At 65.0% G+C, this 110,445-nt stretch carries 110 protein-coding genes and 1 pseudogene (1 of these 111 cut by a window edge); 46 read left to right on the top strand and 65 right to left on the bottom strand.

Features of this window, described 5'->3' with window-relative positions; all coding sequences use genetic code 11:
• From AAFG50_RS18105 to AAFG50_RS18080, 6 genes are all read right to left on the bottom strand, one after another.
• Positions 1-458 carry the 5' portion of an ABC transporter substrate-binding protein gene (locus AAFG50_RS18105; protein ID WP_028170901.1) on the bottom strand. Its footprint begins 412 nt before the window's first position, so 458 of the gene's 870 nt are visible here — the first part of the coding sequence; its start codon is at positions 456-458; its stop codon lies beyond the left edge, outside the window.
• 27 nt (positions 459-485) lie between these two features.
• Positions 486-1,169 carry a 4-carboxy-4-hydroxy-2-oxoadipate aldolase/oxaloacetate decarboxylase gene (locus AAFG50_RS18100; RefSeq protein ID WP_028170900.1) on the bottom strand — a complete coding sequence of 228 codons (684 nt, stop codon included), beginning with the start codon at positions 1,167-1,169 and terminating at the stop codon, positions 486-488.
• Positions 1,166-1,879 carry a PIG-L deacetylase family protein gene (locus AAFG50_RS18095; RefSeq protein WP_011086622.1) on the bottom strand — a complete coding sequence of 238 codons (714 nt, stop codon included), beginning with the start codon at positions 1,877-1,879 and terminating at the stop codon, positions 1,166-1,168. The genes AAFG50_RS18100 and AAFG50_RS18095 overlap by 4 nt, the downstream gene beginning before the upstream one ends.
• A gap of 67 nt (positions 1,880-1,946) precedes the next feature.
• Entirely contained in the window at positions 1,947-3,248 is a 1,302-nt protein-coding gene (gene dctA, locus AAFG50_RS18090; RefSeq protein ID WP_028170899.1) for a C4-dicarboxylate transporter DctA, read from the bottom strand.
• A complete protein-coding gene (locus tag AAFG50_RS18085) occupies positions 3,245-4,129 on the bottom strand; it encodes an amidohydrolase family protein (RefSeq protein WP_028170898.1) in 885 nt (294 codons plus the stop codon). The genes dctA and AAFG50_RS18085 overlap by 4 nt, the downstream gene beginning before the upstream one ends.
• Before the next feature lie 29 nt (positions 4,130-4,158).
• Complete coding sequence (locus tag AAFG50_RS18080) at positions 4,159-4,863, bottom strand: TetR/AcrR family transcriptional regulator (RefSeq protein WP_028170897.1); 705 nt, start codon at positions 4,861-4,863, stop codon at positions 4,159-4,161.
• Positions 4,864-4,971: 108 nt separating this feature from the next.
• Between AAFG50_RS18080 and AAFG50_RS18075 the strand changes: the two genes are divergently transcribed.
• The 4 genes from AAFG50_RS18075 to AAFG50_RS18060 all read left to right on the top strand — a co-directional run bounded on the left by AAFG50_RS18075 (position 4,972) and on the right by AAFG50_RS18060 (position 9,276).
• On the top strand, positions 4,972-5,949 hold the full coding sequence (locus AAFG50_RS18075) for a tripartite tricarboxylate transporter substrate binding protein (RefSeq protein ID WP_028170896.1): 978 nt from the start codon (positions 4,972-4,974) through the stop codon (positions 5,947-5,949).
• 14 nt (positions 5,950-5,963) lie between these two features.
• The gene (locus tag AAFG50_RS18070) at positions 5,964-6,767 is read left to right on the top strand and encodes an ABC transporter substrate-binding protein (protein ID WP_028170895.1); all 804 of its coding nucleotides are present in this window, start codon (positions 5,964-5,966) and stop codon (positions 6,765-6,767) included.
• A 180-nt stretch (positions 6,768-6,947) separates the two neighbouring features.
• Entirely contained in the window at positions 6,948-7,871 is a 924-nt protein-coding gene (locus AAFG50_RS18065) for a PepSY domain-containing protein (protein WP_028170894.1), read from the top strand.
• 151 nt (positions 7,872-8,022) lie between these two features.
• Complete coding sequence (locus AAFG50_RS18060) at positions 8,023-9,276, top strand: DUF763 domain-containing protein (RefSeq protein ID WP_011086615.1); 1,254 nt, start codon at positions 8,023-8,025, stop codon at positions 9,274-9,276.
• A 22-nt stretch (positions 9,277-9,298) separates the two neighbouring features.
• Here AAFG50_RS18060 and AAFG50_RS18055 read toward each other — a convergent pair whose 3' ends face one another.
• The 4 genes from AAFG50_RS18055 to AAFG50_RS18040 form a co-directional block, all read right to left on the bottom strand.
• Entirely contained in the window at positions 9,299-9,532 is a 234-nt protein-coding gene (locus AAFG50_RS18055) for a hypothetical protein (protein WP_028170893.1), read from the bottom strand.
• 112 nt (positions 9,533-9,644) lie between these two features.
• Positions 9,645-10,901 (bottom strand): cytochrome P450, encoded by a 1,257-nt coding sequence (locus AAFG50_RS18050; RefSeq protein WP_028170892.1) that lies wholly within the window; start codon positions 10,899-10,901, stop codon positions 9,645-9,647.
• 109 nt (positions 10,902-11,010) lie between these two features.
• Positions 11,011-11,337 (bottom strand): hypothetical protein, encoded by a 327-nt coding sequence (locus AAFG50_RS18045; RefSeq protein WP_028170891.1) that lies wholly within the window; start codon positions 11,335-11,337, stop codon positions 11,011-11,013.
• A gap of 106 nt (positions 11,338-11,443) precedes the next feature.
• Complete coding sequence (locus AAFG50_RS18040; protein WP_011086612.1) at positions 11,444-12,217, bottom strand: ferredoxin--NADP reductase; 774 nt, start codon at positions 12,215-12,217, stop codon at positions 11,444-11,446.
• A gap of 156 nt (positions 12,218-12,373) precedes the next feature.
• On the opposite strand from AAFG50_RS18040, the gene AAFG50_RS18035 reads away from it, so the two are divergent.
• Positions 12,374-13,570 carry an amidohydrolase family protein gene (locus AAFG50_RS18035; RefSeq protein ID WP_011086611.1) on the top strand — a complete coding sequence of 399 codons (1,197 nt, stop codon included), beginning with the start codon at positions 12,374-12,376 and terminating at the stop codon, positions 13,568-13,570.
• A gap of 113 nt (positions 13,571-13,683) precedes the next feature.
• Here AAFG50_RS18035 and AAFG50_RS18030 read toward each other — a convergent pair whose 3' ends face one another.
• The 8 genes from AAFG50_RS18030 to AAFG50_RS17995 form a co-directional block, all read right to left on the bottom strand.
• On the bottom strand, positions 13,684-14,139 hold the full coding sequence (locus AAFG50_RS18030) for a MarR family transcriptional regulator (RefSeq protein ID WP_011086610.1): 456 nt from the start codon (positions 14,137-14,139) through the stop codon (positions 13,684-13,686).
• A gap of 25 nt (positions 14,140-14,164) precedes the next feature.
• Positions 14,165-14,869 carry an ABC transporter ATP-binding protein gene (locus AAFG50_RS18025; protein WP_011086609.1) on the bottom strand — a complete coding sequence of 235 codons (705 nt, stop codon included), beginning with the start codon at positions 14,867-14,869 and terminating at the stop codon, positions 14,165-14,167.
• Positions 14,866-15,657 carry an ABC transporter ATP-binding protein gene (locus AAFG50_RS18020; protein WP_028170890.1) on the bottom strand — a complete coding sequence of 264 codons (792 nt, stop codon included), beginning with the start codon at positions 15,655-15,657 and terminating at the stop codon, positions 14,866-14,868. The genes AAFG50_RS18025 and AAFG50_RS18020 overlap by 4 nt, the downstream gene beginning before the upstream one ends.
• Positions 15,654-17,543 (bottom strand): ABC transporter permease, encoded by a 1,890-nt coding sequence (locus tag AAFG50_RS18015; protein ID WP_161535326.1) that lies wholly within the window; start codon positions 17,541-17,543, stop codon positions 15,654-15,656. The genes AAFG50_RS18020 and AAFG50_RS18015 overlap by 4 nt, the downstream gene beginning before the upstream one ends.
• 174 nt (positions 17,544-17,717) lie before the next feature.
• On the bottom strand, positions 17,718-18,920 hold the full coding sequence (locus AAFG50_RS18010) for an ABC transporter substrate-binding protein (protein ID WP_028170888.1): 1,203 nt from the start codon (positions 18,918-18,920) through the stop codon (positions 17,718-17,720).
• A gap of 80 nt (positions 18,921-19,000) precedes the next feature.
• Entirely contained in the window at positions 19,001-19,585 is a 585-nt protein-coding gene (locus tag AAFG50_RS18005; protein ID WP_011086605.1) for an amino acid synthesis family protein, read from the bottom strand.
• Between the two features lie 27 nt (positions 19,586-19,612).
• A complete protein-coding gene (locus AAFG50_RS18000; protein WP_028170887.1) occupies positions 19,613-20,512 on the bottom strand; it encodes a UPF0280 family protein in 900 nt (299 codons plus the stop codon).
• Positions 20,509-21,966 carry a hypothetical protein gene (locus AAFG50_RS17995; protein ID WP_028170886.1) on the bottom strand — a complete coding sequence of 486 codons (1,458 nt, stop codon included), beginning with the start codon at positions 21,964-21,966 and terminating at the stop codon, positions 20,509-20,511. Before AAFG50_RS17995 ends, AAFG50_RS18000 begins: the two co-directional genes overlap by 4 nt.
• Positions 21,967-22,216: 250 nt before the next feature.
• Between AAFG50_RS17995 and AAFG50_RS17990 the strand changes: the two genes are divergently transcribed.
• Positions 22,217-22,699, top strand: coding sequence for a (2Fe-2S)-binding protein (locus AAFG50_RS17990; RefSeq protein WP_028170885.1), 483 nt, complete (start codon positions 22,217-22,219; stop codon positions 22,697-22,699).
• Positions 22,699-26,223: a molybdopterin cofactor-binding domain-containing protein gene (locus AAFG50_RS17985; RefSeq protein ID WP_028170884.1), complete on the top strand. Its 3,525-nt coding sequence runs from the start codon at positions 22,699-22,701 to the stop codon at positions 26,221-26,223. The genes AAFG50_RS17990 and AAFG50_RS17985 overlap by 1 nt, the downstream gene beginning before the upstream one ends.
• Before the next feature lie 3 nt (positions 26,224-26,226).
• Here AAFG50_RS17985 and AAFG50_RS17980 read toward each other — a convergent pair whose 3' ends face one another.
• Positions 26,227-27,195 carry a catechol 2,3-dioxygenase gene (locus AAFG50_RS17980; RefSeq protein ID WP_011086600.1) on the bottom strand — a complete coding sequence of 323 codons (969 nt, stop codon included), beginning with the start codon at positions 27,193-27,195 and terminating at the stop codon, positions 26,227-26,229.
• Positions 27,196-27,634: 439 nt separating this feature from the next.
• Here AAFG50_RS17980 and AAFG50_RS17975 point away from each other — a divergent pair, with 439 nt between their 5' ends.
• The 3 genes from AAFG50_RS17975 (at position 27,635) to AAFG50_RS17965 (ending at position 30,722) form a co-directional block, all read left to right on the top strand.
• Positions 27,635-29,374, top strand: coding sequence for a DUF87 domain-containing protein (locus AAFG50_RS17975; RefSeq protein WP_028170883.1), 1,740 nt, complete (start codon positions 27,635-27,637; stop codon positions 29,372-29,374).
• 243 nt (positions 29,375-29,617) lie between these two features.
• Entirely contained in the window at positions 29,618-30,199 is a 582-nt protein-coding gene (locus tag AAFG50_RS17970; RefSeq protein ID WP_011086598.1) for a peroxidase-related enzyme, read from the top strand.
• 22 nt (positions 30,200-30,221) lie between these two features.
• Positions 30,222-30,722: an MgtC/SapB family protein gene (locus AAFG50_RS17965; RefSeq protein WP_342714205.1), complete on the top strand. Its 501-nt coding sequence runs from the start codon at positions 30,222-30,224 to the stop codon at positions 30,720-30,722.
• Here the strand turns inward: AAFG50_RS17965 and AAFG50_RS17960 are convergent.
• The 3 genes from AAFG50_RS17960 to AAFG50_RS17950 form a co-directional block, all read right to left on the bottom strand.
• Positions 30,719-33,271, bottom strand: coding sequence for an HAD-IC family P-type ATPase (locus tag AAFG50_RS17960; protein ID WP_028170881.1), 2,553 nt, complete (start codon positions 33,269-33,271; stop codon positions 30,719-30,721). The genes AAFG50_RS17965 and AAFG50_RS17960 overlap by 4 nt on opposite strands.
• Positions 33,268-33,435, bottom strand: coding sequence for a hypothetical protein (locus AAFG50_RS17955; RefSeq protein ID WP_165405372.1), 168 nt, complete (start codon positions 33,433-33,435; stop codon positions 33,268-33,270). The genes AAFG50_RS17960 and AAFG50_RS17955 overlap by 4 nt, the downstream gene beginning before the upstream one ends.
• Before the next feature lie 276 nt (positions 33,436-33,711).
• Positions 33,712-34,443, bottom strand: a complete 732-nt coding sequence (locus tag AAFG50_RS17950; RefSeq protein WP_028170880.1) for a Crp/Fnr family transcriptional regulator — start codon at positions 34,441-34,443, stop codon at positions 33,712-33,714.
• A gap of 146 nt (positions 34,444-34,589) precedes the next feature.
• Here AAFG50_RS17950 and AAFG50_RS17945 point away from each other — a divergent pair, with 146 nt between their 5' ends.
• On the top strand, positions 34,590-34,793 hold the full coding sequence (locus AAFG50_RS17945; RefSeq protein ID WP_011086594.1) for a hypothetical protein: 204 nt from the start codon (positions 34,590-34,592) through the stop codon (positions 34,791-34,793).
• A gap of 19 nt (positions 34,794-34,812) precedes the next feature.
• On the opposite strand, the gene AAFG50_RS17940 is transcribed toward AAFG50_RS17945, so the two are convergent.
• On the bottom strand, positions 34,813-34,956 hold the full coding sequence (locus AAFG50_RS17940; RefSeq protein ID WP_165448150.1) for a hypothetical protein: 144 nt from the start codon (positions 34,954-34,956) through the stop codon (positions 34,813-34,815).
• Between the two features lie 272 nt (positions 34,957-35,228).
• Here AAFG50_RS17940 and AAFG50_RS17935 point away from each other — a divergent pair, with 272 nt between their 5' ends.
• A complete protein-coding gene (locus AAFG50_RS17935) occupies positions 35,229-35,384 on the top strand; it encodes a hypothetical protein (RefSeq protein WP_165448149.1) in 156 nt (51 codons plus the stop codon).
• 15 nt (positions 35,385-35,399) lie between these two features.
• Here AAFG50_RS17935 and AAFG50_RS17930 read toward each other — a convergent pair whose 3' ends face one another.
• The gene (locus tag AAFG50_RS17930) at positions 35,400-36,026 is read right to left on the bottom strand and encodes a ParB-like protein (RefSeq protein WP_028170879.1); all 627 of its coding nucleotides are present in this window, start codon (positions 36,024-36,026) and stop codon (positions 35,400-35,402) included.
• Positions 36,027-36,343: 317 nt separating this feature from the next.
• On the opposite strand from AAFG50_RS17930, the gene AAFG50_RS17925 reads away from it, so the two are divergent.
• The 6 genes from AAFG50_RS17925 (at position 36,344) to AAFG50_RS17900 (ending at position 41,126) form a co-directional block, all read left to right on the top strand.
• Positions 36,344-36,685 (top strand): hypothetical protein, encoded by a 342-nt coding sequence (locus AAFG50_RS17925; protein WP_028170878.1) that lies wholly within the window; start codon positions 36,344-36,346, stop codon positions 36,683-36,685.
• A 233-nt stretch (positions 36,686-36,918) separates the two neighbouring features.
• Positions 36,919-37,206, top strand: coding sequence for an acyl carrier protein (locus AAFG50_RS17920; RefSeq protein ID WP_007592476.1), 288 nt, complete (start codon positions 36,919-36,921; stop codon positions 37,204-37,206).
• A 10-nt stretch (positions 37,207-37,216) separates the two neighbouring features.
• Entirely contained in the window at positions 37,217-37,687 is a 471-nt protein-coding gene (locus AAFG50_RS17915) for a 3-hydroxyacyl-ACP dehydratase FabZ family protein (RefSeq protein ID WP_028170877.1), read from the top strand.
• Positions 37,684-38,889, top strand: a complete 1,206-nt coding sequence (locus AAFG50_RS17910; protein WP_028170876.1) for a beta-ketoacyl-ACP synthase — start codon at positions 37,684-37,686, stop codon at positions 38,887-38,889. The genes AAFG50_RS17915 and AAFG50_RS17910 overlap by 4 nt, the downstream gene beginning before the upstream one ends.
• A gap of 18 nt (positions 38,890-38,907) precedes the next feature.
• Positions 38,908-40,185, top strand: a complete 1,278-nt coding sequence (locus AAFG50_RS17905; protein WP_028170875.1) for a beta-ketoacyl-ACP synthase — start codon at positions 38,908-38,910, stop codon at positions 40,183-40,185.
• An 8-nt stretch (positions 40,186-40,193) separates the two neighbouring features.
• A complete protein-coding gene (locus tag AAFG50_RS17900) occupies positions 40,194-41,126 on the top strand; it encodes a lipid A biosynthesis lauroyl acyltransferase (protein WP_028170874.1) in 933 nt (310 codons plus the stop codon).
• 103 nt (positions 41,127-41,229) lie between these two features.
• Here the strand turns inward: AAFG50_RS17900 and AAFG50_RS17895 are convergent, their stop codons facing one another.
• The 8 genes from AAFG50_RS17895 to AAFG50_RS17860 all read right to left on the bottom strand — a co-directional run bounded on the left by AAFG50_RS17895 (position 41,230) and on the right by AAFG50_RS17860 (position 51,079).
• Positions 41,230-42,354: a polyamine ABC transporter substrate-binding protein gene (locus AAFG50_RS17895; protein ID WP_028170873.1), complete on the bottom strand. Its 1,125-nt coding sequence runs from the start codon at positions 42,352-42,354 to the stop codon at positions 41,230-41,232.
• Between the two features lie 6 nt (positions 42,355-42,360).
• Positions 42,361-43,539, bottom strand: a complete 1,179-nt coding sequence (locus tag AAFG50_RS17890) for an aminotransferase (RefSeq protein WP_011086586.1) — start codon at positions 43,537-43,539, stop codon at positions 42,361-42,363.
• A gap of 8 nt (positions 43,540-43,547) precedes the next feature.
• Positions 43,548-43,874, bottom strand: a complete 327-nt coding sequence (locus AAFG50_RS17885; RefSeq protein WP_028170872.1) for a rhodanese-like domain-containing protein — start codon at positions 43,872-43,874, stop codon at positions 43,548-43,550.
• 310 nt (positions 43,875-44,184) lie between these two features.
• Complete coding sequence (locus AAFG50_RS17880; protein ID WP_011086584.1) at positions 44,185-46,116, bottom strand: potassium transporter Kup; 1,932 nt, start codon at positions 46,114-46,116, stop codon at positions 44,185-44,187.
• 140 nt (positions 46,117-46,256) lie between these two features.
• A complete protein-coding gene (locus AAFG50_RS17875) occupies positions 46,257-48,155 on the bottom strand; it encodes a potassium transporter Kup (RefSeq protein ID WP_028170871.1) in 1,899 nt (632 codons plus the stop codon).
• Positions 48,156-48,411: 256 nt separating this feature from the next.
• Complete coding sequence (locus AAFG50_RS17870) at positions 48,412-49,242, bottom strand: flagellar motor protein MotB (RefSeq protein WP_011086582.1); 831 nt, start codon at positions 49,240-49,242, stop codon at positions 48,412-48,414.
• A 24-nt stretch (positions 49,243-49,266) separates the two neighbouring features.
• Entirely contained in the window at positions 49,267-50,040 is a 774-nt protein-coding gene (locus AAFG50_RS17865; RefSeq protein ID WP_011086581.1) for a MotA/TolQ/ExbB proton channel family protein, read from the bottom strand.
• 214 nt (positions 50,041-50,254) lie between these two features.
• Positions 50,255-51,079, bottom strand: coding sequence for an SDR family NAD(P)-dependent oxidoreductase (locus AAFG50_RS17860; protein WP_028170870.1), 825 nt, complete (start codon positions 51,077-51,079; stop codon positions 50,255-50,257).
• 101 nt (positions 51,080-51,180) lie between these two features.
• On the opposite strand from AAFG50_RS17860, the gene AAFG50_RS17855 reads away from it, so the two are divergent.
• Positions 51,181-51,474: a hypothetical protein gene (locus AAFG50_RS17855; RefSeq protein ID WP_028170869.1), complete on the top strand. Its 294-nt coding sequence runs from the start codon at positions 51,181-51,183 to the stop codon at positions 51,472-51,474.
• Positions 51,475-51,483: 9 nt separating this feature from the next.
• On the opposite strand, the gene AAFG50_RS17850 is transcribed toward AAFG50_RS17855, so the two are convergent.
• From AAFG50_RS17850 to AAFG50_RS17835, 4 genes are all read right to left on the bottom strand, one after another.
• Positions 51,484-52,203: an RraA family protein gene (locus tag AAFG50_RS17850; protein WP_028170868.1), complete on the bottom strand. Its 720-nt coding sequence runs from the start codon at positions 52,201-52,203 to the stop codon at positions 51,484-51,486.
• A 221-nt stretch (positions 52,204-52,424) separates the two neighbouring features.
• Positions 52,425-53,306 carry a phosphatidylcholine/phosphatidylserine synthase gene (locus tag AAFG50_RS17845; protein WP_028170867.1) on the bottom strand — a complete coding sequence of 294 codons (882 nt, stop codon included), beginning with the start codon at positions 53,304-53,306 and terminating at the stop codon, positions 52,425-52,427.
• An 87-nt stretch (positions 53,307-53,393) separates the two neighbouring features.
• Entirely contained in the window at positions 53,394-54,098 is a 705-nt protein-coding gene (locus AAFG50_RS17840; protein ID WP_257784524.1) for a phosphatidylserine decarboxylase, read from the bottom strand.
• A 77-nt stretch (positions 54,099-54,175) separates the two neighbouring features.
• Complete coding sequence (locus AAFG50_RS17835; RefSeq protein ID WP_028170866.1) at positions 54,176-56,131, bottom strand: ABC transporter ATP-binding protein/permease; 1,956 nt, start codon at positions 56,129-56,131, stop codon at positions 54,176-54,178.
• A 200-nt stretch (positions 56,132-56,331) separates the two neighbouring features.
• Between AAFG50_RS17835 and AAFG50_RS17830 the strand changes: the two genes are divergently transcribed.
• A complete protein-coding gene (locus AAFG50_RS17830; RefSeq protein ID WP_028170865.1) occupies positions 56,332-56,937 on the top strand; it encodes a TIGR00730 family Rossman fold protein in 606 nt (201 codons plus the stop codon).
• A 181-nt stretch (positions 56,938-57,118) separates the two neighbouring features.
• Here AAFG50_RS17830 and AAFG50_RS17825 read toward each other — a convergent pair whose 3' ends face one another.
• The 4 genes from AAFG50_RS17825 to cysS form a co-directional block, all read right to left on the bottom strand.
• Positions 57,119-57,496 (bottom strand): VOC family protein, encoded by a 378-nt coding sequence (locus AAFG50_RS17825; protein WP_028170864.1) that lies wholly within the window; start codon positions 57,494-57,496, stop codon positions 57,119-57,121.
• Between the two features lie 129 nt (positions 57,497-57,625).
• Entirely contained in the window at positions 57,626-59,239 is a 1,614-nt protein-coding gene (gene cimA / locus AAFG50_RS17820; RefSeq protein ID WP_028170863.1) for a citramalate synthase, read from the bottom strand.
• Positions 59,240-59,417: 178 nt separating this feature from the next.
• On the bottom strand, positions 59,418-59,909 hold the full coding sequence (locus AAFG50_RS17815; RefSeq protein ID WP_028170862.1) for a GNAT family N-acetyltransferase: 492 nt from the start codon (positions 59,907-59,909) through the stop codon (positions 59,418-59,420).
• A 115-nt stretch (positions 59,910-60,024) separates the two neighbouring features.
• Entirely contained in the window at positions 60,025-61,407 is a 1,383-nt protein-coding gene (gene cysS, locus AAFG50_RS17810; protein ID WP_028170861.1) for a cysteine--tRNA ligase, read from the bottom strand.
• Positions 61,408-61,697: 290 nt separating this feature from the next.
• Here cysS and AAFG50_RS17805 point away from each other — a divergent pair, with 290 nt between their 5' ends.
• Both AAFG50_RS17805 and AAFG50_RS17800 read left to right on the top strand, forming a co-directional pair.
• Positions 61,698-62,003: a hypothetical protein gene (locus AAFG50_RS17805; RefSeq protein WP_028170860.1), complete on the top strand. Its 306-nt coding sequence runs from the start codon at positions 61,698-61,700 to the stop codon at positions 62,001-62,003.
• Between the two features lie 143 nt (positions 62,004-62,146).
• Positions 62,147-63,346: a DUF2865 domain-containing protein gene (locus tag AAFG50_RS17800; RefSeq protein ID WP_028170859.1), complete on the top strand. Its 1,200-nt coding sequence runs from the start codon at positions 62,147-62,149 to the stop codon at positions 63,344-63,346.
• 42 nt (positions 63,347-63,388) lie between these two features.
• On the opposite strand, the gene AAFG50_RS17795 is transcribed toward AAFG50_RS17800, so the two are convergent.
• Entirely contained in the window at positions 63,389-64,297 is a 909-nt protein-coding gene (locus AAFG50_RS17795; RefSeq protein ID WP_028170858.1) for a DUF2189 domain-containing protein, read from the bottom strand.
• A 554-nt stretch (positions 64,298-64,851) separates the two neighbouring features.
• Here AAFG50_RS17795 and AAFG50_RS17790 point away from each other — a divergent pair.
• The 5 genes from AAFG50_RS17790 (at position 64,852) to AAFG50_RS17770 (ending at position 69,373) form a co-directional block, all read left to right on the top strand.
• On the top strand, positions 64,852-65,685 hold the full coding sequence (locus tag AAFG50_RS17790) for a cytochrome c oxidase subunit II (protein ID WP_011086566.1): 834 nt from the start codon (positions 64,852-64,854) through the stop codon (positions 65,683-65,685).
• 68 nt (positions 65,686-65,753) lie between these two features.
• Complete coding sequence (locus tag AAFG50_RS17785; protein ID WP_028170857.1) at positions 65,754-67,529, top strand: cbb3-type cytochrome c oxidase subunit I; 1,776 nt, start codon at positions 65,754-65,756, stop codon at positions 67,527-67,529.
• Positions 67,526-68,233, top strand: coding sequence for a cytochrome c oxidase subunit 3 (locus AAFG50_RS17780; RefSeq protein ID WP_011086564.1), 708 nt, complete (start codon positions 67,526-67,528; stop codon positions 68,231-68,233). The genes AAFG50_RS17785 and AAFG50_RS17780 overlap by 4 nt, the downstream gene beginning before the upstream one ends.
• Positions 68,234-68,248: 15 nt before the next feature.
• Positions 68,249-68,971, top strand: coding sequence for a heme-copper oxidase subunit III family protein (locus AAFG50_RS17775; protein WP_039184281.1), 723 nt, complete (start codon positions 68,249-68,251; stop codon positions 68,969-68,971).
• Between the two features lie 9 nt (positions 68,972-68,980).
• Positions 68,981-69,373, top strand: a complete 393-nt coding sequence (locus AAFG50_RS17770; protein WP_028170855.1) for a cytochrome C oxidase subunit IV family protein — start codon at positions 68,981-68,983, stop codon at positions 69,371-69,373.
• Between the two features lie 121 nt (positions 69,374-69,494).
• Here AAFG50_RS17770 and AAFG50_RS17765 read toward each other — a convergent pair whose 3' ends face one another.
• The 3 genes from AAFG50_RS17765 to AAFG50_RS17755 all read right to left on the bottom strand — a co-directional run bounded on the left by AAFG50_RS17765 (position 69,495) and on the right by AAFG50_RS17755 (position 73,104).
• Positions 69,495-71,252 (bottom strand): NAD+ synthase, encoded by a 1,758-nt coding sequence (locus AAFG50_RS17765; RefSeq protein WP_028170854.1) that lies wholly within the window; start codon positions 71,250-71,252, stop codon positions 69,495-69,497.
• 105 nt (positions 71,253-71,357) lie between these two features.
• A complete protein-coding gene (locus AAFG50_RS17760; protein WP_027544511.1) occupies positions 71,358-71,711 on the bottom strand; it encodes a diacylglycerol kinase in 354 nt (117 codons plus the stop codon).
• Between the two features lie 4 nt (positions 71,712-71,715).
• Positions 71,716-73,104: a 3-deoxy-7-phosphoheptulonate synthase class II gene (locus AAFG50_RS17755; protein WP_028170853.1), complete on the bottom strand. Its 1,389-nt coding sequence runs from the start codon at positions 73,102-73,104 to the stop codon at positions 71,716-71,718.
• Between the two features lie 181 nt (positions 73,105-73,285).
• Between AAFG50_RS17755 and AAFG50_RS17750 the strand changes: the two genes are divergently transcribed.
• Positions 73,286-74,182 carry an alpha/beta fold hydrolase gene (locus tag AAFG50_RS17750; protein ID WP_028170852.1) on the top strand — a complete coding sequence of 299 codons (897 nt, stop codon included), beginning with the start codon at positions 73,286-73,288 and terminating at the stop codon, positions 74,180-74,182.
• Between the two features lie 4 nt (positions 74,183-74,186).
• Here the strand turns inward: AAFG50_RS17750 and AAFG50_RS17745 are convergent, their stop codons facing one another.
• On the bottom strand, positions 74,187-74,450 hold the full coding sequence (locus AAFG50_RS17745) for a hypothetical protein (protein ID WP_028170851.1): 264 nt from the start codon (positions 74,448-74,450) through the stop codon (positions 74,187-74,189).
• A 201-nt stretch (positions 74,451-74,651) separates the two neighbouring features.
• On the bottom strand, positions 74,652-76,136 hold the full coding sequence (locus AAFG50_RS17740; protein WP_028170850.1) for an aldehyde dehydrogenase family protein: 1,485 nt from the start codon (positions 76,134-76,136) through the stop codon (positions 74,652-74,654).
• A gap of 114 nt (positions 76,137-76,250) precedes the next feature.
• On the opposite strand from AAFG50_RS17740, the gene AAFG50_RS17735 reads away from it, so the two are divergent.
• Complete coding sequence (locus AAFG50_RS17735) at positions 76,251-77,333, top strand: substrate-binding domain-containing protein (RefSeq protein ID WP_028170849.1); 1,083 nt, start codon at positions 76,251-76,253, stop codon at positions 77,331-77,333.
• A 51-nt stretch (positions 77,334-77,384) separates the two neighbouring features.
• On the opposite strand, the gene AAFG50_RS17730 is transcribed toward AAFG50_RS17735, so the two are convergent.
• Positions 77,385-77,963, bottom strand: a complete 579-nt coding sequence (locus tag AAFG50_RS17730; RefSeq protein ID WP_028170848.1) for a hypothetical protein — start codon at positions 77,961-77,963, stop codon at positions 77,385-77,387.
• Between the two features lie 162 nt (positions 77,964-78,125).
• Between AAFG50_RS17730 and AAFG50_RS17725 the strand changes: the two genes are divergently transcribed.
• Positions 78,126-79,064, top strand: a complete 939-nt coding sequence (locus AAFG50_RS17725) for a LysR substrate-binding domain-containing protein (protein WP_028170847.1) — start codon at positions 78,126-78,128, stop codon at positions 79,062-79,064.
• A gap of 162 nt (positions 79,065-79,226) precedes the next feature.
• Positions 79,227-80,195, top strand: a complete 969-nt coding sequence (locus AAFG50_RS17720) for a helix-turn-helix domain-containing protein (RefSeq protein WP_038966243.1) — start codon at positions 79,227-79,229, stop codon at positions 80,193-80,195.
• Between the two features lie 99 nt (positions 80,196-80,294).
• Here the strand turns inward: AAFG50_RS17720 and AAFG50_RS17715 are convergent, their stop codons facing one another.
• The 5 genes from AAFG50_RS17715 to AAFG50_RS17695 all read right to left on the bottom strand — a co-directional run bounded on the left by AAFG50_RS17715 (position 80,295) and on the right by AAFG50_RS17695 (position 83,131).
• Positions 80,295-80,876, bottom strand: a complete 582-nt coding sequence (locus AAFG50_RS17715) for a TIGR00645 family protein (protein WP_011086552.1) — start codon at positions 80,874-80,876, stop codon at positions 80,295-80,297.
• Between the two features lie 48 nt (positions 80,877-80,924).
• Entirely contained in the window at positions 80,925-81,563 is a 639-nt protein-coding gene (locus tag AAFG50_RS17710) for a TerC family protein (protein WP_011086551.1), read from the bottom strand.
• Positions 81,560-81,922, bottom strand: coding sequence for a hypothetical protein (locus AAFG50_RS17705; protein WP_028170846.1), 363 nt, complete (start codon positions 81,920-81,922; stop codon positions 81,560-81,562). Before AAFG50_RS17705 ends, AAFG50_RS17710 begins: the two co-directional genes overlap by 4 nt.
• Positions 81,923-81,924: 2 nt before the next feature.
• The gene (locus AAFG50_RS17700) at positions 81,925-82,386 is read right to left on the bottom strand and encodes a TerB family tellurite resistance protein (RefSeq protein ID WP_028170845.1); all 462 of its coding nucleotides are present in this window, start codon (positions 82,384-82,386) and stop codon (positions 81,925-81,927) included.
• Positions 82,387-82,750: 364 nt separating this feature from the next.
• Entirely contained in the window at positions 82,751-83,131 is a 381-nt protein-coding gene (locus tag AAFG50_RS17695; RefSeq protein ID WP_011086548.1) for a nuclear transport factor 2 family protein, read from the bottom strand.
• A 185-nt stretch (positions 83,132-83,316) separates the two neighbouring features.
• Here AAFG50_RS17695 and AAFG50_RS17690 point away from each other — a divergent pair.
• From AAFG50_RS17690 to AAFG50_RS17670, 5 genes and pseudogenes are all read left to right on the top strand, one after another.
• Positions 83,317-85,076, top strand: a pseudogene (locus AAFG50_RS17690) (MOSC and FAD-binding oxidoreductase domain-containing protein).
• 41 nt (positions 85,077-85,117) lie between these two features.
• The gene (locus AAFG50_RS17685) at positions 85,118-85,714 is read left to right on the top strand and encodes a redoxin domain-containing protein (RefSeq protein ID WP_028170844.1); all 597 of its coding nucleotides are present in this window, start codon (positions 85,118-85,120) and stop codon (positions 85,712-85,714) included.
• 102 nt (positions 85,715-85,816) lie between these two features.
• The gene (locus AAFG50_RS17680; RefSeq protein ID WP_028170843.1) at positions 85,817-86,644 is read left to right on the top strand and encodes a class II glutamine amidotransferase; all 828 of its coding nucleotides are present in this window, start codon (positions 85,817-85,819) and stop codon (positions 86,642-86,644) included.
• A 20-nt stretch (positions 86,645-86,664) separates the two neighbouring features.
• Positions 86,665-87,894 carry a carboxylate-amine ligase gene (locus AAFG50_RS17675; protein ID WP_028170842.1) on the top strand — a complete coding sequence of 410 codons (1,230 nt, stop codon included), beginning with the start codon at positions 86,665-86,667 and terminating at the stop codon, positions 87,892-87,894.
• A gap of 75 nt (positions 87,895-87,969) precedes the next feature.
• Positions 87,970-88,155: a hypothetical protein gene (locus AAFG50_RS17670; RefSeq protein WP_028170841.1), complete on the top strand. Its 186-nt coding sequence runs from the start codon at positions 87,970-87,972 to the stop codon at positions 88,153-88,155.
• On the opposite strand, the gene AAFG50_RS17665 is transcribed toward AAFG50_RS17670, so the two are convergent.
• On the bottom strand, positions 88,140-88,343 hold the full coding sequence (locus AAFG50_RS17665; RefSeq protein ID WP_028170840.1) for a hypothetical protein: 204 nt from the start codon (positions 88,341-88,343) through the stop codon (positions 88,140-88,142). The genes AAFG50_RS17670 and AAFG50_RS17665 overlap by 16 nt on opposite strands.
• Positions 88,344-88,745: 402 nt before the next feature.
• Here AAFG50_RS17665 and AAFG50_RS17660 point away from each other — a divergent pair, with 402 nt between their 5' ends.
• On the top strand, positions 88,746-89,885 hold the full coding sequence (locus AAFG50_RS17660) for a hypothetical protein (protein WP_028170839.1): 1,140 nt from the start codon (positions 88,746-88,748) through the stop codon (positions 89,883-89,885).
• A gap of 43 nt (positions 89,886-89,928) precedes the next feature.
• On the opposite strand, the gene AAFG50_RS17655 is transcribed toward AAFG50_RS17660, so the two are convergent.
• The 4 genes from AAFG50_RS17655 to AAFG50_RS17640 all read right to left on the bottom strand — a co-directional run bounded on the left by AAFG50_RS17655 (position 89,929) and on the right by AAFG50_RS17640 (position 91,754).
• The gene (locus AAFG50_RS17655) at positions 89,929-90,549 is read right to left on the bottom strand and encodes a general stress protein (protein WP_011086543.1); all 621 of its coding nucleotides are present in this window, start codon (positions 90,547-90,549) and stop codon (positions 89,929-89,931) included.
• A 20-nt stretch (positions 90,550-90,569) separates the two neighbouring features.
• Entirely contained in the window at positions 90,570-90,905 is a 336-nt protein-coding gene (locus AAFG50_RS17650) for a hypothetical protein (protein WP_011086542.1), read from the bottom strand.
• An 87-nt stretch (positions 90,906-90,992) separates the two neighbouring features.
• Positions 90,993-91,145: a hypothetical protein gene (locus AAFG50_RS17645; RefSeq protein WP_053815111.1), complete on the bottom strand. Its 153-nt coding sequence runs from the start codon at positions 91,143-91,145 to the stop codon at positions 90,993-90,995.
• A 159-nt stretch (positions 91,146-91,304) separates the two neighbouring features.
• Positions 91,305-91,754, bottom strand: coding sequence for a hypothetical protein (locus AAFG50_RS17640; RefSeq protein WP_049832367.1), 450 nt, complete (start codon positions 91,752-91,754; stop codon positions 91,305-91,307).
• 402 nt (positions 91,755-92,156) lie between these two features.
• On the opposite strand from AAFG50_RS17640, the gene AAFG50_RS17635 reads away from it, so the two are divergent.
• Together AAFG50_RS17635 and AAFG50_RS17630 are read left to right on the top strand one after the other, a co-directional pair.
• Positions 92,157-93,164, top strand: a complete 1,008-nt coding sequence (locus AAFG50_RS17635) for an alpha/beta hydrolase (RefSeq protein WP_011086540.1) — start codon at positions 92,157-92,159, stop codon at positions 93,162-93,164.
• 109 nt (positions 93,165-93,273) lie between these two features.
• Entirely contained in the window at positions 93,274-94,569 is a 1,296-nt protein-coding gene (locus AAFG50_RS17630) for a DUF892 family protein (protein WP_011086539.1), read from the top strand.
• 59 nt (positions 94,570-94,628) lie between these two features.
• On the opposite strand, the gene gor is transcribed toward AAFG50_RS17630, so the two are convergent.
• The 3 genes from gor to rpiA are packed head-to-tail and all read right to left on the bottom strand — an operon-like array spanning position 94,629 to position 97,343.
• Complete coding sequence (gene gor, locus AAFG50_RS17625) at positions 94,629-96,017, bottom strand: glutathione-disulfide reductase (protein ID WP_028170838.1); 1,389 nt, start codon at positions 96,015-96,017, stop codon at positions 94,629-94,631.
• Positions 96,018-96,063: 46 nt separating this feature from the next.
• Positions 96,064-96,615 (bottom strand): DUF2059 domain-containing protein, encoded by a 552-nt coding sequence (locus AAFG50_RS17620; RefSeq protein WP_028170837.1) that lies wholly within the window; start codon positions 96,613-96,615, stop codon positions 96,064-96,066.
• 2 nt (positions 96,616-96,617) lie between these two features.
• Complete coding sequence (gene rpiA, locus AAFG50_RS17615; protein ID WP_011086536.1) at positions 96,618-97,343, bottom strand: ribose-5-phosphate isomerase RpiA; 726 nt, start codon at positions 97,341-97,343, stop codon at positions 96,618-96,620.
• Between the two features lie 150 nt (positions 97,344-97,493).
• Between rpiA and AAFG50_RS17610 the strand changes: the two genes are divergently transcribed.
• The 6 genes from AAFG50_RS17610 (at position 97,494) to AAFG50_RS17585 (ending at position 103,803) form a co-directional block, all read left to right on the top strand.
• Positions 97,494-98,186, top strand: a complete 693-nt coding sequence (locus AAFG50_RS17610) for an HAD family hydrolase (protein ID WP_011086535.1) — start codon at positions 97,494-97,496, stop codon at positions 98,184-98,186.
• Between the two features lie 137 nt (positions 98,187-98,323).
• Positions 98,324-98,809, top strand: coding sequence for a hypothetical protein (locus AAFG50_RS17605; protein WP_028170836.1), 486 nt, complete (start codon positions 98,324-98,326; stop codon positions 98,807-98,809).
• 120 nt (positions 98,810-98,929) lie between these two features.
• Positions 98,930-99,964 (top strand): GTP 3',8-cyclase MoaA, encoded by a 1,035-nt coding sequence (moaA, locus tag AAFG50_RS17600; RefSeq protein ID WP_028170835.1) that lies wholly within the window; start codon positions 98,930-98,932, stop codon positions 99,962-99,964.
• Between the two features lie 293 nt (positions 99,965-100,257).
• Positions 100,258-100,797, top strand: a complete 540-nt coding sequence (locus AAFG50_RS17595; protein ID WP_011086532.1) for a TRAP transporter small permease subunit — start codon at positions 100,258-100,260, stop codon at positions 100,795-100,797.
• Positions 100,794-102,395, top strand: coding sequence for a TRAP transporter large permease subunit (locus AAFG50_RS17590; RefSeq protein ID WP_028170834.1), 1,602 nt, complete (start codon positions 100,794-100,796; stop codon positions 102,393-102,395). The genes AAFG50_RS17595 and AAFG50_RS17590 overlap by 4 nt, the downstream gene beginning before the upstream one ends.
• 121 nt (positions 102,396-102,516) lie before the next feature.
• Entirely contained in the window at positions 102,517-103,803 is a 1,287-nt protein-coding gene (locus AAFG50_RS17585; RefSeq protein WP_039184261.1) for a M20/M25/M40 family metallo-hydrolase, read from the top strand.
• Positions 103,804-103,842: 39 nt separating this feature from the next.
• Here the strand turns inward: AAFG50_RS17585 and AAFG50_RS17580 are convergent, their stop codons facing one another.
• On the bottom strand, positions 103,843-105,279 hold the full coding sequence (locus AAFG50_RS17580; RefSeq protein ID WP_039184259.1) for an ATP-binding protein: 1,437 nt from the start codon (positions 105,277-105,279) through the stop codon (positions 103,843-103,845).
• Between the two features lies 1 nt (position 105,280).
• Entirely contained in the window at positions 105,281-105,955 is a 675-nt protein-coding gene (locus AAFG50_RS17575; protein WP_011086528.1) for a response regulator transcription factor, read from the bottom strand.
• 381 nt (positions 105,956-106,336) lie between these two features.
• Between AAFG50_RS17575 and AAFG50_RS17570 the strand changes: the two genes are divergently transcribed.
• Positions 106,337-106,573 (top strand): hypothetical protein, encoded by a 237-nt coding sequence (locus tag AAFG50_RS17570; protein WP_028170832.1) that lies wholly within the window; start codon positions 106,337-106,339, stop codon positions 106,571-106,573.
• Between the two features lie 391 nt (positions 106,574-106,964).
• On the opposite strand, the gene dctP is transcribed toward AAFG50_RS17570, so the two are convergent.
• The 3 genes from dctP to AAFG50_RS17555 all read right to left on the bottom strand — a co-directional run bounded on the left by dctP (position 106,965) and on the right by AAFG50_RS17555 (position 110,333).
• Positions 106,965-108,053: a TRAP transporter substrate-binding protein DctP gene (gene dctP / locus AAFG50_RS17565; RefSeq protein WP_028170831.1), complete on the bottom strand. Its 1,089-nt coding sequence runs from the start codon at positions 108,051-108,053 to the stop codon at positions 106,965-106,967.
• Between the two features lie 207 nt (positions 108,054-108,260).
• Entirely contained in the window at positions 108,261-109,043 is a 783-nt protein-coding gene (locus tag AAFG50_RS17560) for a hypothetical protein (RefSeq protein ID WP_231166694.1), read from the bottom strand.
• Between the two features lie 198 nt (positions 109,044-109,241).
• Positions 109,242-110,333: a TRAP transporter substrate-binding protein gene (locus AAFG50_RS17555; protein ID WP_028170829.1), complete on the bottom strand. Its 1,092-nt coding sequence runs from the start codon at positions 110,331-110,333 to the stop codon at positions 109,242-109,244.
• Between the last annotated feature and the right edge of the window lie 112 nt (positions 110,334-110,445).

The following is a 110,445-nucleotide window of genomic DNA, read 5'->3' as shown; positions in this document are numbered from 1 at the left end:
TCGGTGGTGTCGACATATTCGGCGACATGCGGATCCTCGAACGTCACCCAGCGAATGTTGTCGAGATCGACGCCGTAGTCGTTGGCGAGGATGCCCCTGATCCAGGCGCCCGTCGTCGTCGTGAAGGAGCGGATGCCGACGCGCTTGCCTTCGAGATCGGAGGGCCCAAGCGTCCCATGCGAGGGATTATACAGCGCATAGGAATGCTGGAAACGCCCGAGCATGGTCGCCGGCAGCAGCACCAGCGGCTTGCCGTGGGCCTTCGCCATCAGATAGGTGACGATCGCCATCTCGCAGACATCGAACGCCTGCTCGCGCACCATCGGCTTGAACGCGGTGTTGGTCGGCGTGTACTCGATGAAGTCGAGGTCGAACAGGTCGGAGCGCAGCTCGCCGCTCTTCACCGCCTGCACATGGGGGTGACTGCCGAGCACGGCCTTCAGCTTGAGACGATCCATCCGCCCGCTCCGCTTCCCTTATTTCGCTCAGACGTCCTCGGGATTGTCGACATAAACGAGACCGGCCTTCGCCAGCGCCTCGCGCATGCTGTACATGTCGAGACCGAGTTCGCCCGAGGCCAGCCGCTTGCGCTTGCCGCCTTCGTCCGCGTTGCGCTTGTTCGCCTTTACGGCGACCTCGGCAGCATAGCGCTTCGGCACCACCACGACGCCGTCGTCATCGGCGACGATGATGTCGCCGGGATCGACGTTGACGCCGGCGCAGACCACGGGGACGTTGACCGAGCCGAGCGTAGCCTTGACCGTGCCCTTGGCCGAGACCGCGCGCGACCACACCGGAAACTTCATCTCGTGCAGCGCTTTGACGTCGCGGCAGCCGGCATCGATGATCAGCCCCTGCACGCCACGCGCCTGGAGCGAGGTCGCGAGCAGCTCGCCGAACATGCCATCGGTGTTGTCGGTGGTGCAGCCGACGACGAGGATGTCGCCTTTCCTGCACTGCTCGACCGCGACATGGATCATCCAGTTGTCGCCGGGCTGCGCCAGCACGGTGACGGCCGGGCCGGCAATCGACGCACCTGCCCAGACCGGCCGCAGATACGGCTTCATCAGGCCGATGCGGCCATAGGCCTCGTGCACGGTCGAGACGCCGTACTCTGCCATTCCGGCGGGATCGGCACGCTTGATGCTGCGAACGACGACGGACTTCATGCGAGCTCCTCCGCAACCGTCGGGAACAGACGCTGATAGGCCTCGCCATAGGTCATCGGCACGCCGGTGTTGCGGCTGCCCTGGATGCCGCGGTTGAGCGCAACGCGCTCGTAATAGCCCCAGAGATGCTTCTGTGCGGCCAGGATCTGGAACGCCTCGTACTTCTCCTTCCAGACCTCATCGATCTTGAGGAGCAGGTCCGGCTTGTAGTTGCACTGCTCCGGCTGGTGCGGCTCGAACAGGAACACCGGCGGAGCCGAATATTTGTACTGCGCGCCGGGCTTGTGGCCCATGGCCTGCGCGACCACGCGGGTCTCCTGCGCGAAATGCGCGGCGTTCGGATGGTCAAAATTATAGGGGTCTTCCAGCGCATGCGTCAGCACGAAGCTCGGATTGAGTTCGCGGTAGATGTCGACCATGCGGTCGAAATGCGCTTCCGTCAGCTTCAGCGGATAGTCGCCGCAGTCGAAGAACTCGATCTCGGCACCGAGCAGCTTGGCCGCCCGCTCCGCCTCGTCCTTGCGGCCGGCCTTGACCGATTCCAGCGTCGCGCCCTTTTCTTTCCACGCGAACTGGCTTTCGCCGCGCTCGCCGAAGGACATGCAGACGATCTTCATGCGATAGCCCTTTTTCGCATGCAGCGCGATGGCGCCGCCGGCGCGCCAGACGAAATCGCCCGGATGGGCGGTGACGACGAGACCTGTTTTCATGGGACAAACTCCCCTCTTTCGTTCGTAGGCATCATAGGCCGCCCGCCTCGTGCAGGCAGCCAATTCATCAGGCCGTGATGGCCGCTTGTTCCTCGCCGTCGAGCACGCGCCGCAGGCGCTCGCCGTCGAGCGCGCCTTCCCATTTGGCAATCGCGATGGTCGCAACCGCGTTCCCGATCAAATTGGTCGGCGTCAGCCCCTGCGACATCAGGCGGTGGATGCCGAGCACCAGCGCGACGCTCGTCACCGGAATGGTGCCGGTCGCCGACAGCGTCGCCGCCAGCACGACGAAGGCCGCGCCTGCAATGCCCGCCGCGCCCTTGGAGGTCACGAGCAGGATCAGCAGCAGCTCGACCTGCTCGGCGAGCCCGAACGGCGTGTTGGTCGCCTGCGCCAGGAACACCGAGGCCGCGGCGAGGTAAAGACAAGTGCCGTCGAGATTGAAGGAATAGCCGGTCGGGATCACGAGGCCAACCACGCTCTTCTCGCAGCCCGCCTTCTCCAGCTTGGTCAGCATCCGCGGCAGCACGGTCTCGGACGAGGTCGTGGCGATGCAGATCAGCAACTCTTCCCAGATGTAACGGGTCAGCTTGAGCAGCGAGAAGCCGCACAGCCGCGCCACGGGACCGAGCGCCACGATGATGAAGATGACGCAAGTGAGATAGAAGCCGCCCAGCAGCTTACCGAGCGAGGCCAGCGAGCCGACGCCGAACTTGCCGACCGTGAAGGCAATGGCGCCGAACGCCCCGATCGGCGCCGCCCACATCACGAAGCCGACGACGGCGAACACCATCTTGGCGGCGAGGTCGATCAGATGCACCAGCGGCGCGGCGCGCTCGCCGAGCTGCACCAATGCAAAGCCGCACAGAACGGAGATGAACAGCACCTGGAGGATGTTGCCCTCGGCAAACGCGCCAATGAACGTGGCGGGAACGATGTTCATCAGGAACGGCACGAAGCCGATGACGCTAGTTTGCTTGACGTATGGCTCGATCGCGCTGGCATTGATGCTGGCGGGATCGATGTTCATGCCGACGCCAGGCCTGAGCAGGTTCACCGCGACGAGCCCGATAATCAGCGCGATCGTGGTCATGATCTCGAAATAGACGATCGCCTTCACCGCGACGCGCCCGACGCGCGCCATGTCGGCCATATGGGCGATGCCGTGCACGACGGTGCAGAAGATGATCGGCGCGATCAGCATCCGGATCGCCTTGATGAAGGCATCCCCAAGCGGCTGCATCTTGGCGCCCGCGTCGGGGCTTACGATCCCAAGCGCGATGCCGGCCGCCATGGCGATGAGCACCTGGATCCAGAGCTCCTTCCACCAGGCGCGGCCGCGCGGCTTGTCGATCGCGAATGACGTCATTGGTCGAACTCGAACAGGCGCGCGGGGTTGTCGACGAGGATCTTCTGCTGGACCTCCGGCTCCGGCGCGAACAGCGGGATCAAATCGACGAGGTCGCCGTCATTCGGCATCACCTTGACGTTGGGATGCGGCCAGTCCGTGCCCCAGATGACACGGTCAACCGCAGTCTCGACGATCTTGCGCGCAAACGGCACGGCGTCAGTGAAGGGCGGGCCGGCCGAGGATACACGCTCGGAGCCGCAGATCTTGACCCAGCATTTCTCGTCGCGCTGCATCAGCTCGATCAGAATCCTGAACGGAAGCTGGTCGAGCCCGTCCGACGCCTTCACCCGCCCCATGTGGTCGATGGTGTAGCTCAGCGGCAGCTTCGTCAGCATGTCGGCATATTCGGGCAGGTCGATCGCGTCGAAATGCAGGTCGATGTGCCAGCCGAGCGGCGCGACCATCGCAACGATGCGGTCGAACACGCGCTTGTCGGGAACGCCGCCGAGATGGCGGACGAAATTGAAGCGGCAGCCGCGGAAGCCGCCGTCGTGCAGCACGCGAAGTCCACGTTCGGTGATGGTGTCGTCGATATTGGCGACCGCACGGTAGGCGCCATTGCTCTCTGCGATCGCATCGAGCGCGACCGTGTTGTCGGTCCCGTGCACGCTCGCATTGACGATGACCGCCCGCTCCACCCCGAGCTTGGCGTGCAGCGCGCGGAAATCCTCCAGCGGTGCGTCCGGCGGCGTGTAGGAACGATCGGGCGCATAGGGATATTTCGCGCCGGGCCCGAAGATGTGGCAATGCGCGTCGCAGGACAGTTTCGGCAGCTTGAACTTCGGCGTGCGCGTGTTCGGATCGGGCGGCGGAATGGTCGGCATGTACATCATCGTCATCAGTCGAACCGCCGAGCGTGACCGCTTCTTCAAGTCTTGCTGCTGGCCACAGCCCGCCGGCGCGCCGGCTGGTCGAGCGGCGGTGCCTGGAACGCGGCGACGGTGGCTTGCACCAGTTGCTCGATGGCGCTGGCCGCGTCGCTGCCGTCGGCCTCGCCACGCGACAGGCGCGAGACGCGGTCCGGCGTCACCAGCGAATAATAGAGTGCACCGAGCAGGAAATGGCTGCGCCATACGATGTCGGTGCGCGGAATGTGCGGCAGGCTCTCGTGGACCGCGTCGATGAAGGCGTGGCTGGTGTCGTCAAAGGTCTGTGCGATGATTTTTCGCGCAACCTCGTTGCCTTCCGCCGACATCACGGCACGCAGCCGCGTAAAGCGCGCCCCGCCACCGGCAAGATCGCTGCCCGAGGTGAAGGCCGGCACCACATAGGCCCGCACGATCGCCTCCAGCCGGTCCTGGAGATCGCGCACGCGCCTGGCGGCGGCGAGCAGCTCGGAGCGGCGGAGATTCATCGGCCCGCAATGGCGCCGGTAGATCTCCAGCAGCAGGCCGTCCTTGGTCTTGAAATGATAGGTCACGCTGCCGGGATTGGCGCCGGCGGCCTGTGCGATGTCGCGCACGGACACAGCATTGAAGCCGTTGGTGGCGAACAGCTCCTCGGCCGCGGCGAGGATCGCCTCGCGCATGTTCGGCTTGCGGGCCGTTTCCTTGCTGGTGGGCTTGCGTACCATGTTATTTGTACTATCGTACAAAAGATCAGGTCTCGTCAACAAAAACGATGCGAGACGTCCCCGGGCGGTTCGGAAGACCGCAGCAGGGGCGAATGGAGTGCTGGGAAAATGCTGGGTTTGAACACAACAATTGGTCGGCTCGTGGTCGGTGCGGGCTTGCTGCTGGCGGCGAACGCCGCGCAGGCTGAGAATTATCCGAGCAAGCCGGTCCACATCCTGGTGCCCTACGCGGCCGGGGGCGCGGTCGACGTGCTCGCGCGCACGCTCGGCCAGGCGCTGGCCAAGACCTGGGGCCAGCAGCCGGTGATCGACAACCGTCCCGGCGCCGGCGGCATCGTCGCCTCGCAGGCGCTGACGCAGGCCGCGCCGGACGGCTACACGCTGATCCTGGTCGCGAGCGGCCATCCGCTCAACCAGTTCATCTACCCGAGCGTGCCCTATGACACGTTCAAGGATTTCACTGCGATCACCGAAGTGGCCTCTTCTCCACTCTCAATCGTGGTGGCGAAGGACAGCCCCTACAAGACGCTCGGCGATCTGCTGGCCGCTGCCAAGAAGGAGCCGGACAAGCACTCCTACGGGATGTCGGGCAACGGCACGTCCGCGCATCTTGCCGGCGAGCTGCTCAAATACATGTCCGGCACGAAGATCGTCGCGATCCCCTACAAGGGCGGCGCGCCGGCACTGACCGCCGTCATCGCCGGCGAGATCCCGCTCAGCATCAATCCGCTTGCAGAGGCGATCGGCCAGCTCGAAGGCGGCCCGGTGCGCGCGCTCGCGGTGACATCAGCCGAACGCTCCAAGGCGCTGCCGGATGTTCCGACCATCGCCGAGGCTGGCGTGCCAGGCTACGACGTCTCGGTCTGGTGGGGCGTGCTGGGCCCGGCAAAAATGCCGCCGGAGATCGTGTCCAAGCTCGAGACCGACCTCAAGGCCGCGCTGCAAGACCCCAGCGTGCTGTCGACGCTCGGCAAGATCGGCGCAGCTCCGGTCGGTTCCTCCGCCAAGGACTTTGATGCCTACATGCACGCCGAGGCGACCAAATGGGAGCCGGTGCTGAAGGCCGCCAACATCCGCGCGCAGTAAGGCGGGATCGTCTGATGAGGATATCTTCCTGGAGGCACGGTGCGCTCGCCGCCCTGCTCGCGTTTGCAACCGTCGGCCTCTCCGGCTCGTTCGCGAAGGCCGACGGCGAAGCAAAGCTCCTGGCGCCGAGCGGCACCTTGCGGGTCGGTATCTATCCGGGCAGCCCGACCTCGATGGTAACAGATGCGGCCGGCAAGCCGCACGGCCTCGCCTACGATCTCGGCGGCGAGCTTGCAAAACGGCTCGGCGTCGGTGTCGACTATGTCAGGTTCGAGCGCGTCGCCGACATCGTCACCGCGATTCACGACGGCCGGGTCGATTTCACCGTGACCAATGCCACGCCGGCCCGTGCCAGCGAGGTCCGCTTCAGCCAGCCCGTGCTGGCGATCGAGCTCGGCTATCTCGCTCCGGCGAATTCGCCGGTCGGCAAGGTCGAGGATATCGACAAGCCGGGCGTGAAGATCGGCGTCACCAAGGGCTCGACCTCCGAGCGAACGCTGCCGGCGAAGTTCAAGAACGCGACCATCGTTCCCGCCGAAAGCGTCAAGGCCGCCATCGGCATGTTCGGGCGCGGCGAGATCGACCTTTACGCCACCAACAAGCCGACGCTGTTCGAGATGTCCGACCAGATGCCGGGCGCGAAAATCCTCGACGGCAATTGGGGGCTGGAGCACATGGCCATCGCGATCCCCCGGGGACGCGAGGACGCGCTTCCCATGCTCAATCGCTTCGTGACGGAAGAGCAGTCCTCCGGCGCGCTGGACACGATCCAGCAGCAGGCCGGCCTGCGCGGCGCGACCAAGGCGACGCGCAAGTAGACTCAATTCTCCGCCCGCTCCGCGGACCGCGAGACGATCTCCGCCCAGGTGCAAGCGATTGGCATTCGCCAACATCGCTTACTCCGTTTGCTGCAAATCAACGCAGCAACATGGACAAAGCGTCATTGGTCTTCGGGGCTGCGCTGGGCGACGAAAGCGTGAGATCGCCGGAGACCGAGAATGAACAAACCTCTATTGTTGACACTGCATCGATGGATCACGCTGGTCTTCGCGCTGCCCCTGCTCGCGATCATCGCCACCGGACTGATTCTGTCCTTCGAGCCGCTGGTGCAAGTCAGTGGCATCAGTGGTCCGGCGATCGACGCCGGGCGCATCGTCGAGCTGATGAAACGGTATGATCCGGATAGCAAGGCGCGCGGGCTTTCGGTCAATGCCGCGAGCCAGCGCATGACGCTGCAAGGCGCCGGCACCTCGGCGATCGATCTCGCAACGGGCGAGCCCGCTGCCGCGGGCTCCAGCCTCCCCGATCTCTTCCTGTGGGCCCGCGTCACGCATGAACGGCTGCTCGGCCAGGCGTGGCTGGTGACAAGCTCGACCATCGCCATGGTGTCCCTGATGGTGCTCGGCCTCCTCATGGGACTGCCGCGCCTGCGCAATTCGCTGTCCGGATGGCACAAGGGCACCGCATGGTTTGCGTTGCCGCTGATCCTGCTGAGCCCGCTGACCGGCCTGTGCATGGCGTTCGGCCTGACGTTCCAGAGCGGCGCCGCTCCAGCCGGCGGCGGACGTCCCGTTGCCTTGCCCGACGCTGTTCGCATGGTCGCAGATTCGCACGAGCCGTCGCATGTGATCTCGATCGGCGCGCGCGGCGGTCGCATGATGGCGCGGATCTATGAGGGCGGGGAGCTGCGCGCCTATGCCGTCAATTCATCCGGCGTCACACCGCTGCCGCGCAACTGGCCGCGCCTGATCCATGAGGGAAACTGGTCGGCCCTAATCGCTTCGCCTCTCAATGTCATCACCTCGATCGCGCTTCTGACGCTGTTGTCGACCGGCCTGCTGATCTGGGCGCGGCGGAAGCTGCGCAAGCCGCGAGCGCGATCGAACAAGCAACCTGGCACAACCGTTGCCAAGGCCGCCTGATCGGAGAAAGCGTTCAACTGCGCAAGCCGGCCCGGCTGAGCTTCTCGCATCTCGTCGAGAAGGATGGTCACCGGCCCTTCCCTCGTCGCGCAGCACAATGCAGCATTCCCCTCGTGCAACGGTCGCCGGATCGCGCTAGTCTGCCGCACCCATGACCAGACGTACCGGCAGCGCCGATCTTCCTCTCCACACCGGACGGGTTCCGCCGTGGCTCGCGAGCCGCATGGCCTCGCTTGGCGCGATCGTCACGCAGGCGATCGTGCATCATTACGGCCGCGATGCATTTCTCCAGCGGCTGTCGCATCCGTTCTGGTTCCAGTCGTTCGGTGCCGTAATGGGGATGGACTGGCACTCCTCGGGGATCACCACCTCCGTGATCGGCGCGCTGAAGCGCGGGCTCGGCCCGCTGCAGGACGAACTCGGGATCTATGTTTGCGGTGGCCGGGGCCAGCATTCGCGCAAGACGCCGGACGAGCTGTTGCAGCTCGGCGAGCGCGTCGGCTTCGACGGCGTAAAGCTCACCCGCGCCAGCCGGCTGGTCGCGAAGGTGGACAGCGCGGCCGTGCAGGACGGCTTCGACCTCTATCTCCACGGCTTCTTCGTCACGGCCGACGCCAAGTGGACGGTGGTGCAGCAGGGCATGAACGGCGACAAGCGGCAGGCCCGCCGCTATCACTGGCATTCCGAGGCCTTGAAGAGTTTCGTTGACGCGCCGCACAGCGCGATCGACGGGCCGCAGCAAGGCGAGATCGTCAATCTCACCGACCACCGCGCCGATATCTCGCGCAGCGCGCAGCTCGAACTCCTCGGCGATCTCGGTCCCGATCGCATCGTCGCCGAATTCGAGCGGCTCACCGGAGCCGCACCCGAACCGGCGCAGGCGATGCTGCCGCACCTGATCATGCCCGCGCATCACGATGTCAGGCCCAAGGACGTGTTCGCGCGGCGGCTGCACGGCACGCTGGCTGCGGCCGCCGAGCGTGGCCCCGTCGACTTCCCGGAGCTGTTGCTGACGCCCGGCGTCGGCGCCCGCACGGTGCGTTCGCTGGCGATGGTGGCCGAGGTCGTGCACGGCGCCCCCTATCGCTTCAACGATCCCGCCCGTTTCTCGCTCGCTCATGGCGGCAAGGACCGGCACCCCTACCCCGTCCCGATCAAGGTCTATGACGAGACCATCCGCGTGCTGAAAGGCGCGATCCAGAACGCAAAACTCGGACGCGAGGAAGAGATGCAGGCGCTCAGGCGTCTCGACGACCAGGCGCGACGGCTGGAGCGGACCGCGCGTGGACCGTCGGTCGAGGCTTACATCGCCGGCGAGCGCGCGGCCTCTCCCGAGCTCGACGGCCGCTCCGTCTTCGGCTGGGAGCGCGATCTCGTCGCTTCGAAGAAATCGGCCGGCTCCTGAAGCTGCCGCTCGGGGCTCTCGCCTAGTCTTCAGCCTCCTCGTCGTCGAGCAGCCGGTTGGCCGAATGATCCTGGTACTGCTCCGTCTGGATGAACTTTCCGTCCATGCCGCGAATGTCGGAATGTTGCGCCTTGTCGCGGTTCGACAGGATCATGTTGTCGCCGACCTTGTCCTTTGCGATGTCCGTGAGTGCGCCAGTCCCCGCGCCCTTGCCGCGCGCGCCTGATCCGATATGCGTCTTGCCGCCGTTGGGCATGGACTGCTCCCTTGCTGCTGCGTGCATTGGTGCAACGCCTGCGCGACGGAGATTGTTTCGCACTCCACGCAAGATGATGCGCGCCATTGTTCCCGGCACGGCGTGCGCTGCGTCAGTCCGCGAGCAACGGCTCGGCGGCGGCACCACGGCTCGGCCTGCGGTTCCCGCCGGCAACGACAGGCAATCGCGCGATCGCACGCATACCCGGCCGCTTGCGCCAGTGGATTTGCGCGGGGTCCACGGCGAGCTCGAGTTTCGGCCATCGCGCAAGCAGCGCCTGCAATGCGCAAGTCGCTTCGATCCGCGCAAGCTGGTGGCCGAGACAGAAATGAATTCCCGTTCCGAACGACATGTGGCGGTTCGGCTTGCGCGTGAGGTCGAGCCGCTCAGGGCGGTCGTGCACGGCCGGGTCCATGTTGGCGGCGGCAAGCATGACCATGACTCGGTCGCCCTTCTTCAGCCGTACGCCCGCAAGCTCGACATCCCGCCGCAGATAGCGCGGTTTGGAAAACTGCACGGGCGAGACGAAGCGCAGGAATTCCTCGACGGCGAGCGAGATGCGGCTCCAATCCTCCTCCAGCCAGTCGCGCAAGGCCGGATTCCTGAGCAGCTCGTAGACCGAACCGCTGATCAGATGCGTGGTGGTCTCCGAGCCTGCCGCGAGCAGCAGGAACACCATCGACACCATTTCGTCCGGCGTGATCTGGCCGCCCTCGCGCTCGACCTGGACCAGCTCGGCGATCAGGCCCTCGCCGCCCTGCACGCGCGCGATCTGCAACTGCCGTTCGAGGTAGGCGCGCATCTTGCGGAACGCGAACAGCAGGCGGAAGAAGCTGACGACATTCGTCAGCGACGACATCTTGTTGGCCCAGGCGATGAATCTCGGGCGATCGGCCGCGGGCAGGCCCAGCAGCTCGCAGATCACCGACACCGGCAGGATGCGGGCGTAGCACTGGACGAGGTCGGCCGGGCTGCCATCGGCAAACAGGTCGTTCGCCAAGCCGTCGGCGATGGCGCGAATGCGTGGCTCCATCGCCACGATCGCGCGGCGGCGAAATGCCTCGTCCACGATGCTGCGCAGCCGCGTGTGATCGGGCTCGTCCATGGTCAGCATGTTGTTGGCGATGGTGGTGACGAGCTTCGGCATCCACCAGCGCAGGCCGGCGACTTTGCCGTCCTCCTTGCGCAGCGTGAAGGTGGTGCCGTCCTTCAGGACCTCAGCGGTGGCGTCATGGGTCGTGGTGATCCAGACATCGCCGACGAGAGGAAATCGCGTCGCAACCACGGGGCCCGAGGCGCGCAGCGCCGCGATCGCCGCGGGCGGATCGCGAAAGAAGGCCTCGCTGGTGAAATCGAGGCGCGGTGCCATGGGATCACCGGATTGGTTGGTGGCGTCTCAACCAGATGGTGCGCGAGGGCCCACGTGCAAGGGCCGGAACCGGTGCTGGCTGCGCCAGCGCGATGCTCGCGACCAGAGCCTATCCGCGGCCCGGCGAGCGCGGCCCGGTCTTGCGTTGCTGCTGATTGGTGTAGGCGTCCCAATGGCTCCAGCTGCCGCTGCTGAGACTTTGCAGATCGGTGGTAAGCGGACGGCGCGTGCGCTTGTCGTAATCGGCGATCGCGCGTTCCGACTGCGCGATCTTGCGCTTCAGTTCCGCGACCGCCTTCTGGGTCTGGCCGTTCCGCTTCGACGAGGCGATCTCGCCCATCGTGAAGCGCGCCGTCTCGAGCGCCTTCAACTCGGCGCGGTTCTTCTTCAACTGAACCCGGTGCCAGGCGATGTTGCTGTCGCTGTCCGCAACCATGTGGGAACTCCGCTGATTCGTTCCCACAGTGTATCGCGCGCCGAATCGGCGCCGCAACGGGCGCCACGCGGCGAAAATACGGTCTTATTGCGCAAGAATTCCGCGTTTAGCGCTCGGCAAACGCCTTTTCGACCACGAACTGGGCCGGCTCGCCGTGATTGCCCTCGATGAAGCCGCGCTCGCCCAGGAGCACGCGGGTGTCAGCGACCAGCGCCGGGCTGCCGCAGATCATGACGCGGTCGTGCGCGGCCTCCAGCGCCGGCAGGCCGATATCGCTGAACAGCTTGCCCGAGGTGATGAGGTCGGTGATGCGGCCGCGGTTGCGGAAGGGATCGCGGGTCACCGTCGGGTAGTAGATAAGCTGGCTCTGGATGTACTCGCCGAGCAGCTCATCCTTCGGCAGATGCTCGGTGATCATCTCGCCATAGGCGAGTTCCTTGACGTGGCGGCAACCGTGCAGCAGCACCACCTTCTCGAAGCGCTCGTAGGTCTCGGGGTCCTTGATCACGCTCAGGAACGGAGCGAGGCCCGTGCCGGTGCCGATCAAATAGAGGTTGCGGCCCTCTTCCAGATTGTCGATCACCAGCGTGCCGGTGGCCTTGCGGCTGACGATGATCTCGTCGCCTTCCTTCAGGTGCTGGAGCCGCGAGGTCAGCGGGCCGTCCGGCACCTTGATCGAGAAGAACTCCAGCGTGTCCTCGTAATTGGCGCTGGCGACGCTGTAGGCCCGCAGCAGCGGCTTCTCGCCGACCTTGAGCCCGATCATGGTGAATTCACCGTTGCGGAAGCGGAAGGTCGGGCTGCGGGTGGTCTTGAAGGAGAACAGCGTGTCGGTCCAATGGTGGACGCTCAAAACGCTTTCCTGGTTGAAATTGCTCATCTCACCCTTCCGTGTCGCTACGTTGCGGTTCCGAGGCGGTCAGCTATGCGTCGTTTGTACACGATCATTCGTGTACTAATGAATAATCCGGCTTGATCCCGTGGTCAAGGCTGCCCAAGATCGGCAGCGTTGCAGTTAAGGAAAAGGACCCCTTCCATGGCGCATGACGCACCCCAGGCCGCCGGACCCTCGAAGCTCGTGATCCGCAATATCGGCCTGATCCTGTCCGGCGCGCTGGAAAAGCCGATCCTGGACGGCGACACCATCGTCGCCGAGAACGGCAAGATCACCGCGATCGGCCGCCACAAGGATCTCGACACGGAAGGTGCGACCACCATCGTCGATGCCAACGGCACCACGGTGACCCCCGGCCTGATCGACAGCCATGTCCACCCCGTCGCCGGCGACTGGACGCCGCGCCAGAACCAGATCAACTGGATCGACAGCTCCCTCCATGGCGGCATCACCACCATGATCTCGGCAGGCGAAGTGCACATGCCGGGTCGCCCCCGCGACGTGGTGGGGCTGAAGGCGATGGCGATCTTCGCCCAGCGCGCGTTCTGGACGTTGCGTCCGGGCGGCGTGAAGGTTCATGCCGGTGCGCCGGTGATCGAATGCGAGATGGTCGAAGAAGACTTCAAGGAATTGGCCGCCGCCGGCGTCAAGCTGCTCGGCGAAGTCGGCCTCGGTGGCGTCAAGGATGGACCCACTGCGCGCAAGATGGTGGGTTGGGCGCGCAAATACGGCATCCAGAGCACGATCCACACCGGAGGCCCCTCGATCCCCGGCTCCGGCCTGATCGACAAGGACGTGGTGCTGGAGGCCGACACCGACGTGGTCGGCCACATCAATGGCGGCCACACCGCCCTTCCCGACGACCAGATCCGCTGCATCTGCGAGGGCTGCAAGCGCGGGCTCGAGATCGTTCATAACGGCAACGAGCGCTCGGCGCTCTACACGCTGCGCATCGCGCGCGAAATGGGCGACCTGCACCGCGTCATCCTCGGCACCGACGGGCCGGCCGGCTCCGGCGTGCAGCCGCTCGGCATCTTGCGCATGGTCTCGATGCTGTCCTCGATCGGCGAGCTGCCGGCCGAGATCGCGTTCTGCCTCGCCACCGGCAACACCGCGCGGATGCGGCAGCTCGATTGCGGCCTGATCGAGGTCGGCCGCGCCGCGGATTTCGTCATCATGGACAAGGCGCAGCACTCGCCGGGCAAGAACATCCTGGAGAGCGTCCAGCTCGGCGACCTCCCCGGCATCGGCATGACCATCATCGACGGCATCGTCCGCACCCAGCGCAGCCGCAACACACCGCCGGCCGGCCGGGTGCCGGAAGTGGTGGCGAAGTGACGGCACTTGCCGTCATTCCGGGGCGCGCGAGAGCGCGAACCCGGAGTCTCGAGCAACAATCTCCGGATTCCGGGTTCACGCGCGGCGCGCGTGCCCCGGAATGACAGTCAATTTCACCGCAACTTGCTCAACAGCGCCATCAGCATCTCGCGCTCCTTGGCGTCGAGCGGCGCCAGCGTCTCGCGGGTGATGGCGAGCGCATTCGGCGCCAGTTTCTCGGCTAGCTGCTGACCGGCACGCGTCAGGCTCACCAGCAGGCGTCGCCCGTCCTCGGGATCCTGGCTGGTTTCAGTCAGGCCGCGCGCCGTCAGGCGGTCGATCACGCCCTTGATGGTCGCGACATCCATCGCAGTCAGCCGTCCCAGCTGGTTCTGCGAGCACGGCCCGGTCTCGGCGAGCTTTGACAGCGCCGCCCATTGCGTCGGCGTCAGATTGGTGCCGATATCGCGGGAGAAGATCGAGCTGTGGCGCTGCCAGACCTGGCGCAGGATGAAGCCGACCTGCTCGTCGAGCACGTAAGGCGGTTTTGCCGGTTTGACGCTCTTCTTCGCCGCAACGCTTCTCGCCATCCGCTCCCCGACCTTCCCTTTGCCGTCACAACGACAGATGCGCGTCGCGGATGTCCGGACGCGCGTCGAGCTCGGCCATGGTGCCGCCGAAGCAGATGCGGCCGCGCTCGATGATATAGGCGCGATCGGAGATCAACCGCGCGAAGTGCAGATTCTGCTCGGAGACGACGATGCTGACGCCCTCCTTCTTCATGGTCAGGATGGCATCGACCATCTGTTCCACGATCTTCGGCGACAGGCCTTCCGACGGCTCGTCGAGCAGCACCAGCGACGGGTTGCCCATCAGCGTGCGCGCGATGGTGAGCATCTGCTGTTCGCCGCCGCTCATGCGGCCGCCCGGGCGGTTCTTCATCTCGCCGAGGTTCGGAAACAGCGTGAACAACTTGTCGCGCGTCCAGTAGGGCGCGTTCGGGCGCTTCGGCTGCCGGCCGACTTCGAGATTCTCCTCCACCGTCAGATCGGTGAAGATTCGCCGCTCCTCCGGCACGTAGCCGAGCCCCTCGCGCACGATCTCGTGCGTCGGCCGCACCGACACGTCCTTGCCCTCGAACATGATGCGGCCCGAGCGCTGCGCCACGAGGCCGACGATCGAGCGGAACGTCGTCGACTTGCCGGCGCCGTTGCGGCCCAGCAGCGCCACCACCTCGCCCTCGCCGACCTCGAAACCGATGTCGAACAGGATATGCGCCGGGCCGTAATGGCTGTTGAGGTCCTGCACCGTGAGTTTCATGCCGAGGCTCCGTCGCGATGGCGGGCATCGTAGACGAGCCCCTCGCCGAGATAGACCGCCTGCACCTGCGGGTTGCCACGCACCTCGGCGGGCGAGCCCTCGGCGATCAGCGTGCCGCGGTTGAGCACGATGATGCGGTCGGCGTGCTCGAACACCACGTCCATGTCGTGCTCGGTGAAGAGCACGCCGATCGACTTCTCCCGCGCGATTTGAGCCGTCAGTCGCATCAGATCGACTCGCTCGCGCGGCGCCATGCCGGCGGTCGGCTCGTCCATCAGCAAGAGTTTCGGCTGGTTGGCGAGCGCGACCGCAAGCTCGAGCCGCTTGAGGTCGCCATAGGCGAGCTCGCCGCAGGGACGATCCGCATAGCCGCTCATGCCGACGAGCTCGAGCAAGCGGCCGGCTTCGCCACGATCGAACTTCGGCGCCGAGCCCCAGAGATTGAACAGCTGCTTCCCGTGCGAGATCAGCGCAACCTGCACGTTCTCGCGCACCGTCATGGTCGCGAACGTCGCGGTGATCTGGAAGGTACGCCCCACCCCGAGCCGCCAGATCTCGCGCGGCTTCTTGCCGGTGGTTTCTTCGCCAAGCAGGCGGACCTGGCCGGAATCCGGCTTGTTCTGGCCGTTGAGCATGTCGAAGCAGGTGCTCTTGCCGGCGCCGTTCGGGCCGATCAGCGCCAGGATCTCGCCGGCGCGCAGCGAGAACGAGACGCCGCGCACGGCATGGATGCCGCCATAGGATTTGGTCAGGCCTTCGACCGCGAGAAGTGGGGGTGCGACGCTCATTCGGCGGACTCGATCGGCTTGGCAAGCAAGGGAGATCCCGGCGGCGATGTCTTCCTGCGACGCTGCGCCAGCATCTCCAGCATGCCGACGATGCCCTTGGGGAAGACGACGACGATCAGCACGATGAAGCCGCCGAGCACGAGCTTCGACAGGTCGGTCTGGCTGACCAGCCAGATGTTGAGCGCCTTGTAGACGATGGCGCCGATCACCGCGCCCGACACCGTCTCGACGCCGCCGAGCAGCACCATGACCAGCGCGTCGACCGAAAGCGAGATGCCGAGATTGTCCGGGAAGACGCTGCCCTTGAGATAGGCGAACAGCGCGCCGCCGATGCCGGCGGTCGTGCCCGCGATCACGAAGGCGGTCCACTGGATGCGCTTGGCGTTGATACCGATCGCTTCGCTGCGCAGGAGCGAGTCGCGCGTGGCCCGCAGCGCGTAGCCGAACGGCGAGAACACCATGGCCCGCAGCGCGAACGTGACGAGCGCCGCGACGCCGAGCGCCAGCCAATAGAAGTGCGACGGGCTCGCCGCCCATTTTTCCGGCCAGACGCCCAGAATGCCGTTGTCGCCGCCGGTGACGCTCACCCATTGGAACGCGATCGACCAGACGATCTGCGCAAAGGCGAGTGTCAGCATCGCAAAGTAGACGCCGGAGAGCTGCACGGCGAAGAAGCCGAACACCGCGGCGCCCATGCAGCCGAGCAGCGGCCCGAGCAACAGGCAGACGATCATCGGCAGTCCGGCCATCTTGGCGAGGAAGGCGATGCCGTAGGCGCCGAGGCCGAAATAGGCGGCGTGGCCGAAAGACGCGAGTCCCCCGACCGACATCAGGAAGTGCAGGCTGACGGCGAAGATCACGAAAATCGCGATCTCCGAGCCGACGGTCAGCGCGTAGTTGCCGGCGAACAGCGGCAGCGTTGCGGCAATGACGAGCGTTGCCAGCGCGGCCAGCCGCTCGTTCGACGACAGCGGGCGCCAGGGATTGACGGTAAGACCCGGCGTCTTGCGCGCGGCCGCCTCCGGCTTACCGAACAGGCCCCAGGGGCGGACGATCAGCACCACCGCCATCACCAGGAAGACCAGGATGATGGAGATCTTCGGGAAGATCAGGATGCCGAAGGCGTTGAGCTCGGAGACCAGCACCGCCGCGACGAAGGCGCCGACGATGCTGCCGAGACCGCCGATCACGACCACGACGAAGACCTCGACGATGATGCGCAGATCCATCGCGTGATGCACGGCATCGCGCGGGATCTGGAGCGCGCCGCCGAGCGCGGCGAGGAAGACGCCGACCGCGAACACCGACGTGAACAACCATTTCTGATTGACGCCGAGAGCCGCGACCATGTCGCGGTCCTGCGTTGCCGCGCGCACCAGCACGCCCCAGCGCGTGCGCTGGAACAGCAGCCAGAGAATGCCGAGCACGACCGGGCCGAGCCCGATCAGGAACAGGTCATAGCTCGGGATGTTCTGGCCGAAGAAATCGATCGCGCCCTTGAAGCCCGGCGCGCGGCGGCCGACGAGATCGTCGGGCCCCCAGATCAGCACGACGAGGTCCTCGACCATCAGGGTCAGACCGAAGGTCGCGAGCAGCTGGAATAATTCGGGCGCGTGATAGATGCGGCGGAGCAGCACCATCTCGACGATGACGCCGATCAGCGCCACGGCCAGCGCGGCCGCGACGATACTGCCCCAGAAACCGAACGCGCCCGAAAGCCGCTCGGTGAGCGTGAAGGCGATGTAGGCGCCGATCATGTAGAAGGCGCCATGCGCGAAATTCACGATCCGCGTCACGCCAAAGATGATCGACAGGCCCGAGGCCACCAGGAACAGCGACGCTGCGCTGGCGAGACCGGTCAGAAACTGTACGACATAAAAGGCCATCGGCGGTCCGGGTTCAGGTGTTGCTTCACCTCTCCCCGCTTGCGGGGAGAGGTCGAATTGCGGAGCAATTCGGGTGAGGGTGAGTCTCCGCAAGCTCGATGGTTACCTCCCTCGCGGAGGCTCCCCCTCACCCCGACCCTCTCCCCGCAAGCGGGGCGAGGGAGAAGAAAGAGATCAGTCCTTCGGACGCAGCTTCTCGACTTCGGCATCGCTGGGCAGATAGTCCGCGCCCTTCTTGTAAGAAGAGTCCACCATCACGCCCTTGCCCTCCTTCAGCGCGGTCTTGCCAACGTAAGCGCCGAGGGTCGACTGGTGGTCGATCTTGCGGAAGGTGATCTCGCCGAACGGCGACGGCATCGACAGGCCCTCGGCTGCGGCAATCAGCTTCTCCGGATCGGTCGAGCCGGCCTTTGCCAGGATCGCGGCGGCCGACTTGATGGTCTGGTAGCCGACGATCGAGCCGAGACGCGGATAGTCGTTGTACTTGGCCTGGTAGGCCTTCAGGAACGCATCATGCTCGGGCGTCTTGATCGAGTACCAGGGATAGCCGGTGACGATCCAGCCCTCCGGCGTCTCGTCCTTGAGCGGATCGAGATATTCGGGCTCGCCGGTCAGGAAGGACACGACCTCGCGCCCCTTGAACAGGCCGCGGGTGTTGCCTTCGCGCACGAGCTTCACGAGGTCGGCGCCGAAGGTGACGTTGAGGATCGCCTCGGGATTGGCCGCGGCAACCGCCTGAACCACCGGCCCCGCATCGATCTTGCCCTGCGGCGGCCACTGCTCGTCCACCCACTGGATGTCGGGACGCTTCTCCGACATCAGCTTCTTGAACACGGCAACCGCCGACTGGCCGTACTCATAGTTCGGCGCGATCGTCGCCCAGCGCTTTGCCGGCAGCTTGCTGGCTGCTTCCACCAGCATCGCGGCCTGCATGTAGTTCGAGGGCCGCAGGCGGAAGGTGTACTTGTTGCCCTTCGACCAGGTCACGGCGTCCGTCAGCGGCTCGGCCGCGAGGAAAAACACCTTCTTCTGGTTGGCGAAGTCGCTGACGGCCAGGCCGATGTTCGACAGGAAGGTGCCCGTGAGCATCGCGACGCCCTCGCTCGACACCAGCTCGTTGGCCGCAGTCTGCGCATCCGCCGGCTTGCCGCCGTCGTCCTTGGAGACGACGACGAGCTTCTTGCCGTTGATGCCGCCGGCCGCGTTGATCTCTTCCACGGCGAGCTGCCAGCCCTTGCGATAGGGCTCTGTGAAGGCCGGCAGCAGCGAGTAGCTGTTGATCTCGCCGATCTTGATGTCCTGTGCCACCGCCGAATGAGCCATGCCGCCGGCCAGAAGCGCGAAGGCCGCGCCCACAAAATAGTTTCTCGCTCGCATCCCAACCTCCAGTTTTGAACTCTCTACGTCTTCAGCGTGATCTTGTCGGGGAAGCAGTGCCCGCCTCCCCGGTTCAAACTCTATCTCAGACCGTCCTCGCCCTTGATCTCCGCAACCGTCAGCCCGCCGACACGCGGCAGCGGACGGCCGCTGTCGGTAACGGCGACCGCGACCATGATCTCGTTGGCGCGCGGCGCGTCGTTGATCTGTACTTCCATGCCGTCGAAGTGGCTGCGCACGAAGGCCGCATCCTTGTGACCCAGGGGGATATCGAGCGTCGTGCCGGGGCCGCTGCGCTTCTTCGACGAAGGGATCAGCGCTGCGCCCTTGCTCAGAACCTTCCGCACCGGCGCGCCCATCTTCGGGTGAAGGATCGCTGCCGCATGCTCCAGTTCGCCGTTCTCACCGACGGCCGCCGCCTTGCCGTAGCTCTGCACCTTCGCCCCGTCGATCCCGAGCGCCGCGACTGCGCGCTTCGACAGCAGTTCGCCGAGCTCCTCGCCGATCGCGATCAGCGGCGCGAGATCCTCGACATATTGTCCGGCAAAGGGATTTTCGATCACGGCGATGGCCGCGGCGCGCCGGGTCGGCGGCGAGACCTGGCGGCCCATCTCCATTTGCGTCTCTTCGACGACCGTGACGATCTTGCGGATGATCGCGCTCATGATTGTTTCCCTTGGGCTCTTCCCTGCTCAGGCATGAACCGCGTTCTCCAGCACAGACGGGCGCGATCGTTGCCGTTCAATATCTTTTGTTCCGATGACGAGCATATCACCACTGAGCTGCAACACGGCACCCTCGATCAATCCGCGATCGAACAATTGCCGTGCACATTCCGCGCCAGATTCCAGCGCGGCCGAAATCTCGGTCGGTGACAATTCGCCGACGTTGCGGGTGACAAGACGCGCGCCGAGATCGCTGTCGGGCTGAAGCTCGTTCGCGGGCTGCCGGACGATGGCGGGATGCCCGGGCAGATCGACGGCGTTGGCGATGATCGTGGCCGCCGCATCGGCCTGCGCGGCCGTTGCCGCCAGCACCGTCACGGCGTCGGCAATGCCGAGCGAAAAGCTGCGGCCGTGGCGCCCGCTGGTCGCGATCCCCCGCACGGGATCATCAGCATCGACCTTCATTCTCCGCATCACGCCGTCGCGATCGGGCCGGTCCATCAGGCCGACCGAAAAATGTTCGCCTCGCGCAAGATGCAGCGCGATGTCGCCGCCATTGTTGACATAGGCCTGGTCGAGCGACGCCGCGTTCAGCATTGCGCCCAGAATCTCCTCGGCCACGCTGCCCGCCACCGCGGCCATCGGCGTGATGAAGCAATCGGGGGCATAGGGCGCAACGGCGGCATACATGCGGCGCGCAACGGCGCCCTTCAGTGGGCACGCTCCGGGTTCCGCTGCCTTGCGCAGCTCCGTCAGCTCCACGCAGAGCTCATCGAGCAGTCCGGTGAAGCGGCGCGCTGCGGCGTCATAGGCCGCACGCACCTCGCCCGGCCCCCCCCTCGCTTCGACGATCAGATCAATCGGCCCATCCTGCAAATGCAGCCGCCGACCATCAGACAGCAATGCGATTTGCGGGAGCCGTGTCATGCCCGGGGCCCTGGAATCGGGTTCTGCCAGGGCAACTGGCGGACATCCTCGCCGTTCTGTACTTCCGAGAGCGGCTTGACGTAATCCATGTGTCCACCGAGCGCGGCGTAGTCGGACAGCTTCATCGTGAACTCGATCGGCGCGACCAGCGCCGGCGTCGGCACATAGCCGAACGCGCCTGAAGGCATCTGCGTCACGTCGACCATGTAAGTGATGCCGCCGCCGGGCCAGACATAGACTGGTGCGCCGCCGCTGGTGACACGTGTCAGCGCGTCCTTCACCGAGCGCGTCAGCCGCACCGGATTGTCGGTGACGCCCGCACGCAGCGAGCCGCCCGCACCGGCCATGAACAGCACGGTGCACAGCGCCGGCTCGCAATTCTCCTGGATGCGCTCGACCGAGAACTTCAAATCGGCCGGCATCTCGGTCTCGACCGGCTTCAAGGCCTCGTCGAGCACGTAATAGGACGAATGCTCGCCCGTCGTGGAAACCATCAGCATGGAGAGGCCAGGCTTGGCCTCCTTCGCATCGAACGGTCCGAGGATCGCGAGCGGATCGGAAATGTTGGTGCCGCCCCACCCCGTGCCGGGATCGGCGACCTGGAAATAGCGGCCGGGCGTCGAGCGCCGGCCCTTCATCTTGATGCCGGTGTCGGCGATGTCGAGCAGCTTGCCGGCCTGGTGCTCTGAGAGCACGCCGGTGATGTGGTCATCGACGACCACGACCTCGTCGACCTTGCCATGCCATTGCTTGGCGAACATGCCGATCGTCGCCGAGCCGCAGCCGACGCGCATGCGCTCTTCTTTCGCGCCGTTGACGATCGGCGGCTGGCCGGCCTGCACCACCACCGTGGCGCCGCCGTCGATGGTGAGCTCGACCGCCTTGCAATTGGCGAGGTCCATCAGCGTATCGCAGGTGACGCGGCCCTCCTTCTTGGAGCCGCCGGTGAGATGATGCACCCCGCCGAGCGACAGCATCTGCGAGCCGTATTCGCTGGTGGTGACGTGGCCGACCGCCTCGCCCTGCGCGCGCACGGTCGCGGTCTCCGGGCCCAGATAGCGGTCGGTGTCGACCTTCACCTTGATGCCGCAATAGGAGAAGATTCCCTCGGTGACGACGGTCACCATGTCGACGCCGTCGACTTCCGCAGAGACGATGAACGGTGCCGGCTTGTAGTCCGGATAGGTCGTGCCCGCACCGATCGCGGTGACGAAGGTCGAGGGTTCGTGGACGATCTTGCCGTCCCAGTCTTCCGTGCGGCTGAACGGCACGAGCTTGCCGCCATGCGAAACGGTGCGCTCCAGGATCACGTGCGGATCGACGCGAACGAGCTTGCCGTCGTGATTGGCATAGCGATCGCAGGCGCCCGCCGCGCCCGGCTTGATGTAGCACATCACCGGACAGGCATCGCAGCGGATCTTGTCGGTGGCGGCGCTCGTCGTTTCAGTCACCATGTGCAAGCCAGCGGACACTGCGGTTATCATTCGTATACGAACGATGTTGCGCGCGGTCCCGATAGCTGTCAAGCGGCGGCGCGCGCGAAAAGATGCGCTGCCGAATAAAACCTCATTTGCCTGCCGCCTTTGTCCACAAAGCGGGCAGTCGCGCTGCACTGCGGCATGGCCGCTTGCACGTTTGTGTACAAACGGTATCGTCGCGACGTACAATTTTTGCGACCCGATCGTCGCGGGGCTTGGGAACAGGATGACGCAGACACCGATCCGCCTCACCGTGAACGGCAGGATCCACGAGATCACTGCAGAGCGCGCAACGCCATTACTCTATGTGCTGCGCAACGACCTCGCGCTCAACGGTCCGAAATTTGGCTGCGGCCTCGGCGAATGCGGCACCTGTACTGTCCTGATCGACGGCGCCGCCGCGCGCTCCTGTGTCATCCCGGTCGGCGGCTGCGCGGGACGCGACATCGTGACGCTCGAAGGGCTCGGCACAAGCGACAAGCCTGATCCGGTGCAGCAGGCCTTCATCGACGAGCAGGCCGCGCAATGCGGCTACTGCCTCAACGGCATGATCATGACCACCAAGGCGCTGCTCGCGATCAACCCGCAGCCGACAGAACAGGAAGCGCTGGCGGCGCTGCGCTACAATCTCTGCCGCTGCGGCACGCATGTCGAAATCCTGCGCGCCGTGATGCGCGCATCGGGGCAGCTCACCGAGGCCGCGGACTGATGGCCTCCCCTGCCTCGAACGGAGCTGAGCGGCAATCAGGCTCGCTCGTCGTCGTCCGCACCGTGGACGAGATCACATCCGAGACCTTCGTCCGCATCACCGCAGACGGCTCGGTCACCGCTTACAATGGTCATGTCGATCTCGGCACCGGCATCCGCACCGCGCTCGGCCAGATCGTCGCCGAGGAGCTCGACGTGTCCTTTGCGCGCGTCGTCATCGTGCTCGGCGATACCGCTGTCGTGCCGAACCAGGGCGCCACGATCGCCAGTGAAACCATCCAGATCACTGCCGTGCCCCTGCGCAAGGCCGCGGCGCAGGCGCGCCACTTCCTGATCGCGCGCGCAGCCGAGCGGCTGGAGTTGCCGGAGGCCGACCTCAAGATCGAAGACGGCCTCGTGCGCGGGCACGACAACCGCAGCGTCAGCTATGGCGAATTGATCGGCGGCGAGACGATCCGGCTCGAGCTTGCCGACGACGTCGCCGTCAAGCCCGTCGGCGACTACGCCATCGTCGGCCAGTCGATGCCGCGGGTCGATCTGCCGGCGAAGGCCACGGGCGAGCTGACCTTCGTGCACGACGTCCGCCTGCCTGGCATGCTGCACGGCCGCGTCGTGCGTCCGCCCTATGCCGGCGTCGATGCCGGGCCGTTCGTCGGCACCAGCCTGCTCGCGGTCGACGAATCCTCGGTGCGCGACGTTCCCGGCATCATAGCCGTCGTGCACATCGGCGATTTCGTCGGAATCGTCGCCGAGCGCGAGGAGAATGCGATTCGCGCCGCGGAGCAGCTCAAGGTGAGCTGGAAGCCGACGCCCACCCTCACCGACCTCGCCGATGTCGAGACCGCGTTGCGCGCCAATCCGTCGACGCCGCGGACGTTGATCGACAAGGGCGACGTCAATGCGGCGATATCAGGCGCCGCCAAGCCGATGCAGCGCACCTATGTGTGGCCGTACCAGATGCATGCCTCGATCGGCCCGTCCTGCGCGGTCGCCGACTTCCAGAGCGGCGACATCCGCGTCTGGTCGGGCACGCAGAATCCGCATCTGCTGCGCGGCGATCTGGCGCTGCTGATCGAGCGCCCCGAGAGCGAGATCGAAGTCATCCGGCTGGAGGCCGCCGGCTGCTACGGCCGCAACTGCGCCGACGACGTCACCGCGGATGCGCTGCTGCTGTCGCGCGCGGTCGGCCGTCCGGTGCGCGTGCAGCTGACGCGCGAGCAGGAGCACGCCTGGGAGCCCAAGGGCACCGCGCAGCTCATCGACGTCAATGGCGGCCTGAACGCCGACGGCGGCGTCGCGGCTTACGACCTCGCCACGCGCTATCCCTCGAACGCCGCGCCGACGCTGGCGCTGCTGCTGACCGGTCGCGTCTCGCCTGATCCGGCCGTGCTCCAGATGGGCGACCGCACCGCGATCCCGCCCTACGACTACGACCACATGCGCGTCGTCGCCCATGACATGGCGCCGATCGTGCGCGCGTCCTGGCTTCGCGGCGTCTCGGCGCTGCCGAACACGTTTGCGCATGAATCCTACATCGACGAGGCCGCAACGGAAGCCGGCGTCGACCCGATCGAATACCGGCTGCGCTACCTGAAAGACCAGCGCGCCGTCGATCTCGTCAATGCGGTGGCCGAGCGCGCGGGCTGGACGCCGCGGCCGGTCCGCGAAGAGAAGGACGGCGAGGTCGTGCACGGGCGCGGCTTTGCCTATGCGCTCTATGTCCACAGCAAGTTTCCGGGCTATGGCGCGGCGTGGTCGGCCTGGGTCGCCGACGTCGCCGTGAACAAGACGACCGGCGACGTCAGCGTGACGCGCGTCGTCGCCGGGCAGGACTCCGGTCTGATGATCAATCCGGACGGCGTGCGCCACCAGATCCACGGCAACGTCATCCAGTCCACCAGCCGCGCGCTGATGGAGGAGGTCTCGTTCGAGCGCGGTGCGGTGGCGGCGCGCGAATGGGGCGCCTATCCGATCATCCCCTTCCCCGACGTGCCCAAGATCGACGTCTTGATGTTGCCGCGGCCGGACCAGCCGCCGCTCGGCGTCGGCGAGTCCGCCTCGGTGCCGAGCGCGGCGGCAATTGCGAATGCGATCTTCGATGCCACCGGCGTGCGCTTCCGCGAGCCCCCGTTCACGCCCGAGCGCATCCTCCGGGGCCTGCACGGCGACGCGCCGGCCGCGCCGCAGGCCCTGCCCGCTCCCGCAGCGCCGCAGCCATCGCGCATCTGGCAGAATCCGTTCGCCAGGCGCGCCGGCATCTTTGCGACCATTGCCGCCGTCTGCACCGCCGCGATCGGCGTTGGCGCCGCCCTCTTGCCCGGGCGCGCCATCGCGCCGATCGCGCGGCCCGATGCATCGGTCTATTCCGCGGCAACCATCGCCCGCGGCGCGCAGCTTGCCGCGCTCGGCAATTGCGCGGAGTGCCACACCACGATCGGCGGTGCGCTCAACGCCGGCGGCCGCGCGCTTGCGACGCCGTTCGGCACGATCTACGCAACCAACATCACGCCTGACGTCGAGACCGGCATCGGCGCCTGGTCCTATCCCGCCTTCGAGCGCGCGATGCGCGACGGGCTGCATCGCGACGGACGGCAGCTCTATCCCGCCTTCCCCTACACGCATTTTTCCAAGACCAGCGAGGCCGACCTCCAGGCGCTCTACGCCTACCTGATGGCGCAGCCCGCGGCGCGCGCGACGGCGCCCGCGAACACGCTCGCCTTCCCGTTGAACATTCGCCCGCTGCTCGCGGGCTGGAATGCGCTGTTTCATCAGACGAAGGACTTCAAGCCCGATCCCGCGCAGTCCGCGCAGTGGAATCGCGGCGCCTATCTGGTCGAAAGTCTCGGCCATTGCAGCGCCTGCCATTCGCCGCGCAACGCGCTCGGCGCCGAGCAGCGCGAGGCCTATCTCGCCGGCGGCTTTGCCGAGGGTTGGGAGGCGCCGCCGCTGACGTCGCTGTCGCATGCACCGATCCCCTGGAGCGAGGACGAGCTCTACGCCTATTTGCGCACCGGCCAGTCGCGCTATCACGGCGTCGCCGCCGGCCCGATGGCGCCTGTTGTCAGGGATCTCACGGCCCTGCCCGATCAGGACATTCGCGCGATGGCCGTCTATCTCAACTCGTTCAACGACGCCGCCACCGAGGCGCCGGATGCGCTTGCCGCCAGGCTCGAGAGCGCAACGCAAGTCACCACCGCCGCCTCCACCGGCGCGCGGCTCTATCAGGGCGCCTGCGCCGTCTGCCACGAGGTCGGCGGCCTGCCGCTGTTCGGCAGCCGGCCCTCGCTCGCGCTCAACAGCAATCTGCACAGCGCATCACCGGACAATCTCGTGCAGGTGATCCTGCACGGCATCGCCGAGCCAGCATCGAGCGATCTCGGCTACATGCCTGCGTTCAGGAACAGCATGAGCGACGCGCAGATCGAGGAGCTCGTCACGTTCCTGCGCAGGCAGTTCGCCCCCGACAAGCCGGCCTGGACAGGCGTGCGCGAAACGATCGCACGCGTGCGATCGCCTGCCCACTGAATATTATGCGTGCTTCTTCACTTCCACCGGCGGCGTGCCGTGGGTGTGGAAGGACTCGATGGTCTTCAGGCCCCACGCCTGCCCTTTCTTGCGCTCCTCCTCGGTCCACACGATCGGCTTCCAGTCGGGGGCGAGGATGAGGCGCGCACCGGCGTTGGCGACTTCGACGCGGTTGCCGCCGGGCTCGTAGACATAGAGGAAGAAGGTCTGCTGGATCGCGTGCTTGTGCGGGCCGGTCTCGATGTGGATGCCGTTCTCCAGGAAGATATCCGCCGCGCGCAGAATCTCCTCGCGGCTGTCGAGCGCGTAGGTGACGTGGTGGAAGCGGCCGGGTGTGCCGGAATGGTCGAGCGAATAGGCGAAGTCGTAGCTCTTGTTCGACATCGTCAGCCACATCGCCGCTTCCCGACCGTCGTTGAGCACGATCTGCTCGGTGAGCCGGCAGCCGAGATAGTTCTCGAAGAACTCGCGGTTGGCCTTGATGTCGACGGCGAGACAGTTGAGATGGTCGAGGCGGCGGACATTGACGCCGCGGGCAGGAAAGCGCTGCGCCTGGTTCTTCAGCGCGGGCTTCAGCTCCGGCGGCGCCTGATACCATTCGGTCTCGTAATAGAGCTCGACGATGTGACCGTCGGGATCGCGGCAGCGGAAGGTCGGCCCCTGCCCCATGTCGCCGTCGATCCAGCCGATGTCGAACCCGGAGCCCTTGAGGGCGGCGACGCGGCGCTCCAGCGCCTGCTGGCTGCGCGCACGCAGCGCCATGTGCTCCATGCCTGAGGTCTTCGACGCCGTGAGCTTGAGCGAATAGCGCTCGTAATCGTCCCAGCCCCGCAGGTAGACCGACTCGCCCTTCCGGCCGCTGATTGTCATGCCCATCACGTCGACGAAGAATTTCAGGCTCTCGTCGGGCTTGGGCGTCAGCAGCTCCATATGGCCGAGATGGGCAAGATCGAGGATCGGTTCGGGCTGCATGCTTTCCTCCTGGCGTGGCTGCGATCCGCAGGAACCGGATCGCGCATTCGGGCACAGGGCCGCAATTGGCTCACGCGCCCGGAGGCGGCACCGAGGCCGCGGGTTCATTTGTACTAATGTACAAATGATTAGGTCCCGTCAACAAACCAACCCTTGCATCCCGGACCGAATGGCGCCCCGCGCTTGAGCAGAACCATCCCCGAACGGCGGACGGACTGCCCGAATGGTAAAATCTTCCCTAATTCGATCGAAAGCCTGCTGGCCCCAAAAAGCAGCACTTTCCGGCCGTTTCCGCCCACAGATATGCATCAGGAACGAATCTATCGGCCGAATTGTCGCGGATTTAACGAAGCGGCCGCGGCTGCCGTTTAACCGTTTGTGCAGCCGCGGCCGCGCATAGTCCGGTGCAACCCCCGTGCTCTTGCCAGGTTCATTCATCGTGACATCCTTTGGACGCGTGATTTCGGTACGTGGATCGCTCGCCCGGGTCGGGCTTCTGGCGGCAAGCCAGATGCCGATCTCGGAGGTTCGGGCGACCGTCGGCCGTTTCGTCAGCATTCGCTGCGCCAGCTCGGTCATCGTCGCGATGATCACCGAGGTCTCCTGCGAGAATCTGTCGAGCGCCGACAATTACATCGCCATCGCCTCGGTCGACCTGCTCGGCGAGATCCTCAACGCCGCCGACAAGGCCAAATTCCAGCGCGGCGTCACCAATTATCCGACCATCGGCGACGCGGTCGACCTGATCACGAGCCAGGAGTTGCGCACGATCTACGCGCCGACCGGATCGGACCAGATCAACGTCGGCTTCCTCCAGCAGGACCGCTCGGTGATCGCCTATGTCGACGTCGAGGAAATGCTGTCCAAGCATTTTGCCGTGCTGGGATCGACCGGCGTCGGCAAATCGACCGGCGTCTCGCTGCTGCTCAACGAGATCCTGAAGGCGCGCCCGAACCTCCGCATCTTCCTGCTCGACGTGCACAACGAATATGGCCGCTGCTTCGGCGACCGCGCGCTGGTGCTGAACCCGCGGAACCTGAAGCTGCCGTTCTGGCTGTTCAACTTCGAGGAAATCGTCGACGTGCTGTTCGGCGGCCGCGCGGGCGTTCCGGAGGAGCTCGACATCCTCGCCGAGGTGATCCCGCTCGCCAAGGGCGTCTACACCCAATACCAGAACGCCGACCGCATCGGCCTCAAGCGCATCGACCCCAAGCAGATCGGCTACACGGTCGACACACCGGTGCCTTATCGTCTCGTCGATCTGATGTCGCTGATCGACGAGCGCATGGGCAAGCTCGAAAACCGCTCCTCGCGCATCATCTATCACAAGCTGATCTCGCGTATCGAGGCGGTGCGCAACGATCCGCGCTACGCCTTCATGTTCGACAACGCCAATGTCGGCGGCGACACCATGGCCGAGGTGATCAGCCACCTGTTCCGCCTGCCCGCCAACGGCAAGCCGATGACGGTGATGCAACTCGCCGGCTTCCCGGCCGAAGTGATCGACTCCGTCGTCTCGGTGCTCTGCCGCATGGCCTTCGACTTCGGCCTGTGGAGCGACGGCGTCTCGCCGCTCTTGTTCGTCTGCGAGGAAGCGCATCGCTACGCCTCCGCCGACCGCAACGTGGGCTTCGGGCCGACCCGCAAGGCGGTGTCGCGCATCGCCAAGGAAGGCCGCAAATACGGCGTCTATCTCGGGCTGATCACCCAGCGTCCGGCCGAGCTCGACGCCACCATCATCTCCCAGTGCAACACGCTGTTCACGATGCGTCTAGCCAACGAGCGCGACCAGGCGCTGCTGCGCGCCGCGGTGTCGGATGCGGCCGCGAACCTACTCTCCTTCGTACCCTCGCTCGGCACCCGCGAGGTGCTGGCGTTCGGCGAAGGCGTCGCACTGCCGACGCGCTTGCGCTTCAAGGAGGTGCCGCCGCACCAATTGCCGCGCGGCGAAGCCACCATCAGCAGCGTGCCGTCGGTGACCTCCGGTCACGACATGCATTTCGTCAGCGCCGTGCTCGAGCGCTGGCGCGGCGCCACCTCGCAGCGCGACGTGCCGAACGACCCGGTGTTCCAGGCGCCACCTGCGAAGACGCTCGGCACCGCCGAAGCCCCGATGCTCCAGCCCTCGATGGGCCTCGATCCCGACCGCTTCTCGCTGTTGAAGAAGCCGCTGCGGTAAGGCCACGCGCCACCCACTTCGTCATTGCGAGCGCAGCGAAGCAATCCAGAATCCCTCCGCGGAAATACTCTGGATTGCTTCGCTGCGCTCGCAATGACGGTTCAAGGTGAACGAGCGCCATTCCCCAATGCGCATCCAAACCGCAGATGCGCCGTCGCGCCGCGCCAACCGGTGCCCCGTGGCACGTTGAGCCCCGCGTCCGCATCGACTATGGTTGCCGGCCCCAAGCCGGAATCCATGCCAATGACAAAAACAGCCGCACAACGCTTCCCAGCTCCCGCCCTCGACACGCTGCCTGACGACATCCGCACGCGCCTCCTCGCCGTGCAGGAGAAGAGCGGCTTCGTGCCGAACGTCTTCCTCACGCTGGCCTATCGTCCGGACGAGTTCCGCGCGTTCTTCGCCTATCACGACGCGCTGATGGAGAAGGACGGCGGCCTCACCAAGGCTGAACGGGAGATGATCGTGGTGGCGACCTCGGCGGCCAACCAGTGCCAGTATTGCGTGATCGCCCATGGCGCTATCCTGCGCATCCGCGCCAAGAACCCGCTGATCGCCGACCAGGTCGCGGTGAACTATCGCAAGGCCGACATCACGCCGCGGCAGAAGGCGATGCTCGATTTCGCGATGAAGGTCTCGGCCGACGCGCAGCGGATATCGGAGGAGGACTTCGCCGCGCTTGCGCCGCACGGCTTCAGCGACGACGACATCTGGGACATCGCCGCGATCTCGGCCTTCTTCGCGCTGTCGAACCGGCTGGCGAACTTCACCGGCATGCGGCCGAACGACGAGTTCTACTTGATGGGCCGGCTGCCGAAGAAGTGAATGACGCGGTGACTGACGAGCAATGACCGTGCTGAACTGGCCCGAGATCCTTCTGCGCCTCGGCGTCGCCACGCTCGCAGGCTGCGCCATCGGCCTCAATCGTGACCTGCACGGCAAGCCGATCGGGCTGAAGACGCTCGGCATCGTCGGGCTCTCGACCGCGACCGTCGTATTGCTGGCCGTGCAGTTCGCCGAGGCCGGCAAGATCACCGATGCGGCAAGCCGCGTCATCCAGGGCATCCTCACCATCGGCTTCCTCGGTGCCGGCGTCATCGTCCACGAAAGCGAGAGGTTTCGCGTCCGCGGCCTGACCAGTGCCGCCTGCACCTTCCTCGCCGCCTGCCTCGGCATCGCCTGCGGCGTCGGCCAGTGGCCGATCGTCGGAACGGCGCTGACACTGGCCTTCCTGATCCTCACCGTCGGCAACCGCGCCGAGCACTGGCTGCACCGGATGCTCGGCGCCAGGGACGAGACGCACGAAACCGATGCGCAGCCGAAGACGCGCTCCTCGGATGAGAGCTAGAACCGAAGCCGCCGCGCCCACAGCGGTTTCAGCAATTCGAGCACCGTCAGCACCAGCAGCCCCGCGCCGAGCGCGATCATCAGATCGTCCGCATGCAGCGGACCAAAGCGGAACAGGCTGGAGGCCGGCGGCCAGAGCAGCGCGGTGGCGAGAACGAGAGCCACCCCCGCGAAGATCCAGGTCAATGCGGGATTTGGACGGAAGAATGCGGACGCGAACGATGCGCTGAAGGACCGATTGACCAGGACCAGAGCGACAATGCAGACGACGAGCGTCACGAAGGCGAGCGTCCTCGCCTCGTCGGCGACGAGGCCGGAGCGAAGCGCGCCGACGAATATGATGGCGGTCAGGGCAAATGCGAGGGCACCCTGAAGCACGCTCCAGCCAACCAGTGCCCACGAGAACAGCGCGGCATCAGGCCGCCTCGGCGGACGCGTCATCGCATCGCGCTCGTCCCGCTCCGCCTCGAACACCAGCGAGCATACGGGGTCGATAATCAGCTCCAGAAATGCGATGTGCACCGGACTGAAGATCAGCGGCAGCCCGAAGACCAGGGGCAGCAGCGCAAGTCCGGCGATCGGCACATGAACGGCGAAGATGAAGGCCATCGCCTTCCGCAGATTGTCGTAGATGCGGCGGCCCAGACGAATGGCCGACACGATCGAACCGAAATCGTCGTCGAGCAGCACGATCGCCGACGCCTCTCGCGCGACGTCGGTCCCGCGCCCTCCCATCGCGATGCCGATGTGGGCGGCCTTGAGCGAAGGCGCGTCGTTGACGCCGTCGCCGGTCATCGCCACGATCTCGCCGTTGAGCTTCATCGCCTGGACGATACGCAGCTTCTGCTCCGGCAAAACCCGGGCGAACACGTTGACATGCCCGACGCGTTTCGCGAGCTCCGGATCATCCGCCAGCCTGACCTGATCGCCGGTCATGACGTCACGGACGTCGAGTCCGGCCTGGTTCGCGATGGCAACGGCGGTTGCCGGATAATCGCCCGTGATCATGACGACGCGGATCCCCGCCGCGCGGCATTCGCGAACCGCCTCCGGGACATGGGGCCGCAGCGGATCGGCAAGCCCGACCAGGCCGACAAATCGAAACGCGAAATCCTCCTGGGTCGGCGGGAGTGAAGACTCATCGCAGGCGGCAACGGCCATCCCCAGCACGCGAAGCCCGTCCCTCGCCATCGCGCTGGCGGCATCTCGCACCGAATCCTGATCAGCAGCGTTCATCCTGCACAGGCGCGCGATCGCCTCGGGCGCGCCCTTGGCGCATGCGACGAGGTCCGCCCGGCCGGCCGTGCGCCAGACCTGCGTCATGGCCAGCAGCTCGGGGCGCAGACCGTAGGTACGCACCAGCGTCCGGTCGCCGTCCGGCGCATCGCCTCCCCGCAAGGCGTCCTGCGCGAACAGATGCAGAGCCTTCTCCATCGGGTCGAACGGTTCCGGAGAGCTCGCCAGGGCACCGCAACGCGCCAGCTCGATGAATTCAGGCCTGGCGTCATCCCGCCCGGCGCTCTCCGGACGCATGCGTGCCCCGTCGAGCAGCCGCAACTCCGCGACGGACATCTGGTTCTGCGTCAGTGTCCCGGTCTTGTCGGTGCACAGGACGGTCGCAGAGCCGAGGACCTCGATGGCTGCGGCTCGCCGCGTCAGGACGCGCGCCTGCGAAATCCGCCAGGCTCCCATCGCCATGAAGACCGTGAGCACGACGCCAAATTCTTCCGGCAACATCGCCATGCCGATGGCGATGCCCGCAAGCAGCGCTTGCAGCCAGTCCCCACGCAAGACTCCGTAGAGCGCGACGGCGGCCACGCTGACGACCGCGCCGCCGAGGAAGCAGAGCCGCACCAGTCTTGCGGTCTGTTGCCGAAGCCGGGGCGGCTCGGTTTGCAAGCCGCGCAGCGACAGCCCGATCTTCCCGATCTCGCTGCGCGGGCCGGTGGCCTCGACCAGCGCCAGCCCCTCGCCGCGCACGACGAGCGAACCTGAATACACGAAGGGCTGATCCTCGCCGCCCGGCCGCTGATCGGCTGACATGGCCTTGCCGGCAGCCCGCTTGCGGACGGGCACCGACTCGCCGGTCAGCAGCGACTCGTCGATCTGCAGATCGCGCGCGTCCACCAGCGCGGCGTCGGCCGGAATCCGGTCGCCTTCGCCGAGGACGAGCAGGTCGCCGCGCACGACCTCGCGGCCCGGGATGCGCCGACGCGCACCGTCCCGCACCACGAGCGCGCGCGGGCTGCTCAGGTCGCGCAAGGCTTCCAGAACGCGCTCGGTCCGGGTCTCCTGCACCACCGTGATCACGATCGACATCGCACCGAAGACCAAGAGGATCAGCGCTTCCCTGAGATCGCCGAGCACGAGGTAGACCAGCCCACCGCAAAGCAGCAGCACGAGCATCGGCTCGCGCAGCACTTCCATGACGATGCGGAGCGGACTGCGTCGTTCGGGCCGAGGCAACTCGTTGGCGCCGTCCTCTTCCAACCGCGCCCGAGCCTCGGCCTCGCTCAGCCCGGCCGGTCTTTTGGCTTCCGTGGCGCTCACGTCTTCCGCCGCAGGCTCCAGAGACTTCCGGCGAGCAGGACGGCCGTCACGAGCAGTATGGCGACGAAGGTCTGGATGATTGTGAAGTTCAGCGCATCACGCGCGACGAACAGCGCGGTGATGGCTCCGGCCAGGACAAACAGAATGCGAAGGATCAGGCTCATCGTCGCGTCTCCAGGTCGGCATGATCCGGAGCCCACCTGGCGACGCGGGAGCGCAATGCTGGTTCGGCTGTCATGCCGGCGGACCTTAGCGGCCGCCGCCGACGCCGATTTGCGATACGTCAATTTTACCTGCGCCGTTGGGCCGCACGTTCGGCCCGGTCCGCCGCCTGCGCCTCCTCGACATCCAGCGTAATCGACACTTTCAGGAACGGCGCACCCCGCCAGCGGACGTCCACGACGACGGGCCGCGCACGGCCGACCGCGGCATCGGGCGGCTCAAAGCGTCGGGGACTGGTGGAGATAACGGCCGTCGAAATCCGCGAGTTCCAAGAACTTCTGCTCGTCGAGTACGGTGACGCGGCCGCGCTGAAATTCCACGATCCCCTCCTGGCGCAACTGCTTGATCACCCGGTTGGCGTGGACCGCCGTGATCCCCAGGGCCTCGCCGATCTGCTCCTGCGTCAGCGGCATCTCGAAAGTGTTGCCGTCCACGCGACCGATCACCCTGAGGCGCTCGCGCAGCTCGATCATGACATGGGCGAGGCGTGCAGGCGCCGGACGCTGGCCGACATTGACGATCCACTCGCGAAACATCGCGGCGTCGATCAGCGTGTCCCGCCAAAACATCTCGGCGACGACCGGCCTGCGTTGGTGCAATCTTCGCAGCGTATCGTGGCTGATGAAGCCCAGCGTGCATGGCGTCAGCGTCGAGAGCTCATGGTCCATCACGTGCAGGAACAGGCTCATCAGGTCCGGGATCTCGCCCGGAATGTGCAGGGAGAGAATCTGTCGCTTGCCGCTCGCGATCGTCTTGGAGCGCGCGCAAAATCCCTCGACAATCAGGCAGCATTCGGTGGCCCGCTCGCCATCCCTCACCACGGGCGTCTCCGCCGGATACTGTCTCACCGCGATCGGAAGCGCTTCGATTTCTCTGACATCCTCCTCCGAAATGCCGGAAGAGACGCGCAAACGCCTGACAAGCGCAGCACGGATCGTGTCGCTGGGCACGCGAAGTCGCTCCGTTTGCATGAATTGGACCCATGGCGCGCCGGGCGCCGCCGTCATGAAACCCGCGATCCCCGCCCCCGTTCCAACAAAAGTTAAGGACGCCGCTCGCGTCCGCATGGTTGGCTCCGCGCCGGAAAGGCCAAACCATGACCAAGAAACGCAACCGTACAAAACCGGCCCTGTCTCTCCAGGAGCGCTTGGACAAGTTCACACAAGAGGCCCGCGCCGCCGCCAGGAAGCTACCGGCCGGCGCCGAGCGCCACACGCTGTTGCAGAAGGCGCGCGACGGCGAGGCGGCCGCGGAGATGGAGCGCCTGCTGTCCCCGCCCGGTCCGCAAGCTCCGAAGTGATCTGCGACGCGCTACGCCGCTAGCGCTTCGCCATCAACTCGAGCGCCGGGGCAAAGCGCTCGGAAAATGTCAACGTCTTGGCGTGGTGAACTGCGGCAAACGATGCCGAGATTCCTGCTGAGGCGACCGCGAGCAAGGCAATTGCGAAAACCAGACGGCGCATTTTGGCCTCCTGTGTGAGCTCGAGACCCAACAGATGGGACGGCTCTGTTTCAGGACGGTTTCGTGCGAACAGAAAATGGCTTCGCTCAAGAGGCTGTGATGAGGTCCTGTCGCGGGGCCGCAGCCGCCATACACTAATAGGTAGTTGCTGCTGTCTTGCAGCGGGTGCGAGCCGTGTCGGGAATTTTACGCACGCGCTCACGATCCTGAAATCGCAAGACTGCCGCAACGGGCAACATTTGCAGGAGTGCAAAGTCTTCGAGGATCACTCACATGAACGTCGTCATTCAGAAGCTCAATGGCCTATGGCACCTCATCATCGGATCGAGCCGGATCCGAACGCCCTTCCTGGAAACCCAGGAGCGCGCGCTGGTCGTGACTTACGCCCGGCGCATCTACCCCGGCGCCAAGATCTTCCAGCGCGACTGATCTGAGCCGCAGCGCCTAATCGTCGTCCGCCGGCCCGCACCAGCCCGGCAGATAGATCGCATCCTTGCTCTTGGCCGCGGACAGCGCCTTTTCCAGCGCCTTGTCGAAATTGGCATCCACCGCCTTGCGCGACAATTTCCGGCGCAGATAGTCGGCCCACAGGAATTCGGAGAACGGCGTGGTGTCCTTGGCAAATCCGCCCAGGCGGCGGAGCTCGCCGGCGAGGCTGCGGAAGGGATCGTCCCTGAGATCGGCGACTGATTTCGGCAGGTCGCGGAACGGCCGCCTTTCGCCCTTGGAATCGTAGGGATAGACCCAGCGCTTGTTGTCCATCACGCCCCAGAAGGCCTCGCGCTCGACCATCCTGAGGTCGCCGACGACAGTCACCAGCACTTCCTTGACGCCCTCGTCGTGCAATGCGCGGCCGAGATGATGATGGTCGATCACGTAGTAACGCTTGTCCGGCCCGTACACGACGGGGATCATGTGCTTGCCGAGCAGATCGGCCTGCTTCTTGCTGTCGTGCTCGCGCCAGCGTTTGCGTTTCTCCTTGACCTCGCGCATGCCGACCGTCATCTGCGTCGGCCGAAGCGACAGGATCGGCACCGGATGCACCCTCGGCTCGCGCGCGTTCGTGGTCATGAAGAGCCCCTCACATTGTTGGTTGCAACCGGTGGTCCAGGTTCCATGATTATGCCACGGGCCTTGCGGCGACAAAATGCGTTCGGCGCGCAAAGGGAGATCACAAGCCGATGTTCGCGGGACCGGGCACGGCAGGTGCCATGGCTGTTTTGCAGCGCAACCCCGCGCATCCTGACACCGGCATGACGACCGCTGTCGCGGGCCTTCGCGAAGAGGTCGTGCAAAAGCGCAATGCACGTACGCGTTGAGAAGATTTTCTGCAACGCGTTCACCACGTATGCTATCAAAAACCGCTGCTTCGGAGTGATCCTCGCACCATGAAATCCCAGCGGCCCATAAGCTCTGATGAGGAGCACCGGGTGCTCCAGTTCAGGCCGCGCACCTCCCCCTCCCCGACGGTCCACCGGGGCAACGGCACCGTGCAGCCGATGCGCGGCGCGCCCAAGCCGCTCGACCTGTCGCGCTACGAGCAGCCCCGCACCGAGCCGGACGATTTCCGCCACCGCATGCTCGCCAACATCGCCGCGCTCGCCTTCACCATCGCGCTGACCGCGATCGGGATCTGGCTCGCCGTGAGCATCGCCGACCTGCGCCGGACCCAGGATTGCGTGCTGATGGGCCGCCGCGACTGCGCCAAGATCACGACGCCGCACATCTAGCCCGGCCCGCCGCCGATCCCCCGCCGCAAAGGGGCTCCGGCAGGCATCCCCAGCTCCGTCCCTTGCTGTCCCCTTGGCCTGCCCGGCTCCATTGAACTCAGGGCGGCGCTCCGATATACGGGCTCTCGACCCGGCCAGAGGGGGGTTGAGGGCGTCATCAGGGGCGCGATGCCCACCCGCCATGCCACTCTGGAACATCTGACAAATATCTGCAATATATCAAAGGCTTAGTGATGTCCTCCACATTCGATCAGGTCGCTACGATCATCGCTGAAACCTGCGACATTCCGCGCGACACGATCACGCCGGATAGCCACGCCATCGATGACCTCGGTATCGACAGCCTCGATTTCCTCGATATCGCGTTTGCGATCGACAAGCAGTTCGGCATCAAGCTGCCGCTGGAAAAGTGGACCCAGGAGGTCAACGACGGCAAAGCGACCACCGAACAATATTTCGTGCTGAAGAACCTGTGCGCGCGCATCGACGAGCTGGTTGCAGCCAAGGGCGCGAGCGCCTAATCGGGCGGCCATGCAACTCGAATACTTTCATATGATCGATCGCATCGTCGACCTCAGGGTCGGCGAGAAGACGATCGTCGTCGAGGCCCAGGTCCCGAAGGAAAGCACCGTCTTCGAGGGACACTTCCCGGGCTATCCCTTGATGCCCGGCGTGCTCCTGATCGAATCGATGGCGCAGGCCTCGGGCTGGCTTCAGCTCGGCGTGTTCAAGTTCGAGCGCATGCCGATCCTGGCCGCCGTGAAGGAGGCCAAGGTGCGCGGCTCGGTGTTCCCCGGCGATCTCATGACCATCGAGGCGAGCCTCTCCTATGAGGGCTCGGGCTATGCGATGACCGAAGCCAAGATCAAGGTCGGCGGCAAGCTGCGCGCGAACTCGGCGCTCACCTTCACGCTGATCCCCTTCCCCAACGCGGACATGCGCGGATACATGGCGAAAGTCGCCGAGCGCGTCGGCTTTCCGCAGCAGGCCGTATCGCCATGACTGACACCGCTTCGAAGCCCGGCCAGACGGAAGTCTGGATCACCGGCATTGGCCTTGCCACCTCGCTCGGCGAGGGCCTGGACGCCAACTGGGCCGCGCTCCAGGAGAAGCGCATCAATGTCGACGAGAAGGGCTTTGCGCCCTACATCGTGCATCCGCTGATGCCGGTCTCCTTCGACAGCCAGATCCCGAAGAAGGGCGACCAGCGCCAGATGGAAGCCTGGCAGCGCATCGGCACCTATGCCGCGGGCCTCGCGCTCGACTCTGCGGGGATCAAGGGCAACAAGGATATCCTGTCGAAGATCGACATGGTCGTGGCCGCCGGCGGCGGCGAGCGCGATCTCAACGTCGACACCGGCGTGCTCACGGCCGAGGCCAAGGGGGCGAATGCGCCCGGCTTCCTCAACGAACGCCTGATGAGCGATCTCAGGCCGACGCTGTTTCTGGCCCAGCTCTCCAATCTCCTCGCCGGCAACATCGCCATCGTGCACGGGCTCGGCGGCACCTCGCGCACCTTCATGGGCGAAGAGGTTGCGGGCGCCGATGCGGCGCGCATCGCGCTCGCGCGCATCGCCTCGGGCGAGAGCGACATCGCCCTGATCGGCGGCTCGCACAATGGCGAGCGCAAGGACCTCATGGTCCTCTACGAATTCGGCGACTTCAACCTGAAGGACAAGTTCGCGCCCGTCTGGGCGCGCAAGGACCACGCCGGCTTCGCGCTCGGCTCGGCCGGCGCGTTCCTGGTGCTGGAATCGAAGGCGCATGCGGAAGCGCGCGGCGCAAAGCCGTTCGCAAAACTGTCGAGCGTGGTGGCCGATCTGGCCCGGCGCAAGCAGCCCGGCGACATGGCGGCGACGCTGGAGAAGCTTTGGGCCAAGCTGCCGAAGCGCGAGGGCAAGGGCGCGATCATCACTGGCGCGACCGGCGCAGAGCCCGCGACATCCGAGGAGCGCGGCTTCCTGAAGGACCACGCCGACTTCCCGGTTCGCTCGACCGGCACGATGTTCGGACACACCATGGAGACGCAATTCCCGCTCGGAATCGCGCTCGCCGCGCTGTCGATCTCGCGCGGCGCACTGTTCCCGCCGAACGATTCCACAGGGACCGAGATTGAAATGCAGGGGGCACCCACCCAGATTGTGGTGGTGGGGGCCGGACACTGGCGCGGCGAAGGCATGGCGCTGGTCGAGGCCGTAAGCTAGCTCTAGCGGGGGATCGACATGACTGCACCACGCGACAAATTCGGGCGTCCCGTCGTCGTCGTCACCGGCATGGGCATCATGACCTCGCTCGGCGCCGGCAAGGCGGACAATTGGGCGAAGCTCGTCGCCGGCGAATCCGGCATCCGCACCATCACGCGCTTTCCGGTCGACGGCCTGAAGACGACGATGGCCGGCACGGTCGATTTCGTCAGCGTCGATCCGTTCTCCTCCACCGGCCTGTCCGAGCGGATGGCCGAGATGGTCACGCAGGAAGCGCTCGAGCAGGCCGGCATCGGCGCCAGCGCCGATTTCCCGGGCCCCCTCTTCCTCGCGGTCGCGCCCGTCGAAGTCGAATGGCCGCAGCGCCGCGAGCTCGGCCGCGCCGTCGGCAAGCTCGACTTCACCTATGACGACCTGCTGCGCATCTCCGGCGGCGGCAAGTACAGCGCCTATCATCACCGCTTCATGTTCGGCTCGGTCGCAGCCCACCTCGCCGAGACTTTTGGCACCAAGGGCTCGCCGATCTCGCTGTCCACGGCCTGCGCCTCGGGCGCGACCTCGATCCAGCTCGGCGTGGAAGCGATCCGCCGCGGCGAGACCGATGCCGCGCTGTGCGTCGCGACCGACGGCACGGTGAATCCGGAAGCGCTGGTGCGCTTCTCGCTGCTTTCGGCACTGTCGACCCAAAACGATCCGCCGCAGGCGGCTTCCCGCCCCTTCTCCAAGAACCGCGACGGCTTCGTCATGGCCGAAGGCGCCGGCGCGCTGGTGCTGGAAAGCTATGAAGCGGCGACTGCGCGCGGTGCAAAAATCCTCGGCGTGATCGCCGGCTGCGGCGAGCTCACCGATTCCTTCCACCGCACTCGCTCCTCGCCCGACGGCAAGCCGATCATCGGCTGCATGAACAAGACGCTGGCCGATGCCGGCATGACCCCGGACCAGATCGACCACATCAACGCGCACGGCACCGCGACGCCCGAAAACGACAAGATGGAGTACAACACGACATCGGCCGTGTTCGGCGATCTCGTCTCGAAGATTCCGGTCACCTCCAACAAGTCGATGGTCGGCCACACCATCTCGGCCGCAGGCGCGGTGGAGGCGATCTTCTCGCTGCTGACGCTCGAGCACCAGCGCATCCCGCCGACGATCAACTACGAGACCCCGGATCCCACGATCCTGTTCGACGTCGTCGGCAACAAGGCGCGCGATGCGCGCGTGACCGCTGTCATGTCGAACTCGTTCGGCTTCGGCGGCCAGAACGCCTCGCTGATCCTGACCCGCGAACCGGCCTGACCGGACGCATGGCGCTGGTTCCTGCGAGCATCAAGGCCCGCGCGCGGGAGGCTGGCAAATCGATCGGCGGCACCCTGATCGGCGCCGCCACGGTCGGCATGCTGCGCACCACGCGCTATTTCGATCCGGTCAAGACCTCGGACTTCTTCGCACGCGCCGTGAAAATGATCGGCCCGCGCCTGCGCGAGCACCGCATCGGCCGCGCCAATCTCACCGCGGCGTTTCCGGAGAAATCGCCGGAGGAGATCGAACAGATCCTGATGGGCGTCTGGGACAATCTCGGCCGCGTCGGCGCCGAATTCGCCCATATGGACCACGTCTGGGATTACGACCGCGACCATCCGGAAGTGAGCCGGATCGAATTGCCCAAGCGCAGCATCGAGCTGTTCGACCAAATCCGAGACGACGGCAAGCCGGCGCTGATCTTCGCCGCTCACCTCGCGAACTGGGAATTGCCGGCGCTCGCCGCCGTCGCGCACGGGCTGGATGCCGCGATCCTCTATCGCCGGCCGAACATCGCCTCCGCCGATCGCATCATCCAGGAGATGCGCCAGGTCAACATGGGCACGTTGATCCCTGCGGGGCGCGATGCGCCGCTCCGCCTCGCGCAGGCGCTGAAGGACGGCAAGCACGTCGCCATGCTGATCGACCAGTACCTGACCGGCGGCGTCGAGGTCACCTTCTTCGGCCGCAAGACCCGCGCCAATCCGATGCTGGCGCGCCTCCTGCGCCAGGTCGAATGCCCGATCCACGGCGTCCGCGTCATCCGCAAGCCCGGCGGCCGCTTCGCCGCGGAGCTGACGGAGGAAGTCCCGCCGGTCCGCGATTCCGACGGCAAGATCGACATCCAGGGCACGACACAGGCGATCACCAACGTGGTGGAAGGCTGGGTGCGCGAGCATCCCGAGCAGTGGTTGTGGCTGCACCGCAGGTGGCGCTAGCTACGCCGTCATTGCGAGGAGCGAAGCGGCGAAGCAATCCAGAGCGTCTCCGCGAATCGATTCTGGATTGCTTCGCTTCGCTCGCAATAACGGGTGCCGCACGTCAGCGCCCCGTCTTCACCTTGGTCCAGAGCCGGTTGATGATGCGCTGGGTCGCCGGCTCACGCGCCGTGATGACGAACAGTTTTGCGAGCGTCGCTTCGTCCGGATAGATGTTCTTGTCGCCCAGGATTTTCGGATCGACCAGCTTCTGGCTGGCGAGGTTGCCGTTGGCATAGGACAGGAAGTCCGAGTTCTTGGCGGCGACGTCCGGGCGGTAGAGATAGTTGATCAGCTCATAGGCTTCGCTGACGTTCTTGGCATCCGCGGGGATCGCGAGATTGTCGAAGAACATCTGCGCGCCCTCCTTCGGGATCGTGTAGCCGATCTCGACGCCGCTCTTGGCTTCCGCAGCGCGGGCGCGGGCCTGCATGATGTCGCCGGACCAGCCGACCACGAAACAGATCTCGCCGGTGGCAAGCGCGCTCAGATATTCGGACGAGTGGAACTTGCGCACGGACGGGCGAACCTTGGCGACGGCATCGGCGGCCTTCGCGAGGTCCGCCTGCTTGGTCGAGTTCGGATCGAGCCCGAGATAGCTCAGCGCCGCCGGAAAGATGTCGTCGGCGGAGTCGAGCATGTGCACGCCGCAGTCTTTGAACTTGGCGAGGTTCTCCGGCTTGAAGACGATGTCCCAGCTGTCGATCTTCGCGTCGGGTCCGAGGATCTGCTTCACCTTGGCGACGTTGTAGCCGATGCCCGTGGTGCCCCACATGTAGTTGGCGGCGTAGACGTTGCCGGGGTCGTAGATGCCGAGGCGCTGCGTCACGACAGGCCAGGCATGGCTAAGGTTCGGCAGCCTCGACTTGTCGAGCTTCTGGAAGATGTTGGCCTTGATCTGGCGCTGGAGGAAATAGGCCGTCGGCACCACGACGTCGTAGCCGGACTTGCCGGCCATCAGGCGCGTCTCCAGCGTCTCGTTGGCGTCGAACGTGTCGTAGACCACCTTGATGCCGGTCTCCTTGGTGAAGGCCTCAAGGACATCAGGCGCCATGTAGTTGGACCAGTTGTAGAAGTTGACGACCCGCTCCTCGGCGCCTGCGGGGGCGGAGAGCAACGTCAGCGCTGCGGCGATCGCGAGGCCAAAGCCAAGACCAAAGCGAAGTCCGGAGCGGCCGACGTTCGTCATCTCTGTCTACCTCTTGCGTCCACGCACGGCGTCCGACAGCCGCTCCAAGGCGGTGTCAAGCGTCTGGTCCTTCTTGGCGAAGCAGAAGCGCACCACCGAGGTCACGGGGTCCTGCTCGTAGAACGCCGAGACCGGGATCGCCGCGACCTTGTAGTCCTTCACGATCCGCCAGCAGAACTCGGTATCGCTCTCGTTGAGCCCGAGCGGCGACAGGTCGACGGTGAGGAAGTAGGTCCCTTGCGACTTCAGCACGGGGAAGCCGAGGCTTTCGAGACCCTTGGTCAGCCGGTCCCTGCTCCGGGTCAGGTCCTTGCGCATCGACAGGAAGTAGTCGTCGGACTTGCCGAGGCCATAGGCGACGGCGGCCTGCAGGTTCGGCGCGGTGGTGAAGGTCAGGAACTGGTGCACCTTGGCGGCGACGCGCAAGAGCGGCGGCGCGGCGCAGACGAAGCCGATCTTCCACCCCGTCAGCGAGAATATCTTGCCGGCCGAGCCGACCTTGATGGTGCGCTCGCGCATGCCCGGGATGGTGATCAGCGGGATGTGCTTGTGCTCGTCGAAGGTGACGTGCTCCCAGACCTCGTCGCAGATCGCGATGACGTCGAACTCCTGGCAGTAGCGCGCCAAGAGCTCGAGGTCCTCGCGCGGATAGACCACCGCGGAGGGATTTAAGGGATTGTTGAAGAGCACCGCCTTGGTCTTTGAATTGAAGACGCTTTTCAGCATGTCCTCATTCAGCCGCCAGTGCGGCGGCTCGAGCCGGACGAGGCGCGGAATACCGCCGGCCTGGCGGATGATCGGCAGGTAGGAATCATAGACCGGCTGGAAGCAGACCACCTCGTCGCCGGGCTGCACCACCGCGAGGATGGCCGAGGTCAGCGCCTCGGTGCCGCCGGAGGTGACCATCACCTCGCTCATCGGATCGAGCTTGAGGCCGTGCCAGTGGCCGTAATGGGTTGCGATCGCCTGGCGCAGCTCCGGCAGGCCCATCATCGACGGGTACTGGTTGTAGCCGTTCAGCGAGGCGTCAGCCGCGGCGCGGCGGATGTCCTCGGGGCCGGGATCGTCAGGAAAGCCCTGGCCGAGATTGATGGCGGCGTTGTCGCGCGCGGCCTGCGACATCGCCTCAAAGATAGTGACGGGAAGGTCGGCGAAGACCTTGTTCAGGGACGAGCTCTTGGACATCGGCCGGATCAGCCACCGACCTTGCTGGGAAGACCTGCCGCCTTCCAGCCCAGCATGCCGCCGGCCAGATGCTTGTCGTAAGGCAGGCCCGCCGCCTGCGCCGCGAGCGAGGCCGTCACCGAGCGCTTGCCGGAGCGGCAGGCGAACACGACCTCCTTGCCTTGGGGATCGGGGATCGCCTTGGGGTCGAAGGTCGAGAGCGGAACCACGACGCCGTAGGGATAGGCCTCGGCGTCGACTTCGTTCGGCTCGCGGACGTCGACGAGCAGATAGCGTCCCTCCGCGACACCCTTGGAGACCTCGTCCGGGGTCAGATCCTGTACTTGATTTGCCACATCATCCTCCAACGTCGCGAGCCGCATGCCGGGGCGATCCCGGCGGGCGGCAACCTCGCCTCTCGGGAGACGAAAATCAAGCGCTCCAAAGGCTTGAGCCGCGCGGCGCAAGTTAAAGCTAAATCGCAGCGACTTGAAGTCCGGCGTTCAGGATGCCCTCACCACGCATTCGGTGTCATTCCCCGCGAAGGCGGGGAATCCAATACGCCGCGGCCTCGCCGTATCCCCTTGCCGTCTCTGGAATACTGGATCGCCCGGTCAAAGGCCGGGCGATGACAGCAGTGGAAACGGACGTGCGCCAGCCCGGACCCTAGATCGTCACCTGCGTTCCGACCTCGACCACGCGGCCGCTAGGGATCTGGAAATAGTCGGTGGCGTCGTTGGCGGAGCGGCTGAGCGAGATGAACAGCCGGTCCTGCCAACGCGGCATGCCGGAATGGGCGGCGGGCTTCAGCGCCCTGCGCGACAGGAAGAACGAGGTCGACATGATGTCGAACTGCCAGCCGAGCTTGCGGGCGATCGCCAGCGCCTTCGGCACGTTGGGCGATTCCATGAACCCGAACTTCAGCGTCACCTTGGAGAAGGTCGGGCTGATCTGCTCCAGCCTGACGCGCTCGGCCGGGTCGATCCGCGGGGTCTGCGCGGTCTCGATGGTGAGAATGACATTCTTCTCGTGCAGCACTTTGTAGTGCTTCAGACTATGCATCAGCGCGGTCGGGGCACTGAGCGGGTCCGAGGTCAGGAACACGGCGGTTCCGGGCACGCGTTGCGGCGGCCGCTTCTCCAGCATGGCCACGAGGTCGGCGAGCGGGAACTCGAGCTTGCGCGATTTCTCGAACAGCAGCCGGCTGCCGCGCCGCCACGTATACATCAGGATGATCATGAGCGCGCCGAGGGCGAGCGGCACCCAGCCGCCCTCGAACACCTTGAGCAGGTTGGCGGCCAGGAAGGTCAGGTCGAGGAACAGGAAGGGCGCGATGAGCGCGGCCGCCGCGAGCGGCGACCACCGCCAGACCTTCCAGATCACGACGAAGCCCATCATCGCCGTGACCACCATGGTGCCGGTGACGGAGATGCCGTAGGCGGACGCCAGCGCGCTCGAGGAGCGGAACAGCAGCACCAGGAGCACCACCGCGACCAGCAGGAGCTGGTTGATGCGCGGGATGAAGATCTGGCCGGAATGGGCTTCAGACGTATGGCGAATTTCAAAGCGCGGCAGCAGCCCGAGCTGGATCGCCTGGCGTGTCAGCGAATAGGCGCCGGTGATGACGGCCTGGCTTGCGATGACGGTGGCGGCGGTGGCGAGCACGACCATGGCGCCACGGATCCAGCCTTGCGGAAACAATTGGAAGAACGGGCTCTCGATCGCCCCGGGATCGCCGAGCACGAGCGCCCCCTGCCCCAGATAGTTCAGCGCCAGCGATGGCAGCACGATGAACAGCCAGGCGGTCTGGATCGGCCGCTTTCCGAAATGGCCGAGGTCGGCATAGAGCGCCTCGGCACCGGTGACCGCCAGGAACACCGCGCCCAGCGTCACGAAGCCGATGATGCCGTGGTGGAGCATGAAGGACACGGCATAGAGCGGGTTCAGCGCGAACAGCACCTGCGGCTGCGCGATGATCGGATGGATCGCCGCCACAGCAATGACCGCGAACCAGACGCACATGATCGGGCCAAAAAAGGCGGCGACGCGGGCGGTGCCGCGCGACTGCACGGCGAACAGGCCGACCAGGATGATTACGGTCAGCGGCACGATGTAGGGCTCGAACCGCAGCGTGACGTCCTTCATGCCTTCGATCGCCGACAGCACCGAAAGCGCGGGGGTGATGACGGCGTCGCCGTAGAACAGGGCCCCGGAGATGATGCCGAGCAGGACGATGGTCGCCCCGCCGGTGCCGACTGCGCGCTGGGCCAGCGCCATCAGCGCGAGCGTGCCGCCCTCGCCGTTGTTGTCGGCGCGGAGCAGGATCACGACGTATTTGAGCGTCACCACGACGATGAGCGCCCACAGGATCAGGGAGAGCACGCCGAGCACGGCCGCCGGCGTAGCGAGCCCGTCGGTGCCCGAGGAGGCCGCCGTCACGGCCTCGCGGAACGCGTAGAGCGGACTGGTGCCGATGTCGCCATAGACCACGCCGATGCTGCCGAGCGTCAGCGCGCCGAAACCGGCCGTGGTGTGGGCCTCGCCATGGCCATTGGCCGCCGCCGTTTCCGGGGCGGGAACTGCTACGTCGCTTGTCATGGGAGAGCCCGGTGGCCTCTAAAAATGCTTCACTGCACAACGGCGGAAGAGCGCGGGCTTATAGTCCTGCGCTGTCGGCATAGCCTAGCCCGTTTTTGGGCCCTCGCCATGCAAATTTTGCATAGATCCGCCAATTGCGTTCAGATGGTGACTTGGGTGCCGACTTCAACCACCCGTCCCGTGGGAATCTGGAAATAGTCGGTAGCGTCGTTGGCGGACCGGCTTAGCGCGATGAACAAGTGGTCCTGCCAGAGCGGCATCCCCGACTGCGCCGAGGCCTTCAGCGACCGCCGCGACACGAAGAACGACGTCGACATGATGTCGAACTGCCAGCCCTGCTTGCGCGCGATCGCGAGAGCCTTGGGGACGTTCGGCTGCTCCATGAAGCCGAAGCGCAGGCGGACCTTGGAGAACTTGTCGCTGATCTTCTCCATCCGGAACCGCTCCGACAGATCGACCCGCGGCGTATGCGCGGTCTCGATGGTCAGGACCACGTTGTGCTCGTGCAGCACCTTGTTGTGCTTGAGGTTGTGCAGCAGCGCGGTCGGCACGAAGGATGGATCGCTGGTCAGGAACACCGCCGTGCCCTTGACGATATGCGGCGGCCGCTTCTCCAGGCTCCGGATCAGATCGTCCAGCGGCACCTCGATCCGGCGCGTCTTCTGGATCAGGATTCCCGAGCCCCGCCGCCAGGTCCAGATCGTCCCCGCCATGGCTGCGCCGAACAGCAGCGGCACCCAGGCGCCTTCCAGCAGCTTGAGCAGATTGGCGCTGAAGAAGCTCATGTCCACGACGACGAAGGGCAGGATCACGGCAGCCGCCGTCGCCGCGCGCCAGTTCCACAATTTCCAGATCACGACGAAGCCCATGATGCCGTCGGCGACCATGGTGGTGGAGACCGCGATGCCATAGGCCGAAGCCAGATTGCTGGGGGTGTGGAACAACAGCACCAGCAACATCACGCCGATCAGCAGCAGCCGGTTGACGCGCGGCAGATAGATCTGGCCGGCATGGCTTTCGGAGGTGTAGCGCACCTCGAAGCGCGGCAGCAGGCCGAGCTGCACGGCCTGATAGACCAGCGAATAGGCGCCGGTGATCACCGCCTGGCTCGCGATCACGGTCGCCGCCGTCGCAAGACCGACCAGCGGCAGCACCAGATGCTCGGGCACCATGCGGTAGAAGGAATGCTCGATCGCGCTGGGATCGGACAGCACCAGCGCGCCCTGGCCGAAATAGTTGATCAAGAGCGAGGGCAGCACGAAGAACATCCAGGCCGCCTGGATCGGCTTGCGGCCGAAATGACCGAGATCGGCGTAGAGCGCCTCGCCGCCGGTCACCGCCAGGAACACGGCGCCCAGCGTCACCAGGCCGATCGTGCCGTGCGACAGCAGGAATTGCAGCGCGTAATAGGGATTGATCGCGGCAAGTACCGACGGATCGTCGGCGATGTGGACGGCGCCCATCACCGCAATACACGTGAACCAGACCACCATCACCGGCCCGAAGGCCGAGGCTACCAGCGCGGTCCCCTTGCTTTGGACCGCGAACAGCAGCACCAGGATGAGGACGGTGAGCGGCACGACGTAGTGCTCCAGGGCGGGCGTCGCGAGCTTCAAGCCCTCGACCGCCGACAGCACCGAGATCGCCGGCGTGATCATGGAATCGCCGATGAACATGGAGGCGCCGACCACGCCCAGCGCGAGCAGGAACCAGCTTCGCCGCCCGAGCGCACGCTGGCCGAGCGCCATCAGCGAGAGCGTACCGCCCTCCCCGTTGTTGTCGGCGCGCAAGAGCAGCAGGACGTATTTGGCGGTAACGACGATCAGCAGCGCCCACAGGATCAGCGAGAGCACGCCGAGCACCATGCCCCGCGTGACCGGCTCGCCATGGGCCGCGCCCCGCACCGCCTCGTGGAATGCGTAGAGCGGCGAGGTGCCGATGTCGCCGAAAACGACACCGATGCTCCCGAGCGTGAGCGCCCAAAAGCCCGATGTGACCGGCCCTTCCTGGGTCTCGGTCGATGTGATGCTCGCCGTCATGTGGATGGAAAACGCTTCGTCCCTGAATTTGATCCGGCGCCTTTTGACGCTTCCGGCGCGCCTGTCAATCGGCACCCCACCTTAGCAGGCGCCGGGCCGAATGCTGTGACGGCGCAGCCACGCTCGTCGCTTGCGCGACGAGATGCCTCAGGTAAGATGGTAGCGCAAGGGGCTTATCGTTTGGTCATGATCCCCGCGCAAACGCGTGTCGCGTTTGTCGCGAAGGAGAACCGGTGCCCACTTCTCCGGATCATGCCTACGGCTTCAAATTCGGCGGCAGCGGCGGATCCTCGCGCATCAGGGTGATGGTCACGCGCCGGTTGGCGGCCAGCGAGGGATCGTCCGGAAACAGCGGCTGGGTGTCCGCCTTGCCGGAGACGGCGAAGATGTGCGAGGCCGGCAGGCCCTCGCGCTCGAGGATCTGCCGCACGGCATTGGCGCGGTCGGCGGATAGATCGAAGGCACCGTAGTCGCTACGGGTCGGCACGAAGCCGGCCGCGGTGTGGCCGGCGATGGAGACGCGGAGCGGCGTGGCCTTGAGCGGAATCGCCAGCTTCTCGACCAGGCGGCGGGTGCGGTCATAGGGCACCTTGGAGCCGTCGGCGAACATCGAGCGGCCGTCCTGGTCGACGATTTCGAGATTGAGACCCTGCTTGGTCTCCTCAAACATGATGTGCTTGGACATCTCGGTCAGTTCCGGCATGTCCTGCAAGGCCTGCCGCAGCGAGGCCGCGGCGAGCGCGAAATTGCGGTCGACCTTGATCTTCGCCCCCGACGTGCGGTCGCGGTCCTCCTGGTCCGGGGTCGGCGTGTTGGAGGCATCCTCGGGCTGGATATGGTCGACGTTCTTGAGCCGCGGGCGCGTCGGCAGGCCGTCGGACTCGACGATGCCGGCGTAGCGCGCTTCGCTCTGCACGCCGAAGGCGTCGCGCATCGAACCGGCGACGATCTTGAGCTTGTTGGCGTCCTGCGTCGAGAATGCGACGAGCATCACGAAGAAGCTCATCATCAGGCCCATCAAATCGGCGAAGGTCACGAACCAGCCGTGACCACCCCCGTGAGCATCGCCGCGCTTCTTCTTGGCCATGTCTGTCTGTCCCGGCGGGCGGCGTTAGGCCGGCACCGGCTCGCCTTCGGCGTGGCGATGCTTCTCCGGCAGATAGGCCAGCAGCATTTCGCGCACCAGCGTCGGGCTCTTGGAGTCGCGGATCATCAGGATGCCGTCGATGATCAGGGTGCGGTTGGTCTCCTCATCCAGCAGCTTGCCGTGCAGCTTGTCGGCGATCGGCAGACAGAACAGGTTCGCGACGAGCGCGCCGTAGAGCGTCGCGAGCAGCGCGGTCGCCATGAACGGGCCGAGCTTGGAAGGGTCGGTCATGTTCGCGAACATCTGCACCATGCCGATAAGGGTGCCGATCATACCGAAGGCCGGGGCGCAGTCGCCGATGGCACGATAGATCTTGCTGCCCTCGTCGAGGTGCATCAGGAAGTTGTCACGATCGCGCTCGAGATTGTCGCGGATGAAGTCGAGGTCGTAACCGTCGGCGACATAGCGGATGCCCTTGGCGAGGAACGGCTCGTCGGTCTCGACCTTTTCGAGACCCACCGGACCCTGCTTGCGGGCGATCTCGGCGATGCGGGCGAGCTCGTCAACGAGGTCGTGCGCCGACAGCCGGCTCATGGTGAAGGCGAACTTGGCGCCGAGCGGAAGGCCGTGCAGGAGCGCGCTGAGCGGAAAGCGGATCATGGTGGCGGAGATCGAGCCGCCGAAGATGATGATCATCGCATGTTCGGAGATGAACATGTGGAGGTCGCCGCCCATGAAGATCATCGCTGCGATGACGATGATGCCCGCCGTGAGCCCAACGCCGGTCATGATATCCATGAGAGACTCCAACGCGTACGCAACAACGGCCGTCCTGGCCGCTGGCGCGGCCCAACCCCGAACCGCATCGGAAACCCTAGAGGGCCGCCCTTAAAGTCGCGTAAAGGTTAAGTTGAGCCGGCGCGCCGGACCGGCGCAGCGCGCCGGGAGAAAGCCGGCTTTGCCGACCCCCGACGGGAATCTCAACACTTCGCTAACCATGTTTGCGCGGGGGCTAAGATGAGATGCCCGCCAGTTCCAGGCTGAGCGCGCGCAGACGCTTGCGTGCGTCGGCATCGTAGGCTTGCGGATTGGCGCGCGCCTCATTCATGCCGTTGAAGAACAATCCGCTCTTGCCTGCGACGTCGTCGCCCTCGACGAGGCGCAGGATCGCCGCGCCGCCCTGCTCCACCGTCGAGATCGGCGTGATGCCGCCAGCCCGCACCATGGTGGTGTTCATGTAGGTCGCCGGATGCAGCGAGTTCACGGTGACACCCGCGCCCTTCACTTCCTCGGCGAAATCGATCGTGAACATGATCTGCGCGAGCTTGCTCTGCGCATAGGCGCGCGAGCCGCTATAGCCCTTGGTGATCATGACGTCGTCGAAGTCGATCGGATGCTGGCCGAGCGAGGCGACGTTGACGATGCGCGACGGCGCCGCGGCCTTCAGCAGCGGCAGCAAGAGATGGGCGAGGAGGAAGCCGGAGAGATAGTTGACGGCAAAGCGCAGCTCATGACCATCGGCGCTGACCTGACGCTGCGGCCCGTCACTCTGCGAGCCGATGCCGGCGTTGCTGACGAAGACGTCGAGACGCTGGTGATCACGTTTCACCGCTTCCGCGAGTGCGCGCGTGCCCGACATCGACGACAGGTCCGCCTGGTAGAAGATCGGCGCGGCATGACCGGCTTTCACGATCTCGTCGATCAGCGTCTTTGCGCGCGCCGCATCGCGGCCGTGGATCAGGACCTTCGCGCCCTCGGCCGCCAGCCGGCGCGCGACGTAGCGGCCGACGCCGTCGGTCGAGCCAGTGATCAGGACCGTCTTGTCATTCATCTTCATCGCAGGCCCTCCGAGTGCGGCCCTAGGCCACATCCGTGACCAGGAATCATACAGTATTCTATGGCCGGTGCGGCATGCTCCATCGCAGGAGCCGTTTTGCAATGTTGACGCTGTTCGGCCTTCTCACCGCGCTTCCTGCGGTTCTGGCGCTTCATCTGCTCGAACCGGAACTCGTCCTGCCGGCGTTCAGCGTCCTGCTCTTTGTCGAAGCCGCTTTCGCAGTGATCGCAGCGCGCCTGGTTCAAGGTCCTGACAAGGCGGACGACATCACCCTGTGGGATCTCGCCGGCGGCTTCACCCTGATCGGATGCGCCGCCGCAATGTTCGCCGAGCCGGATCAGGCCGCCCTGTTTCTGACGGAACAGGGCGACCCGCGGCCGGCATCGCGGCCGTAAGCTGCAAGCTCAGTGGATCTCCGCCGAGCGCTTCAGCGCGGCCTTCAGCTTCTCCAGGGAGAAGTCGGGGCTGCGGGCGATCTCCAGGATCGGCGTCTCGCGGCGGCCGCAGAGCTCGGCGGCCTCGGGCAGTTTTGCTGCGATGTCGAGCGGGATCACGATGGCACCATGCTGGTCGGCGTGAATGAGGTCATCCGACTTCACGGTCATGCCGGCGACGCGGACCTCGCCGCCGAAGCTTTCGGCATGCACCCATGCATGCGACGGGCCGATCGAGCCGGCCAGCGCCTGGAAACCCGGGGCCCATTGCGGGATGTCGCGGATCGAGCCGTCGGTGATGACGCCGAGGCAGCCAAGCGCCTTGTGCACGTTGCTCTGCACCTCGCCCCAGAACGCGCCGTAGCCGACGTCGGGTCCGTCGATGTCCTGGATCACCGAGATGCGCGGCCCGTGGCCGGTGCCGACATACTCGTAATATTCGATGCGGCGCTTCGACTGCTCTTCGGCAGGCAGCGAGGATTTCAGCACCGAGCGGATCGCAACCGTGCGGGCATAGCCGACGATCGGCGGCAGGTCGGGGAACGGACAAACCAGTTGCTTGGTGGTGTAGCCGATCAGCCGGCGCTCGGGTGCCACGATCTCCATGGCGTTACAGATCGTCGGGGTGTCATAGCGGCCCAGCGCTTCGAGGACGGAAGCGGGCAGCGGCCCGGTCGCGGTATCAGTCACGGCGTTCTCTCCCAGATTGGCGGCTGATTGACGCGATGCCGCCGGCACAGGGCGATATAGCCGAGATCGGGCCTCAACCCAACTCAGCGCGCCTTCATGGCAGATATCCGCGAAAAACGCTCAGCGCATGATCCGGAAAAGTGCGCAGCGGTTTTCCGAAAAGATCATGCTCAAACAACGACCTAAAGCGCGATGAGGTTTCAGCCAAATCTCATCGCGCTTTAGTGCAGCCGTCCGGGCCGGTCGTCGTCGTGCGGCGGCTCCGACAGGTTCGCCAGCGTCGGCGCCGACGGCGGCGACGAGATCTCGCCTCCCGCAGGCGTGGCAGCCTCCATCGCGCGCGCCTGGTCGCGATAGGATTTGTAGCCGAGCGGCAAAGCGAGAAGATACAGCACCGTGCCGATCGACAGCACGTGCCAGGGATAGGCGATCAGGATAGCAATGAAGACGATCACCGCGACGAAGGCCGGCAGCACCAGTTCCGGCGGCACGCGCATGCGCTTGGTCTTGCCGGAAAACACCGGCAGGCGCGACACCATCAGGAAGGCGATCAGCAGCGTGTAGGCCGCCGTCACCGCCGCGGGCGCGCGGCCGAGATCGAGGAACGCCACATAGATCGGCAGCAGAACCGTGATCGCACCGGCCGGCGCCGGCACGCCGGTGAAGAAATTGGCGGCGAAGGCCGGCTTGTTGGGATCGTCCATTGTGGCGTTGAAGCGCGCAAGACGCAGGCCGCCGGAGATCGCGAACACCATCGCGGCGATCCAGCCGGCATTGCCGAGCTCGTGCAACTGCCAGAAATACAGCATCAGCCCGGGCGCGACGCCGAAATTGACGAAGTCGGCGAGGCTGTCGAGCTCCGCCCCGAACTTGGACTGGCCCTTGATCATGCGCGCGATGCGGCCGTCGATGCCGTCCAGCGCGGCGGCGAACACGATGGCGTAGACGGCGAGCGACATCCGCCCCTCGATCGACAGCCGGATCGACGTGAGGCCGGCGCAGATCGCCAGCAGCGTGATGACGTTGGGCACCAACATCCGCACCGGAATCGGGCGGAACCGCCGGCGGCGAACGTCAGGGTCTTTGATGTCATAGGGCGTCATGGCTCGTCCTCACCTTGAGGCGAGATATAGCAAGCCGCGTCCCCCTCCGCCATTGCGGCGGAAGGGCCCCAGGGACCGACTTATTGGTTAATTGGCGCGGTAGGCGCGACTCGGGTCGTCGCCGGCAAGATCGGCCAAAATCGTCTCGCCGGCGATCGCGGTCTGCCCTTCCGACACCAGCGCCTTGGTGCCGACAGGCAGATAGACGTCGAGGCGCGAGCCGAAACGGATCAGGCCGAACCGCTCGCCGGCACCGATCGCCTGGCCCTCCCTGACGAAGCAGACGATGCGCTTGGCGATCAGGCCTGCGATCTGGACCACGCCGATCCGCGCCGTGGGCGTCGTGATCACCAGCGAGTTGCGCTCGTTGTCCTCGCTCGCCTTGTCGAGCTCGGCATTGATGAAGAGGCCGGGCCGGTAGGCGATGCGGTCCACCCTGCCCGCGATCGGGCTGCGGTTCACATGGCAGTTGAACACGCTCATGAACACCGAGATGCGCGGCAGCGGCCGGTCGCCGAGCCCGAGCTCGGCCGGCGGCAGCGCCATGGTGATCATCGAGACGCGGCCGTCGGCCGGTGACACCACCAGCCCCTCGCGCACCGGCGTCACCCGCACGGGGTCGCGGAAGAACAGCGCGCACCATACGGTGAGGATGGTGCCGATCCACCCCAAAGGCGACCACAGCCAGAACAGGATCAGGCTTGCCAGCGCAAAGCCGCCGATGAAGGGATAGCCCTCCTTGTGGATCGGCGGGATCTGACGCTGAATGGAATCGAGAATGGACATCGCAATCTGCCGCTCAGGGTTGATGGCGCAGGGCGTCCCGCGCGCTGGAGTTGTTTAGGCCAGAGTTGGGACCGGAGACAAGATCACTCCGCAGCCGCAGGCGTCGTAAGGGCGTCCTCGACCGGCGGCGGCTGCCGGTTGGGCGCCTCGCTGGTATCGGCCATCTTGGCCAGCTTCTCGCGCGCGGCCTCCGCCTCGCGCTGCCTGTTCCACATGCTGGCATAGAGGCCGCCCTGCGCGAGCAGCTTTGCGTGGGTGCCACGCTCGGCGATCCGGCCCTGGTCCAGCACGATGATCTCGTCGGCGCCGACGATGGTCGAAAGCCGGTGCGCGATCACCAGCGAGGTGCGGTTCTTCGCCACGCGGTCGAGGGCGCCCTGGATCTCGTGCTCGGTGTGGGTGTCGAGCGCGGAGGTCGCCTCGTCCAGCACCAGGATCGGCGGCGCCTTCAAGACGGTGCGCGCGATCGCGACGCGCTGCTTCTCGCCGCCCGACAGTTTCAGGCCGCGCTCGCCGACCTGGGTCTCATAGCCCTTCGGCGCCATGCGGATGAAATTGTCGATCTGCGCGAGGCGTGCCGCCTCCTCGACCTCGGCATCGCTGGCGTCCCAGCGGCCGTAGCGGATGTTGTAGCGGATGGTGTCGTTGAACAGCACGGTGTCCTGCGGCACCATGCCGATGGACGCGCGCAAGCTCGCCTGCGTGACCTCGCGAATATCCTGGCCGTCGATCAGGATCCTGCCGCCGGAGATGTCGTAGAGGCGGAACAGCAGCCGCGATATGGTCGACTTGCCGGCGCCCGACGGCCCGACGATCGCGACCGTCTTGCCGGCCGGCACCTCGAAGCTGATGCCCTTCAGGATCGGACGCGCCGGCTCATAGGCGAAGCGCACGTCCTCGAAACGCACGATGCCGGCGGAGATGACCAGCGGCTGCGCGTCGGGGCCGTCCTTGATCTCGGCCTCGCGTCCCAGCACGCCAAACATCTTCTCGATGTCGATGATCGCCTGCTTGATCTCGCGATAGACCATGCCCATGAAGTTCAGGGGCTGGTAGAGCTGGATCATCATGGCGTTGACCAGCACGAAATCGCCGACCGTGTTGGTGCCGTTGCGCACGCCGATGGCGCACATCAGCATGGTGGCGGTCAGCCCCAGCGTGAAGATCACGGCCTGGCCGGTATTGAGCACCGCGAGCGACGTATAGGCCTGGACGCTCGACTCCTCGTAGCGCGCGACCGAGCGGTCGTAGCGCTGCGCCTCGCGCGCCTCGGCGCCGAAATATTTCACGGTCTCGTAGTTGAGCAGCGAGTCGATCGCCTTGGTGTTCGCCTCGGTGTCGGAATCGTTCATCTTGCGGCGGATGCCGATCCGCCACTCGGTCGCGATGTAGGTGTAGTACATGTAGACCGCGACCGTGATCAGCGTCGCCACCACGTAGCGCCAGTCGAACTGCCAGAGCAGCACGGCCAGCAGCAGCGAAACCTCGACGATGGTCGGGATCAGCTGGAGGATCACCATGCGCACGATGACCTCGATGCCCTCGCGGCCGCGCTCGAGCACGCGCGTCAGGCCGCCGGTCTTGCGCTCGAGGTGGAAGCGCAGCGATAGCTCGTGCATGTGGATGAAGGTGATGGTGGCGAGCTTGCGCACCGCATGCATGGCGACGCGCGCGAAGAGGCCGTCGCGCCACTGCGTCAGCACCGCCATTAGGATGCGCGTCACGCCGTAACTCGCCGTCAGCAGCAATGGCGAGGCGATCACCCAGAGGTGCCAATTGTCGGGCAGCACCGGCGCGGTGTTCGCGCCGGTCAGTGCGTCCGTTGCCCATTTGAAGCTGAACGGCACCGTCAGCGTGATCAGCTTGGCGGCGAGCAGCAGCACCATCGACCAGACCACGCGCATCTTCAGGTCGAAGCGGTCGCCCGGCCAGATATAGGGCCACAGATGCGCCAGCGTGCCCATCAGGGTGGCCCGCTCGAGCGGCCCGCCGGCGGGATCTGGCACGTCGGCGCCGGGCGGCGAATGAGGTTGGTTCATCAAGAAGCCTGAAAGCCCGCCGGATGCGGGCGCGGTGCGATTAACGATTTTCGCTCGTCATATAGAAGCTTCCGGGAGCGAGCGCACCCCGCCAGATGGCGAATCTTTGATTGTTTGTCGCCATTTACCGGTAGATTTCCGGGAGGTCCGAATCACCGATTGGGCTTGACGCCTCTTCGCTGCAATGCATCATGGCACCAATGAGCACGATCAAAACCGTCTGTGTCTATTGCGGCTCCGGCCCCGGAACCAATCCCCGCTTCACCGAAGGCGCCAAGGCGTTCGGCAAGGCGCTCGCCGAGAACAACATCCGCCTGGTCTATGGCGGCGGCTCGCTCGGCCTGATGGGCTCGGTCGCAACCTCCGTCCTCGATAATGGCGGCACCGTCACCGGCATCATTCCCGAATTCCTGCGGATGCGCGAGAACGCGCTGACGCGCGTGCAGGAGATGATCGTCACCCCCGACATGCACGAGCGCAAGCGGCTGATGTTCGAACGCTCGGACGCCTTCGTGGCGCTGCCGGGCGGCGTCGGCACGCTGGAGGAGCTGGTCGAGCAGTTGACCTGGAAGCAGCTCGGCCGTCACGCCAAGCCCGTGCTGCTCGCCAATATCGATAATTTCTGGGAGCCGCTGTTCTCGCTGCTGTCGCACATGCGTCAGACCGAGTTCATCCGTGCCGGCCTCTCGGTTGACATCCTCAAGGCCGATCGGGTCGAGGAGATCCTGCCGAAGCTGAAGGCCGCCGTGGCACAGCTCGCCGAGGCGGAAAAAGAGCTCGCTCCGGAAGTCGCGCGCAAGCTGTAACGATTGGTTGGCTCGATTTCACCGCGGGCTCCGTCACCTCTCCCGCTTGCGGGAGAGGTCGCCGCATAGCGGCGGGTGAGGGTTCTCTCCTCTTGGGGGTTCTCGCCCGTGGAGATACCCCCACCCCAACCCTCCCCCGCAAGCGGGAGAGGGAGCGCACCGCCTTCGTGGCGATAACGCTCTATTCCGCAGGAAACGTCACCGCCTCGATCCGGTTGCCGTCGGGATCGACGACGAAGGCCGCGTAGTAGCGCACGCGATCGTGCGGGCGGATGCCCGGCGCGCCGTCGGATGCGCCGCCGGCGGACAGCGCGGCGGCATGAAACGCATCGACCTCGGCTGTGGACTTCGCCCGCAGGCAGATGTGCACGCCGCTCTCCGGGGCTACGCGCGGCATGCCTTCGCGCAAGTTGATCCAGAATTCAGGATAGGCCTTGCCGAATCCGACCGTGCGCGGCCGCATGACGAGACGCGTCAGGCCGAGGGCGGCGAGCGTCGCCTCGTAGAATGTTGCGGAGCGATCGAGATCGCTGACGCCGACGGAGATGTGGTCGATCATTGGTGCGCTCCCCTCCCACAGTCATTCCGGGGCACGCGCAGCGTGAACCCGGAATCTCGAGATTCTCAGGTGCGCAAATGCGCACCATAGTTCGGTCCTGCGGACCGCCCCGGAATGACAGCATCAAAACTACGCCGGCGCGCCCGATTTCACGAGCTTGTAGATCACCGAATCCATCAGCGCCTGGAACGAGGCGTCGATGATGTTCGGGGACACGCCGACCGTGGTCCAGCTGTCGCCGTTCTCGTCCTCGCTCTCGATCAGCACGCGCGTGACCGCGCCGGTGCCGCCATTGAGGATACGGACGCGGTAGTCGATCAGCTTCAGGCCCTCGATATATTTCTGGTACTTGCCGAGGTCCTTGCGCAAGGCGACGTCGAGCGCGTTGACGGGACCGTTGCCTTCGGCCGCCGAGATCAGATGCTCGCCGGCAACGTCGACCTTGACCACCGCAAGCGCCACCGTGACGCGCTCGCCGAGCGCGTTGTAGCGCTGCTCGACATTGACGTCGAACTGCTCGACCTCGAAATAATGCGGCACCTTGCCGAGCGTGCGGCGCGCCAAAAGATCGAACGAGGCGTTGGCGGATTCATAGGCGTAGCCGGCCGCCTCGCGCTCCTTCAGCTCCTCGACCAGGCGCGTCAGCTTCGGATCGCTCTTCTCGTAGGCGATGCCGGCGCGGTCGAGCTCGGCGATCACATTGGAGCGGCCGGCCTGGTCTGAGACCAGCACCTTGCGGTGATTGCCGACCAGTTCCGGCAAGACATGCTCGTAGGTCTGCGGATCCTTCAGCACGGCGGAGGCATGGATGCCGGTCTTGGTGACGAAGGCGCTCTCGCCGACATAGGCCGCATGCCGGTTCGGCACGCGGTTGAGCATGTCGTCAAGCGTGCGCGACACCTTGACGAGGGTAGCGAGCTTCTCCGGCGTCACACCGATCTCGAAGGCGTCGGCAAACTCCTGCTTCAGCTTCAGGGTCGGGATCAGCGAGCAGAGATTGGCGTTGCCGCAGCGCTCGCCGAGACCGTTCAGCGTGCCCTGGATCTGCCGCGCACCGGCGCGCACGGCGGCGAGCGAATTCGCCACCGCCTGCTCGGTGTCGTTATGAGCGTGAATGCCGACGTGAGCGCCGGGGATGTGCCTGGTCACCTCGGTGACGATGGCCTCGACCTCGTTCGGCATGGTGCCGCCATTGGTGTCGCACAGCACCACCCAGCGCGCGCCGGCCTCATAGGCGGCTTTCGCGCAGGCGAGCGCGAAGCTGGAATCCTCCTTGTAGCCGTCGAAGAAATGCTCGCAGTCGAGCATCACCTCGCGGCCGGCGGCCTTGGCGGCCGCGACGCTGTCGCGGATCGAAGCGAGGTTTTCCTCCTTGGTCGTCTCGAGCGCGACGCGCACCTGATAGGCGGAAGACTTTGCCACGAAGCAGATCGTGTCGGCCTTGGCTTCGAGCAGACCGGCGACGCCTGGATCGTTCGAGACCGAGCGCCCTGCCCGGCGCGTCATGCCGAAGGCGGTGAAGCGCGCGTGATTGAACTTCGGCTTGCTGCCGAAGAACTCGGTGTCGGTCGGATTGGCGCCGGGATAGCCGCCCTCGACATAGTCGATGCCGAGCTCGTCCAGCATCGCGGCGATGATCTGCTTGTCGGTCAGCGTGAAATCGACACCGTTGGTCTGCGCTCCGTCGCGCAGCGTGGTGTCGAACAGATAGAGGCGCTCTTTCTTTGCTTGTGCCGAGCTCATCGCGAGCGTCCGTTCTTGTTACCTCCCCCCTTGTGGGGGAGGTCGACGATGCACAGCATCGTCGGGAGGGGGGTGCCACACGGGTGGTCGGAGTGCGGGGCTACCCCCCTCCCCAACCCTCCCCCACAAGGGGGGTGGGAGCGGAGAGAGGATCGCGCTTGGTGACCACGCTCCTTGCTCATTGCGGTGCTCCGAGCGTCTTCTTCATGGTGGTATTGGCCAGCCACTCGTCGTTCACGGTGATGCTGTTGCGCTGCATGGCGACGTAGCCGCGCTTGGCGAAAAAGCCCTGCGCGTTGTCGCTGGCATCGACCGAGAGGCTTTTCGCGCCGCGGCCGCCGGCAAGCTTCTCCAGCGCATCGACCAGCATGGTCGCGATGCCCTGCCCGCTGACTGCCGGATGCACATAGAGCATGCGGATGTGATCGGCCCCTTGCAGCGAGGCGAAGCCGACGGGCGAGCCCTCCAGCGTCGCGATCAGCGTCAGGTCGGCGGCGAGCCGCTTGCCGAACTCTTCGCTTTCCGCCGCCTCCATCCAGGCCTGCTGCTGCGCCTCGGTATAGTCTTCGCCGGTCAGCTCCTCGATGCTCGCGACGAAGATCGCCGCAAGCACCGGAACGTCATCAGGCAGGAAGGGCCGCAAGCCCGGCCTTGGCAAAGTCTGTCCCATCGTCTTCACCACATCCCATAGAGCTTGAGCGCCAGCGCCACCGCGGCGGCGAGCAGCAGGACCTTCAGCGCGATGTAGTAGAGCCAGTGCCGCGGAAAAGGCGTGTCGGGCCGCTTCATCGCGAAAACTCCCAGGTCGTCCCTTCCTTGGAGTCCTTGATCGCAACGCCCATCGCGGCGAGCTGATCGCGGATGCGGTCGGACTCTTTGAAGTCTTTCCGTCCACGGGCTGCGGTCCGTTCCGAGATCAGGCGCTCGACCTCTCCGGCATCGACCCCGCTCGCCTTCTGCTTGCGATCTTCCCACTGCGCGGCGCTCTCGGAGAGAAAGCCGAGCAGCCGCAGCGATCCTGCCAATGCGCTCACGTCGCTGTTGCGCAGGCCATGCAGCGCCGCGATCGCCAGGGAGGTGTTGAGGTCGTCGAGCAGCGGCTCGACCACGGACGCGGCGGGACGGCCGGGATCGACGTCGGCCGCGACGCGATACCAGTCGTCGAGCGTCTTGGCGCTCTCCTCCAGCGACTTCATGGTCCAGTCGATCGGCGAACGATAATGCGTCTTGAGCATGTTCAGGCGCAGCACCTCGCCCGGCCAATCCGCCAGCAGCTCATGGATGGTGATGAAGTTGCCGAGGCTCTTCGACATCTTCTCGCTCTCGACCTGCAGGAAGCCGTTGTGCATCCAGTAGTTTGCCATGCGCTCTCGGTGGAAGGCGCAGCAGGTCTGGGCGACCTCGTTCTCGTGATGCGGAAACACGAGATCGATGCCGCCGCCGTGGATGTCAAAGTACTCGCCGAGATGCTTCCAGGCCATGGCCGAGCACTCGATGTGCCAGCCCGGGCGCCCCTGCGCGGCGATGCCGGCCGGCGACGGCCACGACGGCTCGCCGGGCTTGGACGGCTTCCACAGCACGAAGTCGGTGCTGCCCTTCTTGTAGGGCGCAACATCGACGCGGGCGCCGGCGACCATCTCGTCCAGCGAGCGATTGGACAGCGCGCCGTAGCGCGGCAGGATGGAATTGGCCGCGTTCATCGCCTGCGGCGAGAACAGCACATGGTCCTCGGCCACATAGGCAAAGTCGCCGGCGACCAGCCTCTCGATGATCTCGCGCATCTCGCCGATATGCTCGGTCGCGCGCGGCTCGACGCTCGGCCGGAGCGCGCCCAGCGCGTCGACGTCGGCGTGAAACTGCCTGCCCGTCTGCTCGGTGACCTTGCGGATCGCCTCGTTCAGCGGCAGCCCTGGAAAATCACGCGCGGCGCGGTCGTTGATCTTGTCGTCGACGTCGGTGATGTTGCGGACGTATTTGACGTGCGCCTCGCCATAGAGATGGCGCAGCAGCCGAAACAGCACGTCGAACACGATCACGGGCCGGGCATTGCCGATATGGGCGAAGTCATAGACCGTCGGTCCGCAGACATACATGCGGACGTTGTTCGCATCGAGCGGCACGAAGGTGCGCTTTTCCTTGGTCAGCGTATCGTAGAGGCGCAATTCCATATGGATACCCGTCGGCTGTTGGCCGGGCGTCCAAGGCTCTCAATGTTTTTGAGAAAAGACGGCTCCAGCCAGCGAATCGCTAGCTCGTAATCTCGCGGCAAATGGCGCAAATGGCGAGGAGACCGTACATGCGGCCACATATGGGCTATCAGGCGCCCCCGCGTCAAGAGAGCCGCGAAAATGCCGTTTTATCTCCGCAAAGCGCGGCCGCCCCGCCATGATGGTTCATCATCATTAACCTTTTGAGTTTATTCGGAAGCTGGCGGTTCCCCCAGCCCCCGGTGCCACCCATGCGATCCCTGTTTGCACTCGTCTCCTGTGCCGCCATCATCGCAGCGTCCGGCGCATTCGCCGAGACCCGCGTCTTCATCATCGCCAACCAGGCGGACGGCTACGGCATCGACCAGTGCCTGGCCAAGGGCGACAGATGCGGCGCGCAGGTCGCGCGCACCTATTGCCAGTCACGGGATTTTGCCCAGGCCTCAAGCTATCGCCGGGTCGATCCCGACGAAATTACCGGCTCTGTCCCCAAAACCGGCGCAAACTGCTCCCATGGCCATTGCGACGAATATGTCGCAATCACCTGCCAGCGCTGAATTCGCTCGGAACTGGCGGACCTTAGGCCCAATCTTTGGCCCCTGAAACGACGTGACGATGCCGCAGGAAGCGGCTATGGGAGGGCGCGCTTCGGCCCCCCAAGCCACGTTGGAAAGTCACACTGGGCCGTGACCTCGCTAGAATGGCGGATATGCCTGAATTTTTGACTCTCTCCCGTGCCCGCTCAATCCTTGCCTGCACCGTGCTCCTGAGCACCGTCGTGCTCGCCAACGCCGCTTTCGCGCAGGCCGGCCCGCCCGGACCGCCGCCTCAGCCCGGCCAGAACGGGCTAGGCCCCAATCCGATGTGCGCGCGGCTGGAAGGCCAACTCGCCGCGCTCGATCGTGGCGGCGGCGGTGACCCCGCGCGTGAAGACCAGATCCGCCGCTATCAGGATTCCCAAGCCAAGCAGCAGGCCGAGCTCGACCGCGTCACCATGCAGGCCAAGCGCATGGGCTGCGATTCCTCCGGCTTCTTCTCACTGTTCAACGGCCAGTCGGCGCAGTGCGGCCCGGTCAACACCCAGATCCAGCAGATGCGCGCCAATCTGGACCAGATCACCGGCAATCTCGAACGCCTGCGCGGCGGCGGCCCCGGCGGCTTCAGCCCGGAACGCGACAGCCAGCGCCGCTCGGTGCTGGTGGCCCTCGCCCAGAACAATTGCGGCCCGCAATATGCCAACGCCGCGCAGGCGCAAGGCGGCGGCAACTTCCTGAGCAATCTGTTCGGCGGCAACAACAACCCCAACAATCCGCAAAGCGTGCCGCCCTCCGATCTCGGCCCGCAATCCGGCACCTACCGCACCGTATGCGTGCGCACCTGCGACGGCGCCTATTTCCCGGTCTCGTTTGCGACCGTGCCGGCGCGCTTCCCGGACGACGAGAAGACCTGCAAGGCGCTGTGCCCGGCCGCGGAAGCCGTGCTCTATACCCATCGCAATCCCGGCGAAGACATGAACTCCGCGGTCTCGATCAGCGGCCAGCCCTACACGGCGTTGCCGACCGCATTCAAATTCCGCAGCGAGTTCAACCCGTCCTGCTCCTGCAAGGCGGCGGGCCAGACCTGGGCGGATGCGTTGAAGTCGGCCGACGACAAGGCAGCAGCCGAGCAGCAGGGCGACATCATCGTCACCGAGGAGAGCGCCAAGAAGATGCAGCAGCAGCGGCTCAACAAGGGCGCGCCTGCAACGACGGCCAAGAAGGGCACAGCTGCTCCGGCGCCGACGACGGCCACCGCGCCGGCCGCGACGCCGCCAGCGGATACCGGCACGGCTCCGGCGAACTCGGAGAACAAGCCGATCCGCTCAGTCGGACCGACCTTCCTGCCGCAGCAGCAGAAGTAGCTCAGCCCTGCCGCACCGTCATCCGCCCACCGGGTCTCGCAGCTACTGCTCGCCCTCGCGGCTCCACGGGAAGAGATTGGCCGGGAAATCCGCGGCATAGCGCTTCCCCTTCGGCGGGGGCGGCGGTTCGTCCGGCGGATTCGGATTCGGCTCGACCACTCTCCGATAAAGGTGCCAGGTCGCATGACCGAGCACCGGGAGGACGACAGCGAGACCGACGAAGAACGGCAGCGAGCCGACCACGAGCAGCGCCGCGACGATCAGCCCCCACCCCGCCATCGCGACCGGATTGGCGGCCACCGCCTGCAGCGATGTACGGATCGCATCGATCGCCGTCGCATGCCGATCGAGCATCAACGGAAACGATACGACGCTGACGCATAGCGCCGCGACCGCAAACAGGAAGCCGACACCGCAACCGACGATGATGAGCGACCATCCTTCCGGCGTGGTCAGCACGCGGGTTGCAAAGTCCGGAATGCTTGCAGCCGCCGCGTGACCGAAGATGGTGACATAGATCGCGTTCGCGACGCCGATCCAGACCCCGAACAGGACAAGCAAGAGCACGCCGAGCTCGAGCATGGCGCCGAAGGACGGTGCGCGCAGCACCTTGACCGCATCCCATGCATCGACCTCCTCGCCGCGCTCACGGCGGCGGCTGAGTTCGTAGAGGCCGATCGCGGCAAAGGGACCGATCAGGGCAAACCCGGCGGCCAGCGGAAACAGCAGCGGCAGGACCGAATAGCCGAGGACCATCCTGAACAGGACGAGACCGAGAACCGGATAGATCACGCAGACGACGATCGCGTGACTCGGCATCGCCTGGAAATCTTCCCAGCCCAGGCGCAGCACCTCTTTCAAGTCGAGCAAGCCGATCTTGCGAATGGGATAAGAGACCGCCTCACCGAACAGGTGCCGCTTGACGATCTTGTCGGAATAAAGAGTGGCCATGGACACACCCTCCTCTGAAGTCGCGGCGGAGAACGGCGCGCTTTCCGGCCACGCGTGTCCGCCCTTAAGTGCGGGAGACGCGATCGAGCCGAGTACGGCAGTTCCAGGCTCAACGAGGAAGGAGCTTAGCCGGACGAAACCCGTCGCGACCTGCGCTCCAAGCTTAGCGCGTGCGATGTGGAATGACCAGCGCTCCCGGCTGGGTGAAATTGTGCGTCGCATATTTTGTGCGATGCATCACATCGAGAATGCGACTGACGATGGCGAGCTTGCACGGCAACATGGATCGCCCACGCCGCCTAAGCTCGTTGACATGCTATTGACGCCGGGTTCGCGGGGGATCATTTTAGAAATGTAGACGCCCCCAGCTCCGGTGAGATTGGCGGTCGCGAACTTCTCTTGATATCGCGACCGGTTGAAGGGGCGAGGCAAGAGGCGCGGCGATGGCGCATATGTCAGCATAGAACCAGCATAGAGAAAGTCAGCCATCGCGACAGACGCGAGCTCCGCCCTGGATTCGTATCCGCAGCCTTTGTTGGCAAGGATGGTTCAGGATGGCTGTCGCACTGATACTGCTTCTGATCGCGATCGGTTCGGTGCTGTTTCACCTCTTCAGCCCGTGGTGGTGGACGCCGATCGCCACCAACTGGGGCTACATCGACGACACGATCAACATCACGTTCTGGATCACCGGGTTCGTCTTTACCGCGGTCATCCTGTTCATGGCCTATTGCGTCTTTCGCTTTCACCATAAGGAGGGAAGACAGGCCGCGTACAATCCCGAAAACAAGAAGCTTGAATGGTGGCTCAGTGTCGGGACCGGCGTCGGCGTCGCTGCCATGCTCGCACCCGGCCTGGTCGTCTGGCACCAGTTCGTGACCGTTCCGGCAGATGCCACCGAGGTCGAGATCATGGGCCAGCAATGGCAGTGGAGCTTCCGCTTGCCGGGGAAGGATGGCCGGTTGGGCACGTCCGATGTCCGCAACATCAGTCCTGAGAACCCGATGGGTCTCAATCGCGACGATCCGCACGGCCAGGACGACGTCGTGATCGAAAATGGCGACCTGCATCTTCCGATCGGGAAGCCGGTCAAGGTTTTGCTCCGGTCCGTTGACGTCCTGCACGATTTCTATGTGCCTGAGTTCCGGGCCAAGATGGATATGGTGCCGGGCATGGTCACTTATTTCTGGATAAGGCCGATCCGAACCGGAACCTTTGATGTTCTCTGCGCGGAGCTGTGTGGCGCTGCTCACTACCAGATGCGCGCCAAGGTCATCGTCGAGGCAGAGAGCGACTATCACGCCTGGCTGGAGCAGCAGAAGACGTTTGCCGGATTGTCAGGTCGAAATGCCGTTGTGAGGGCGAAGTACAATTCCGGCGACGACTAGGAGAATGCAGGTCGGGCGCGTGAAGACGAGCTGATCGCCCCCGAAGGAAACGACCGAGGAGGTGCTCTATGGTCGATGTCCCCTATGACAGGATTGCAGACATTCCGCCTGCCGAAGTGCCCGATGTCGAGCTCTACCATCCCAGGAGCTGGTGGACGCGGTATGTCTTTTCGCAAGACGCCAAGGTGATCGCCATACAGTACTCGCTGACAGCCTCCGCCATCGGACTGGTGGCCCTGGTCCTGTCGTGGCTGATGCGACTGCAACTGGGATTTCCCGGCACATTCTCCTTTATCGATGCCAACCAGTACCTCCAGTTCATCACCATGCACGGCATGATCATGGTGATCTACCTGCTCACGGCGTTGTTTCTCGGAGGCTTCGGCAATTACCTGATCCCGCTGATGGTTGGCGCACGGGACATGGTCTTTCCCTATGTGAACATGCTGAGCTACTGGGTCTACCTGCTCGCAGTCCTGGTGCTGGCCTCGGCCTTCTTCGTGCCCGGCGGCCCCACCGGCGCCGGCTGGACGCTGTATCCGCCACAGGCGATTCTGTCGGGCACACCCGGACAGGATTGGGGCATCGTCCTCATGCTGTCCTCCCTGATTCTGTTCATCATCGGCTTCACCATGGGTGGGCTGAATTATGTGGTGACCGTGCTGCAGGCGCGCACCCGCGGCATGACGCTGATGCGCCTGCCGCTGACGGTGTGGGGCATCTTCACGGCCACCGTCATGGCGCTGCTGGCATTCCCCGCGTTGTTCGTTGGCTCGGTGATGTTGCTGCTCGATCGTCTGCTGGGGACCAGCTTCTTCATGCCGACCCTCGTCGAGATGGGCCAGCTGAGCAAATATGGCGGCGGCAGCCCGCTCCTGTTCCAGCACCTGTTCTGGTTCTTCGGTCACCCCGAAGTCTACATCGTCGCCCTGCCCGCCTTCGGCATCGTCTCCGACCTCATCAGCACGCATGCGCGAAAGAACATCTTCGGTTATCGCATGATGGTCTGGGCCATCGTGGCGATTGGAGCGCTCAGCTTCGTCGTGTGGGCGCACCACATGTATGTAAGCGGCATGTACCCGTATTTCGGGTTCTTCTTCGCCACGACGACGTTGATCATCGCCATCCCGACCGCCATCAAGGTCTACAACTGGGTGCTGACCCTCTGGCATGGCGACATCCATCTCACGGTGCCGATGCTGTTCGCCCTCGGCTTCATCATCACTTTTGTGAATGGCGGGCTTACCGGACTGTTCCTCGGCAACGTCGTCGTGGACGTGCCCCTGTCCGATACCATGTTCGTCGTCGCGCACTTCCACATGGTGATGGGCGTCGCGCCAATCATGGTCGTGCTCGGGGCGATCTACCACTGGTACCCGAAGGTCACGGGGCGAATGCTGAACGACGTGCTGGGCAAGTTCCACTTCTGGGTTACGTTCCTCGGCGCCTACCTGATCTTCTTTCCCATGCATTATCTCGGGCTGCTCGGCGTTCCGCGCCGATACTTCGAACTCGGCGACGCGGCGTTCATCCCGCCGTCGGCCCACTCGCTGAACGCCTTTATCACCGTGGTGGCGCTGACGGTGGGTTTCGCCCAGATGGTGTTCCTGTTCAATCTTGTCTGGAGCCTGTTCGAGGGCGTGCCTTCGGGCGGCAATCCGTGGCGAGCGACGACGCTGGAGTGGCAAACGCCGGAGACGCCGCCAGGGCACGGCAACTGGGGCAAGCAGCTCCCGATCGTCTATCGCTGGGCCTATGATTACAGCGTGCCGGGCGCGGCGCAGGACTTCATTCCGCAGAACCAGCCGCCCCCGACGGGAGCCGTTCAGGGAGTTGCTCCGTGAGCGCCGTTATCCTGTTTCTGGCCGTGATCGCCGTCATCGTCGGATGGTGGCTCTCGCAGCAACGGCTGACTGCGAAACCGTGGCTGGAGGCAGGCCCGATCGATGATTTCCCCGGCACGGACGCCATGACCTGGCCGGCAGCGAAGGTCGGACTTGGCGTGTTTCTCGCCGTTGCCGGTTCGCTGTTCACGCTGTTCATCAGCGCCTACTCCATGCGCATGAACATGGTGGACTGGCGGACAATGCCGGTGCCAAAGGTGCTGTGGTTCAACACGGGCGTGCTGGTCCTGAGCAGCGTCGCGCTGCAATGGGCCCTCATGGCCGCGCGCCGCAACGACATCGACGGCGTCGTCGTCGGCCTGCTCGCGGGCGGAGCGTCGGCGATCGCGTTTCTCGCGGGGCAGCTGCTGGCATGGCATCAACTGAGCGACGCCGGCTATTTCATGGCGTCCAATCCGGCCAATGCCTTCTTCTACGTGATCACCGCGGTGCACGGGCTGCATCTGACCGGCGGCCTGGTTGCGCTCGGCCGAACCACAGCGGGGGTATGGCGGCACGACACCGGGACGGCCGAGATGCGCCTGAGTGTGGAGCTGTGCACCATCTACTGGCATTTCCTGCTGCTGGTCTGGCTGGTCCTGCTCGGTCTCCTCACGGGCTGGACGGACGATTTCGTCGACATCTGTCGCCAATTGCTGAGCTAGGAAGGACGAGACGAGATGGCCGAGACCGCGCTGAGAGACACCGGACAAGTGCCTGCCCGGCTTGAAGGCTGGCAGGGTATCGCCGCCGACTGGGCGTCGGATCAGCGCGCCTTCAAGAACGTGTCCTGGGGCAAGGCCATGATGTGGATATTCCTCCTCAGCGACACCTTCATCTTCAGTTGCTTCCTGCTGTCCTACATGACCGCACGGATGTCGACGACCGTGCCGTGGCCCAATCCCAGCGAAGTCTTTGCCCTCAATATCGGGGGCAAGCACATCCCGCTCATCCTGATCGCCATCATGACCTTCATCCTGATCAGCAGCAGCGGGACGATGGCGATGGCCGTCAATTTCGGCTACCGCAGGGATCGCGTCAGGACCGCGATCCTGATGCTGGTCACGGCGGCATTCGGCGCGACGTTCGTCAGCATGCAGGCCTTCGAATGGACCAAACTGATCATGGAGGGCGTCCGTCCCTGGGGCAATCCGTGGGGCGCGGCGCAGTTCGGTTCAAGCTTCTTCATGATCACCGGTTTCCACGGCACCCATGTGACGATCGGCGTCATCTTCCTGATCGCGATCGCGCGCAAGGTCTGGCGGGGAGACTTTGATGTCGAAAGACGCGGCTTCTTCACGAGCCGGAAGGGTTACTACGAGATCGTCGAGATCACCGGCCTGTACTGGCACTTCGTCGACCTCGTGTGGGTGTTCATCTTTGCCTTTTTCTACCTTTGGTGAGGTCGGCACATGACAAACGCCACGGTACACATGGAAGGACAGATCCAGGCTCATGTGCACGCCGCAGCCGCTCCAGCGGCGGCTCACACCAAGGGCCAGCAGCACCCGATCAAGCTCTATCTCGTGGTCTGGGCATGGCTGTTCGTTCTCAGCACCTGCTCCTACCTCGTCGACTATTTTGGGCTGCACGGCAATCTCAGATGGTCGCTGATCCTGCTGTTCATGGTGTTGAAGGCCGGTCTCATCGTCGCCGTCTTCATGCACATGGCCTGGGAGCGACTGGCCTTGGCCTATGCCATCCTGCTACCGCCGGTTCTGGTGCTGGTATTCGTGGCGATCATGGTGCTCGAGTCCGAATACACGCACTTGCTTCGGGTGCTGTTCTTCGCAACACCGTCGTAGCGCTCATGTGAGTTCGCACCTCGCTCCACTGTCATGCCCCGCCACCGGGTCTCGCCTCCGGCGAGCCCGATGACAGGCTCCGACGGGGCATCCAGTACTCCGCGGCAGGAGTCGGATTCCCCTACCCCTCAAACGCGTCCGCAGATCTGCCGTTGTCGCGCGAGACCAACGTGTCGTCCGGCGCGGGCAGCGGCTCGCCCCTGTCGCGAAAGCGGTTGGTGATGGGATAGCGGCGGTCGCGGCCGAAATTCCTGGGCGTGACCTTCACGCCGGGCGCGGCCTGGCGGCGCTTGTATTCGGCGACGTTGAGGAGATGGTCGATGCGGGTGACCGTCTCGCGGTCGAAGCCGGCGGCGATGATCTGGTCCAGCGGCTCCTCGCGTTCGACGAGGCGCTCGAGGATGGCATCGAGCACGTCGTAGGGCGGCAGCGAGTCCTGATCGGTCTGGTTCTCGCGCAATTCCGCCGTCGGCGGACGGGTAATGATGTCGGGGGGAATGACCTCGCCGGCCGGCCCGAGCGCGCTGTCGGGCTTCCAGGAATTGCGCAGCGCCGCCAACCGGAACACCTGCGTCTTGTAGATGTCCTTGATCGGGTTGAAGCCGCCGTTCATGTCGCCATAGAGCGTGGCGTAGCCGACCGACATCTCCGACTTGTTGCCTGTCGTCACCACCATCAGCCCGGTCTTGTTGGAGATCGCCATCAGCAGCGTGCCGCGGGTGCGGGCCTGAAGGTTTTCCTCGGTGATGTCAGGCGGCAGGTTCTTGAAGATGCCGGACAGGATAGTCTCGAAGCCGGTCACGGCTTCTGCGATCGGCAGGACCTCGTAGCGAATGCCGAGATGGCCCGCGAGCTCGCCGGCGTCCGCGATCGAGCTTGCCGCCGTGTAGCGATAGGGCAGCATCACCCCATGCACCTGGTCGGCGCCGAGCGCGTCGACCGCGATCGCTGCGCAGAGCGCGGAATCGATGCCGCCGGAAATGCCGAGCAGCACGCCGGGAAAGCCGTTCTTGGCGACGTAGTCGCGCAGGCCCAGCACGCAGGCCGCGTAGTCGGCGTGGTCGCCTTCCGGCTGCGCGGCGATCGGCCCGGCGCAGCGCCAATCCTCGCCGTTACGCGTGAAGCGCAGCGTGGTGATGCTTTCCGCGAACGCCGGCAGTTGCGCCGCGAGCGAGAGATCGCCGTTGAGCGCGAACGAGGCGCCGTCGAACACCAGCTCGTCCTGGCCGCAGACCTGGTTGAGATAGACCAGCGGCAGGCCGCTCTCGGTGACGCGCGCGACCGCGACCGACAGGCGCACGTCGTTCTTGTCGCGGGCGTAAGGCGAGCCGTTCGGCACCAGAATGATCTCCGCGCCGGTCTCGGCCAGCGTCTCGACCACGTTCTCGTAGTCCTCAGACTCATCCAGCCAGATGTCCTCGCAGATCGGCACGCCGATGCGCACGCCGCGTACCGTGACCGGCCCCGCGGCAGGCCCGCGCGCGAACAGCCGCTTCTCATCGAACACGCCGTAATTCGGCAGATTGCATTTGAAGCGCAAGCCAGCGATGCGGCCGCCGTCGAGCAGCGCGCAGGCATTGTAGAGCTTGCCGTCCTCGACCCAGGGCGTGCCGACGAGCATCGCCGGCCCGTCATCGGCTGTCTCGCGCGCGAGGCTTTCGATCGCGGCCCGGCAGGCGGCCTGGAAGGCCGGCTTCTGCACCAGGTCCTCCGGCGGGTAGCCGGCGATGAACAATTCCGGAAACAGCACGAGATCGGCGCCATCGGCAGCCGCCCGCACGCGCGCGGCCCGCGCCCTGGCGGCATTGCCCTCGACGTCGCCCACGGTCGGATTGAGCTGAGCGAGCGTGACCGCGAATGCGTTGAGACGTTCGGTCATGGCCGCCCCCGTCCGATCCAATGGCTAGAGCACGATCCGGAAAAGTGTGGAACGGTTTTCCGAAGAGATCATGCTCAAACAACAACCTGAAGCGCGATGAGCGCTTCAGACGAAACCCAACCGCTCGACGATGGCAAAGATCCAGAACGCGCCGGCCATCAGCAGCGCGACGCCGACGGCCGCCGAGCCCATGTCCTTGACCTGCCCGATCTGCTTGTCGTGATCCAGGGTCAGGCGATCGGCGAGCTTTTCCACCGCTGTGTTGAGCAGCTCGACCACCAGCACGAACGCCACAGCACAGACCAGCTCGACCGCGCGCATCGCGGTCGCGCCGATGAACCAGGCCAGCGGCAGCGACAGCAGGAGCGCAAAGATCTCCTCGCGAACCGCCTGCTCCGATCGAAGTGCAAAGGCCAGACCGTTGCGCGAATTGATCGTGGCCTTCCAGATCCGCAGCAAGGTCTTAGAGCCCCGCGGCGACCGGCATCGGCCTGGCCTTGCCGGCGCGTTCCTGCTTGAGCAGTTCGGCGACCAGGAAAGCCATGTCGATGGACTGCTCGGCATTGAGGCGCGGGTCGCAGACCGTGTGATAGCGGTCGTTGAGATCCTCGTCCGTGATCGCGCGGGCGCCGCCGAGGCATTCGGTGACGTCCTGGCCGGTCATCTCCAGATGCACGCCGCCGGCATGGGTGCCTTCGGCGGCGTGGATCGCGAAGAACGACTTCACCTCGGACAGGATGCGGTCGAACGGCCGCGTCTTGTAGCCCGACGTCGAGGTGATGGTGTTGCCGTGCATGGGATCGCACGACCAGACCACCACCCTGCCCTCGCGCTTCACGGCGCGGATCATGTTCGGCAGGTGCTCGCCGACCTTGTCGGAGCCGAAGCGGCCGATCAGCGTCAGCCGGCCCGGCTCGTTGTCGGGGTTGAGCACGTCGATCAGCTTCAGCAATTCGTCGGGCTTGAGCGACGGGCCGCACTTCAGCCCGATCGGATTCTTGATGCCGCGGAAATATTCGATATGGCCGTGGTCGAGCTGGCGGGTGCGATCGCCGATCCAGATCATGTGGCCCGATGTCGCGTACCAGTCGCCGGTGGTGGAATCGACGCGGGTCATGGCCTGCTCGTAGCCGAGCAGCAGCGCTTCGTGGCTGGTGTAGAAATCGGTCGCGCGCAGCTCCGGATGGCTCTCCAGATCGAGGCCGCAGGCGCGCATGAAGTTGAGCGCGTCCGAGATGCGGTCGGCCAGCTCCTTGTAGCGGCGGGACTGCGGCGAGTCCTTGAGGAAGCCGAGCATCCACTCATGCACGCTGCCGAGATTGGCGTAGCCACCGGTAGCGAAGGCGCGAAGCAGGTTCAGCGTCGCCGCCGACTGGCGATAGGCCATCAGTTGGCGCTGCGGATCCGGCACACGCGCTTCCTTGGTGAAGGCGATGTCGTTGACGATGTCGCCACGATAGCTCGGCAACTCGACGCCGCCCACCTTTTCGGTCGGCGAGGAGCGCGGCTTGGCGAACTGGCCAGCGATGCGGCCGACCTTCACCACGGGCACTGCGCCGGCATAGGTCAGCACCACCGCCATCTGGAGCAGCACGCGGAAGAAGTCGCGGATGTTGTTGGCGCCGTGCTCGGCAAAGCTCTCGGCGCAGTCGCCGCCCTGGAGCAGGAAGGCCTCGCCCGCCGCAACGCGGCCCAAGGCCTTCTTCAGATTGCGCGCCTCGCCCGCGAACACCAGCGGCGGAAAGGTCGCAAGCTGCGCCTCGACGTCGGCCAAAGCCTTGGCGTCGGGATAATCGGGCACCTGTAGCACCGGCTTGCTGCGCCAGGACTCGGGCGTCCACCGCTCGGACATCGCAATCTCTCCGTGAAGCAAAAAGCACAACCTGATCTGTGGGTTGCGAGGGCCGCCTTATACACAGGCTGGCTCCCGGCCGCCAGTTGTAAATCCATTCCGCACTGCAAACCCTTGCAGGGAAAGCCAAATTCGCATTTGCTTGGGAAGGCTAAGGAAAATGGCAGGACACCGGCGGCCCATGGACGCGGCGCGCGACGACGTTTTCATCGACGAGATCAGCTTCCCGGCGACCGACGGGTATGCGCTGAGCGGCACCCTGTTCCTGCCGCGCGCCGCCAAGCGCAATGCCGTCCTGATCAATTCGGCCACCGCCGTCCCGCGAAAAATCTATCGCGGCTTTGCCTCCTACCTCGCCCATCGCGGCTGCGCGGTGCTGACCTACGACTATCGCGGCATCGGCGACTCCCGGCTGCCGGCAATGGTCGGCTACAATCAGCCGAAATCGCTGGTCGGCTTCAAGGCCTCGATGTCGGACTGGGCGGCGCTCGACGTCACCGCCGCGGTGAGCTGGATGCGCGAGCGCTACAACACGCTGCCGCTCGCCTATATCGGCCACTCCTTCGGCGGCCAGGCGCTCGGGCTGATCGCGAACAACACCGACATCTCGCGCGCCGCGTTCGTCGCCTCGCAGGCGGCGACCTGGCGGCTGATGACCTCGCCGGAGAAATACCGCGTCTTCGCCTTCATGAACCTCATTGGCGTGCCGCTCGCCCACGCATTCGGCTACGCGCCGGGCTGGGCCGGCATTGGCGAGGATTTGCCCAAGGGCGTGTTCCTGCAATGGGCCGACTGGGTCTCGAGCCCACGCTATCTCTTCGATTCAAAACTGCCCGCGCTGGAGAATTTCGCAAAATTCAAGGGCGAGTTGCGCGCGCTGTGCTTCTCCGACGATCCTTGGGCGACGCGGCCCGCGGTCGAGTTGCTTACAGGCGGATTCACCGCGATCAAGCCGGAGGTGTTGACGGTGAAGCCGTCCGACGTCGGGGCCAAGGGAATAGGCCATTTCGGCTTCTTCCGCCCCGAGCACCGCGACACGCTGTGGCGCGGCGTGGCGGAATGGATCCAGGGCGAGTGAGCCGTTACCGAATGATCGTGGTCAGCGACGAGTAGCGCCTGTTCGGCCTGGCTTCACCCGGCGCGAACTGCGCGAAGGCATCGCTGACGCGGACGGCCGGCGGCGTATCGCCGGCGAAACGGAATTCCTTTGGCCGCGGCGCGTAGAAGCTGGCGCTGTAATAGGCGTCGTCGAAGCGCGCCTCGCCGACCCCGAACACTGCGTCGCAGACGAACAGGAGCGCGTAGACTCCCGCGACCGCAGCGACGATCTCCTTGAGAATTAACATGCTGATGCCCTGCCCTTTTGCGGACAGGATGCGCATTGGTTCCAAAGCTCAGGTTTAAGGCGCCGTGCTTCTTGTTCGCAGGGTTTGCCGCCGCTGAGCGGAATGCAGACAATTTTATCGATCTCGAAAAAGAGAGCCCGCCTGACCGAACGATCAGGCGGGCTCCAGGCATGGCCGCTCGGGAGGTATCAGACGGCCAAATCAGACGGCTATGTTCATCCACACCGCCTTCGGCTCGGTGAAATTGTCGAGCGCGGCGGCGCCGTGCTCGCGGCCGAGCCCGGAGTCGCGTTCGCCGCCCCACGGCAGGCGCACGTCGGTATAGCCATAGGTGTTCATCCAGACCGTGCCTGCGCGCGCCCGCTTGGCAAAACGCTGGAGCTTGCCGATGTCGCGGCTCCAGACGCCGGCGGCGAGGCTGTAGGCGGTGCCGTTGGCGATCCGCAAGGCATCGGCCTCATCCCTGAACTTGATGACGCTGACGACGGGGCCGAAGATCTCCTCCTGCGAGATCCGCATCTCGTGTTCGACATTCGCGAACACCGCGGGGCTGATGAAGTAGCCGCGCTCGCCGACCCGCGTCCCGCCGGTGACGAGGGTGGCACCCTCCCGCTGGCCGACATCGACATAGTCGAGGATCGACTTCATCTGCTTCTCGGAGATCACGGGGCCGAGCACCGTCTTGCGGTCGAGCGGATCGCCGATCTTCAGCGATTTTGCGCGCGCAGCGAGACGCTCGACGACTTCGTCATAGGCTTTCTCCTGCACCAGCACGCGGGAGCCGGCCGAGCACACCTGGCCGGCGTTGAAGAAGATGCCGGAGGCCGCGGCTTTCGAGGCTGCTTCGAGATCGGCATCGTCGAAGATGACGTTGGCCGATTTGCCGCCGAGCTCGAGCGAGACGCGCTTGAAATTGCCGGCCGCGCCTTTCATGATTCCACGACCCACGCCCGGCGAACCGGTGAAGGTGACCTTGTCGACGTCAGGGTGATTGACCAGCGCGTCGCCGACGACGCGGCCGGGGCCCGTGACGACGTTGAAGACGCCTGCCGGCAGGCCGGCCTGAAGCGCGAGCTCGGCGATGCGCAGCGCCGACAGCGAGGTCAGCTCGGCCGGCTTCATCACGATCGTGCAGCCGCAGGCCAGCGCCGGCGCCAGCTTCCACATCCCGATCATCAGCGGGAAATTCCACGGCACGATGGCCGCGACCACGCCGACCGGCTCGCGCACGGTGTAGGTCAGGGCATCGTCACGCACCGGCACGACGTCGCCGCTGATCTTGTCGGCCCAGCCGGCGTAATAGATCAGCGTGTCGACGGCAGCCGGGAAGTCCTGACGCAGCGTCGCGGAGATCGGCTTGCCGGCATCGATCGACTCGAGCTCGATGATTTCTTCGGCGTTTGCCTTGAGCAGCTCAGCCCAGCGCAGCAGGATCTGGCCGCGCTCGGAGGCGCGCATCGTGCGCCACGGGCCCTCGAACGCCCGGCGCGCGGCCGCTACCGCATGGTCGACATCGGCCTCGTTGCCTTCGGCGACGGTGGCGATGACCTGCCCGGTCGCCGGATTGAGCGATTTGAAGGTGCGGCCGGAGCTCGCGGGGACGCGGCGGCCGTCGATGAGCAGATGCTGCGGCCGGGCCATGAACTCGCTGGCTGGCGAATGCGCAAAGTCATATGCAACTGACATCATATTTCCTCCTGTTCTGGTATGCCAGATTAGGACGGAGATTGCCGCAGTAAATATGATATCGTGTGCCTATGGCTCACTCACCATATGAACTCCACTTCATAAGGTCGTTTCATGCTCCAGATCGAGATCGAGGCAGTTTGGCGGTTTCGCCAGGAGGGCAGTCCGCGCACGGCGGTGGTCATGCTCGGCGTTCTCAACGAAATCCGGAAGACCGGAAAGATCACGAGCGCGGCCGCTGACGCGCACCTCTCCTACCGGCATGTCTGGAATCTGATCGAGCAATGGTCGGAGTTCTTCGGCACGCCGCTGGTCGAGACCCAGCGCGGCAAGGGCTCCAGGCTCACGCCGTTCGGCGAGCGGCTGGTATGGGCGGGCGAACGCATGCAGGCCCGGCTCGGGCCGCAGCTGGAAAACCTGGCACAGGAGCTGGCAAGCGAGATCAAGCCGTTCCTCGAGCAGCGCCCCTCGGTGATCCGCGTGCACGCCAGCCACGGCTTTGCGGTGGCGAAGCTGCGCGAATTCCTCGACCGCGAGCCCGGCATCGGCGTCGACCTGCGCTATGTCAGCAACCAGCATTCGCTGGTCTCGCTGGCGCAGGGCGCCTGCGATCTCTCCGGCCTGCATCTGCCGCACGGCGCGCTGCGGGCGCAAGGCATCAAGGCGGCGCGCGAATGGCTCGATCCGCGCGAGGACCGCGTCATCAGCTTCGTCACGCGCGAGATGGGGCTGATGGTCGCGCGCGGCAATCCGCTTGGCATCGAAACGATCGAGGACCTGACCAGGCCAAAGGTCCGCTTCGTCAACCGCGACCATGATTCCGGCACGCGCCTTCTGTTCGACCAGTTGCTCGCCGCACACCGCATCGACGAAAGCCGCATCAACGGCGCGCAGCAGATCGAGTTCACCCACGCCGCGGTCGCCGCCTATGTCGCGAGCGGCATGGCGGATGCGAGTTTCGGCGTCGAGGCGGCCGCCCGGCATTTCGGCCTCGATTTCATTCGCATCGTGACCGAGGATTACTTCTTCGTCTGCAAACGCGCCTTCCTCGACACCGAGCCGATGCAGCGCATCCTCGATATCATGCGCAGCGCCGATTTTCGTGCCGCCGTCGCCAGCCTGCCCGGTTACGTTCCGTCCGACACCGGCGCGGTCACCGGCGTGAAGGCGTTTCTGGAGATGCACGCCGTGCGCTGATGAACGGCCGAGGCTCGTTTTTACCTTGACGGACTGCCGCTACGCGTCCGGTCAAACGACCGGCTCGTCCTTGAGCGCCGACACCACCTGCTCGCCGCGGTCGGTCAGGCGATAGGTCACAAGCGGACGGCTCGACGGCGGCTTGCGGTCGATCTCGACGATGTAGCCGCGCACCATCAGCGCTTCGAAACTGCCGTAGTAGCCGAACATGCTGATCTGGTTCTGCTTGAGCAGCTTGAACTCGCGCAGGAGGCGGATCTCATTGCCCGAGAGCAGCGAGCGGCGGACGCGCTGCACGAACCGCGCGCGCTGCTCGAACCACGCCTGGTCGGGCAGTTCGTGCGAGGCCGGCGCCGGGTCGCGCTCGCAGGGGCGCGCCTCTGTCGCGACATCGGCCATGACCGGCGGAAGGCCCGGCACGCTGCCGACCACCGCGTCCTTGGCGACATCGAGCAATGCCATCGGCCAGCGCCGCTTGTTGTCCACCATGACCGGCGGCGGCACGACGCTGTCGCGCACCAATTGCTCGAAACGGCCGGCGGTCACGCCGACATAGGCGGCCGCCCGACGGCGATCGACCAGACGGGTGTCCGGCTCGTGCTCCAGCTCGCAAGCGATGTTCTCGTTCACCCCGAAATCCCCTGGCGCGTCGTTGCGCAGGCCCGGCGGCCCTCTTTGGGACCCGGCCGAGCCGGCGGCGAACCTAGGGGGGACCAGCGCTCTCGAAAAGCAGAGAATTTCGTACATGTTGATGCCGTTTCGGCAACGGCTATAGTTCGTGCCGGGGGACCCATGCGATTTCACTCACCGGCCATCCAGTACTTCCACGCCGTCCGCCGCACCGGCTCGATCCGGGCCGCGGCGCGCGTCCTGAACGTTGCCTCCTCGGCGGTCAGCCGCCAGATTCTCAAGCTCGAGCAAGAGGTTGGATCGCCCCTGTTCGAGCGCACTGCGCGCGGCCTGACGCTGACGACGGTCGGCGAGATGCTGGCCCGGCATGTCATGAACGTGCTCCAGGACCTCGACCGTTTCCGCTCGGACGTCGCGTCCCTGTCCGGCAACTGGCGCGGCACCGTCAGCATCGCCTGCATCGAGTCGCTGACGGAATCCGTGCTGCCGGACCTGATCGCCTCGCACCGCGGCCGCGCCCGCCGCGTCAGCTTCACCACCGAGGTGAAGGGATCGTCGGACGTGCTCGAGGCCCTGAGCCGCGGCGAGGCCGACATCGGCATCGCCATGGCGCTCCGCCATCCGCCGGACCTGCGCCAGGTCGCCTTGAAGCGGTTCCGTCTCGGCGCGGTGGTATCGCGCGAGCATCCGCTGGCGCGCCGCAAGACGGTGACGCTGGAGCAATGCCTCGCCTTCCCCGTCATCAATGCGCTGCCGGAGCTATCGATCTATCACCTGCTCCAGCCGCTGATCGCACAGCTCTCCGAGACGCCGGAGCCGGCGATCCAGGCCAATTCGATCGACCTGATGCGCGAGCTTGCCGCACGCGGCGTCGGCGTCGCCTTCCAGACCCAGCTTGGCATCGGCCGGCTGTCGCGCGAGAGCCAGCTCGTCTTCCTGCCGCTCGACAATGCCGGCAGCCCGGTCTGGTCCGACCTCGGCATCTATGTTCGCGCCGAGCGCACCCTGCCCGCCTACACCGAGTCCTTTCTCCAGGAACTGGTGCGCGAACTGGGCGACCGCGAGCGGCGCGAGAACGCGGCCTATCCGCAGACGGCGTGACATCTCGGCAAACGGGCCAGCTTGGAGGCGACCGCGCGCCCCGTGGTCTTGCGGACTTGCCTGAAGCACGGTTGCTCCGGCAACATTTCCGGCCGATGTCGCGCGCGCGAGGTCGAAGACGCGCCGGCACACGCCGAACGCCTGAGATCACTGGGACCCGAGATGCCGGTACGTTGGCTCAAGCCGTCGCGAGTCCTGGGCATCGAGCGCTACAGCGATTTCGAGTCCTTTCGTCCGAGCGAGGTGCTGGGCGGCGGCATCAGCACACCGCTCGAGCCGCGCGAGTTCTCGCTGCACCGCGCCATCCTGCCGCTCCAGGATGGTCTGTTCGTGCTCCAGCGGACCTTCGCCCGGCGCCTTCAGGCCAACATCGGCACCGATCACGGCGTCGGCCTCGTCATCCCGCTCGCCTGTCATTTCACCGCCAACGGCCGCGAGATCGACAATTCGATGATCGGAATCGTGCGCGGCAAGGTCCCCACCGAGGCGGTCGAGCATCACGCCAACACCTATCTGATGCTGCGCTTCAACTCCGACATGCGCCATCGCGGCTGGGCGGACTACGAGACCGGGCTCGAATTCACGCGTCTCGACGACGACACGATGGCGGGCCTGCGCGCCGCGATCCTCGACATGTTCTGCCTGGCCTCACGCTGCAATGATCCCAGGCAATTCGAAGCCATCGACCGGCCGATCCAGGAAAGGCTTCTCGAAGGCCTCGATGCCGCCCTTGCCCCCGTCGACGCGCAAGACCGCCGGCGCGGATCGTTCGACAAGCATCGCAAGCTGGTCGCGCGGCTGGACGAGGCGGCCACGCTGTCCGGCGGCATCCCGCTCTACAGCGGCGACCTCGCAAATGCGCTCGGCGTCTCCGTTCGCACGCTCCAGAGCGCGACACAGGCGGTGCATGGCGTCAGCCTGCATCACCATCTCAGGCTGAAGCGGCTGTGGTCGACCCGCACGCAGCTCCTGACCGGAGGTGACGGAATGACCGTGAAGGCCGCGGCGCTCGCGAACGGCTTCTGGCACATGGGCGAATTCTCGAAACTCTACAGGACGACGTTCGGCGAGATGCCGTCCGGGACGCTGGCGCAGGCCCGCGATTTTGCGGACGACAGTCCGCACCTCTGAGGTTTCTCCGGTCAAATCGCGCGATCGCGAGCAGCTCGCTCCGCGCAAGCGAAACCGCCTCGCCGCCCCTCGCCGACCTCGATCTCGCCAGCCAGGCGCTCAGCCGTGACCCGCTTGCTTGCGGTGTCCGCTCTCGCTCAGGCGATCGACCCAGGCAATGCCGATCGCCGAGATGATGAAGGTCAGGTGGATCAGCACCTGCCACATCACGCCGGTCTCGGTGAAATTGCTGCGCGTGGTTCCGAGATTTCCGGCCTCGATGAAGGTCCGAAGCAGCGAGATCGAGGAGATGCCGATGATCGCCATCGCAAGCTTGATCTTGAGCACGCTGGCGTTGACGTGACTGAGCCATTCCGGCTCGTCGGGATGGCCGCTCAGGTTCAGCCGCGAGACGAAGGTCTCGTAGCCGCCGACGATAACCATCACCAGCAGGTTCGAGATCATGACGACGTCGATCAGTCCGAGCACGACCAGCATGATCTGCTGTTCGCTGGCGTCAAAGGAGTGCACGACCAGGTGCCAGAGCTCCTTGAGGAACAGCAGCACGTAGACGCCCTGTGCGATGATGAGGCCGACATAGAGCGGCACCTGCAGCCAGCGCGAGCCAAAGATCAGCTGGGCGAACGGGCCGATTTGCGGCAGCGAAGGCGCGGCCGAAGGTGCTTTGGGTTCAGAAATCATTGATCACTCCGGAGTGCAGGCAAGAGATGTCGCCCAAGAGATTCGGCCTCAGAGACTCGCGATGACCGGCGCGAGCTCGAGCGAGCCGCGATAGATCATCTCGAAGGCGACGTAAACGATGATGGCGAGGCCGACATAGGCGATCCAGCGCTGCTTCTGGAGCACGCGGCCGAGCAGATCGGCGGCCACACCCATCATCGCGACCGACAGCAGCAGGCCGAAGGCCAGGATGTAGGGATGCTCGCGCGCCGCGCCCGCGACCGCGAGCACGTTGTCGAGCGACATCGAGACGTCGGCCGCGACGATCTGCAACGCGGCCTGGCCGAAGGTCTTGCGCGGTGCCGATGCCGCGCTTCCGCCGCCGCCATGGCTGAACGCAAGCCCGCTTCCATGCGCGGCCTGCTCGCGCAATTCGCGCCACATCTTCCAGCACACCCAGAGCAGCAGCACGCCGCCGGCGAGCAGGAGGCCGATCACCTGCAAGATCTGGGTCGCGACGCCGGCAAAGGCGATCCGGAGCGCAGTCGCCGCGACAATACCGACGACGATGGCGCGCCGGCGCTGCTCGGCCGGCAGCCCGGCAGCGGCAAGGCCGATGACGACGGCGTTGTCGCCGGCGAGCACGAGGTCGATCAGGACGACCTGAAGCAGCGCGGTCAGCGCGTCGGCGGTGATGAATTCAATCATGATTGATCATTCTTCGATGCGGACGGTTCGAGCCATTGCGGCTTGCGGCGTTCGATCCAGTCGAACACCTTCGACCGGGACGAGCGCAGCGCCGGCACGTCCTCGGCAAGCAGCGCGAGGCCGAGCGGCAGCATCCAGATGCCGAGCACCGGCAGGATGGAGAGCACGCCGCCGACGACGAGCAGCGCGCCCGAGGGGATTCTCACCCAGCGGCTGGACGGCTTGAGCAGATAGGTGACGGTGTCGCCCATGCGCGGCGGCAGGCGATGGACGAGCCTGTCGAGGCGCGGGTCACCGCCGGCCATCTGGCCCGTGGTGCCCTCGGTTCGGGTCGTATGCTCGTCCGATGCCGCGCTCATGCTCACTCCTTTGGGACGGGGCCTGCCGCACCCGGTCCGACCTGCTTGGCGCGCGGCAACACCAGCGTCAGCAGCCGCAGCAGCTTGATCGCCTGCACCTCATGGGGATGCACGTCCTCGTCCGCGGCCGCAACGCGCTCCGACAGCTCCATCAGATGGGACGAGAGCGACATGTTCGAGACCGGGCGCAGCGTGTCGATCACCACATTGGCAAAGTCCGGCTCCTCGAGCCGTTCCGCCAGCTCGTCGAACATCGCGAACAATCGGTCGTCGCCGATATGCGGCGCCAGTCCGCGATCCCTGATGAAACGGATCACCTCGTCGCGCTCGACCGGCGAGACGCGCCGGTCGGCCACCGCGACAAGCGCACCGGCGATGATCAGCGCCGCCGCTGCCTGCTCGTTGAGGCTGGACGGTTCGGCAATCTCGAGTTCGATCGGGTTTGAGTACTTGGCGTCGGACATCGATGCTCCTCAACGTTGCGAAATGGCCGCGCGGAGCTGCGATGGGGACGATTGGGTCGGAGGGAACAGAGAAGACCCGACGATCGGCCGATCCATCGCATTCGCGCGGGACAGGTCATCCGACATCACGAGGTTTGCCGACATTCGTCGGCGGCCTCGCCAGAGGGGCCCGGATTCTTGTTCGCCTCAGACATAAAGATGGGTCTGTCGGAATCAAGGCGATGAGACTGCGACCAGCCGCCGCATCGGTTCCGTGTTGCCATGTTTGGTTAAGCAGTGGTGCGCATGTCCAGGACGCGCTGCATCCCCACCGTCATTGCTTCGCTGCGCTCGCAATGACGGAGTGTGGGCACGGGCACCGCTCCTACCTCACGACCTCAACCAAATGCGCACGCGAGGGTGATGGATCGAACCGGTCGCCGAAATATTGCGTTTCGTGCGCCACCAGTCCGTCGCGGAATTCCATGATGCTCACGACGTAGGACGGCACGCCGTCATAAGTCAGCACGAACTCGCTCACCCAGAGATCGCCGCCGCCGATGATCCGCCGAACCGAGAAGCGCTTCTTGTTCGGCTGCACGAGGCGGCTCTCCTGAATGTTCCTCCGGCCGTGGATGCGCTCGCTCGATTGGGGATAGTCGAGCACCGCGTCGTCGCGATAGATGGCGTGCTCGGCCTCGAAATCGTTCGCGTCCGAAGCGTCCCAATGGCGCTGGAGCGCCGCCAATCTGGCTCGATCGTCCATCTCGACCTCCGATCCCGAATGAAACCGCCTCCCGCCGCCTTGATCTGATGACGCAGGACTCCGGCGGCAAGGGTTCCCTTGCAACGTCTAACAACGGCTAACGAGCTAACAGTTCGAATTGGATGCAGATTAGCGTGCAGGCGACCCGTCGGATCGGGTCGCACCTCAGGGTCGAGGAAACCGTGATGGCACGTCTGCTTTCCGTCAATGTCGGCCTGCCGCGCGACCTCGCCTGGCAAGGCAAGACCGTCCATACCGGCATCTGGAAGGCCCCCGTCGAAGGGCCGCGCAGGGTGCGCAGGCTCAACATCGACGGCGACGGCCAGGGCGATACGGCCGGCCACGGCGGCGAACAGCGCGCCGTCTTCGTCTACCAGGACGAGTCCTATCGGTACTGGCAGGAACATCTGGGGCGACCGGATCTCGTTCATGGTCAATTCGGCGAGAACTTCACCGTCGAAGGCCTTGCCGACACCAACGTGTGCATCGGAGACCGCTACAGGATCGGCTCCGCCCTGTTCGAGGTGACGCAGCCGCGCGTCACCTGCTACCGGCTGGGCATTCGCATGGACGAGCCGGACATGCCCGCACTGCTCGTCAGGCACGGCCGGCCTGGTTTCTATTTTCGCGTGATCGAGGAAGGCGACGTGGAGGCCGGTGACGAGATCACGCTTCTTGCCAGCGGTCCCGAAAGCATGAGCGTGTTCGAGATCAACGCGCTGCTTTACTTGCCCCCTCACCCGCGCGACCGCCTGGAGCGCGCGCTGCGGATTCCGGCGCTGAGCCGCGGCTGGAATCGTTCCTTCGCAGCGCTGCTCGAGCAGCAGCGCACAAGCAAGATTGCCGCAGGAAACGCCGGGCTCGGCCCGGCGGCGAGCCCACCTCCTGCCTGGCGCGGTTTCCGTCCGTTTCGCGTCTCGCGCAAGATCGCCGAAAGCGGCACCGTGACGTCACTGATCCTCGAACCCACGGACGGGCATCGCGCGGCCCCCGCCCTGCCCGGTCAATTTGTCGTCGTGCGGCTCGGGCCCTCTGAGGCACAGGCGATGACGCGCAGCTACTCGCTGTCGAGCCGCTCCGATGCCCCGCCCTACCGCATCAGCATCAAGCGGGAAGCGCACGGCGCGGCCTCCCTCTATATCGCCGACAGTCTCCGAGTCGGCGACGTCGTCGAAGTCGGTGCGCCACGCGGCAGCTTCACGCTCCGGCAGGATGCGCGGCCCGTCGTCTTGCTCAGCGCGGGCATCGGCGTGACGCCGGTGCTCGCCATGCTCCACGCGCTCGTCGCGGAAGGGTCGACGCGAGACGTCTGGTGGCTGCACGGCGCGCGCAACGGCCGCGAGCATGCGTTCGCCGCCGAGACGCGCGGGCTGTTGGCCGGACTCGCTCACTATCACAGCCACGTCTGCTTCAGCGCACCCGATCCGGCCGATCGTCCGGGAGCGGATTTCGACAGCGCCGACATCTGGATCAGCACTTGATCGAACGGCTCAACATGCCGCGCGACGGCGATTTCTATCTCTGCGGGCCGGCCGCTTTCATGAGCGATCTCACGGCCGGCCTGGCCGCATTGGGCGTCGCGCCCGATCGCATCCACACCGAGCTGTTCGGCGCGAGGCCATCGCTGACGCCCGGCATCGCGGCTTCGCCGCGAACACCCGCGCATGCGCCGGTCGGAGCACCCGGCCCGGGCCCGATGGTGTCATTCGCGCGCAGCGGCCTCAATGTCCGCTGGGGACCATCCTATGCCAGCCTGCTCGAGCTGGCCGAAGCGTGCGACGTCCCGGTGCGCTGGTCGTGCCGGACCGGGGTTTGCCACAACTGCGAGAGCGGGCTCGTAGCCGGAGAAGTCAGCTACGCGCCCGATCCGCTCGACCCGCCGGCGGACGGCAATGTCCTGATCTGCTGCTCGCAACCGAAGGCAGATGTCGTGATCGATCTTTGACCGGCTTCGACACACCCTCGCCAAACCATGGAGCGATTCAAATGCGGCCCGACATCACGGAAGGTGTCACCTTCCCCGACTACGAGCTCAGTGACCACACCGGCAGACGCCGCAAGCTCTCGGATTTGCAGGGCGATGATCCCATGGTGCTCGTCCTTGGCCGCGGCGGCTTCTGTCCCAAGGATCGACGCCAGGCCGAGGGCTTGCTGCAACTCCATCGCGAGATGGAGGTGGGCTACTGCCGCATGGTCACCATCACCACCGACACGATCCTCCAGACCAACGAGTACCGCAGCGGGGTCGGAGCTCACTGGCCCTTCCTCTCCGATGCCAGGCGTATCGTTCAGAAGGATCTCGACATCGCCGAATACACCGATCCGGTCCACAATCCGATGATCCCGCACGTCGTCGTGCTGGAGCCCCGCCTCGTCGTTCACAAGATCTACAATGGCTACTGGTTCTTCGGCCGCCCGACCGTCGAAGAGCTTCGCCAGGATCTCAGGGCCGTCAGCATGAAGTGCCGTCCGGATTGGGACATCACCGCACCGGGGCTCAAGGCGCTCTGGGATCAGGGCCGCAAGGAGCATTTCTATCCGTATGGCAAGGCTCCGTCCAAGGTACTCGACGAGCAGGATTAGACACAGGCGGGTGTCGCGCGGTCGCCGCGGCTTCTGTCGGGAACACAAACGCCGTCGGGTTTGTTGGTGCACCTCAAGAATAACCCCTCGACTGGAACCTGCATGTGCCGCTGGATCGCATACCGGGGCGAGACCACCTCGTTCGAACCTTACGTCACCGAGCCCGAGCATTCGCTGATCGCGCAGAGCATCCGCTCGCTCCAGTCCACCGCGGGTTCGAATGGCGACGGCTTCGGGCTCGGCTGGTACGGCGAGCATCCGGAGCCCGGCCTCTACCGTGAGACGCGCCCGGCCTGGTCGGATGAAAACCTGCGCTATCTCTGCCGCCATCTGCGCTCGCATCTCTTCTTCGCTCATGTCCGCGCCGCCACCGGCACGGCGGTGACGCGGCAGAATTGCCATCCCTTCGCCTGCGGCCAGTGGATGTTCATGCACAACGGATTCGTCGGCAGCTGGAACCGGCTGCGGCGCAAGGTCGAGGCGCTGATCCCGGATGCGTATTATCCGTCGCGATTGGGGACGACCGACTCCGAAGCCGTTTTCCTCGCCATCATGGGCGCGGGCCTCGACAACGACCCGCTTCGAGCAACGCAGGCCGTGTTGCAATCGCTCGTCGGTCTCGTCAACGAAGGCCAGCTTCGCGAGCGACTGCGCTTCACCAGCGCGATCGCCAACGGCAGGGATCTCTATGCGTTTCGCGTCGCGGTCAACGATGCCGCCAACACGCTCTATTTCCGCGAGGCCGGCGGCCAGGTCGTCGTCGTGTCCGAGCCGTTCGACAAGGAATCGGACTGGACGGAAGTGCCGCCGAATCACGCCCTGATCGCGCGCGCGTCCGAAAGCGCGAAAATTGTTCCGTTCGACCTTGCAATTTCCAGTGGGGCTGACGCGGAACCCGCCCCCGTCAGGAGGATTATTTCCCGCAGGTAATGCCTTCGCCGGGTGGCACGATGACATTTGCTTCGGACATCTTGAAATTGCTGCGTCTCGATTCCTCCGACGACAAGCAGCACCTCGTCATTCGCTCGGCCGGCGGTCGTGGCAAGGCGGCTGAATATTCATTCGGCATCGAGGAGGAATACTTCCTCGCCGATCGGCGCAGCCTGGACGTGGCGATCCAGACGCCCAATGAGCTGTTCGAGTCGGCGAACTGGTCGACCGGCGGCCAGGCCATGCGAGAGATGCTGCAATCCCAGCTCGAGGTCGCCACCAACGTTCACGTCGACGTCAACGACGCGCGCGAAGAGCTGCGCTTTCTCCGCCGCGAAGTCGCGAACGTTGCCGCCCAGTACGGCTTCGTGATCATGGCCTGCGGCACCCATCCGACCGCCGTCTGGCGCATGTCGCAACCGAGCCCGAAGCCGCGCTACGAGGAGATGATCGAGGATCTACGCAGCATCGGCCACCGCAACATGATGTGCGGCATGCATGTGCACGTCCAGCTGCCCGATCCCGAGAAGCGCATGGCGGTGATGCGGGCGATGCTGCCGCACCTGCCGCTGTTCATCGGGTTGTCGGCGTCCTCCCCGTTCTGGAACTCGCACAAGACGGGCCTGAAGGGTTACCGCCTGGCGGCCTATTCCGAGCTGCCGCGCACCGGCCTGCCCGAACTGTTCGAGAGCAGGCATGATTACGACGAGTATGTCGGCGCATTGCAGCGCTCCGGCGTGATCCCTGACGAGAGTCACATCTGGTGGGCGATGCGCCCTTCCATGAAGCATCCGACCCTCGAGCTTCGCGCGCCCGACACCTGCACCTTCGTCGACGACGCCGTTGCCATCGCCTCGCTCTATCGCTGCCTGACGCGACATCTGTATCGGCGGCCTCATCTGTCGAAAGCCGTCACGGTCGTCGAGCGCGCGATCGCCGTCGAGAACAAATGGCGCGCCCAGCGCTACGGCACCGATTGCATCTTTGCCTCGAAGGACGGGCCAGTCACCATCTCGGAGCTGCTCTCCCGCCTGATCGACGACATCGCCGAGGACGCGGATGCGCTGAATTGCGCGGCCGAGGTCGAGCATTGCCGCACCATCGTGGAACGTGGCAGCTCGGCGGAATTCCAGCTCCGCGCCTACCGTGAAAACGGCAACGACATCGCAGCCGTGTCACGCTGGATCGCTGCATCGACGATATCAGGGACGAGCGCTCCGGTCGGACGCACCGCGTCTGCGCCCACATAGCGCCCGCGCAAGCTTTGGGAACGATAACGGCATTCCGGAATTTGCCGTGTCTCGTACAGTGTCTTGGAGAAAAGCATGACCGACATCACCTGTTGCGCCGGCTGCGGCCACGGCCTGGTGCCCATCCTGTCCGAGAAGGGCGCGACGGAATCGAGCTGCTTCTGGTGCGAAGGTGTCGATGCCCGAACGATGGACATGGCGAAGTGGGCGGACAGCCCCTCCGGCAAGCCCGAGCGCACCGCGCTTCAGTCGTTCGAATGAGCGGCTTCGGACGTTTTGCGGAATTCCTGTCCCTCGGTGCTGCAATGCCTTCCGGCTTGCAGGATCACCATGCTGAGCAGGTGAGCCAGGAATGAAAGTTTGGCCGTGTGCGCGATCTCGCGCAGCTCGGTGCAGATCTCCGCAATGTAGCGGGCGGCCTCCTGCGGCCTTGCGTAGCCGTCTTGCATGGAAACTCCCGGGTTGGAGCCGGACGAGACCTGCTGCCTCGGTCAAAAGGCAACCTAAGACGCCTAATCCCGCCGAGCCGAATGCGTTCCGCGGTTGCGCCCGGGAGCAGCCATGCCCTGCACGCTGCCCGTCAGGGCTTGCCGACAATTTAGACAATTTGCGTCACGTTCGCGAGATCGCGAGGTTCGGCAGGACGGTCGGGCAATCCCGCGCAACGCGGGGTCTAACCTTCGGCGGAACCACTGGATTTTCTGCTGTCCGGTCTCGCCATCCCGATCCGCGGTGGCCATTTGCTGCCCTGCAACCGAACTGGCCCAAAATTCGCAAAGCCGCATCAGGCCCCAAGTCCCCGCCCTCGCCACCAGGGCAGCCGGGACGAGCGGATCAGATCGGAGAATGCCATGAACGTGCATGCTGCGGGCGATCTCAAATTCACCGGCCTCACCCGTCCGAATGGCACGCCCCTTCGTCTGAACGATCAGGACTTCGTCGCGATCGACCGCGACAAGAATGCGAAGTTTGAGGCGACCTACCGGCCGCAAGCCCTCTACAATCGCGCCAACGAGGGCTTTCACGCCAACAACGAAACCTTCCTCCTGCACGAGGTCGCGACCAATCTGCCGATCTACCGCCCGGACACCGGCCCCACCGATTTCCATCTTCATCTTCCGCCGGGCGGCTTTCAGCTCGTGCTGGTCACCTCGGGCGCATTCACCTTCGACTACGACGGACGCTTCTACAGTGTCGGCCCGGGCGCTGTGATGCTGCAAAGCGCGATCGTGCACCGCCAGCTCTTCTACACCTGGTCGGGCCTTTCGACCGAAGAGAACTTGAAGACGCCGCAGACGGTGGTGCCCGATCCGATCTCGATGGGCTATTCGGGCAAGTTCCTCGAAGCCTTCATCACCGATCCCACCACGTTTCCGAACCCGACCATCGTCGGTCCGAGCCAGATCAACGAGGCCGAGACGCCGCTTGTGGCCTGGAGCCATCCTCTGCATGATCGTCCCGCCGATGCAGGCTTCTGGCTTCAGGACCCGTTGGCGCTGGATGCGCTGTTCAAGCCGCTCACCGATGGCTCGGTCAAATCGGCCATGCCGGTCCATGTGCGCGATATCGGCATCGAGGTGCCGAGCGGGCATCTCGTCACCGGCCACATCATCGCAACCGACCCGCCCGGTCAGTCGCTGCTGCCGAAGAGCACGTCGGCAACAGCGGACGGCACCTCGTTTGCCAAGGGCGAGGTCGTGATCTATCGCGTCATCCGCGGCACGGCCGAATTCAAGAACAAGTCAGGCGAGACCTTCGAACTCTCTGCCGGCGACGTGGTGACGGCCGGCAAGAGCTCGATCAACCTCATTGGCGTCGGTGAGAACACCCAGGTCCTCCGGCTCGGCCTGCTCAAGGGCATGAACGACCTTCGCAGCTGGACGGCGACGCAGCGCGACGAGATCGACGGCCTGGCCGGTCAGATCATCACGCACAAGGACATCCGTCCCCTGCGCACCGAAGGCAAGCCGGTCGGGTATCTGTACGCGTAGTGCCAAAAAAACGGCCCGCCGGAGCGGGCCGTCGAGATCTCATTTAGCGCAATGATCCCCCGTAGAGCTTTCGCTCCTTGCGAACCTCTTCGGCGCCGTAAGGCTTGCTGGCAGGATCGAACGATTTCCATCCGGCCTTTTGCCAGCTGGCACTGCGGTCACGTAAATTGACGGAAGACTCGTTCAGGATTGAGTCAAAGCGGGACCGATCCGCGTCCGCCACCCGCGCCGACACGAGCGTGCCTCCGCGACGGACGCCCTCGGCGTAGGTGTCCGCATCCTCACGCGAAATGCCGGCCTCCGTGAGCGCCCCGACGATCCCGCCGGTAGCTGCTCCGGCGGCGGCACCAACCGCGGTCGCGGCCAGCCAGCCAGCTGCGACCACAGGTCCGAGGCCGGGAATTGCCAGCAAGCCAAGGCCGGCAAGAAGGCCAGCGGTACCACCGACGCCCGCACCGATGCCGGCACCCGTACCGGCTCCCTCGGCACGATCATCGACACCATCCCGGTCGCGATCTACCTTCTTGTCGGTGTTAAACCAGCTGTCCGAATTGTTGGCGACGATGCTGATGTCCGAGTGCGGCACGCCGGCAGCTTCGAGACGCTGAACCGCCTGCTGCGCGGTGTTATAGTTGTCGTAAAGACGAGAAATTGTAACGGTCATCTTGAGTCCTTCTTGCTTGCTTACTTGGCCGAATTGACGTTACCTTGAAAATCGACGCTGACCGCGGTGGCTGATCCACCCTTGCTGGCCTGTCCGCGCCACACGCCCTTGTCGTCCTTCTTCAATTCGGTGACGTTGGCGTAGCCGGCATCCTCGATCTTCGATTTGGCCTGTCCTTCGGTGAAGCTGTTGCGCCCCGCGACAGGAGCGTCGGAGTTGTTTTGGCCGGCAGTGTTGACCGCGCCGTTGTTAGGTCCGGACTGCGCCGGCGGAGTCTGCGCCGAAGCCGACGTCGCCGCCAATGCCGCGGCCGCTGTGAATAAAGAAATGCAAATGTAGAGTGATGGGCGTCTCATGATTGTCTCCAGTGTCTAAGGAGTGAGCCAAACCCCCATGGGTGCTTTGGTTCCTAAGCTCTTCGCCCGGGGACGTCGGCTTCGAGATCAAGCGCTGAAGAACATCATCCCCGTGACCGCCATGATGAGAATGGCAAGTCCCATACTCACGCCCAGCAGCATCAGCACGCTCGGACCGAGCTCGCCCTGGCGCGCTTCGAGCGCAGTCTCGACGATGCGTCCGCTCTTGTCCTTGTCCATGTCATTTGGTCCTGCATTTGAAGGGATCGGCTTGACCGTTTGCTGCGCTGGCATGACGCGCTTTGCCTTTGCCGAAATCCCGCGTCACCGGATTCAAGCGGCGCGGTCGCGCTTCTCAGTCATGAAAGTCGTTGCCGTGCGTCGGGAGAGTGGACGAGATCAGGCCTGCGCGCTTTGCGGCGGAGGTCGCGAGACCGGTGGCGTCTCGCCGTCGAGCCAATCCGGCGTGTCCGCGAGAGCGAGCCAAGCATCGCCCATGCGCCTGAACTGATTGCGCGCCATGTCGTCGGGAGCGGTGCCTTCCAGGGCCAGGCAGTGTCCGGCGTTCTCCCGAAGATGCTCGGACCGGTTCGATTGGAGATCCGTGCTGCTCGCGGGATCCGCAGAGGTCTGCCAGGCGTTCCGGCACACCGGGCACCGCCACTGATTGACGAGCTTCCCGGTGGGCAAATAGGTCGAGTGCACGGGAGTCACCACGAGCCGCCCGCAAGCGGTACAGCCGTTCGTCCCTTGCGACGGCGGCAATTGGCCGCTGTCCTGAATCACCTTCGTGCTCCAGCGACGTTCGAGCTTACGGCAAAGATGCAGAGGATAAAGCAAGACGTTCATCGCGCGCCTCCGGTTTGTGGCGGGAGCGCGGCAGCGTCTCTCGGTCACTGGCGCCTGTCGTGTCTGTGCCAGCGATATGCTGGATATGGTGTCTCACACGACATTCACCAGAGCGCGATCCTGAGAAACCGCTCTTGGCGGCGGCCTGCTTGCCGCATCGATTGGGGTTAGGAACATATCTCCACGCCTCCTGTTGCATCTCCACGACATGACCCGTGAATGCGCATGCCGCATGGAATCTGGCCATGGTGCCCTCCGTTGGCACGGCATAGGCAACGTCCAGGTCGATACGGTTCCGGATCCCAGGAGCGCATCATCAAGATCGCGATGAGACCAGGACGTTAATCCGGAAGCGTCCCTTCCTATTCTCCAACAGCTGGCCGCGGTCAGCGAAAGTGTCACATGCGCATACTGAAAAAGCGTTCGCCGTCTTTGGCGGCGACGACCCTTCATGCTCTTGCGGAATATCCGTTCGCCTCCGCGCTCATCGCAGCAGCCGGCCTGATGGCGGCCGCCGCGGTCGTCAATCGGCGGCTTGCCGACAAGGCACAACGCGACAACCCGCCACAAGGACGGTTCATCGACATCGACGGCGTTCGCCTGCACTATGTCGAGCGCGGATCCGGACGCCCTTTGGTCCTGCTCCATGGCAACGGCAGCATGATCCAGGATTTCGAGTCGAGCGGCTTGATCGACCTCGCCGCGAAGGACTATCGCGTCATCGTGTTCGACCGTCCCGGCTTCGGCCACAGCCTGCGGCCCCGCAATGTGGTGTGGACGCCTGCGGCGCAAGCCGATCTCTTCAAGGACGCGCTTGCGCATATCGGCGTCGAAAAGGCGATCGTGCTCGGACATTCCTGGGGAGCGTCGGTTGCGATCGCCCTGGCGAGCAGACATCCCTCGACGGTCGAGGCCTTGATACTGGCATCGGGCTATTATTTCCCGACCGCCCGCACCGATGCCATGATGGCGATAGCCGGGCCGGCGATACCGGGATTCGGCGATATCCTCAGTCACACGATTTCGCCAATCCTCAGCCGCCTGATGTGGCCGGCTATGCTGCGACAGCTGTTCGGACCGAAATCCGTCCCGCAAAAATTCGACGGCTTCCCTAAATCACTGGCCGTGCGTCCCTCGCAGCTTCGTGCCGGCGCCGCCGAGGCGGCGCTGATGATCCCTGCGGCAATGCTGTCGGCGAAGACCTACGGCGAACTGGCCATGCCGGTCACCATCCTGGCCGGCGAAGACGATCGCCTCATCGACATCGACGAGCAGTCGGGCCGTCTGCATGACGAGATCAAGCACAGCAAGATGCATCGCGTCCCCGACGCGGGTCACATGATCCAGCAGTCGAACACGGCCGATCTGATGGCCGCGGTCGAGGAAGCCGCGGCCGGAACGTTGCACTGAGCACTCACATCGCATCGAGGGGCTCTGGTCGCGGTACGATTCCGAATTAGGAACGTCCACTGTTGCGCCCGGTTGGCCCCGACTTCTCCTGCGAAGCAAAGGTCTTTCCATGTACCACCACGTCAAGAAGCTCATGTTCACAGTTCGCGTCGACGAGCCCGATTCCCGGTTCGGCAACATGCTGCTGGAACAGTTCGGCGGCGCTAACGGCGAGCTCGCCGCCGCCATGCAATACTCCATTCAAGGTCTCAATTGCGAAGATCCGGACCGCAAGGATCTCCTGATGGATATCGGAACCGAGGAATTGAGCCACCTCGAAGTCGTCGGATCGCTTGCGCGCCTGCACTTGAAGCCGCTGAAATTCGATCGCGAAGCGGCGGAAGCCGATCCCCTGATCGCGATCGCCGGAGGCGGTGGCGTCGGCCTGTTCAACTCGCAGGGCAACGCCTGGACCGCCGACTACCTCAAAATCACCGGCGAACTCGACGTCGACCTGCGCAGCAACATCGCTGCGGAGGCCCGCGCCAAGATAGTCTACGAACGGCTGATCAATTTCTGCGACGACGCGGGCACCAAGGACGCCTTGCAGTTCCTGATGACGCGGGAGATCACCCACATGAAGGCGTTCTCGCGCGCGCTGGAAAGCATGAACAAGCCCGCGTTCAGCATCGGCCGCATCGCGCCGACGCCCGGCCTCGTGGACCAGTTCTTCAACGATTCGACGGGATCCGGCGACAACGGTGAAATCGACACGCGCGGTCCCTGGAATGAGGGCGAAGACTGGGAGTTCATGGAATCCCCGGCGCTCCAGAGCGGCGAGCCCGGCACGGCGCCTTCGATCATAGCCGAGAGTTCGCCGTCTGAGCCGGTCATCGGCCTTGACGACCTGCTGATCGACCAGCTGCGGGACCTTCTCCATGCTGAGAAGCAACTGACCAAGGCGCTGCCCCAGATGATCGAGGCTGCACGCTACGATCAGCTCGGCGAGCTGTTCACCGTTCATTTGGCCGAAACCGAAGCGCAGATCGAACGTCTCGACGAGTGCTTCGAGCTGCTCGGCAAGAAGCCGCGCGCCAAGGCCTGCAAGGGTATGCAGGGACTTGTCGAGGAAGGCGACGAAGTGATCAAGGAGGGCGCCAGGAAGGACGATGCCGCCGCGGATCTCGCCCTGATCGGCGCCGCACAGCGTGTCGAGCATTACGAAATTGCCGGCTACACGACTGCCCGCAACCTGGCGCAGCAGTTGCGTCACAGCGCCGTCGTCGCGCTTCTATCGAAGAATCTCGCCGAGGAGGAAAACGCGGATCAGTTGCTCAACCAGGTCGCGCGTTCGTTGATGTCGGTTGCGAAAATGCCCGCCGCCATCGAGCAGAGCTTCGCCGACGATGCGAGCACCGCAGGCTAGACCGGCGTCGCAGCATCGACAACGTCAAGGCGGCCCCCGCCCAGGGCCGCCCAACGCCGCTATTCGGCCGCCTGACGCACGTGGCGCGCGGTCGGGGTGCGCATGGTGACGAGCTCTTCGGCCGCGGTCGGATGCAGCGCGATGGTCGCGTCGAAATCGGCCTTGGTCGCCTTCATCTTCACCGCGATCGCGACCGCCTGGGTGATCTCGGCGGCGGCGTCACCGACGATGTGGCAGCCGAGCACGCGGTCGGACGTGCCATCGACGACGAGCTTCATGAGCACGCGGGTATCGCGGCCTGACATCGTCGCCTTGATGGGGCGGAAGGTCGTCTTGTAGATGTCGACGTGACTGAACTGCGCGCGCGCTTCGGTCTCGGTCAGACCGACGGTGCCGACCTCCGGCTGCGAGAACACTGCAGTCGGGATATAGGCATGATCCACCCTCACCTCGCGCTTGCCGAACACGGTGTCGGCGAACGCATGACCCTCGCGGATCGCGACCGGCGTCAGGTTGTGGCGATGGGTGACGTCGCCGATCGCATAGATGCTGTCGACCGAGCTCTTCGAGAAATGGTCGACCGCGATGCCGCCGTTCTTCGGATTGATGGCGACGCCGGCCTTCTCCAGGCCGAGATTGGCGACGGAAGGATGACGGCCGATCGCGAACATCACCTGGTCGGAAGCCACGCTCGAGCCGTTCGACAGATGGGTGGTGAATTCCTCGCCATGGCGATCGACCTTCGCCACCGTGCAGCCGGTGAGAATGGTGATGCCCTGCTTCTCCATCTCGCTGCGAACGTGAGTGCGAACGTCTTCGTCAAAGCCGCGCAAAATGTTGTCGCCGCGATAGATCACGGTGACGTCGGAGCCGTAGCCCGCGAAGATGCCGGCGAATTCCAGCGCGATGTAGCCGCCGCCCTGGATCACGATCCGCTTCGGCAGCGTCTTGAGGTGAAACGCCTCGTTGGAGGAGATCACGTGCTCGATGCCGGGGATCGAGGCGCCATGGTTGGGCGCGCCGCCGGTGGCGATCAAAATGTATCTTGCTGTAATCTTCCTGTCGTTCTCGAGCAGGCGGACGGTGTGCTTGTCCTCGATCACCGCACGGCTCTTGACGATCTGCGCGCCCGACTTCTCGACATTCGTCGTGTAGGCCGCCTCCAGCCGCGCGATCTCCTTGTCCTTGTTGGCGATCAGCGTCGCCCAGTCGAAGCTCATGGACGGGATGGTCCAGCCGAAGCCGGCGGCGTCCTCGATCTCGTGACGGACATGCGAGCCGATCACGAACAGCTTCTTCGGCACGCAGCCGCGGATCACGCAGGTGCCGCCCATGCGGTACTCTTCCGCGATCATGACGCGGGCTCCGTGGCCGGCCGCGATGCGGGCGGCACGCACGCCGCCCGAACCACCACCGATGACAAAGAGGTCGACGTCGAATTCAGCCATTGTCCACTCCGACCTCTTTCAGGAACTCCCTATCAGATAGGTACTGTCAGATTTCCTTGCCACGCTTGCGCATCTCGGCGCGGAAGGCGCCCATCACGGTCTCGGCGAAGTTCTGGGCCCAGGAGTTCATGAAGGCCATGCTGAGGCCGATGGCGCGCGGCTCGGCGTCGATCAGCTTCTTGCCGAGCGGCGACTTGTAGAAGGTGACGAGGTCCTTCAGCTCCTGCTCGGTGAACTCGCTGGCATAGATCTGCGCCATGCCTTCGCCGATCTCGTTCTGGCGGCCGTTGAGCTGCTGGGCGACGACCCCTGCCACCTCGTTGAGATCCTTCTGATAGTTCAGGTTCTGCTGGATCAGCGCGATCTTGGTCTTCTCGACCAGGCCGGGCACGGCGCCTTGATACATCGCCGTCGCGTTCTTGATTTGCAGAATTTCCCTGGCCGCCGCAACCGCCGCCGGCGAGGCTTTCGGCTGAGCCGGCGCCGCGGCGGCCTTGGGCTGGGCCGGCGCCGGCTGCTGCGCCATGGCCGGGGCAGCCGAGAGGGCCAGTCCCGCAGCGAGGGTCGCGGCCGGCAAGAATTTCAAAACGCTCTTCATTCCTAGTCTCCTTTCGGCTTTCGCCGTTCAATCACGCGAATTCCCTCGCCACCCGCCAGAACAGCCGAGCTGGCCAAGCCGATGAACAACCCATGCTCGACCACGCCGGGGATGGCGCTCAACGCCTTGGCGAGACTGGGCGGATCCACGATCCGTCCGAGCTGGGCATCGAGGATCCAGTGGCCGCCATCGGTGACGAAAACGTGGCCATCCTTGTCCCCACCCTTGGCCTTGCGGACCGCCATTTGCCCGGAAACGCCGCACTGCGCAAATGCCGTCTCGATCGCCCGGCGCGTCGCCCCGAGCCCGAACGGGATGACCTCGATCGGCAGCGGAAAGCGGCCGAGCGTCGGCACCCATTTGGTGTCGTCGGCAATCACGATCATGCGATCCGATGCGGCCGCCACGATCTTCTCGCGCAGCAGCGCGCCGCCACCGCCCTTGATCAGGTTGAGCTCGGGATCGATCTCGTCGGCGCCGTCAACAGTGATGTCGAGATGATCGATCTCGTCGAGCGTGGTCAGCGGCACGCCGCAGCGCGTCGCATCGAGGCGCGTCGCCTCGGAGGTTGGCACACCGATCACCTTGAGTCCGGCCGCGACGCGCTCGCCGAGCAGCTCGACGAAATGCTTGGCGGTCGAGCCGGTGCCGAGCCCGAGTTGCATGCCGTCACGCACCTCCTCGAGGGCGCGCGCCGCAGCCTGCCGCTTCAACTGGTCCATGTTCACGATGCGCCGCCCCTGAATTGAGAGTGTGCCGCCGATAGGTTGCTTGCGGCGGCCTATGTAGCCTCGTTTTCCGCGCGGGAACAGGCCTATAAGCTGATCTTATGGCATCGCCCCTTGCGCCGGCACGGCCGGACCGATAGCGCTTGGACCATGACCTCCCCTCACACCATCGTCTTCGATCTCGACGGCACGCTCGTGGATACGGCGCCCGACCTGATCACCGCGCTGAATTACGTGCTCGACCGCGAAGGCCTGCCGCCCGTGCCGATGCAGTCAGCCCGCAACATGATCGGCGCCGGCGCCCGCAAGCTGATCGAGCGGGGCCTGGAGGCTGAGGGCCGCATCGTCACGCCTTCGGACATGGATCGGATGACGGCGGATTTCATCGCCTATTACGCCGAGCATATCGCGGTCGAATCCCGGCCTTTCGAAGGGCTCGAGACCGCGCTCGACCATTTTGCTGCGCAGGGCCATCGCCTGGCGGTCTGCACCAACAAGCTGGAATGGCTGTCCAAGCGCCTGCTGGACCAGCTCGACCTCAGCCGCCGCTTCGCGGCGATCTGCGGCGCCGACACCTTTGGCGTCCAGAAGCCCGATCCGGCCATTTTCCGGGAAACGGTGGCCCGCGCCGGCGGCGAGGTCAAAGCCAGCATCATGGTCGGCGACGCCGGAACCGATGTCGGGGTAGCCCGGCGCGCCGGGGTGCCCGTGATCGGGGTCAGCTTCGGCTACACGGACGTGCCGATCGCCGAGCTGAAGCCGGACCGGCTGATCCATCACATGCGTGACCTGCCGGCCGCAGCCACCAGCCTGATGACGCCGCTGGGTTCGGCAAGGTCCTGAAATCTCAGCAAAAAGCGAAGATACCCCCGCGTTAACCAACTATTAACTATGCGCGGCGCGCCGGTTGCCTGCCCTCAGCGACGTCCCTAAGGTCCGCCCGGGATGTGGCGGTTCGTCGCAGTAGAAGTGGGTGGTTGATGCGTCGTGTGATCGCGATTGCGCTAGCGGGAGCGAGCCTCCTGGGGGCAACAAGTCTTGGTGGCTGCTCCTCGATGTCCTGGGACATGTTCAAATCGGCGCCCCCGACCGTTCAGGTCCGGCTCGAATCCAATCCCCCGGGGGCTGATGCCTCGACCTCGCTCGGTCCGGGCTGCAAGACCCCCTGCTCGGTCTCGGTTCCCGCCCCGGACGCGCCGTTCACGGTCGCCTTCGCGCTGCCCAAGTACCAGCCGGCGAGCGTCCCGGTGAACATCATCAAGAACCCCGGCGATCTCACCACGCCCGCCTCGGTCACCACCGATCCGAATCCGGTGTTTGCGGAACTCCAGCCGGCGGTGCCGCCCAAGCCGGTGAGGAAAGCGCACCGGCCGAAGAAGCCGAAACCGGTCGCAGCCGCGCCCGCGGCCGCCGAACCGGCCGCCGCCGGCTCGCCGTTCCCCGATCCGAACGCGAGCAAGCGCTGATCCAAGGGCTGAGTTACGTATACCACCCGATTGTCCTAGCCGCGTCCGATGCTTAGATTGCTTTCAGAGCACCGTTGAAGCAAAGGTGCGCCCGTCGCCGTAAGTGACAAGGCATTTGGTATGAACGGATCTTCCGCGAACCCCCGCGCAGCGCTGTCCAGCGCCATGACCGATCCGTTCGGGCGGACCATCAGCTATTTGCGCGTTTCCGTCACGGATCGCTGCGACCTGCGCTGTTTCTACTGCATGTCGGAAGACATGACGTTCCTGCCCAAGGCGGACCTGTTGACGCTGGAGGAGCTCGACCGGCTCTGCTCGGCCTTCATCGCCAAGGGCGTGAAGAAGCTGCGACTCACGGGCGGCGAGCCGCTGGTCCGCCGCAACGTGATGACGCTGGTGCGCTCGCTGTCGCGCCATCTGTCGAGCGGCGCCCTGAGCGAGCTGACGCTGACCACCAACGGCACGCAGCTGGCAAAGTATGCCCGGGAGCTCGCCGATTGCGGCGTCCGCCGCATCAACGTCTCGCTCGACACGCTCGATCCCAAGAAGTTTCGCGAGATCACCCGCTGGGGCGAGATCGACAAGGTACTGGAAGGCATCGAGGCTGCGCGTGCCGCGGGGCTCGCCGTGAAGATCAACGCGGTGGCGCTGAAGAACCTCAACGAGGACGAGCTGCCTTCGCTGATGCGCTGGGCCCACGGCAAGAACATGGGCCTGACGCTGATCGAGGTCATGCCGATGGGCGAGATCGGCGCAGGACGGATCGACCAGTATCTGCCGCTGTCGCTGGTGCGCGCGCGCCTCGCCCAGCAGTTCACGCTGACGGACCTGGCCGAGAGCACCGGCGGGCCGGCGCGCTATGTCAGCGTCGCCGAAACCGGCGGCAAGCTCGGCTTCATCACGCCGATGACCCATAATTTCTGCGAATCCTGCAACCGGGTGCGCATCACCTGCACCGGCACGCTGCACACCTGCCTCGGCCACGAGGATGCCTCCGATTTGCGCAAACCTCTGCGTGCATCGGACGACGACATGCTGCTTGCGGATGCGATCGACCGCGCCATCGGGCTGAAGCCCAAGGGCCACGATTTCATCATCGACCGCCGCCACAACCGCCCGAGCGTCTCCAGGCACATGAGCGTCACCGGCGGCTGAGGATCGGCCCCGCTCCGCTAACCTAAGCTTTTGACGGCGCGTCAATTTGTCCATTTTCCAATTGACGGCACGTGACGCCACTGATTTGGTGCGACCGCCTTTGCTTGCCCGGCAACAATAAGCCGGCCCGCCCCTTGGCGGTCGCGGTCAAGACGGCAAGGCGCGAGGGGAGGACTGACGCCGCAATCGCTCCGGAATACAATCCGTGCGGTCGTGTGCATCTTGCACGCGAGCCAAGCGATGCGTGCTGAAGCCTTCCGTGAAGTGTAAGGCCGCGACGGAGAGAAAGTAAGATGCGTCCATTGCTGGCGCTGAGCAACGCCATCGACGCCCTCAACGAAAAGATTGGGTACGTCTGTAACCTGCTCGTGCTCCTGGCGTGCCTGGTCAGCGCGGCCAACGCCATGATCCGCTACGCCTTCAACGACTCGTCGAACGGCTGGCTCGAGCTGCAATGGTACATGTTCGCCATCCTCGTGATGTTCGGCTCGGCCTACACATTCAAGCGCAATGAGCATGTGCGGGTCGAGATCTTCTACCTGACCCTGTCCGAGCGCGGCCAGCTCTGGCTCGACATGATCGGCACGCTGTTCTTCCTGATTCCCTCCTGTCTCCTGCTCGCCTATCTGTCCTGGCCGTTCTTCATGCAGGCCTATAGCGTCGGCGAGACGTCGGCCAATGCCGGCGGCCTGATCCGCTGGCCGATCAAGTTCGTGATCCCCGCCGGCTTCGTGATGCTGGCGCTCCAGGGTGTTTCCGAGGTCATCAAGCGTATCGCGGCTCTCCAGGGCTATGTGACGATCGACGCCAAGTACGAGAGGCCGACCCAATGATTACGCTGGAGATGATGCCGCCGTTGATGTTCGGCGGCCTGGTTCTGGCGATGCTGATCGGCTTCCCCGTCGCCTTCACGCTGGCGGCCGTCGGCCTTTCCTTCGGCTTCCTCGCCATCCATCTCGGCTTCTTCGATCTCAACTTCCTTCAGGCGATTCCCGGCCGCGTGTTCGGCAGCGTGCTCTCCAACGAGCTGCTGCTCGCGATCCCGTTCTTCACCTTCATGGGCGCCATATTGGAGAGATGCGGGCTGGCCGAGGACATGCTGGATTCGATGGGCCAGCTGTTCGGCCCGATCCGCGGCGGCCTCGGCTATTCGGTCATCATCGTCGGCTTCATCCTCGGCGCCATTACCGGCACGGTGGCCGCGCAGGTGATCGCCATGGCGCTGATCTCGATGCCGGTGATGATCCGCTACGGCTACAACATGCGCTACATCACCGGCGTGCTCGCTGCCTCCGGCACGATCACGCAGCTGGTGCCGCCCTCGCTGGTGCTGATCGTACTCGCCGACCAGCTCGGCAAGTCGGTCGGTGACATGTATCTCGGCGCCTGGGGCCCTTCGGTGTTCCAGATCATGCTGTTCGCCGGCTACACGTTCATCCTCGGCCTGATCAAGCCGGGCCACGTGCCGCCGGTGCCGAAGGAGGCGCGCACGCTGACCGGCTGGCCGCTGTGGAAGAAGTGCCTGATGGGGATCATCCCCTCGGCCGTGCTGATCTTCGTCGTGCTCGGCACCATGATGATGGGCCTTGCCACGCCGACCGAAGCCGGCGCGATGGGTGCCGTCGGCGCCATCGTGCTTGCCGCGATCCACCACAAGGACTTCACCTCGACCGACCGCAAGATCCTGATAACAGGCGTGATCGCCGCCGGCGTCGGCACCATCGTCGCGATGATGATGAGCGAGAATTTGATCTTCAAGCTCGCCTTCGCCCTCACCTATCTGGCGGTGGCGTGGATCTGCATCCGGGCCGCGCGCATCCCCGACCTGCGCGACCTGATCACGCAGGGCTACCAGTCCACCATGCGCCTCACCTGCATGGTCACCTTCATCCTGATCGGCTCGACCTGCTTCTCCGTGGTGTTCCTCGGCGTATCCGGCGGCGTCTGGCTCGAGCACCTGCTGACCTCGCTGCCCGGCGGCGTCTGGGGCTTCCTGATCTTCATCAACCTCTTCATCTTCTTCCTGGCCTTCTTCCTCGACTTCTTCGAGATCGCCTTCATCATCCTGCCGATGATCGCGCCGATCGCGCAGAAGATCCTCGCCCCCGTGGTGGGACCGGACGCGGCGCTGATCTGGTTCGGCGTGATGCTCTGCGTGAACATGCAGACCTCGTTCCTGCATCCGCCGTTCGGCTTTGCGCTGTTCTACCTGCGCGGCGTGGCGCCGAAGGAAGTGAAGAGCTCCGACATCTACTGGGGCGCGATGCCCTGGATCGGCCTCCAGCTGATCATGGTGATGCTCGTGATCATCTTCCCGATCACCGTGACGGGCCTGCTCGACAAGCCCCTCAACGTCGATCTCGACAAGGTCAGGATCGAGGTGCCGCAGATCGAGCTGCCGCCGCTGGATCTCGGACCGCCGCAGAAGTAGCGGCCGTGACCATCGCCGTCATGTTCCGCCTCGGCGGTTCATGACGCGCGCGTCCGCGCACGTGACACGCGCCGCAAACACGGGCATACCGGGCCATCCTCCAACTGATGGACCGCCGCGCATGTCCCGATCGCACCCTGCTCCGTCGTTCACTCCCTTGATCGCATCGCTCTGGCTGGCATGTGCCGCAACGTTTGCGCATGCGGAACCGATGACCGATGTCCATGCATTGGCGCAAAAGGAGCAGCAGCCGCTGCTCGACACGCTGCGCGATCTCGTCGGCATCGAATCGGGCAGCAAGGACGTCGACGGCCTGGAAAAGATTGCCGAGCGCGTTGCCGGCCAGCTCAAGCAGCTCGGCGGCACGGTGGAGATTTTGCACCCCACCGACATCTATCGCCTCGACGACACGCCCGAGACAATCGGCCCGGCCGTGCACGCCGTGTTCAAGGGCACCGGCAGCAAGAAGATCATGCTGATCGCCCACATGGACACGGTGTACCTGAAGGGCATGCTGAAGGACCAACCGTTCCGCGTCGACGGTGACAAGGCCTACGGCCTCGGCATCGCCGACGACAAGCAGGGCGTCGCGCTCATTCTCCATACCGTGGGGATGCTCCAGAAACTCAACTTCAAGGATTACGGCACGCTCACGGTGCTCACCAATGGGGACGAGGAGATCTCCTCGCCCGGCTGGCGCAGCACCATCGCCAAATTCGCCGCGGATCAGGACGTGGTGTTCTCGTTCGAAGGCGGCGGCACCGACGGCACGCTTCGCCTCGCCACCAGTGGCATCGGCTCGGCCTATCTCACGGTGCAGGGCAAGTCCTCGCACGCGGGCGCGCGGCCCGAGGGCGGCGTCAACGCGCTGTACGAGCTCTCGCACCAGGTGCTGCAGATGAAGGACCTGTCCAAGCCAGAGCAGGGCCTGAAGCTGAACTGGACGGTCTCCAAGGCCGGCACCAACCGCAACGTCATCCCGGCCGACGCCACGGCCCAGGCCGATGCGCGTGCGCTCAAGGTCGCCGATTTCGACGAGTTGCAGAAGGCGCTGCAGGAGAAGATCAAGAATCGCCTGCTGCCCGACTCCAGGGTCGAGCTGAAATTCGAGGTGCGTCGTCCGCCGTTGGAAGCCAACGACGCCTCGCGCCGCGTCGCGGCCTACGGCAAGACGATCTATGGGGAGATCGGACTGTCCCTCAAGGTCGACGAGAAGGCGACCGGCGGCGGCACCGACGCCGCGTTTGCCGCGCTCAAGACCAGCGGAGCCGTGGTGGAAGGCATGGGCCTGTCGGGCTTCGGCGCGCACTCCAACGATGCCGAATATGTGCAGATCAACAGCATCGTGCCGCGGCTTTATCTGGCCACGCGCATGATCATGGACCTGTCCACGGGCAAGCTGAAATAGCGGCCGCCCTAAAGTGGACGCCGATGCAAAGCATCGGCGTTATGAGGACGGCGGCCGAAGGCCGCCTATGCCACCCTCTCCCACATCCGCCTTCGCCAACGCTTCGGCGGATATGAGGGGAGAGGGGCCGCCTGCCCTCTCCGCCAGCCGAAACCGCAGCGTGAACTCCGCGCCGCCACCGGGAAGGTTCTCCACCGCCACCGTCGCGTCATGGTCCTCCGCCACGCCGCGCACGATCGAGAGCCCCAGACCGGCGCCGTCGCTGCGCTGGCGGTCGGCGCGCCAGAAGCGCTGGAAGATCAGCTCGCGCTCGGCGTCCGCGATGCCGGGACCGCAATCGCGCACGCGCACTACACCGTCGTCACCGACCTCGACATCGACGGACGTATCCTTTGCGGTGAACTTGATGGCGTTTTCGGCGAGGTTGAAGATCGCGCGCTGAAGCATCTCGGAATTGCCGTGGACCATCACCGGCGCGTCGGTGCCCCTGAGTGCGATGTCCTTGTGCTGGGCGAGCGCGAACGGCGCGATCGCGCCGACCACCTCGGTGCAGACGGCGCGCAGGTCGGCGGTCTCGCCGGGATCGAGCACCAGCGTGTCGAGCTCGGCGATCTCCAGCAGCTGGGCGACGATGCGGCCCATGCCCTCGATGTCGGCATGCAGCGCCTGCCTTGCCTCGCGGTCGCCGAGCGTCTCGATCCGCGTGCGCAGGATCGCAAGCGGCGTGCGCAATTGATGCGCGGCATCCGCGGTGAACTGGCGTTGCACGCGAAAGCCGTCCTCGAGGCGATCGAGCGCCTGGTTCACGGCGGTGACGAGCGGCATGATCTCGCGCGGGATCTGCTCCGTCGGCAGGCGGATGTCGGTGCGCGCCGGGCCGATATTGCTGGCCTCCTCCGAGGCCTTCCACAGCGGCGCGACCGCACGGCGGAAGATGATGATGTCGGTCGCGAGCAGGATCAGCAGGATCGGGATGGTGATCCACCCGACCCGCCGGAAGAAGTTCGAGATGATGTCGTCGATGATGACGTCGCGGTGCGAAAGATCCTCGGCGACGCGGATGCGCACCGTCCTGCCCTCGATCACGCGGCTCACGCCGGCACCGGAAATCGTCTCGGACAAGCGCGGCGGGGCGGTATCGCCGGTCTTTCGCCGCGACGAGAACAGCACGCGTCCCTCGGAATCGCGAATGTCGTACTGGTAGCGGCCATAGGCTTCCGAATAGAGGCCCTTCAGACTGTCGGGCAGATTGAAGGTCAACGTGCCGTCCGCCTGCGGGACGATGCGCTCGGCGAGCACCTCGGCCTGGGCGCGCATGGCATCGCGGTGCAGCTGGTCGACCTCCGAGTTGAGCAGCCAGAACAGCACCAGCGGCAGGAAGATCGCAACCACCGCGACCGCCACGATATGCAGGAACACGATGCGCGAGATCAGCGATTTGAACGTCGGCCTGGCGAATGACCGGGCGGCGGACACGCTATTTCTCCTCGGCCATGAGATAGCCGACGCCGCGGATGGTGTGGATCACGACCTTGGCGCCGTGTTCGGTGAGCTGCTTGCGCAGCCGCGAGACGTAGACCTCGACGGCGTTGGAGGCGACCTCGCCCTCGAGTCCGAAGATGTGATCCTCGACGTTCTTCTTCGGCACCACCCGCCCCTGCCGGCGCAGCAGGATCTCGAGCACCGAGGCCTCGCGCGCGGAGATGATCCGCGGCTGGTCGTCGATGAAGATCTGGCGGCTCTCGGTGTCGTAGACGAGGTTGGCCAACCGCAGCGAGCGGCCGAGCAGCTGGCCCGGCCGGCGCAGGATCGCCTCCAGCCGTGCCACCAGCTCCTCCATCGCGAACGGCTTTGCGAGATAGTCGTCGGCGCCGCTGCGCAGGCCGTTGACGCGATCCTGCAAGCCGCCGCGCGCGGTTAGCACCAGCACCGGCAGCGGCTCCATCTGCCGGCGCAGCTCGCGCAGCACCGACAGGCCGTCGCCGTCGGGAAGGCCGAGGTCGAGGATCATCGCGGCATAGCTGACGCTGCCGACCGCCTCGCGCGCCTCGGCCGCGCTGCTCACGATGTCGCTCTCGTAGCCGGCCGCCGACAGCCCGGCGGCCACCAGCCGCGACAGCTCGGCATTGTCTTCGACGATCAGAAGGCGCATCTCAGTCCCGCCGGATGTTCCGGAGTCATCTCACGGCCAAGGTTACGGCCAGGGCCGCATCATCGCTCTCTTCCACCATTCCGGACGCCTCGGCCAGCGAAAAAACACGCGGCGGGCCTTCCTGTCAGGCTCACGTAAGCCGATCAGAAGTGTCCTGATAAAGCCGCGATGCCGGCCGGTGGAGCGCAACGAGACGGCATTGCCGCTTACAGGCCTCCGACGGTCATCCACCACGCACGCGGGTAGGATCGGATTCCAAACCCGAGCCCACCGCCGGTGAGCGCCTGATCCCGATGATATGGATCAGTTACTATCCAGGACTTGTTTGCTAATTTGCCGGATATGGGCAAATTTCTGTTCCAGGACGGAGGGACGAGCTTCATGAGCAGGCCGGTCAAGACTGAAGGCGAACTGATCGCAATGGCGAGGGCCGAGTTGAAGGTCCACGCCGACTGCCCCGATGGAATGGCGATTTCCATCGTTCGCGATGGCGCCTCCTGGGAGTTTCGCGCCGACGCGGATCAGGCCACGTCCGATCGACCCGGCTACCCCGAATGTGTCGCCATGCTGGTCCAGATCGGCGATCACCTCAGCAAGCAGTATGACATCGGGGATTAGACCGACCTCGACGCTTCGAACATGCGCGTAGCGACTTCAGAACGCGCGCTCGATCACCAGCGTCAGACCAAGCTGCGAATCCCATCACGACAAGCAGCGGAACTGCCGTTTCAAAGAACGGCAGCGCCATCCATCGGTGCGACTGCCCGTAGCTGATCCTGACCTGGCTCTCAAAACGCGGCACGGACCCCGGCTCCGCGATCATCGCCTGCTTCAGCTGATTTGTCCTGACGCATCAGGCTGTTGGCAGCATCCACGGAGCCTCTTGCCATGTCCCCTCGTCTATTGAGCATGGGCCGTTTTTCATGTTTTGAGTCTGTCACCTCCAGAGCTGCGACCGCAACGCCCCGCAGCCTTCGCTCCGGGGCGCTGCATGCGACAGAAGTCGCGATCAGCTCTGCGACCGCCGCGCCATGAAGATGTCGTAGCCGACTTCCGCGACCTGGAACCAGGCGTAGCCATCGCCGGTGAACTTGGCGAGAGAGTCGTGGACCTTCTTGAAGTTGGCGTTGGTCGCACCGACTTCGGCGTGCAGCTCCTTCGCGGCCTTGTAGCAGGCCTCCATGATCGGCGGCGAGAAGGCGTGCAGCTTGGCGCCGTTGGCAAGCAGCTTCTTCAATGCGAGCGGATTGGCTGTGTCGTAGCGTGCCATCATGTAATTGTTGGCGTAGTGGCCGGCCTGCTCCAGCACGCTTTGATAGTACTTCGGCAGCGCATTCCACTTGTCGAGATTGACGAAGGCCAGCAGCATCGGCCCGCCCTCCCACCAGCCCGGATAGTAGTAGTGCGGCGCGATCTTGTAGAAGCCGAGCTTCTCATCATCGTAGGGGCCGACCCATTCGGCGGCGTCGATGGTGCCCTTCTCCAGCGCCGGATAGATGTCGCCGCCGGCGAGCTGCTGCGGCACCACGCCGAGCTTCTGGAGCACGCGGCCGGCAAAGCCGCCGATGCGGAATTTCATCCCCTTGAGATCCTCGGGCGTGTTGACCTCTTTCCTGAACCAGCCGCCCATCTGGCAGCCGGTGTTGCCCGCAAGCAGCGAGACGACGTTGTAGCTCTTGTAGAACTCGTTGAGGACTTCCCGTCCCCCGCCCTGCATGTACCAGGCCTGGTTGATGCGCATGTTGGGCCCGAACGGCACCGCCGAGCCGAAGGTGAAGGTCGGGTCCTTGCCGAAATAATAGTACGAGGCGGTGTGGCCGATCTCGCAGGTGGCGTTCTGCACGGCGTCGAGCACCTGGAGGCCCGGCACGATCTCGCCGGCCGCGAAGATCTGGATCTGGAATTTGTTGTCGGTGGCTTCCGCAACCATCTTGCACATCATCTCGGCGCCGCCAAAGAGCGTGTCGAGCGATTTCGGCCAGCTCGTCGGCATGCGCCATTTGATTTCCGGCATCGACTGCGCGATCGCGGGAGCGGCGAGCGTGGCGGCGCCGGCCGCACCAAGTCCTGTGACCTTGATGAAGTCTCTTCTCTTCATGATTTCCTGCCCTGATGGATCTGATTGTGAAGCCTTCTTGCCGAGGCTTGGGGCCAGCATGACGCAAGGCCCAACGGAATTCCATCGTCATCGCACTGCGGCAGAGAAAAAGCCTGGCCTCCTCCGGAGGCGCGAGTCTTGCGGCGTGCGACTTAAGGCGTAGCGCTTGGATCATCATCAGCCGCGGGTGCGCGAGCGGAGGGCGCGTCAGCAGATTCTCTGGAAGCGCGGCCGCCAGCGCGGCAGCTCGACCGGCGGCAGCACGTAGCTTTTGCCCTCGGCCGAGATCGTCAGCGGCTGCCCGGAGTCCAGAAGATTGAAGACGCGATCTTCCAGCGCGCGCCATTTGTCTTCGGCAAGCTCGGGATAGCCGAGGTCCGGCTGGTTGAACATTGTGGTGTTCGGCGGGAAGGACTCGGGACCGGCGTAGGTGAAGCCGGCGAAATCCATCTGCGTCTTGCCGTTGGCGATCGTGATCGAGGCCTTGGTGTGGTCCTGTTTCGGCGCTTCCCCCGGATAGACCGCATCCATCTCGAAATGCGCGCCGCAGCCGATGCGAAATACTGTCTTGCCCCTGGTGTCGTAATAGCCGAGGTACGGCCGATCCTGGCGATCGATCTCGAATTTCCAGGCACCCTTCCAAATATCTTTCGACATACCGCCGGCCGCCGATGCCGCGGACCACCCGAGCCACGTTACAGCGGCAACGATTCCAAGCAGCCTTGCATGCGTCATCATGGCAAGCCCCCAACGCGATCCGCGATCGTCACTCCAGGGATCATCGGACAAATTTCGGATTCTGCGATGATCGCTTTCTGGCAGTGTTTTGCCCGACGAATCAAGCGGCTTCGCAGAGCGCAGCCAGTGCCGCGAATGCAATGCGGCGGGGCCAAGCTGCGCTCGCAATGACGGGGGGCCGATGCGCGCCAAATGACGATGTCGTTCCGGTCGCCGTCGGGCAAATCGCCCCGTCGGCACCGGCTGCTCCATGATTGCTCTGTCCCCCTGATTTGCCCCGCCCCGTCAAACTGTTGGCAGCATCCACCGAGCAAGACGCCCCGGCCCCACTTCTACTGTGCATGGGGTTGTTTTAGACATTTTTTGTTTCTGACCCTGGATGCACCAGCAAAGAAAAAGCCCGGCCTCGTCTGGAGGCCGGGCTTTCCGATCTTGCGACTTCTTCGAAGATCAGCCGCGGGTGCGCGAGCGGATCATGAAGCTGTCGTAGGTGTACTCGGCAACCTGCCACCACAGATATTCATCGGAGCGGTAGGCCTGCATGGCGTCGATCGACTTCTTGAAGTCGGCGTTTTTGGCCGAGATCTCGCCCCACAGCTCGTTGGTCGCCTTGAGGCAGGCTTCGAGCACCTCGTTGGTGAAGGGACGAAGCTGCGTGCCGCCGGCCACCAGACGCTTCAGCGCCGACGGGTTCTGCATGTCGTAACGCGCGGCCATCCAGCTGTTGGCATTGGCCATCGCGTTGGTGAGGATCGCCTGGTAGTTCTTCGGCAGCGAATTCCACTTGTCCAGGTTGGTGAAGGCATGGACGGTCGGGCCGCCTTCCCAGAAGCCCGGATAGTAGTAGTACTTGGCGACCTTGGCGAAGCCGAGCTTCTCGTCATCATAGGGGCCGACCCATTCGGCGGCGTCGATGGTGCCCTTCTCCAGCGCCGGATAGATGTCGCCGCCGGCGAGCTGCTGCGGCACGACGCCGACTTTCTGAAGCACCTGGCCGGCGATGCCGCCGATGCGGAATTTCAGGCCGGAGAGATCGGCAACCGTCTTGATCTCCTTGCGGAACCAGCCGCCCATCTGGGTGCCGGTGTTGCCGCAGGGGTGGCCAATCACGTTCGACTTCTTGAAGAACTCGTTGGCGAGCTCGTTGCCGCCGCCCTGGTACAGCCACGAATTCTGCTGGCGCGCGTTGAGGCCGAAGGGCACCGAGGCGAAGATCGCGAAGGTCGGATCCTTGCCGACATAGTAGTACGACACGGTGTGGCACATCTCGACCGTGCCGTTCGAGGTCGCATCGAGCGCCTGGAGGCCGGGGACGATTTCGCCGGCCGCGAACACCTGGATCTGGAATTTGTTGTCGGTCATTTCGGCGACGTACTTCGCCACCTGCTCGGCACCGCCATAGATCGTATCGAGCGACTTCGGGAAGCTCGAGGTCAGGCGCCACTTGATCTCGGGCGATGATTGAGCGATCGCCGGCGAGGCCACCGCGGCTGTCGCCGCCGCGCCTGCTGCCGACACTTTCAGGAAATCACGACGCTTCATTTTCAGGTCTCTCCTTGCTGGGGCGTTCCCCCGAACTTCCTCTTTGCCGCCGCTCATTCCGGCGACGCGCTTGGGCCGCGTCGAACCGATGGGGCTTGACTGCCGTGGGCGT

Origin of the sequence: Bradyrhizobium sp. B039 (assembly GCF_038965675.1) — a bacterium.
Taxonomy (GTDB): domain Bacteria; phylum Pseudomonadota; class Alphaproteobacteria; order Rhizobiales; family Xanthobacteraceae; genus Bradyrhizobium; species Bradyrhizobium diazoefficiens.
This window is presented reverse-complemented; position numbering and strand designations above follow the sequence as displayed.

Excerpts from the sequence above, each read along its gene's own strand:
- AAFG50_RS18005 (WP_011086605.1), bottom strand. The coding sequence starts at position 19,585 with ATGAGCGCGATCATCCGCAAGATCGTCACGGTCGTCGAAGAGACGCAA.
- AAFG50_RS17595 (WP_011086532.1), top strand. The coding sequence starts at position 100,258 with ATGCGTCCATTGCTGGCGCTGAGCAACGCCATCGACGCCCTCAACGAA.
- moaA (WP_028170835.1), top strand. The coding sequence starts at position 98,930 with ATGAACGGATCTTCCGCGAACCCCCGCGCAGCGCTGTCCAGCGCCATG.
- AAFG50_RS17955 (WP_165405372.1), bottom strand. The coding sequence starts at position 33,435 with ATGAGCCTGATCCTTCGCATTCTGTTTGTCCTGGCCGGAGCCATCACC.
- AAFG50_RS17765 (WP_028170854.1), bottom strand. The coding sequence starts at position 71,252 with ATGACCGAACGTCTCAACGCATTCGCGGTCACGCTCGCTCAGCTCAAT.
- AAFG50_RS17830 (WP_028170865.1), top strand. The coding sequence starts at position 56,332 with ATGAGCACGATCAAAACCGTCTGTGTCTATTGCGGCTCCGGCCCCGGA.
- AAFG50_RS17985 (WP_028170884.1), top strand. The coding sequence starts at position 22,699 with ATGGCCTCCCCTGCCTCGAACGGAGCTGAGCGGCAATCAGGCTCGCTC.
- AAFG50_RS17995 (WP_028170886.1), bottom strand. The coding sequence starts at position 21,966 with ATGGTGACTGAAACGACGAGCGCCGCCACCGACAAGATCCGCTGCGAT.
- AAFG50_RS17930 (WP_028170879.1), bottom strand. The coding sequence starts at position 36,026 with ATGACCACGAACGCGCGCGAGCCGAGGGTGCATCCGGTGCCGATCCTG.
- AAFG50_RS17670 (WP_028170841.1), top strand. The coding sequence starts at position 87,970 with ATGACCGACATCACCTGTTGCGCCGGCTGCGGCCACGGCCTGGTGCCC.
- AAFG50_RS18025 (WP_011086609.1), bottom strand. The coding sequence starts at position 14,869 with ATGAAACTCACGGTGCAGGACCTCAACAGCCATTACGGCCCGGCGCAT.
- gor (WP_028170838.1), bottom strand. The coding sequence starts at position 96,017 with ATGGCTGAATTCGACGTCGACCTCTTTGTCATCGGTGGTGGTTCGGGC.
- AAFG50_RS17845 (WP_028170867.1), bottom strand. The coding sequence starts at position 53,306 with ATGACGCCCTATGACATCAAAGACCCTGACGTTCGCCGCCGGCGGTTC.
- AAFG50_RS17735 (WP_028170849.1), top strand. The coding sequence starts at position 76,251 with ATGCTCCAGATCGAGATCGAGGCAGTTTGGCGGTTTCGCCAGGAGGGC.
- AAFG50_RS18095 (WP_011086622.1), bottom strand. The coding sequence starts at position 1,879 with ATGAAAACAGGTCTCGTCGTCACCGCCCATCCGGGCGATTTCGTCTGG.
- AAFG50_RS17745 (WP_028170851.1), bottom strand. The coding sequence starts at position 74,450 with ATGTTAATTCTCAAGGAGATCGTCGCTGCGGTCGCGGGAGTCTACGCG.
- AAFG50_RS17895 (WP_028170873.1), bottom strand. The coding sequence starts at position 42,354 with ATGACGAACGTCGGCCGCTCCGGACTTCGCTTTGGTCTTGGCTTTGGC.
- AAFG50_RS18050 (WP_028170892.1), bottom strand. The coding sequence starts at position 10,901 with ATGGCACCGCGCCTCGATTTCACCAGCGAGGCCTTCTTTCGCGATCCG.
- AAFG50_RS18045 (WP_028170891.1), bottom strand. The coding sequence starts at position 11,337 with ATGGTTGCGGACAGCGACAGCAACATCGCCTGGCACCGGGTTCAGTTG.
- AAFG50_RS17645 (WP_053815111.1), bottom strand. The coding sequence starts at position 91,145 with ATGGACAAGGACAAGAGCGGACGCATCGTCGAGACTGCGCTCGAAGCG.
- cimA (WP_028170863.1), bottom strand. The coding sequence starts at position 59,239 with ATGAGCTCGGCACAAGCAAAGAAAGAGCGCCTCTATCTGTTCGACACC.
- AAFG50_RS17940 (WP_165448150.1), bottom strand. The coding sequence starts at position 34,956 with ATGCGCCGTCTGGTTTTCGCAATTGCCTTGCTCGCGGTCGCCTCAGCA.
- AAFG50_RS18065 (WP_028170894.1), top strand. The coding sequence starts at position 6,948 with ATGAACAAACCTCTATTGTTGACACTGCATCGATGGATCACGCTGGTC.
- AAFG50_RS17570 (WP_028170832.1), top strand. The coding sequence starts at position 106,337 with ATGAGCAGGCCGGTCAAGACTGAAGGCGAACTGATCGCAATGGCGAGG.
- AAFG50_RS17605 (WP_028170836.1), top strand. The coding sequence starts at position 98,324 with ATGCGTCGTGTGATCGCGATTGCGCTAGCGGGAGCGAGCCTCCTGGGG.
- AAFG50_RS17700 (WP_028170845.1), bottom strand. The coding sequence starts at position 82,386 with ATGTCCGACGCCAAGTACTCAAACCCGATCGAACTCGAGATTGCCGAA.
- AAFG50_RS17710 (WP_011086551.1), bottom strand. The coding sequence starts at position 81,563 with ATGATTGAATTCATCACCGCCGACGCGCTGACCGCGCTGCTTCAGGTC.
- AAFG50_RS17555 (WP_028170829.1), bottom strand. The coding sequence starts at position 110,333 with ATGAAGCGTCGTGATTTCCTGAAAGTGTCGGCAGCAGGCGCGGCGGCG.
- AAFG50_RS17860 (WP_028170870.1), bottom strand. The coding sequence starts at position 51,079 with ATGAAGATGAATGACAAGACGGTCCTGATCACTGGCTCGACCGACGGC.
- AAFG50_RS17660 (WP_028170839.1), top strand. The coding sequence starts at position 88,746 with ATGAACGTGCATGCTGCGGGCGATCTCAAATTCACCGGCCTCACCCGT.
- AAFG50_RS17825 (WP_028170864.1), bottom strand. The coding sequence starts at position 57,496 with ATGATCGACCACATCTCCGTCGGCGTCAGCGATCTCGATCGCTCCGCA.
- AAFG50_RS17770 (WP_028170855.1), top strand. The coding sequence starts at position 68,981 with ATGACAAACGCCACGGTACACATGGAAGGACAGATCCAGGCTCATGTG.
- AAFG50_RS17785 (WP_028170857.1), top strand. The coding sequence starts at position 65,754 with ATGGTCGATGTCCCCTATGACAGGATTGCAGACATTCCGCCTGCCGAA.
- AAFG50_RS17910 (WP_028170876.1), top strand. The coding sequence starts at position 37,684 with ATGACTGACACCGCTTCGAAGCCCGGCCAGACGGAAGTCTGGATCACC.
- AAFG50_RS17925 (WP_028170878.1), top strand. The coding sequence starts at position 36,344 with ATGAAATCCCAGCGGCCCATAAGCTCTGATGAGGAGCACCGGGTGCTC.
- AAFG50_RS17750 (WP_028170852.1), top strand. The coding sequence starts at position 73,286 with ATGGACGCGGCGCGCGACGACGTTTTCATCGACGAGATCAGCTTCCCG.
- AAFG50_RS17775 (WP_039184281.1), top strand. The coding sequence starts at position 68,249 with ATGGCCGAGACCGCGCTGAGAGACACCGGACAAGTGCCTGCCCGGCTT.
- cysS (WP_028170861.1), bottom strand. The coding sequence starts at position 61,407 with ATGGAATTGCGCCTCTACGATACGCTGACCAAGGAAAAGCGCACCTTC.
- AAFG50_RS17560 (WP_231166694.1), bottom strand. The coding sequence starts at position 109,043 with ATGGAGCAGCCGGTGCCGACGGGGCGATTTGCCCGACGGCGACCGGAA.
- AAFG50_RS18060 (WP_011086615.1), top strand. The coding sequence starts at position 8,023 with ATGACCAGACGTACCGGCAGCGCCGATCTTCCTCTCCACACCGGACGG.
- AAFG50_RS18080 (WP_028170897.1), bottom strand. The coding sequence starts at position 4,863 with ATGGTACGCAAGCCCACCAGCAAGGAAACGGCCCGCAAGCCGAACATG.
- AAFG50_RS17890 (WP_011086586.1), bottom strand. The coding sequence starts at position 43,539 with ATGTCCAAGAGCTCGTCCCTGAACAAGGTCTTCGCCGACCTTCCCGTC.
- AAFG50_RS17875 (WP_028170871.1), bottom strand. The coding sequence starts at position 48,155 with ATGACGGCGAGCATCACATCGACCGAGACCCAGGAAGGGCCGGTCACA.
- AAFG50_RS18035 (WP_011086611.1), top strand. The coding sequence starts at position 12,374 with ATGGCGCATGACGCACCCCAGGCCGCCGGACCCTCGAAGCTCGTGATC.
- AAFG50_RS18040 (WP_011086612.1), bottom strand. The coding sequence starts at position 12,217 with ATGAGCAATTTCAACCAGGAAAGCGTTTTGAGCGTCCACCATTGGACC.
- AAFG50_RS17695 (WP_011086548.1), bottom strand. The coding sequence starts at position 83,131 with ATGGACGATCGAGCCAGATTGGCGGCGCTCCAGCGCCATTGGGACGCT.
- AAFG50_RS17705 (WP_028170846.1), bottom strand. The coding sequence starts at position 81,922 with ATGAGCGCGGCATCGGACGAGCATACGACCCGAACCGAGGGCACCACG.
- AAFG50_RS17590 (WP_028170834.1), top strand. The coding sequence starts at position 100,794 with ATGATTACGCTGGAGATGATGCCGCCGTTGATGTTCGGCGGCCTGGTT.
- AAFG50_RS17905 (WP_028170875.1), top strand. The coding sequence starts at position 38,908 with ATGACTGCACCACGCGACAAATTCGGGCGTCCCGTCGTCGTCGTCACC.
- AAFG50_RS17855 (WP_028170869.1), top strand. The coding sequence starts at position 51,181 with ATGTTGACGCTGTTCGGCCTTCTCACCGCGCTTCCTGCGGTTCTGGCG.
- AAFG50_RS18055 (WP_028170893.1), bottom strand. The coding sequence starts at position 9,532 with ATGCCCAACGGCGGCAAGACGCATATCGGATCAGGCGCGCGCGGCAAG.
- AAFG50_RS17970 (WP_011086598.1), top strand. The coding sequence starts at position 29,618 with ATGACAAAAACAGCCGCACAACGCTTCCCAGCTCCCGCCCTCGACACG.
- AAFG50_RS17630 (WP_011086539.1), top strand. The coding sequence starts at position 93,274 with ATGTACCACCACGTCAAGAAGCTCATGTTCACAGTTCGCGTCGACGAG.
- AAFG50_RS17755 (WP_028170853.1), bottom strand. The coding sequence starts at position 73,104 with ATGTCCGAGCGGTGGACGCCCGAGTCCTGGCGCAGCAAGCCGGTGCTA.
- AAFG50_RS17965 (WP_342714205.1), top strand. The coding sequence starts at position 30,222 with ATGACCGTGCTGAACTGGCCCGAGATCCTTCTGCGCCTCGGCGTCGCC.
- AAFG50_RS17935 (WP_165448149.1), top strand. The coding sequence starts at position 35,229 with ATGAACGTCGTCATTCAGAAGCTCAATGGCCTATGGCACCTCATCATC.
- AAFG50_RS17865 (WP_011086581.1), bottom strand. The coding sequence starts at position 50,040 with ATGGATATCATGACCGGCGTTGGGCTCACGGCGGGCATCATCGTCATC.
- AAFG50_RS18020 (WP_028170890.1), bottom strand. The coding sequence starts at position 15,657 with ATGAGCGTCGCACCCCCACTTCTCGCGGTCGAAGGCCTGACCAAATCC.
- AAFG50_RS17655 (WP_011086543.1), bottom strand. The coding sequence starts at position 90,549 with ATGACCGTTACAATTTCTCGTCTTTACGACAACTATAACACCGCGCAG.
- AAFG50_RS17980 (WP_011086600.1), bottom strand. The coding sequence starts at position 27,195 with ATGCAGCCCGAACCGATCCTCGATCTTGCCCATCTCGGCCATATGGAG.
- AAFG50_RS17585 (WP_039184261.1), top strand. The coding sequence starts at position 102,517 with ATGTCCCGATCGCACCCTGCTCCGTCGTTCACTCCCTTGATCGCATCG.
- AAFG50_RS17650 (WP_011086542.1), bottom strand. The coding sequence starts at position 90,905 with ATGAGACGCCCATCACTCTACATTTGCATTTCTTTATTCACAGCGGCC.
- AAFG50_RS17715 (WP_011086552.1), bottom strand. The coding sequence starts at position 80,876 with ATGATTTCTGAACCCAAAGCACCTTCGGCCGCGCCTTCGCTGCCGCAA.
- AAFG50_RS17915 (WP_028170877.1), top strand. The coding sequence starts at position 37,217 with ATGCAACTCGAATACTTTCATATGATCGATCGCATCGTCGACCTCAGG.
- AAFG50_RS17805 (WP_028170860.1), top strand. The coding sequence starts at position 61,698 with ATGCGATCCCTGTTTGCACTCGTCTCCTGTGCCGCCATCATCGCAGCG.
- AAFG50_RS17900 (WP_028170874.1), top strand. The coding sequence starts at position 40,194 with ATGGCGCTGGTTCCTGCGAGCATCAAGGCCCGCGCGCGGGAGGCTGGC.
- AAFG50_RS17665 (WP_028170840.1), bottom strand. The coding sequence starts at position 88,343 with ATGCAAGACGGCTACGCAAGGCCGCAGGAGGCCGCCCGCTACATTGCG.
- AAFG50_RS17880 (WP_011086584.1), bottom strand. The coding sequence starts at position 46,116 with ATGACAAGCGACGTAGCAGTTCCCGCCCCGGAAACGGCGGCGGCCAAT.
- AAFG50_RS17725 (WP_028170847.1), top strand. The coding sequence starts at position 78,126 with ATGCGATTTCACTCACCGGCCATCCAGTACTTCCACGCCGTCCGCCGC.
- AAFG50_RS17675 (WP_028170842.1), top strand. The coding sequence starts at position 86,665 with ATGACATTTGCTTCGGACATCTTGAAATTGCTGCGTCTCGATTCCTCC.
- AAFG50_RS17835 (WP_028170866.1), bottom strand. The coding sequence starts at position 56,131 with ATGAACCAACCTCATTCGCCGCCCGGCGCCGACGTGCCAGATCCCGCC.
- AAFG50_RS18100 (WP_028170900.1), bottom strand. The coding sequence starts at position 1,169 with ATGAAGTCCGTCGTCGTTCGCAGCATCAAGCGTGCCGATCCCGCCGGA.
- AAFG50_RS17870 (WP_011086582.1), bottom strand. The coding sequence starts at position 49,242 with ATGGCCAAGAAGAAGCGCGGCGATGCTCACGGGGGTGGTCACGGCTGG.
- AAFG50_RS18075 (WP_028170896.1), top strand. The coding sequence starts at position 4,972 with ATGCTGGGTTTGAACACAACAATTGGTCGGCTCGTGGTCGGTGCGGGC.
- AAFG50_RS17685 (WP_028170844.1), top strand. The coding sequence starts at position 85,118 with ATGCGGCCCGACATCACGGAAGGTGTCACCTTCCCCGACTACGAGCTC.
- AAFG50_RS17610 (WP_011086535.1), top strand. The coding sequence starts at position 97,494 with ATGACCTCCCCTCACACCATCGTCTTCGATCTCGACGGCACGCTCGTG.
- AAFG50_RS17945 (WP_011086594.1), top strand. The coding sequence starts at position 34,590 with ATGACCAAGAAACGCAACCGTACAAAACCGGCCCTGTCTCTCCAGGAG.
- AAFG50_RS18085 (WP_028170898.1), bottom strand. The coding sequence starts at position 4,129 with ATGACGATGATGTACATGCCGACCATTCCGCCGCCCGATCCGAACACG.
- AAFG50_RS17635 (WP_011086540.1), top strand. The coding sequence starts at position 92,157 with ATGCGCATACTGAAAAAGCGTTCGCCGTCTTTGGCGGCGACGACCCTT.
- AAFG50_RS17800 (WP_028170859.1), top strand. The coding sequence starts at position 62,147 with ATGGCGGATATGCCTGAATTTTTGACTCTCTCCCGTGCCCGCTCAATC.
- AAFG50_RS18000 (WP_028170887.1), bottom strand. The coding sequence starts at position 20,512 with ATGACACGGCTCCCGCAAATCGCATTGCTGTCTGATGGTCGGCGGCTG.
- AAFG50_RS17815 (WP_028170862.1), bottom strand. The coding sequence starts at position 59,909 with ATGGGACAGACTTTGCCAAGGCCGGGCTTGCGGCCCTTCCTGCCTGAT.
- AAFG50_RS17640 (WP_049832367.1), bottom strand. The coding sequence starts at position 91,754 with ATGAACGTCTTGCTTTATCCTCTGCATCTTTGCCGTAAGCTCGAACGT.
- AAFG50_RS17575 (WP_011086528.1), bottom strand. The coding sequence starts at position 105,955 with ATGCGCCTTCTGATCGTCGAAGACAATGCCGAGCTGTCGCGGCTGGTG.
- AAFG50_RS17920 (WP_007592476.1), top strand. The coding sequence starts at position 36,919 with ATGTCCTCCACATTCGATCAGGTCGCTACGATCATCGCTGAAACCTGC.
- AAFG50_RS17795 (WP_028170858.1), bottom strand. The coding sequence starts at position 64,297 with ATGGCCACTCTTTATTCCGACAAGATCGTCAAGCGGCACCTGTTCGGT.
- AAFG50_RS17620 (WP_028170837.1), bottom strand. The coding sequence starts at position 96,615 with ATGAAGAGCGTTTTGAAATTCTTGCCGGCCGCGACCCTCGCTGCGGGA.
- AAFG50_RS18030 (WP_011086610.1), bottom strand. The coding sequence starts at position 14,139 with ATGGCGAGAAGCGTTGCGGCGAAGAAGAGCGTCAAACCGGCAAAACCG.
- dctP (WP_028170831.1), bottom strand. The coding sequence starts at position 108,053 with ATGAAGAGAAGAGACTTCATCAAGGTCACAGGACTTGGTGCGGCCGGC.
- AAFG50_RS17720 (WP_038966243.1), top strand. The coding sequence starts at position 79,227 with ATGCCGGTACGTTGGCTCAAGCCGTCGCGAGTCCTGGGCATCGAGCGC.
- AAFG50_RS17990 (WP_028170885.1), top strand. The coding sequence starts at position 22,217 with ATGACGCAGACACCGATCCGCCTCACCGTGAACGGCAGGATCCACGAG.
- dctA (WP_028170899.1), bottom strand. The coding sequence starts at position 3,248 with ATGACGTCATTCGCGATCGACAAGCCGCGCGGCCGCGCCTGGTGGAAG.
- AAFG50_RS17740 (WP_028170850.1), bottom strand. The coding sequence starts at position 76,136 with ATGTCAGTTGCATATGACTTTGCGCATTCGCCAGCCAGCGAGTTCATG.
- AAFG50_RS17680 (WP_028170843.1), top strand. The coding sequence starts at position 85,817 with ATGTGCCGCTGGATCGCATACCGGGGCGAGACCACCTCGTTCGAACCT.
- AAFG50_RS18015 (WP_161535326.1), bottom strand. The coding sequence starts at position 17,543 with ATGGCCTTTTATGTCGTACAGTTTCTGACCGGTCTCGCCAGCGCAGCG.
- AAFG50_RS18010 (WP_028170888.1), bottom strand. The coding sequence starts at position 18,920 with ATGCGAGCGAGAAACTATTTTGTGGGCGCGGCCTTCGCGCTTCTGGCC.
- AAFG50_RS18070 (WP_028170895.1), top strand. The coding sequence starts at position 5,964 with ATGAGGATATCTTCCTGGAGGCACGGTGCGCTCGCCGCCCTGCTCGCG.
- AAFG50_RS17790 (WP_011086566.1), top strand. The coding sequence starts at position 64,852 with ATGGCTGTCGCACTGATACTGCTTCTGATCGCGATCGGTTCGGTGCTG.